At 69.4% G+C, this 114,825-nt stretch carries 101 protein-coding genes (2 of these 101 cut by a window edge); 41 read left to right on the top strand and 60 right to left on the bottom strand.

The features are described 5' to 3' along the window. Both AADV74_RS12580 and AADV74_RS12575 read left to right on the top strand, forming a co-directional pair. A protein-coding gene (locus AADV74_RS12580; protein ID WP_342114568.1) for a thioredoxin-like domain-containing protein crosses the window boundary here: on the top strand, positions 1-199 show its 3' portion. The gene continues 521 nt to the left of window position 1, outside the view; 199 of the gene's 720 nt are visible here — the last part of the coding sequence; the start codon falls outside the window, past its left edge; the stop codon is at positions 197-199. Beyond that, a complete protein-coding gene (locus AADV74_RS12575) occupies positions 180-965 on the top strand; it encodes a DUF305 domain-containing protein (RefSeq protein ID WP_342114566.1) in 786 nt (261 codons plus the stop codon). Before AADV74_RS12580 ends, AADV74_RS12575 begins: the two co-directional genes overlap by 20 nt. A gap of 7 nt (positions 966-972) precedes the next feature. On the opposite strand, the gene AADV74_RS12570 is transcribed toward AADV74_RS12575, so the two are convergent. The 6 genes from AADV74_RS12570 to AADV74_RS12545 form a co-directional block, all read right to left on the bottom strand. After that, entirely contained in the window at positions 973-2,412 is a 1,440-nt protein-coding gene (locus tag AADV74_RS12570; RefSeq protein ID WP_342114564.1) for a mechanosensitive ion channel domain-containing protein, read from the bottom strand. Next, complete coding sequence (locus tag AADV74_RS12565) at positions 2,397-4,634, bottom strand: adenylate/guanylate cyclase domain-containing protein (protein ID WP_342114562.1); 2,238 nt, start codon at positions 4,632-4,634, stop codon at positions 2,397-2,399. Before AADV74_RS12565 ends, AADV74_RS12570 begins: the two co-directional genes overlap by 16 nt. A 33-nt stretch (positions 4,635-4,667) precedes the next feature. After that, the gene (locus AADV74_RS12560) at positions 4,668-6,608 is read right to left on the bottom strand and encodes an ABC transporter ATP-binding protein (protein WP_425287298.1); all 1,941 of its coding nucleotides are present in this window, start codon (positions 6,606-6,608) and stop codon (positions 4,668-4,670) included. Between the two features lie 146 nt (positions 6,609-6,754). Beyond that, complete coding sequence (locus AADV74_RS12555) at positions 6,755-7,741, bottom strand: carbohydrate ABC transporter permease (protein WP_135120698.1); 987 nt, start codon at positions 7,739-7,741, stop codon at positions 6,755-6,757. Further along, positions 7,738-8,709 carry a carbohydrate ABC transporter permease gene (locus AADV74_RS12550; protein ID WP_342114559.1) on the bottom strand — a complete coding sequence of 324 codons (972 nt, stop codon included), beginning with the start codon at positions 8,707-8,709 and terminating at the stop codon, positions 7,738-7,740. Before AADV74_RS12550 ends, AADV74_RS12555 begins: the two co-directional genes overlap by 4 nt. A gap of 94 nt (positions 8,710-8,803) precedes the next feature. After that, complete coding sequence (locus AADV74_RS12545; protein ID WP_342114557.1) at positions 8,804-10,150, bottom strand: ABC transporter substrate-binding protein; 1,347 nt, start codon at positions 10,148-10,150, stop codon at positions 8,804-8,806. Positions 10,151-10,408: 258 nt separating this feature from the next. Between AADV74_RS12545 and AADV74_RS12540 the strand changes: the two genes are divergently transcribed. Then, positions 10,409-11,440: a LacI family DNA-binding transcriptional regulator gene (locus AADV74_RS12540; protein WP_342114555.1), complete on the top strand. Its 1,032-nt coding sequence runs from the start codon at positions 10,409-10,411 to the stop codon at positions 11,438-11,440. A 141-nt stretch (positions 11,441-11,581) separates the two neighbouring features. Here the strand turns inward: AADV74_RS12540 and AADV74_RS12535 are convergent, their stop codons facing one another. Further along, positions 11,582-12,847: an MFS transporter gene (locus AADV74_RS12535; protein ID WP_342114553.1), complete on the bottom strand. Its 1,266-nt coding sequence runs from the start codon at positions 12,845-12,847 to the stop codon at positions 11,582-11,584. Continuing rightward, positions 12,844-13,371: a MarR family winged helix-turn-helix transcriptional regulator gene (locus tag AADV74_RS12530; protein ID WP_342114551.1), complete on the bottom strand. Its 528-nt coding sequence runs from the start codon at positions 13,369-13,371 to the stop codon at positions 12,844-12,846. Before AADV74_RS12530 ends, AADV74_RS12535 begins: the two co-directional genes overlap by 4 nt. Positions 13,372-13,457: 86 nt before the next feature. On the opposite strand from AADV74_RS12530, the gene AADV74_RS12525 reads away from it, so the two are divergent. Then, positions 13,458-14,063, top strand: coding sequence for a hypothetical protein (locus AADV74_RS12525; protein WP_342114549.1), 606 nt, complete (start codon positions 13,458-13,460; stop codon positions 14,061-14,063). Between the two features lie 52 nt (positions 14,064-14,115). On the opposite strand, the gene rplL is transcribed toward AADV74_RS12525, so the two are convergent. Continuing rightward, positions 14,116-14,499, bottom strand: coding sequence for a 50S ribosomal protein L7/L12 (gene rplL / locus AADV74_RS12520; protein ID WP_056168915.1), 384 nt, complete (start codon positions 14,497-14,499; stop codon positions 14,116-14,118). Between the two features lie 48 nt (positions 14,500-14,547). Further along, entirely contained in the window at positions 14,548-15,063 is a 516-nt protein-coding gene (gene rplJ, locus AADV74_RS12515) for a 50S ribosomal protein L10 (protein ID WP_055824710.1), read from the bottom strand. 530 nt (positions 15,064-15,593) lie between these two features. Between rplJ and AADV74_RS12510 the strand changes: the two genes are divergently transcribed. The 3 genes from AADV74_RS12510 to AADV74_RS12500 all read left to right on the top strand — a co-directional run bounded on the left by AADV74_RS12510 (position 15,594) and on the right by AADV74_RS12500 (position 18,307). Beyond that, positions 15,594-17,279: an MDR family MFS transporter gene (locus tag AADV74_RS12510; protein ID WP_425287305.1), complete on the top strand. Its 1,686-nt coding sequence runs from the start codon at positions 15,594-15,596 to the stop codon at positions 17,277-17,279. Between the two features lie 33 nt (positions 17,280-17,312). Continuing rightward, on the top strand, positions 17,313-17,756 hold the full coding sequence (locus tag AADV74_RS12505; protein ID WP_342114541.1) for a MarR family winged helix-turn-helix transcriptional regulator: 444 nt from the start codon (positions 17,313-17,315) through the stop codon (positions 17,754-17,756). A gap of 74 nt (positions 17,757-17,830) precedes the next feature. Next, on the top strand, positions 17,831-18,307 hold the full coding sequence (locus AADV74_RS12500; protein WP_342114539.1) for a MarR family winged helix-turn-helix transcriptional regulator: 477 nt from the start codon (positions 17,831-17,833) through the stop codon (positions 18,305-18,307). On the opposite strand, the gene AADV74_RS12495 is transcribed toward AADV74_RS12500, so the two are convergent. The 6 genes from AADV74_RS12495 to AADV74_RS12470 all read right to left on the bottom strand — a co-directional run bounded on the left by AADV74_RS12495 (position 18,308) and on the right by AADV74_RS12470 (position 22,971). Then, positions 18,308-18,763: a hypothetical protein gene (locus AADV74_RS12495; protein ID WP_342114536.1), complete on the bottom strand. Its 456-nt coding sequence runs from the start codon at positions 18,761-18,763 to the stop codon at positions 18,308-18,310. Continuing rightward, a complete protein-coding gene (locus tag AADV74_RS12490; protein ID WP_342114534.1) occupies positions 18,760-19,455 on the bottom strand; it encodes a hypothetical protein in 696 nt (231 codons plus the stop codon). The genes AADV74_RS12495 and AADV74_RS12490 overlap by 4 nt, the downstream gene beginning before the upstream one ends. After that, on the bottom strand, positions 19,455-19,769 hold the full coding sequence (locus tag AADV74_RS12485; protein ID WP_342114533.1) for a hypothetical protein: 315 nt from the start codon (positions 19,767-19,769) through the stop codon (positions 19,455-19,457). Before AADV74_RS12485 ends, AADV74_RS12490 begins: the two co-directional genes overlap by 1 nt. 5 nt (positions 19,770-19,774) lie before the next feature. Further along, positions 19,775-20,548: a YbaB/EbfC family nucleoid-associated protein gene (locus tag AADV74_RS12480; RefSeq protein ID WP_342114531.1), complete on the bottom strand. Its 774-nt coding sequence runs from the start codon at positions 20,546-20,548 to the stop codon at positions 19,775-19,777. 114 nt (positions 20,549-20,662) lie between these two features. Next, entirely contained in the window at positions 20,663-22,216 is a 1,554-nt protein-coding gene (locus AADV74_RS12475; protein WP_342114528.1) for a sensor histidine kinase, read from the bottom strand. After that, positions 22,213-22,971: a response regulator transcription factor gene (locus tag AADV74_RS12470; protein WP_342114526.1), complete on the bottom strand. Its 759-nt coding sequence runs from the start codon at positions 22,969-22,971 to the stop codon at positions 22,213-22,215. Before AADV74_RS12470 ends, AADV74_RS12475 begins: the two co-directional genes overlap by 4 nt. 179 nt (positions 22,972-23,150) lie before the next feature. Here AADV74_RS12470 and AADV74_RS12465 point away from each other — a divergent pair, with 179 nt between their 5' ends. Both AADV74_RS12465 and AADV74_RS12460 read left to right on the top strand, forming a co-directional pair. Next, positions 23,151-24,656 (top strand): ABC transporter permease, encoded by a 1,506-nt coding sequence (locus AADV74_RS12465; RefSeq protein WP_342114524.1) that lies wholly within the window; start codon positions 23,151-23,153, stop codon positions 24,654-24,656. 47 nt (positions 24,657-24,703) lie between these two features. After that, a complete protein-coding gene (locus AADV74_RS12460; RefSeq protein WP_342114522.1) occupies positions 24,704-25,372 on the top strand; it encodes an ABC transporter ATP-binding protein in 669 nt (222 codons plus the stop codon). Positions 25,373-25,493: 121 nt separating this feature from the next. Here AADV74_RS12460 and AADV74_RS12455 read toward each other — a convergent pair whose 3' ends face one another. From AADV74_RS12455 to AADV74_RS12420, 8 genes are all read right to left on the bottom strand, one after another. Beyond that, the gene (locus AADV74_RS12455) at positions 25,494-26,156 is read right to left on the bottom strand and encodes a pentapeptide repeat-containing protein (RefSeq protein WP_342114520.1); all 663 of its coding nucleotides are present in this window, start codon (positions 26,154-26,156) and stop codon (positions 25,494-25,496) included. 161 nt (positions 26,157-26,317) lie between these two features. Continuing rightward, the gene (locus tag AADV74_RS12450) at positions 26,318-27,352 is read right to left on the bottom strand and encodes a sugar phosphate isomerase/epimerase family protein (protein ID WP_342114518.1); all 1,035 of its coding nucleotides are present in this window, start codon (positions 27,350-27,352) and stop codon (positions 26,318-26,320) included. Beyond that, entirely contained in the window at positions 27,349-28,218 is an 870-nt protein-coding gene (locus AADV74_RS12445) for a sugar phosphate isomerase/epimerase family protein (RefSeq protein WP_342114516.1), read from the bottom strand. Before AADV74_RS12445 ends, AADV74_RS12450 begins: the two co-directional genes overlap by 4 nt. An 80-nt stretch (positions 28,219-28,298) precedes the next feature. Next, a complete protein-coding gene (locus tag AADV74_RS12440) occupies positions 28,299-29,504 on the bottom strand; it encodes a substrate-binding domain-containing protein (RefSeq protein WP_425287297.1) in 1,206 nt (401 codons plus the stop codon). Positions 29,505-29,529: 25 nt separating this feature from the next. Next, positions 29,530-30,636, bottom strand: coding sequence for an ABC transporter permease (locus AADV74_RS12435; RefSeq protein ID WP_342114512.1), 1,107 nt, complete (start codon positions 30,634-30,636; stop codon positions 29,530-29,532). Beyond that, positions 30,633-31,712 (bottom strand): ABC transporter permease, encoded by a 1,080-nt coding sequence (locus tag AADV74_RS12430; RefSeq protein WP_342114511.1) that lies wholly within the window; start codon positions 31,710-31,712, stop codon positions 30,633-30,635. The genes AADV74_RS12435 and AADV74_RS12430 overlap by 4 nt, the downstream gene beginning before the upstream one ends. Continuing rightward, complete coding sequence (locus AADV74_RS12425) at positions 31,709-33,229, bottom strand: sugar ABC transporter ATP-binding protein (RefSeq protein WP_342114509.1); 1,521 nt, start codon at positions 33,227-33,229, stop codon at positions 31,709-31,711. The genes AADV74_RS12430 and AADV74_RS12425 overlap by 4 nt, the downstream gene beginning before the upstream one ends. Next, entirely contained in the window at positions 33,226-34,332 is a 1,107-nt protein-coding gene (locus AADV74_RS12420) for a Gfo/Idh/MocA family protein (protein WP_342114507.1), read from the bottom strand. Before AADV74_RS12420 ends, AADV74_RS12425 begins: the two co-directional genes overlap by 4 nt. Before the next feature lie 115 nt (positions 34,333-34,447). On the opposite strand from AADV74_RS12420, the gene AADV74_RS12415 reads away from it, so the two are divergent. The 9 genes from AADV74_RS12415 (at position 34,448) to AADV74_RS12375 (ending at position 41,127) form a co-directional block, all read left to right on the top strand. Continuing rightward, positions 34,448-35,635 carry an ROK family transcriptional regulator gene (locus AADV74_RS12415; RefSeq protein WP_342114505.1) on the top strand — a complete coding sequence of 396 codons (1,188 nt, stop codon included), beginning with the start codon at positions 34,448-34,450 and terminating at the stop codon, positions 35,633-35,635. A 398-nt stretch (positions 35,636-36,033) separates the two neighbouring features. After that, positions 36,034-36,600, top strand: a complete 567-nt coding sequence (locus AADV74_RS12410) for a YqaJ viral recombinase family protein (RefSeq protein WP_342115179.1) — start codon at positions 36,034-36,036, stop codon at positions 36,598-36,600. Then, on the top strand, positions 36,597-37,412 hold the full coding sequence (locus tag AADV74_RS12405) for an alpha/beta fold hydrolase (RefSeq protein ID WP_342114503.1): 816 nt from the start codon (positions 36,597-36,599) through the stop codon (positions 37,410-37,412). The genes AADV74_RS12410 and AADV74_RS12405 overlap by 4 nt, the downstream gene beginning before the upstream one ends. Before the next feature lie 103 nt (positions 37,413-37,515). Next, positions 37,516-38,502, top strand: a complete 987-nt coding sequence (locus AADV74_RS12400) for an NADP-dependent oxidoreductase (RefSeq protein WP_342114500.1) — start codon at positions 37,516-37,518, stop codon at positions 38,500-38,502. Further along, entirely contained in the window at positions 38,499-38,795 is a 297-nt protein-coding gene (locus AADV74_RS12395) for a hypothetical protein (RefSeq protein WP_342114498.1), read from the top strand. Before AADV74_RS12400 ends, AADV74_RS12395 begins: the two co-directional genes overlap by 4 nt. Before the next feature lie 60 nt (positions 38,796-38,855). Beyond that, entirely contained in the window at positions 38,856-39,926 is a 1,071-nt protein-coding gene (locus AADV74_RS12390) for a hypothetical protein (RefSeq protein WP_342114496.1), read from the top strand. Beyond that, positions 39,926-40,312, top strand: a complete 387-nt coding sequence (locus AADV74_RS12385; protein ID WP_056168977.1) for a hypothetical protein — start codon at positions 39,926-39,928, stop codon at positions 40,310-40,312. The genes AADV74_RS12390 and AADV74_RS12385 overlap by 1 nt, the downstream gene beginning before the upstream one ends. Beyond that, entirely contained in the window at positions 40,302-40,760 is a 459-nt protein-coding gene (locus AADV74_RS12380; protein WP_342114493.1) for a hypothetical protein, read from the top strand. Before AADV74_RS12385 ends, AADV74_RS12380 begins: the two co-directional genes overlap by 11 nt. A 73-nt stretch (positions 40,761-40,833) precedes the next feature. Next, positions 40,834-41,127: a WXG100 family type VII secretion target gene (locus AADV74_RS12375; RefSeq protein ID WP_342114491.1), complete on the top strand. Its 294-nt coding sequence runs from the start codon at positions 40,834-40,836 to the stop codon at positions 41,125-41,127. Positions 41,128-41,167: 40 nt separating this feature from the next. Here AADV74_RS12375 and eccCa read toward each other — a convergent pair whose 3' ends face one another. The 8 genes from eccCa to AADV74_RS12335 form a co-directional block, all read right to left on the bottom strand. Continuing rightward, positions 41,168-45,118, bottom strand: coding sequence for a type VII secretion protein EccCa (gene eccCa, locus AADV74_RS12370; RefSeq protein WP_342114489.1), 3,951 nt, complete (start codon positions 45,116-45,118; stop codon positions 41,168-41,170). Beyond that, positions 45,115-46,572, bottom strand: coding sequence for an RDD family protein (locus tag AADV74_RS12365; protein ID WP_342114487.1), 1,458 nt, complete (start codon positions 46,570-46,572; stop codon positions 45,115-45,117). The genes eccCa and AADV74_RS12365 overlap by 4 nt, the downstream gene beginning before the upstream one ends. After that, complete coding sequence (locus tag AADV74_RS12360) at positions 46,569-47,930, bottom strand: hypothetical protein (RefSeq protein ID WP_342114486.1); 1,362 nt, start codon at positions 47,928-47,930, stop codon at positions 46,569-46,571. The genes AADV74_RS12365 and AADV74_RS12360 overlap by 4 nt, the downstream gene beginning before the upstream one ends. A gap of 140 nt (positions 47,931-48,070) precedes the next feature. Next, entirely contained in the window at positions 48,071-49,447 is a 1,377-nt protein-coding gene (locus AADV74_RS12355) for a hypothetical protein (RefSeq protein ID WP_342114484.1), read from the bottom strand. 2 nt (positions 49,448-49,449) lie between these two features. Then, positions 49,450-50,784, bottom strand: a complete 1,335-nt coding sequence (locus tag AADV74_RS12350) for a S8 family serine peptidase (RefSeq protein ID WP_342114481.1) — start codon at positions 50,782-50,784, stop codon at positions 49,450-49,452. Then, entirely contained in the window at positions 50,781-51,158 is a 378-nt protein-coding gene (locus AADV74_RS12345) for a hypothetical protein (RefSeq protein ID WP_342114479.1), read from the bottom strand. Before AADV74_RS12345 ends, AADV74_RS12350 begins: the two co-directional genes overlap by 4 nt. A 73-nt stretch (positions 51,159-51,231) precedes the next feature. After that, entirely contained in the window at positions 51,232-51,513 is a 282-nt protein-coding gene (locus tag AADV74_RS12340) for a WXG100 family type VII secretion target (RefSeq protein ID WP_082510665.1), read from the bottom strand. Between the two features lie 42 nt (positions 51,514-51,555). After that, complete coding sequence (locus tag AADV74_RS12335; protein ID WP_056169003.1) at positions 51,556-51,870, bottom strand: WXG100 family type VII secretion target; 315 nt, start codon at positions 51,868-51,870, stop codon at positions 51,556-51,558. Positions 51,871-52,112: 242 nt separating this feature from the next. Here AADV74_RS12335 and eccD point away from each other — a divergent pair, with 242 nt between their 5' ends. Genes eccD through AADV74_RS12320 form a run of 3 tightly spaced genes read left to right on the top strand, consistent with a single transcriptional unit; the run spans position 52,113 to position 56,084 of the window. Then, entirely contained in the window at positions 52,113-53,450 is a 1,338-nt protein-coding gene (eccD, locus tag AADV74_RS12330) for a type VII secretion integral membrane protein EccD (RefSeq protein WP_342114471.1), read from the top strand. Between the two features lie 4 nt (positions 53,451-53,454). Next, entirely contained in the window at positions 53,455-54,774 is a 1,320-nt protein-coding gene (gene eccB / locus AADV74_RS12325) for a type VII secretion protein EccB (protein WP_342114469.1), read from the top strand. Then, a complete protein-coding gene (locus tag AADV74_RS12320; RefSeq protein WP_342114466.1) occupies positions 54,771-56,084 on the top strand; it encodes a S8 family serine peptidase in 1,314 nt (437 codons plus the stop codon). The genes eccB and AADV74_RS12320 overlap by 4 nt, the downstream gene beginning before the upstream one ends. Positions 56,085-56,116: 32 nt before the next feature. Here AADV74_RS12320 and AADV74_RS12315 read toward each other — a convergent pair whose 3' ends face one another. From AADV74_RS12315 to AADV74_RS12275, 9 genes are all read right to left on the bottom strand, one after another. Then, complete coding sequence (locus AADV74_RS12315; RefSeq protein WP_342114464.1) at positions 56,117-56,797, bottom strand: hypothetical protein; 681 nt, start codon at positions 56,795-56,797, stop codon at positions 56,117-56,119. Positions 56,798-56,799: 2 nt separating this feature from the next. Then, on the bottom strand, positions 56,800-57,642 hold the full coding sequence (locus tag AADV74_RS12310) for a PP2C family protein-serine/threonine phosphatase (protein WP_342114462.1): 843 nt from the start codon (positions 57,640-57,642) through the stop codon (positions 56,800-56,802). Further along, complete coding sequence (locus AADV74_RS12305) at positions 57,639-59,144, bottom strand: DUF5684 domain-containing protein (RefSeq protein WP_342114460.1); 1,506 nt, start codon at positions 59,142-59,144, stop codon at positions 57,639-57,641. Before AADV74_RS12305 ends, AADV74_RS12310 begins: the two co-directional genes overlap by 4 nt. Next, entirely contained in the window at positions 59,141-61,645 is a 2,505-nt protein-coding gene (locus tag AADV74_RS12300) for a transglutaminase-like domain-containing protein (RefSeq protein WP_342114459.1), read from the bottom strand. The genes AADV74_RS12305 and AADV74_RS12300 overlap by 4 nt, the downstream gene beginning before the upstream one ends. Further along, the gene (locus AADV74_RS12295; RefSeq protein ID WP_342114457.1) at positions 61,642-63,012 is read right to left on the bottom strand and encodes a DUF58 domain-containing protein; all 1,371 of its coding nucleotides are present in this window, start codon (positions 63,010-63,012) and stop codon (positions 61,642-61,644) included. Before AADV74_RS12295 ends, AADV74_RS12300 begins: the two co-directional genes overlap by 4 nt. After that, positions 63,009-63,974, bottom strand: coding sequence for an AAA family ATPase (locus AADV74_RS12290; RefSeq protein ID WP_055824636.1), 966 nt, complete (start codon positions 63,972-63,974; stop codon positions 63,009-63,011). The genes AADV74_RS12295 and AADV74_RS12290 overlap by 4 nt, the downstream gene beginning before the upstream one ends. 50 nt (positions 63,975-64,024) lie before the next feature. Beyond that, positions 64,025-70,081 carry an Ig-like domain-containing protein gene (locus tag AADV74_RS12285; RefSeq protein ID WP_342114455.1) on the bottom strand — a complete coding sequence of 2,019 codons (6,057 nt, stop codon included), beginning with the start codon at positions 70,079-70,081 and terminating at the stop codon, positions 64,025-64,027. Next, positions 70,081-71,220, bottom strand: a complete 1,140-nt coding sequence (locus AADV74_RS12280; protein WP_342114454.1) for a serine/threonine-protein kinase — start codon at positions 71,218-71,220, stop codon at positions 70,081-70,083. Before AADV74_RS12280 ends, AADV74_RS12285 begins: the two co-directional genes overlap by 1 nt. 61 nt (positions 71,221-71,281) lie before the next feature. Further along, on the bottom strand, positions 71,282-72,328 hold the full coding sequence (locus AADV74_RS12275) for an FHA domain-containing protein (protein WP_342114453.1): 1,047 nt from the start codon (positions 72,326-72,328) through the stop codon (positions 71,282-71,284). Between the two features lie 76 nt (positions 72,329-72,404). Here AADV74_RS12275 and AADV74_RS12270 point away from each other — a divergent pair, with 76 nt between their 5' ends. Continuing rightward, positions 72,405-73,799, top strand: a complete 1,395-nt coding sequence (locus tag AADV74_RS12270; RefSeq protein ID WP_342114451.1) for a cryptochrome/photolyase family protein — start codon at positions 72,405-72,407, stop codon at positions 73,797-73,799. Between the two features lie 2 nt (positions 73,800-73,801). Here the strand turns inward: AADV74_RS12270 and AADV74_RS12265 are convergent, their stop codons facing one another. After that, positions 73,802-74,761: an ArsR/SmtB family transcription factor gene (locus AADV74_RS12265; protein ID WP_342114449.1), complete on the bottom strand. Its 960-nt coding sequence runs from the start codon at positions 74,759-74,761 to the stop codon at positions 73,802-73,804. A gap of 56 nt (positions 74,762-74,817) precedes the next feature. Here AADV74_RS12265 and AADV74_RS12260 point away from each other — a divergent pair, with 56 nt between their 5' ends. Both AADV74_RS12260 and AADV74_RS12255 read left to right on the top strand, forming a co-directional pair. Continuing rightward, positions 74,818-76,101 carry an MFS transporter gene (locus tag AADV74_RS12260; RefSeq protein WP_342114447.1) on the top strand — a complete coding sequence of 428 codons (1,284 nt, stop codon included), beginning with the start codon at positions 74,818-74,820 and terminating at the stop codon, positions 76,099-76,101. A 148-nt stretch (positions 76,102-76,249) separates the two neighbouring features. Beyond that, complete coding sequence (locus tag AADV74_RS12255) at positions 76,250-77,029, top strand: Pr6Pr family membrane protein (RefSeq protein ID WP_342114446.1); 780 nt, start codon at positions 76,250-76,252, stop codon at positions 77,027-77,029. Positions 77,030-77,041: 12 nt separating this feature from the next. Here AADV74_RS12255 and AADV74_RS12250 read toward each other — a convergent pair whose 3' ends face one another. Then, complete coding sequence (locus AADV74_RS12250) at positions 77,042-78,535, bottom strand: flavin monoamine oxidase family protein (RefSeq protein ID WP_342114444.1); 1,494 nt, start codon at positions 78,533-78,535, stop codon at positions 77,042-77,044. A 223-nt stretch (positions 78,536-78,758) separates the two neighbouring features. On the opposite strand from AADV74_RS12250, the gene AADV74_RS12245 reads away from it, so the two are divergent. Continuing rightward, positions 78,759-79,937: a Pr6Pr family membrane protein gene (locus AADV74_RS12245; protein WP_342114442.1), complete on the top strand. Its 1,179-nt coding sequence runs from the start codon at positions 78,759-78,761 to the stop codon at positions 79,935-79,937. Positions 79,938-79,942: 5 nt separating this feature from the next. Here the strand turns inward: AADV74_RS12245 and AADV74_RS12240 are convergent, their stop codons facing one another. The 4 genes from AADV74_RS12240 to AADV74_RS12225 all read right to left on the bottom strand — a co-directional run bounded on the left by AADV74_RS12240 (position 79,943) and on the right by AADV74_RS12225 (position 84,595). Continuing rightward, complete coding sequence (locus AADV74_RS12240; RefSeq protein WP_342114440.1) at positions 79,943-80,509, bottom strand: GNAT family N-acetyltransferase; 567 nt, start codon at positions 80,507-80,509, stop codon at positions 79,943-79,945. A 164-nt stretch (positions 80,510-80,673) separates the two neighbouring features. Further along, a complete protein-coding gene (gene aceB / locus AADV74_RS12235; protein WP_342114438.1) occupies positions 80,674-82,395 on the bottom strand; it encodes a malate synthase A in 1,722 nt (573 codons plus the stop codon). Positions 82,396-82,535: 140 nt separating this feature from the next. Beyond that, the gene (aceA, locus tag AADV74_RS12230; protein WP_342114436.1) at positions 82,536-83,861 is read right to left on the bottom strand and encodes an isocitrate lyase; all 1,326 of its coding nucleotides are present in this window, start codon (positions 83,859-83,861) and stop codon (positions 82,536-82,538) included. A gap of 173 nt (positions 83,862-84,034) precedes the next feature. Further along, positions 84,035-84,595, bottom strand: coding sequence for a hypothetical protein (locus AADV74_RS12225; protein ID WP_342114434.1), 561 nt, complete (start codon positions 84,593-84,595; stop codon positions 84,035-84,037). Between the two features lie 163 nt (positions 84,596-84,758). Here AADV74_RS12225 and AADV74_RS12220 point away from each other — a divergent pair, with 163 nt between their 5' ends. Next, on the top strand, positions 84,759-85,226 hold the full coding sequence (locus AADV74_RS12220; RefSeq protein WP_342114432.1) for an SRPBCC family protein: 468 nt from the start codon (positions 84,759-84,761) through the stop codon (positions 85,224-85,226). Between the two features lie 134 nt (positions 85,227-85,360). On the opposite strand, the gene AADV74_RS12215 is transcribed toward AADV74_RS12220, so the two are convergent. Next, on the bottom strand, positions 85,361-87,028 hold the full coding sequence (locus AADV74_RS12215) for an amidohydrolase (protein WP_342114430.1): 1,668 nt from the start codon (positions 87,026-87,028) through the stop codon (positions 85,361-85,363). Between the two features lie 119 nt (positions 87,029-87,147). Here AADV74_RS12215 and AADV74_RS12210 point away from each other — a divergent pair, with 119 nt between their 5' ends. From AADV74_RS12210 to AADV74_RS12175, 8 genes are all read left to right on the top strand, one after another. Beyond that, positions 87,148-87,726 (top strand): cysteine hydrolase family protein, encoded by a 579-nt coding sequence (locus AADV74_RS12210; protein ID WP_342114429.1) that lies wholly within the window; start codon positions 87,148-87,150, stop codon positions 87,724-87,726. Between the two features lie 238 nt (positions 87,727-87,964). Continuing rightward, complete coding sequence (locus tag AADV74_RS12205; RefSeq protein WP_342114426.1) at positions 87,965-89,449, top strand: helix-turn-helix domain-containing protein; 1,485 nt, start codon at positions 87,965-87,967, stop codon at positions 89,447-89,449. A 128-nt stretch (positions 89,450-89,577) separates the two neighbouring features. Beyond that, positions 89,578-91,008, top strand: a complete 1,431-nt coding sequence (locus AADV74_RS12200) for an NAD(P)/FAD-dependent oxidoreductase (RefSeq protein ID WP_342114424.1) — start codon at positions 89,578-89,580, stop codon at positions 91,006-91,008. Positions 91,009-91,064: 56 nt separating this feature from the next. Beyond that, positions 91,065-92,174: an ABC transporter ATP-binding protein gene (locus tag AADV74_RS12195; RefSeq protein ID WP_342114422.1), complete on the top strand. Its 1,110-nt coding sequence runs from the start codon at positions 91,065-91,067 to the stop codon at positions 92,172-92,174. A gap of 1 nt (position 92,175) precedes the next feature. Next, a complete protein-coding gene (locus AADV74_RS12190; RefSeq protein ID WP_342114420.1) occupies positions 92,176-93,339 on the top strand; it encodes a polyamine ABC transporter substrate-binding protein in 1,164 nt (387 codons plus the stop codon). After that, positions 93,339-94,328 (top strand): ABC transporter permease, encoded by a 990-nt coding sequence (locus tag AADV74_RS12185; RefSeq protein ID WP_342114418.1) that lies wholly within the window; start codon positions 93,339-93,341, stop codon positions 94,326-94,328. The genes AADV74_RS12190 and AADV74_RS12185 overlap by 1 nt, the downstream gene beginning before the upstream one ends. Continuing rightward, entirely contained in the window at positions 94,325-95,254 is a 930-nt protein-coding gene (locus tag AADV74_RS12180; RefSeq protein WP_342114416.1) for an ABC transporter permease, read from the top strand. The genes AADV74_RS12185 and AADV74_RS12180 overlap by 4 nt, the downstream gene beginning before the upstream one ends. Positions 95,255-95,257: 3 nt before the next feature. Next, the gene (locus AADV74_RS12175) at positions 95,258-95,599 is read left to right on the top strand and encodes a cupin domain-containing protein (protein ID WP_342114414.1); all 342 of its coding nucleotides are present in this window, start codon (positions 95,258-95,260) and stop codon (positions 95,597-95,599) included. A gap of 110 nt (positions 95,600-95,709) precedes the next feature. Here the strand turns inward: AADV74_RS12175 and AADV74_RS12170 are convergent, their stop codons facing one another. Beyond that, positions 95,710-97,380 (bottom strand): PucR family transcriptional regulator, encoded by a 1,671-nt coding sequence (locus tag AADV74_RS12170; RefSeq protein WP_342114412.1) that lies wholly within the window; start codon positions 97,378-97,380, stop codon positions 95,710-95,712. Positions 97,381-97,473: 93 nt separating this feature from the next. On the opposite strand from AADV74_RS12170, the gene AADV74_RS12165 reads away from it, so the two are divergent. The 3 genes from AADV74_RS12165 (at position 97,474) to AADV74_RS12155 (ending at position 100,923) form a co-directional block, all read left to right on the top strand. Next, positions 97,474-98,958, top strand: a complete 1,485-nt coding sequence (locus AADV74_RS12165) for a CoA-acylating methylmalonate-semialdehyde dehydrogenase (RefSeq protein WP_342114411.1) — start codon at positions 97,474-97,476, stop codon at positions 98,956-98,958. A 97-nt stretch (positions 98,959-99,055) separates the two neighbouring features. Further along, positions 99,056-100,465 (top strand): aspartate aminotransferase family protein, encoded by a 1,410-nt coding sequence (locus AADV74_RS12160; protein WP_342114409.1) that lies wholly within the window; start codon positions 99,056-99,058, stop codon positions 100,463-100,465. A 122-nt stretch (positions 100,466-100,587) separates the two neighbouring features. Further along, positions 100,588-100,923 (top strand): hypothetical protein, encoded by a 336-nt coding sequence (locus tag AADV74_RS12155; protein ID WP_342114408.1) that lies wholly within the window; start codon positions 100,588-100,590, stop codon positions 100,921-100,923. 124 nt (positions 100,924-101,047) lie between these two features. Here the strand turns inward: AADV74_RS12155 and AADV74_RS12150 are convergent, their stop codons facing one another. The 3 genes from AADV74_RS12150 to AADV74_RS12140 are packed head-to-tail and all read right to left on the bottom strand — an operon-like array spanning position 101,048 to position 104,984. Next, entirely contained in the window at positions 101,048-102,520 is a 1,473-nt protein-coding gene (locus AADV74_RS12150) for an aldehyde dehydrogenase (NADP(+)) (protein WP_342114406.1), read from the bottom strand. Further along, positions 102,517-103,722 carry an acyl-CoA dehydrogenase family protein gene (locus AADV74_RS12145; protein WP_342114405.1) on the bottom strand — a complete coding sequence of 402 codons (1,206 nt, stop codon included), beginning with the start codon at positions 103,720-103,722 and terminating at the stop codon, positions 102,517-102,519. The genes AADV74_RS12150 and AADV74_RS12145 overlap by 4 nt, the downstream gene beginning before the upstream one ends. Next, on the bottom strand, positions 103,719-104,984 hold the full coding sequence (locus AADV74_RS12140) for a CaiB/BaiF CoA transferase family protein (RefSeq protein WP_342114403.1): 1,266 nt from the start codon (positions 104,982-104,984) through the stop codon (positions 103,719-103,721). Before AADV74_RS12140 ends, AADV74_RS12145 begins: the two co-directional genes overlap by 4 nt. Positions 104,985-105,073: 89 nt before the next feature. Here AADV74_RS12140 and AADV74_RS12135 point away from each other — a divergent pair, with 89 nt between their 5' ends. From AADV74_RS12135 to AADV74_RS12125, 3 genes are all read left to right on the top strand, one after another. Next, the gene (locus tag AADV74_RS12135) at positions 105,074-105,883 is read left to right on the top strand and encodes a FadR/GntR family transcriptional regulator (RefSeq protein ID WP_342114401.1); all 810 of its coding nucleotides are present in this window, start codon (positions 105,074-105,076) and stop codon (positions 105,881-105,883) included. Beyond that, the gene (locus tag AADV74_RS12130; protein ID WP_342114399.1) at positions 105,852-106,574 is read left to right on the top strand and encodes a cache domain-containing protein; all 723 of its coding nucleotides are present in this window, start codon (positions 105,852-105,854) and stop codon (positions 106,572-106,574) included. The genes AADV74_RS12135 and AADV74_RS12130 overlap by 32 nt, the downstream gene beginning before the upstream one ends. A gap of 118 nt (positions 106,575-106,692) precedes the next feature. Then, positions 106,693-108,060 carry an NAD-dependent succinate-semialdehyde dehydrogenase gene (locus tag AADV74_RS12125; RefSeq protein WP_342114398.1) on the top strand — a complete coding sequence of 456 codons (1,368 nt, stop codon included), beginning with the start codon at positions 106,693-106,695 and terminating at the stop codon, positions 108,058-108,060. A 128-nt stretch (positions 108,061-108,188) separates the two neighbouring features. Here the strand turns inward: AADV74_RS12125 and AADV74_RS12120 are convergent, their stop codons facing one another. The 3 genes from AADV74_RS12120 to AADV74_RS12110 are packed head-to-tail and all read right to left on the bottom strand — an operon-like array spanning position 108,189 to position 110,450. After that, the gene (locus AADV74_RS12120; protein ID WP_342114396.1) at positions 108,189-108,959 is read right to left on the bottom strand and encodes an amino acid ABC transporter ATP-binding protein; all 771 of its coding nucleotides are present in this window, start codon (positions 108,957-108,959) and stop codon (positions 108,189-108,191) included. Then, a complete protein-coding gene (locus tag AADV74_RS12115) occupies positions 108,946-109,611 on the bottom strand; it encodes an amino acid ABC transporter permease (protein ID WP_342114394.1) in 666 nt (221 codons plus the stop codon). Before AADV74_RS12115 ends, AADV74_RS12120 begins: the two co-directional genes overlap by 14 nt. Positions 109,612-109,646: 35 nt before the next feature. Beyond that, complete coding sequence (locus AADV74_RS12110; RefSeq protein WP_342114392.1) at positions 109,647-110,450, bottom strand: amino acid ABC transporter substrate-binding protein; 804 nt, start codon at positions 110,448-110,450, stop codon at positions 109,647-109,649. 242 nt (positions 110,451-110,692) lie between these two features. Here AADV74_RS12110 and AADV74_RS12105 point away from each other — a divergent pair, with 242 nt between their 5' ends. Beyond that, positions 110,693-112,198 (top strand): APC family permease, encoded by a 1,506-nt coding sequence (locus tag AADV74_RS12105; protein ID WP_342114390.1) that lies wholly within the window; start codon positions 110,693-110,695, stop codon positions 112,196-112,198. A gap of 191 nt (positions 112,199-112,389) precedes the next feature. Here the strand turns inward: AADV74_RS12105 and AADV74_RS12100 are convergent, their stop codons facing one another. From AADV74_RS12100 to nusG, 5 genes are all read right to left on the bottom strand, one after another. Beyond that, entirely contained in the window at positions 112,390-112,581 is a 192-nt protein-coding gene (locus AADV74_RS12100; RefSeq protein ID WP_342114388.1) for a hypothetical protein, read from the bottom strand. Positions 112,582-112,705: 124 nt separating this feature from the next. Next, positions 112,706-113,074, bottom strand: coding sequence for an iron chaperone (locus AADV74_RS12095; RefSeq protein WP_342114386.1), 369 nt, complete (start codon positions 113,072-113,074; stop codon positions 112,706-112,708). A gap of 82 nt (positions 113,075-113,156) precedes the next feature. After that, the gene (gene rplA / locus AADV74_RS12090; RefSeq protein ID WP_055824575.1) at positions 113,157-113,846 is read right to left on the bottom strand and encodes a 50S ribosomal protein L1; all 690 of its coding nucleotides are present in this window, start codon (positions 113,844-113,846) and stop codon (positions 113,157-113,159) included. Between the two features lie 118 nt (positions 113,847-113,964). Beyond that, positions 113,965-114,393, bottom strand: coding sequence for a 50S ribosomal protein L11 (gene rplK, locus AADV74_RS12085; RefSeq protein WP_055909661.1), 429 nt, complete (start codon positions 114,391-114,393; stop codon positions 113,965-113,967). Positions 114,394-114,610: 217 nt separating this feature from the next. Further along, positions 114,611-114,825: the end of a transcription termination/antitermination protein NusG gene (gene nusG, locus AADV74_RS12080; RefSeq protein WP_342114376.1), read on the bottom strand. Its footprint extends 760 nt past the window's final position; 215 of the gene's 975 nt are visible here — the last part of the coding sequence; the start codon falls outside the window, past its right edge; its stop codon occupies positions 114,611-114,613.

The raw sequence follows: 114,825 nt of genomic DNA, 5'->3' as shown, positions 1-114,825 counted from the left end.
CAGCAGCTACATCGTGCTCTCGCCCTTCGATGGGCTGCCCAGCCCCGTGGTGCTCAGCGGCTGGAACGTGCAGTTGGCCGTCGAGTCGGTGGATGACGAGCGCATCTCCGCCTTCCTCGAGGAGTACTGGAAGAGCCAGAACGTTCCGGAGCCCGGCGCCCTCTGCACGGGAGCCTTCGATGCCCCGGGCAAGGTCTAGCGCCATCGAGGCCGGCTCCATCGGGGGCGACTCCATCGGGGGCGACTCCATCGAGGGCCTCGCAGCCGATGCTGACGGCGCCGAGGTCCCCGACGCCGGCCGGGCGGGCCGAGGCGGACGCGTCGCCGTGATCGTCGTCGCCATCGTGGCGATCGTCGTGACGGCGCTGCTCGCGTACTCCTTCGGGCGCATCTCCACCCTCGGCGATCCGACCCCGACGGACACCAGCGCCGAGGCCGGCTTCGCCCGCGACATGCAGGCCCACCACGTGCAGGGCGTCGAGATGGCGATGATCGTGCGTGACGCGACGGATGACGCCGACGTGCGCCTGCTCGCCTACGACATCGCGACCACGCAGGCGCAGCAGTCCGGCCAGCTCTACGGCTGGCTGAACGAATGGGGACTCAGCCAGGCCGGGAGCGAGCCGTCGATGATGTGGATGACCCGGCCCGGAGCATCCGGAGCCGACCACGGCCACGGCACGGGAACCGGCACCGACGCGACCGCCGCCCACACCCCCGGCGGACTCATGCCGGGCATGGCCACGGACGCCCAGCTCACCGAGCTGAAGGGCCTAGAGGGGGTCGAGGCCGAGCGCCTGTTCCTCACCCTCATGATCGCCCACCATCGCGGCGCGCTCGAGATGGCAGAGTCGCTGCTCGACCGCAGCTCGAACGCCGTCGTGACGACGTTCGCCAGCGGGGTCGTCGCCAGCCAGACCGCGGAGATCGAGCTGATGCAGGGGATGCTCGCCGAGCGTTCCTGACCCGATCTCAGCCGCCGACAGTGCCCCGGACGATGCCGGCCGTCGCGAGCGCAGCCGACGCCGCCTGCCGCTTGTTCTCGATGGCCTGGCCGATCTCGCGCGCCACGATCGGCCGGGACCGCACGATGTCGTCGATCACCGACAGCGGCATCACGAGCAGCGTCGTGACGTCGAGCGCCATCGCATGCACGAAGGACGGCTCACGGGTGAGGGCAGTCTGGCCGACGTAGTCTCCCGCGTCGATGGTGGCGAACCCGACGAGCCCCTTGTCGGCGATCACGCTGAGGCGGAGACGACCCTCGACGACGAAGCGCATGGCGCCGGGAACGCGACCCGGCACCTGCACGACCTCACCGGTGCCGTAGCGCTCGAGCCTGCAACTCTCCCGCAGCTCGAGTCGCGCCTGCTCGCTGAGCTGGAGGGTCGGCGCCACGCGTTCGATGGCCGCCTCCAGCCGTTCCGGAGCGGCGATCGGATCGGTCGCGTCGTTGTCGAGCGCCAGCCCGCGCCGCCGAGCCGCGTACCAGAGCCAGGCGAGGAAGAGTGCGACCGCGTCCTCGGCGACCGACGGCACCGTGACGGGGATGTCGACCGCGTACTTCGCCGCGCCGAGGTACCGCGCTGTCGGCTTCTCGCTCGCGTCGAGCATAGGCAGCCCCGATGCGACCTCGACGAGGAGGTCGATGACCTCGTGCGGAGGGTCGTCGGTGGCGAACGTCGTCGTGGCGGAGGCGTGGAATGCTCCTGCGGGTTCACTCAGATTGCGGAACGACGAACTCGCCAGTGCCGCGTTCGGCACCACGAGGATGCCCTCCCCCGTCTCGATGTGCACGGCGCGCCAATTGACCTCGACGACCCGGCCGCGCGCGCTGCCGGTGTCCAGCCAGTCGCCGATCTTGAACGGCTGCTCGAACAACAGCAGGAGTCCGGAGATGACGCCACCGACGGCGTTCTGCAAGGCGAGGCCGATGACGATGGAGGTGACGCCGAGTGCAGCGATCAGGCCGCCGACGTCGGCACCCCAGACCCACTGGAACAGGATGGCGAGCCCGATGACGATGAGGGCGAGCCGGGCCAGGTCGACGAAGATCGAGGGGATCCGCTCCCGCCACGTTCCCTTCCGTGCGTTCGCGAACAGGGCGACGTTGAAGGCGCTGAGCACGAGGAGGATGAGCAGGAATCCGAGCACCGTCGCCACCACGCGCGCCCACACCTGGTCCGCAGGGGACTGGAAGGCGAAGATGAGGAGGGCGAACAGGCCGCCGACGGGGATCACCCAGTTGCGCAGCAGTCGTACGGGCTTCGCCGCGGGACTGCCCCGCCGGGTGAGGGCCGCCAGGATCTCGGTGCAGATGACCAGAGCAACGGGAACGCCGATGGCGAGCGCAATCGCCCAGACGACCCACCCGCCCTGCACCACGTCGCCCACGATCAGTCCACCACCCACACTGTCTGGGTTCCGGATGCCGTCTCGATGGTGCCGGCCTCGACGATGCGTTCGGAATCCTGAAGGCGATCGCGCACGGCCTGGCTCACGAAGATGCCCGGGCCGCCCGCGACGCTGCGCACGCGATGGGCGAGATTCACCGCATCACCCCACAGGTCGTACGCGAGACTGGACCGCCCCACCAGGCCACTCGTGACCGTTCCGGTGTCGACGCCTGCTCGAAGAGCGATGGCGACGTCGTAGCGGGCGTTGAACCGCTCGATCACCAGGCGCATCTCTCGGGCGAACTCGACTGCCCGGCGAGCGTTGTCGACGCGTGGAACTATGAGGCCGGAGCTGGCCAGGTATCCGCCGCGCAGGGTGCGCACCTTCTCGACCCCCGTGCGGACGGCCGCCTCGTCGAAACCACGAACGAGCTCGTTGAGCGCTGCGATCTCATCCTCGCTCGACAGCGACGCGGTGTAGTCGTCGAACCCGACGAGTTCGGCGTAGACCACCGACACGTCCTGATGGTCCTCGGCGATGGTCTCCTGCCCCTCCTTGTACCGGCGGGCGACGGATTCCGGCATCAGAGTGTGCAGCAGCTTCTCATTCTCCTTCTGCTGTTCCTCGATGAGCTCCTGCTTGACCCGCAGGCTCGAACTCATGTCGTTGAATGCCGAGCCGAGGTCGCCGAACTCATCGCGCGAGCCGTGCGGGACCTGCACCGCGAGATCACCTCCGGCGATGCGCCGGACTGCATCGAGCAGCTGCTTGATCGGGCGGGTGAACACCTGCGCGAGCAGCAGCGAGAGAACGCTCACCAACAGCAGGATGGCCAGGGTCGAGATGACGATGTTGCGGGTGAACTCGCTCACTGGTGCGAACGCCTCGGCCCCGTCGATGTGGGCGACGATCACCCAATTGAGGCCCTCGATCTCCAACGGCGCATAGGCGACGAGACTGTCGGAGTCGGTGTAGTCGCGCGTCACAGCTGTGCCGGTCTCGCCACGGAGGGCGCGTTGCACTCCGGGCACGTCGACCGGCTGCAGCAGCACCGCGCCGTTCACCTCGACGATCCTGTCGGCCACTCCCGGTGCCGTTCCGTTCTCGACGACGGCCTTCTTGTACGAATCGGGATGCTCGACCAGGAGGCGGGAGGAGCTGCGCATCAAGCGGTCCTCGCCGGCGAGGTAGACCTCGCCGGTCTGCCCGAGTCCCTGCTCGGCCCATTGCTCGTCACCCGACATGACGTCGTTGATCTGGGTGATCGGCACCTGCACCGCCAGCGTGCCGACGACGTCCGTCGCGGTGCCGATGGGCGAGACCACCCACGCCGTCGGCACGTTCAACGATGGCAGGTAGCGCTCGAAGTCCGTCGTGCTGACGACGTTGAGGGATCCGCTGCGCAGGGCCTCCTGATAGGCGCCGGTCAACGCGGAGTTCGTATAGGGCTCGGCAGAGAGGTCGACGCCCAGGTCGACGCTCTTGTACGCCGAGTACACGACGCTGCCCGAGCGGTCGATGATGAGCATGTCCTCGTAGCCGAGATCGTCGACGAGTCCGGAGAAGTAGGAGCCGTACCGCGCGTTGGCCGCCGACCAGTCGCTGCCGTCTCCGGCATCCGTCAGCCGCAGGCCGGTCTCGTAGTCGTCGTAGGGCCTGCCGATGACGTACTCCGACTGCAGGTACCGCCCGGCCGCGCTGGCCGGGACGAAGGACTCCGCCGAGTAGTCCGCGCCAGACCTCTTCTCGAGCGCCGGCACGAACTCCGTCGAGTAGAAGTCCAGGAGGGCCGCGTCCTGGGCCGGGGTGATGGCGCTGTCCTGGAGCTCGGCGAAGGCGTCGATGAACGCCGACGCCGCCTGCACCGCGCTCTCGTTGCGCGAGTCCAGCATCACCCCCCGCTGGATCGATGAGAACTCGCGCTGGATCTCCTCGGTGCGCAGTTCCCTGATGGTGGTGAGCTGGTCGAACGCGGCAGCTCGGAGCGAGTCCTGGCCGTTGGCGAAGCCGATGGCCCCCACGACGATCGACGACAGGAGGCTCACGCCGAGCAGCATCACGAGCAGCTTCGATTGGATGCTGAAACCCGAGAGCCTGCGGCCTCGCCGGACGCGCGGGACGCGCGGCTGCACGGTCCGTGTCGTGGACGGGCTCGGCTGCGCCGGTTCAGGCGGAGTGCTGGGCGCTGGCGCCGTCGGAGCGGCGCCTTTCGCCGTCGGATCGTCGAGATCTGCCACGGCTGCTCCCCCATGTCACGCCAGAAGGCAACTCTAGTTGAGGAGGTCTCGACTTTGTCCAGTGTCCACCGGCGCCGCCACCTGCTGCGAGTAGAGCTCGGCGTACGTGCCGCCGGCGGAGAGCAACTCGGGGTGGGTCCCGCTCTCGACGATGCGGCCGGCCACGACCACGAAGATGACGTCGGCGTCGATGACCGTCGATAGCCTGTGCGCGATGGCGATGGTCGTGCGGCCGCGGGCGGCATCGTCGATGGCTGACTGCACCACGCGCTCCGAGATGGTGTCGAGAGCGCTCGTCGCCTCGTCGAGCACGAGGACCTCGGGGTCCTTGAGCAGCACCCGCGCGATCGCGACCCGCTGCTTCTCTCCTCCCGAGAGGCGATAGCCCCGCTCGCCGACGACTGTCGCGTACCCGTCGGGGAAGCTCGCGATGGTGGCGTGGATGTTCGCGGCGCGGGCAGCGGCTTCGAGCTCGGCATCCGTCGCCTCGGGCTTGGCGTAGCGCAGGTTCTCCGCGATGGTCGCGTGGAAGAGGTAGGTCTCCTGGCTCACGATGCCGATGTGGTCGACGAGCGAGGTCTGCTCGAGCTCGCGCACGTCGACCCCGGAGAAGCGCACGGCTCCCCCACTCACCTCGTAGAGACGGGGCACCAGGTAGGACACCGTGGTCTTGCCGGCGCCGCTCGGCCCGACGAAGGCCGCGAACTGGCCGCGTTCGATCGTGAAGGAGACATCGTCGAGGGTCGGATGCGCCTCTCCTGCGGCATCCGGATAGAAGAAGGAGACGTGGTCGAACTCCACCTTCCCGAGCGACTCGCCCTCGGGAACCGGCCGGGCGTCGGGAGCGTCGGTGATCGCCGGCCGCAGGTCGAGGTACTCGAAGATGCGGGCGAACAGGGCGCCGGAGGTCTGCAGGTCGAGGGCGACCCGCATGAGGCCGATGAGCGGGAAGAGCAGGCGGGCCTGCACGGTGGTGAAGGCGACGATGGTTCCGGCGGTGATCGTCTCGGTGCCGCCGACCGCGAGGTAGCCGGCCAGGAGGTAGACGATGGCCGGAACGCTGGAGAGGAAGATGCTGACGAGGGCGAAGAACCACTGGCCGCTCATGGCCTGGCGCACCTGCAGGCTGATCTGGTTGGTGTTCTCGTCGGAGTACCGGCCGATCTCGGTCTGCTGCCTGGCGAAGGCCTTCGACAGCAGGATGCCCGAGACGCTCAGCGTCTCCTGCGTGATGGCGGTCATCTCGGAGAGCGACTCCTGGGTCTGGCCCGCGATGCGCGCGCGCACCTGCCCGACGCGGCGCTGGGCGATCACCATGAACGGCATCAGCACCACGGCCACGATCGTGAGCCGCCAGTCGAGGATGAGCATGGCGACGAATGCCGAGATGACCGTCACGGTGTTGCCGAGCACGCTCGACACCGTGTTGGTGAGAACTCCCGCGACCCCGCCGACGTCGTTCTGCAGGCGGGACTGGATGACGCCGGTCTTCGTGCGCGTGAAGAAGCCGAGCTCCATCCTCTGCAGGTGCGTGAACAGGCGCACCCGCAGGGCGCCCATCACCTTGTTGCCGACGGTGGCGGTGAGGTACGCCTGCCAGACCCCGAGCAGGGCGCTGACGATGAACACGGCGATCATCGCGGCCACGATGGTGCCGAGCACGGGCAGGTTCGGGCCGCCGCTCGGCGGGAACAGGCCGTCGTCGAAGGCGCGCTGGGTGAGCAACGGCGGAATGACGGCCAGGCCGGCCGTGACGATGACCAGAACGACGGTGAGCGTGAGAGCTGCGCGGTGAGGGGCGAACAGCTCCATGATCCGTCGCCCGAGGTGCGGGATGCGGGGCGCATCGGCGTTCGCTGCCTTCTGAGCCTGAATGTCGACTGGACCGTGTCGTGGGGCGCTGCTCGCCGAACCGCCACCCTCACCGAGAGTGGCACGCTTCGGGCCGCCTCTCATCCCGCTGCCCATGCTCATGAATTCAGCCTAGGTGCGTGAGCGGCGGCATCCGGCGTCCCTGTGCCGCTTGAAGCTGACGCCCATATGCAGGATGAGAGCCGACTCGGCTCCCGTGGGGGCTCGAGTCGGCTCTCATGCTGCATCTGGGAAGGAGGGTGCTGCGGCTACCCCTTGGTCGAGCCCGCCAGCAGGCCCCGCACGAAGTAGCGCTGCAGGCTGAAGAACACTATGAGCGGCACGATGAGCGAGATGAACGCGGCAGCGGTGAGGCGCTGCCACTCCTGACCTCGATTACCCGTGAGCTCGGCCAATCGTTGTGTCAGCGGAGCGACATCCGGAGTTCCTCCCGAGAACACGAGGGCCACCAGCAGGTCGTTCCAGACCCACAGGAACTGGAAGATCGCGAACGACGCGAGGATCGGCACCGACAGCGGCAGGATGATGCGCAGGAAGATCTGGCCGTGGTTCGCCCCGTCGACGCGCGCTGCCTCGATGAGCTCCCCGGGGATCTCCGAGATGAAGTTGTGCAGCAGGAAGATCGCCAGCGGCAGGCCGAAGATCGTGTGCGCGATCCACACCTGCACGTACGACTGCTCGGGGATGATCGGGATGATGTCGTGCACGAAGCGCTGGATCGGGAGAATCCACGTTGTGAACATCTGCAGCAGCGGGATGAGCGCCATCTGCAGCGGCACGATCTGCAGGGCGAAGATCACGATGAAGATCCAGCCGGCGCCCTTGAACGGGATCCACGCCAGGGCGTAGGCAGCCATCGCCGCGAGAACAGTCGCGAAGACCACGACGGGGATGGTGATCGCGAGCGAGTTGACGAAGTAGGCGCCGAGCTGCGGCGACGAGGACGACGAGGAGAACAGCACCTCCTTGTAGTTGTCGAGCGTGAACCCGGGGTTCTGGAAGATCGTCCACCAGCCGGTGGTCTTGATCAACTCCTCGGGACGGAATGAGGAGATGAACAGGCCGAAGGTGGGGATGATCCAGATGACGGCGATGATGAGCGAGACGATCGTTGCCGTACGCGACGTGAGCCGCTTCTTGACGCGTGCCGCCTTGGTGCCGTCGGCATTGAAGCCGCGCTGGAACTCCTTCTTGGTCTCGTCGTCGAGGGGAATCTCGACCGGTGTGTAGGTCATCGGATCTCCTTCTGCTTGCGGAGGACGCGAACGTTGTAGACCACGATGGGCAGCACGAGCACGAACAGGATGAGGGCGAGTGCCGAGCCACGACCGGGTTCGAGCGCGCGGAATGCCTGCGTGTACATCTCATTGGCGACGACGCTGGTCTCGAAGTTTCCGCCGGTCATGGTGCGCACGATGTCGAACACCTTGAGGGTGGCGATGGAGATCGTGGTGACGACGACCACGAGTGCACCACGGATGCCGGGGAGCACGACATTCGTGAACCGCTGCCAGCCGTTGGTGCCGTCGAGCTCAGCCGCTTCCAGCTGTTCGGCCGGGATCCCCTTGATGGATGCCGAGAGCACCACGACAGCGAATCCCGTCTGCACCCAGATCATCACGATGATGAGCAGGATGGTGTTCATCGGAGCCGTCTGCAGCCAGAGAACCGGCTCCTGGCCGAGCCAGACCATGATCTGGTTGAGCAGTCCGATCTGGTCCCGTCCCTCCGGACGGTACTCGTAGACGAACTTCCAGATGATGCCGGCCCCCACGAACGAGATGGCGAACGGCATGAAGATGAGCGACTTGTATATCTTCTCGCCGCGCGAGCGGTCGATGAAGTTGGCATAGGCGAGGCCGATCACGGTCGAGATGGTCGGCACCAGGATCACCCAGATGATGGTGTTGCGCAGAGTGATGAGAGCTTCGGGCTGGGTGAACATCCACACGAAGTTGTCGAGTCCGATGAACTGGCCCGACTTGTCGGCGAAGGCGGCGATGCCCGTGCGGATGGCCGGATAGACGAGGCCGATGCCGAGCAGGATGATCGCGGGGGCCAGGAACGCGATGAGCTGGAGCACGTCACGGCCGCGTTTGGGTGCTTTGTCGATGAAGAACAGGATCAGCCCGACGACGGCCGCGAAGATCGCGACACCACCGACCAGCTGAAGGATCTTTCCGATGAGATCGGCAGTCGTCATTCGGGTCTCCTCTACGTTGAGGTTGCAGTGGGGCCGCGCGGCTGCCCGCGCGGCCCCACTGACTCAGATGTTATTCCAGCAGTCGTCCGGAGGACTACTGCGGCCAGCTGTCCTGGATGAATTTGGTCGTGTCAGCGGTGGACTTGCCACCGATCCAGTCGACCATGCCCTTCCAGAACGAGCCTGCGCCCACGGCGCCCGGCATGAGGTCGGACGCGTCGAACCGGAAGGTGGTCGCCGGGTCCTGCAGCGTCGCGACGGCCGTCTTGAGCAGTTCGCTCGAGGCGTTCTCGGGGTCGAGACCGTTGTTGGCGCTGATCACGCCACCGAGCTTGACGCGGTTGTTGGCCCACGTGTCGGTCGACAGGTAGGTCTGCAGAGCGTCGACCTCCTCGGCATCGCGGTACTTGCCCACGATCTCGCCACCACCGGTGACGGCGTTGGCTCCGGCTTCGGTGCCCGGAAGCAGGAAGGCCCAGACGTCGCCATCCTCAGCGACCGTGGTTCCCTTGGGCCAGAAGCCCTCGTAGAACGTGGCCTGGTGGTGCAGAGCACAGGTGCCGTCGAGGATCGGGAGACCCGCGTCGCCGAACTCCGTCGTCGCGATCGAGTCGACGCCGCCGAGGCCGCCGTTCACGTAGTCGGGGTTGCGGATGAAGTCACCCACCGAGTCGAATGCGCCCTGGATCTTCGGGTCGGTGAACTTGACTTCGTTCGTGACCCACTGGTCGTAGACGTCGGGACCCTGCTCGCGGAGCACGAAGTCCTCCACCCAGTCGGTGCCCGGCCATCCGGTCGCGTCACCCGATGCGAAACCGACGCACCAGGGCTTGTCGACGGCACCGGACTTCTGGATGTCGGCGGTGAGGGTGGCCAGCTCGTCGAGAGTGGTGGGCACCTCCCAGCCGTTCTCCTCGAAGGTCGAGGGCGAGTACCAGACGTAGCCCTTGACGCTGGCCATCAGCGGCGCGCCCCAGATCTCGTCCTCGACGGTGCCGTACTTCTGCCAGTCCTCGGACCAGAACTTCTTCGCGTTGTCCACGACGGCTTGGGCGGGCTTCTTGATGTAACCGCCGTCGACCTGGGCCGCGAACAGTCCGGGCTGGGGGAAGATCGCGATGTCGGGCGGGTTTCCACCCTGGGCGCGAACGTTGATCTGCGTCTCGAATTCCTTGCTCGGCTCGTACTTCACGTCGATGCCGGTGCACGTCTCGAAGTCCTTCCACGACTCGTTCAGCAGGTCTGCTTCGGTGTCGCTGATGGTGCCGTAGACGCTGACCTCGGTGCCGGAATCGAAACTTCCGTAGCTCTCGTAGGGGGCGCAATCGGTGTCGGCCTTGTCGCCGGCGGCTTCGTCACCGGTGCATCCGGTGAGAGCCAGTCCGACGACGGCTGCTGCGGCCATGGGAATCAACAGACGGCGTTGCCGCGTGAGTCTCATTTCTCATCTCCTCATTGAGTATGTGTGCAGGGAGAACTGGGGAACCGGTTCCAGACGCCACGGTAGCGCCTCGCCCGCCCGGGACACAAGGTGGTGGCATCACGAATCGGTCACCTTCGACGGATGCGCGCGAAATGGGCGAGAGAGCGTTTGCACGCGCCATTCCTTTGCATCGAGAAAGCGCCTGAGATCGGTTCCACAAAAGGGGCCTCGGCGCTATGATCGGCTCCAGTCATGCCGACCGAGGAAGTGAGGCATATGAGCGCCATCGCCGATGTGGCACGCCTGGCCGGGGTATCGAAGGCCACGGCGTCGCGCGCGCTCAGTGGGCGGGGTTACGTCGCCGACGACACCCGCCTGCGCGTGCAGGGCGCCGCATCCGAGCTCGGCTACATCGCCTCCCCCAATGCCGCGAGCCTCGTCACGGGACGCACGAAGAACATCGGCGTGATCATCCCGTTCGTCAACCGCTGGTTCTTCGGGGAGGTGCTCGAGGGCATCGAGCGCGAACTGCTCGCCGCCGGGTACGACCTCACGCTCTACAACGTGACCAGCGAGGTCGCCCAGCGCAGCCAGATCTTCGAGTTCTTCCTCGCCAGGAAGCGGGTCGACGCGGTCATCGCCGTCGGCGTCGAGCTGTCGGTCGACGAGGTCGAGCGCCTGCAGCGCACAGGCAAGCCGGTGGTCGGCATCGGCGGCCCGATCGCCCACGCCAGCACCATTGCGATCGATGACGTAGCGGCATCGAGGCTGGCGACCGAGCACCTGCTCAGCCTCGGACACACCCGCATCGCGCACATCGGCGGCAATCAGGCCCAGCAGATGGACTTCTCGGTGCACGGCAAGCGGCTGCGCGGCTTCGAGCTGGCCATGGAGGCCGCCGGGCTGCCGACGGCGGACTCGTTCTGGCCGACCGAGCTCAGCATGCCCGGCGGCTACGCCGTGGCGCTCCAGGTGCTCGGGGATCCCCGTCACCGGCCGACGGCCATCTTCGCCGCCTGCGACGAAGTGGCGTTCGGCACGATCCTGGCGGCGCAGCGCCTCGGGGTCGAGGTGCCGCGCGACCTCTCGATCACGGGCATCGACGATCACGAGTACGCCGCGATGTTCGGCCTGACCACCGTGGTGCAGGCGCCTCGGGAGCAGGGACGTCTGGCCGTGGCATCCGTTCTGAGACTGCTCGAGACGGATGCCGCAGAGCAGGCCGGCGGCGAGACCATCCTGCCGTCGCGGCTCGTCGTGCGCTCCTCGACGACGGCCGCCGTGCCGGTACCCATCGGCGGCCGCTGAGAGCAAGGCCTGACACGTCGGGACCGGAGTTCCTGCGGGTGCGCAGCGTGGCACACCCGCAGGAGCACCGGTCTCCATGGAGGGGACTCGCGCTGGCTGCGGTCTCGGCGCGAGCGTGAGCGTCGGCGCGGGGGGCGGGCGTTACGCCGCGTCGCCCACGAGCACGGCCTCGGCCTGCTCTGCCTCGTCGAGCTCGGCCGTCCCGTCTGAGGTCGCGAGGGCCTTGCGTCCGGCGATCACGATGAGCGTCGCCACGACGAAGGCGATGGCGCCGGCGATGAATGGAGCCGGCTCGGAAATGTTCGCGGCCAGCAGCGAGGCGACGGGAGGCGCGACGGCGCCGCCGAGGAAGCGCACGCCCGAGTAGGCGCTCGACGCCACCGAGCGGGGCAGGTCGGTCGCCTCCATCACGCTCTCGGTGAGCACGGTGTTCATGATGCCGAGCAGGAGGCCGCCGATGACGACGAACACGATGATGCCGGCGACGGAGTGGATGAGCAGGGCGATCGCGACGAGGTCGATGGCGAGCAGGGGCAGGATCGTCCAGATCACGCGGGTGCGCCGCATCCGTGCCGTGAGCATCGGGGCGAGCCAGACCGAGGAGACTGCCACCGCGAGTCCCCAGCCGAAGAACACGAAGCCGAGGGAGATGGCGCTCGAGACGCCGAGCGGCACGAGTGCGAACGGCGTGTAGGCCAGCAGCACGAAGAAACCGAAGTTGTAGAACACGGCGGTGGCGGCGAGGATCGCGAGCGCGGGTCGGCCGAGCGCGCGGAAAGGCGCCGAGAACGCCGTGGGCACGGGCTTCTCGTCACCCGCCGACGAGCGCAGCAGCGTCGAGATGGCGATGAAGCCGATGGCCATGAGCACCGCAGTGCCGAAGAACGGGCCCCGCCAGCTCCAGCTTCCGAGCACCCCGCCGACGAGAGGTCCGATGGCCAGGCCGAGTCCGAGGGCGGCCTCGTACAGGATGATGGCGGACGACGTGCCTCCGGATGCCGCTCCCACGATGGTCGCCAGGGCGGTGGAGATGAACAGCGCGTTGCCGAGTCCCCAGCCGGCCCGGAAGCCGATGATCGACTCGACGTCGCCCGAGAGTCCTGCGGCCGCTGCGAACACGACGATGACGGCCAGTCCGATGAGCAGGGTCTTCTTGGCGCCGATGCGGCTCGACACCCAGCTCGTGAAGAACATCGCGATACCTGTGATCACGAGGTAGCTGGTGAACAGGAACTCGGTCTCGGTGGGGCTGGCCTGCAGGTCGGCCGCGATGGCGGGGAGGATGGGGTCGACCAGGCCGATGCCCATGAAGGCGACGACGCAGGCGAACGCGACGGCCCACACGGCCTTCGGCTGCTTGAGGATGGACGAGCCGCTCGTTGAGGCTGAGGTGGTGCCGTGGCTCATCGTGCCGCACCCTCTTCGACGACGCTCGACGCGGTGGCGGCGGTGTCGGTGACGGATGCCGCGGTGCCGATCTCGCCGGCGATGCGGGCGTGCAGGATCGCCGCGGCTCGGGCGAGCACGTCGGCCTCGTCGTCGCTCAGGTCGGCGAAGACGGGGAGGAGCGCAGCCCCCATGCTGTCGCGCCACTCATCCAAGGCGCGTTCGCCCTTCTTCGTGATGGCGATCTGCCAGGCGCGGGCGTCGGCGGTGTCTGCGATGCGGCGCACCCACTCTCGTTCGCCGAGCGTGCGCACGAGCTTGGTCATGGTGGGCTGGGCGACCCGGCTCTCGACGGCGAGTTCTCCGATGCGCATCGGACCCGATGCGATGAGCGTGCTGAGGGTGCGGAGCAGGGCAGGCGACTCCGTGTTGCCGGTTCGCCGGGCGGCGACGCGGGTGAGGCGGTTCGAGGCACTGACGACCTCGACGAGGATCTGGCTGATGGTGGTGGCGCGCGAGGCGTCGAGAACGACGGTTTCTGGCATGGGACCAACTATATAGCACAGCTATGCATATTCATAGCCGGGCTATATTCTGAGCCACGGATGCCTCAGCGATGGGAGCATTCAGCATGGATCTCGTCTTCCTCCACGGTCCGGCGGCGGCCGGAAAGCTGACGACGGCGACGGCGCTGGCGGAGCTCACCGGGTTCGCGGTCTTCCACAATCACCTGGTCGTCGACACCCTGCTCGAGGTGTTCCCGTTCGGCTCCCCCGAGTTCTGTGCTCTGCGCGAGTCGTTCTGGCTCCAGACCTTCACAGCGGCGGCCAAGGCGGATCGATCGCTGATCTTCACCTTCACCCCGGAGCCGACGGTTTCGGCGACCTTCGTCGGCGACGCGGTGTCCGCCGTCACGGCAGCAGGCGGGCGCGTCGACTTCGTCGCCCTGGCTGTCTCCCCAGCAGAGCAGGAACTCCGGATCGACAATCCCGACCGCCGCCGCTTCAACAAGCTCTCCAGCGTCGACACGCTCCGCGCCATCCGGGCGACGGAGAGCGGTGAGGTCTCGGTCCCGCCCGCAGAGCTGGTCATCGACACCGAGCACAGCTCGCCGGAGGAATCCGCTCGCCTCATCTCAACGACATTCGGATTGCAGAGGGTGAACCAGCCGAGGGGCTTCCTCATCGCCGGCCAACAGACGCCGGACGACGGAAAAGGGCGCCACCCCGGAGGGTGACGCCCTTTCAGCGTTGCTTCACGCCAAGATCTGGTGCCCCGAAGGGCCCGGATTACTTGAGGGTGACGGTGGCGCCGGCCTCTTCGAGAGCAGCCTTGGCCTTCTCGGCGGTCTCCTTGTTCGCGCCCTCGATGACAGCCTTGGGGGCGCCATCGACGACAGCCTTGGCCTCGCCGAGGCCGAGCGAGGTGAGCTCGCGGACGACCTTGATGACCTGGATCTTCTTCTCACCAGCGGCCTCGAGGACGACGTCGAAGGAGTCCTTCTCCTCGACCTCTTCAGCAGCGGCGGCGGGGCCGGCAGCGGCAGCGGCAGCGACCGGAGCAGCGGCGGTGACCTCGAAGGTCTCCTCGAATGCCTTGACGAACTCGGAGAGCTCGATGAGGGTGAGGCCCTTGAACTGCTCGAGCAGCTCTTCAGTTGACAGCTTTGCCATGATTTTTCTCCTTGGTTTCTTAGTAACTCACCGCGTCGTAGGACAGACCTACGCAGCGGACTCCTGCTTCTCACGCAGCGCGTCGACCGTGCGAACGGCCTTCGACAGCGGGGCGTTGAACAGATATGCGGCACCGAACAGCGAGGCCTTGAAGGCGCCTGCGAGCTTCGCAAGCAGCACCTCACGGGACTCGAGGTCGGCGAGCTTGCCCACCTCTTCAGCGGTCAGCGGCTTGCCATCGAAATAGCCGCCCTTGACCACGAGGAGAGGGTTTGCCTTGGTGAAGGCACGCAGCGCCTTCGCGACGGCGACGGGGTCGCCGTGCACGAATGCGATAGCGGACGGACCGGCGAGCTCGTCGTCGAACGACGTGATGCCGGCGTTGTTCGCCGCGATCTTGGTGAGCGTGTTCTTCACCACGGCGTACGTGGCGTCCTCACGGATGTTGGTGCGCAGCTCCTTGAGCTTCGCAACAGTGAGGCCGCGGTACTCGGTCAGCAGAACGGCGGTCGAGCTCTGGAATGCTTCCGTGAGCTCGGCGACCGTGGCTTCCTTGTTCGCCATGGCGTACTCCTCTGATGTCTTTCGTCGCACACCACGGGAGCGGTGTGCGCCTCGACCTGCCACCTGGCTGATGAAACAAGAAAAGCTCCGGCGCTTGGCGCACGGAGCTTTGAGATCGGGAGACCCGAAAAAGTTCGATACACCTGCGCAGGTTCTTGCTTTCGCAAGCCTTCGATCAGCATCCGTATCTCTACGCACACCGATAACCGGCGGTCTTTGGCTTCATACACAGTAACGGATGCCGTGGGCAAAGTGAAATCGGGCCACGGCCGCTCGCTGAAGGCCGAGCGAAGCGATCGCCTGAAGCGCACCCGGGGGCGCTTCGGCCACGGACTTCGTCCGGGCCTCAGTGAGCGGGGTGAGGAATAGTTGACCGAGAGCAATAGTTGACCAAAGTCATCTAGATAGTTATAGTTGACCACAGTCAATCAAAATCAGGAGTCCTCTTGTCACGCTCATCGCGCACCCGCGCAGCGGAATCCGCCGTCGAACCGGCATCATCCGCGCAGTCCCCCACGGCCGAGAACGGCATGTCGCACCGCCAGGTTCTCGAGGCCCTCTCCGGCCTCATCCTCGGCATGTTCGTGTCGATCCTGGCGTCGACCGTCGTCAGCTCGTCGCTGCCGCTCATCATCTCCGACCTCAAGGGCGACCAGTCGTCCTTCACCTGGGTCGTCACCGCCACCCTGCTCGCGACCACGGTCTCGACGCCGATCTGGGGCAAGCTGGCCGACCTGTTCAGCCGCAAGCTGCTCATCCAGATCGCTCTGGTCATCTTCGTTCTCGGCTCGGCCTTCGCCGGCTTCTCGCAGGACACCTCGACGCTCATCGTCTTCCGTGTCATGCAGGGCCTCGGCGCCGGTGGACTCGGAGCGCTCAGCCAGATCATCATGGCCGACATCATCAGCCCGCGTGAGCGCGGCAAGTACGCCGGTCTCTTCGGTGGCGTGATGGCCGTCGGCATGGTCGGTGGCCCGCTGCTCGGTGGTGTCGTGACGGACGCCTTCGGCTGGCGCTGGAACTTCTTCCTCGCGCTGCCCATCGCCATCATCGCGATCATCCTGCTGCAGATGACCCTGCACCTGCCCAAGATCGTCAAGCGTGCGGTCAGGATCGACTACCTCGGTGCCGTCTTCATCGCCGGTGGCGTCTCGCTCCTCCTCATCTGGGTCAGCCTGGCCGGCTCGCAGTTCGAGTGGGCATCCGCGACCTCCTTCGCCATGGTGGCCGGCGCAGCTGCGCTCCTGATCGCAGCCGTCATCACCGAGTTCAAGGTGAAGGAGCCGATCATCCCGCTCCAGCTGTTCAAGAACCGCACCTTCACGCTCTCGGTCATCGCGAGCATCTCGATCGGTGTGGCCATGTTCGGCACCTCGGTGTTCCTCAGCCAGTACATGCAGCTCGCCCGGGGCGCGACCCCGACCCAGTCCGGCCTGCTCACCATCCCCATGATGGGCGGCCTTCTGCTGGCCTCGGCGTTCTTCGGAAACGTCGTCAGCCGCACTGGCAAGTGGAAGGCCATCATGGTGACGGGCTCTGCCCTCGCCGTCGTCGGCCTCTCGCTGCTCAGCACGATCCACTACGACACGAACTTCTGGTTCGTGGGCATCTCGATGTTCATCCTTGGCTCCGGCGTCGGCATGGTCATGCAGAACCTCACGCTCGTCGTGCAGAACACCACCGAGGTCAAGAACCTCGGGGTGGCCACCAGCGCCGTGACCTTCTTCCGCAGCCTCGGCGGCACCATGGGCGTCTCGATCCTCGGGTCGATCATGGGCACCCTCGTCGCCGACAGCATCAAGGACGGCATCACGGATCTCTCCCCCGAGAACCAGCTGGAGGCTGCGAAGACCCTCGGCAGCGGCGTCATCCCCCACGTCGACGAGCTGCCGGACGCCATCCGCGTGCTGGTCGAGTCGTCGTACGGTTCCGCCGTCGGATCGATCTTCCTTCTCGCCGTTCCGCTCGCGATCATCACCCTGATCGCGGTCGCGTTCCTGCCGAACAACAAGCTCGGCACCATGAACGCGATCGACCTCGCGAAGAAGGGCGGCACCGCCGTCGACGCCGAGACCGCGCGAGAGCGCGAGATCGAGAACGCCGAGGACTCGCTCATCGAGGCTGCTGCCGCGACCGCCGGCCTGCCCGCCGTCGGGGAGGCTCACCCCGTCGGAACGCGCACGGGATCGACGGCATCCGTCGACACCCGCCCGTAGTCGGCAACGCACGATCGCACTGACGCACGCATCATGACCAGTACGGCCATCACCCCCAGAGACTCCGCCATCGTGGACGTCGAGGCGGCGATGGCCGTGCTGTTCACGCGTGCCGGTGCGACCTGGCGCGATTTCGCCGCCTGCGTGCACCCCGAACTGCAGCCCGCCGGCTACAAGATCCTGTCGACGTTGGTGCACCTCGGGCCGACCACCAGCGGTGCACTGGCCGAGCTGCTCTTCACCGACAAGAGCGTGATGAGCCGCCAGGTGCGGTGGCTGCAGGACAACGGACTGGTCGAATCGCACGCGGACCCCGATGACGGCCGGGTGCGCATCCTGGCTGCGACGACGGATGCCCGCAGCCGCGTCGAGCGAGCCCGATCGAACAACACCGAGGTGTTCCGCGAGCAGCTGCGACGGTGGCCGCGCGAGGATCTCGGCCGCTTCGCCGAGATGATCGGCCGGCTCGGAGCGTGAGCGGACCCGGGATCCTCTACTCCCCCACCCCCACCATGACCGGCGATGATGCCGATCTGAATAGGATTGCGCCCATGAGCGACGACCACGAGCCGCCGACCGACGAGCCCGATACCGCAGCGGACACCGCGGCCGATGAGGCGATCGCCGATGTCGAGGGGCAGCTCAGTGCTCTCTTCAACAGGGTGCGCTCGAACTGGCGTGACTACGCCGCGAGCGTGCACCCGGAACTGCAGCCTGCCGGTTACAAGATCCTCGGGCACCTCGTGCGACAGGGTCCGGCGCACGCCGGGGTCCTTGCAGAGCAACTGCACACCGACAAGAGCGTGATCAGCCGCCAGGTGCGCCTCATGGAGCAGCTCGGCCTCGTCGAGAGCACGGCCGATGCGAGCGACGGGCGCGCTCGGGTGCTGGTGGCCACCCCGCTCGCCGTCGAGAAGGTCACCGCGATCCGCCGCACCAACCAGGCCAAGTTCTACGAGCTGCTGCGCACCTGGCCTGAAGACGACATCCGCAAGTTCGCCGAGCTGCTGGGGCGACTGACCATCTGACTACCCTCGCGGCCCCGTCGCCGCCTCGCTGCGAATGGCCGTGCGATTCGCAGCGCTCAGGATGAGCACCGATCCCGCGAACACGGCGATCATCACGGCCAGCACCACCCCGGAGACGACGTACTCCGCCGGCTGCCCGATCAGGCTCACGATCTCGAGCACGACGCCGGCAGCACCGACGACGATCCCCAGGATGGTGACGAGGTCGTTCGGTCCGCCGAGGTGCCGAACCGCGGGATAGCGGCGCGAGATGCTGAAGGCGATGGCACCGACCACGAACCAGAGCACCGCGATGACCAGCGTCACGATGCCCAGGACGGCGAAGGTGGGTGACATCCCCCACAGCGGCGCTGTGCCCGCGACGACGATGAGGAGCACCGCGAAGCCGACCATGCAGGCGATGCCGCGTCGCTTCGCGAGCTTGGCCGGCTCGGAACTCCAGACGCGCGCGCTCATTCGGTGACGAACTGCGGCCAGGACTGCACCCCTGACGCGGCCCCGCCCAGGGTGCTGCGCGAGAGGGCCGCGACCCCGTAGAGCACTGCCGTGCCTCCGGCGAGGGCGGCGACGCCGGCCGCCAGCCCTCCGAGGGCCGCCGGCGGCGCGAGCGGCAGCCCGAACACCGTCACAGCTGCGCCGGTCGCCGTGGCGAATCCGACGATCACCGCGATGATCGCTCCGACGACGCAGGTCCAGAAGGCGATGATCCCGCCCGCGAGGATCGTCAACGCACTGGCGATGCTCGCTGCGAAGTCGGCGCCGAGCGAACCGAGCGCCTCGCGCTGGGGAGCCAGGGATTGCCGGTACTGGTCGGCACCGTCTCCCTTCCAGCGGTCGTCGACGAGCAGATCGCTGTCGTCGATGTCGCGAACGAGATTCTTCGACACTCCGCCGACGTCTTCACGCCAGGCGGTCGACGCCCCGAACAGCCCGAACGGGTTGCCGACGTAGCTCAGCTTGTCGGTGAACCAGTCCCAGAACTCGCCGAGCTTCTCCATCAGGGCGTTCCACCCGTCGATCAGCTTGTCGACGATCCAGTCGAGGAAGCCCGGGACCTTGGAGAGCGTGGAGTTCACGATGCGGGTGAGCTCCTCGACCTTGTCCTGCAGCTTGCCGATCATCTCGCGGACTTCCTGTGCCGGATCCATCAGTTGACCTCCCACATCTCGGCGAGCGAAGCCTGGATGGCGGCATCCGTGCCCTCGAAGTCCTCGCGGATCTCGCGCAGGGCCGTCGCGGCACCGCGGGTCTGGGTGGCGCCGTCGGCGAGCAATCGGAGGACGGCGGTGCGAATGCGTGCGTATTCGTCGGCGACGTCGATTCCGGCGAAGGAGAACTCGCCCCGACCGAGGTCGAGGGTGGCGACGCTGGTGGAGATCCGGTCGAGTCCGTCGGCCACGCCGTCCCACCTCCCGGCGTCCTTCGTGAGGGCGTCATATGCCACAGCGATGTGATCGGCCATGATGGTCAGTCCTTTCCCATGAGGATCCTGGCGAGTGCCGACGGATCGTCGACCACGGCGGCGTACCGTTCGAGCGGAGTTCCGGCCAGGGGGTTCTCCGGCACCGTCGCGGAGGAGGCGGCGGAGGCGATGGCCTGATTGATCGCGCGGGTGATGCTGTCGGCCGGCTCCGTGCCGAGCCACTCCTCGTCGAGCACGAGAGCGGTGACCCCACCCGATCCGTCGACAGTCGCGCGCACCCGACCCTGCGCACTGGCGGCGGAGTGAGTCGCGCTCAGGCGTGCCGAGATGATCTGCATCGCGGTGTCCATGCCCGCGTTGACCTCTTCGAGCATCGTCATCATCTGAGCGAGGACGGCGGTCGCGTCGAGCGAGTCGCCGGCGTCCGCGAGGGCCGCCTGCACGTGCGCCGCCGGGGTCTCGTTCCTGGGAGGGAGCGGAGTGACTGTCTGCACGGTCTCGTCCTCGGCGACGGTCTCGCCCCACTGGCGTGCACGTTCGGCCGCGAGCTGCACGACGAGGTCGACGATGACCGCCCCGAGCTCGTCCGGACGGTGGGCGGACTTCCAGCGATCACCGACCACCACCGAGAGCACGCGCGTGTCGGAATCGAATGCGACTCTCACCGATCCTGAGGTGTCGGATGCCGCGGACACCGTCGGAATCGCGGAGTAGACAGCCGCGTCGCGTTCGAGTTCGTCGCGGAAGTCGAGAATGTGGTCGGCGTCGTTCATGGTCTCCTCATCGAGCGGCAACGGACGGCCGACGGGAGCCCTCACCCGAGAAGCTGACGCCCCCTCAGCCTCCGTCATCCTTTCACAGCCGGGTCGATTCGGAAGAGGGTGTCGGGCGGGAACTGTGATCTCGATACGCCTGCTCGCTGCGCTCGCGGGCTACTCGATCAGCGGGCGGTCGCGCGGAAGGATGACGGTGAACGTGGTGTCCCCGGGTTCGCTGGCCACCGACACCGTTCCGCCGTGGGCCTCGACGACGGCCTGCACGATGGCGAGGCCGAGGCCTGTGCTCCCGGTCGCCCGGGTGCGCGAGACGTCGCCGCGGGTGAAGCGCTCGAACAGCGTTCCGCTGATGGCGGGATCGATGCCGGGACCGTCGTCCTGCACCGTGATCGACACGGAGTCGCCGGCATCCGTCAGCCTGGCGACCACGGATGTGCCTCCCGGCGTGTGCACCCTGGCGTTCGCCAGCAGGTTCACCACGACCTGGTGCAGGCGGGGAGCATCGCCGTCGACGACGACCGGCTCTTCAGGGAGGTCGACCTCCCAGTCGTGGTCGGGACCTGAGACGTGGGCGTCGCCGATGGCGTCGATCATGATGCTGGTGAGATCGACCGGATCGTGCGCGAGCTCCCGACCCTCGTCGAGCCTGGCGAGCAGCAGGAGGTCCTCGACCAGACCGGTCATGCGGACCGACTCGCTCTCGATTCGCGAAAGCGCGTGCGCGGTGTCCGGCGGCACCTCCTGACCGGAACGGCGCGTGAGCTCTGAGTAGCCACGGATGGAGGCGAGCGGCGTGCGCAGCTCGTGGCTCGCGTCCGCGACGAATCGACGCACCTTCTGCTCGGACTCCTGGCGGGCCTCGAGGGCGGCGCCGACGTGATCGAGCATGGTGTTGAGCGCTGCCCCCACCTGCCCGACCTCGGTGCGTTCGTCGGCGTCGGCATCAGGAACCCTCTCGGCGAGGGCGACCTCGCCGCGATCGAGCGGCAACTGGGCGACCCGTTGGGCGGTCTGCGTCACGCGGGTGAGCGGACGCAGCGCGATGCGCACGATCCGGGCACCGAGGAGAGCCACGATGAGGATGCCGAGGAGAGCGACGATCGCGATGGTGATGGTGAGCTGGATCACGGTGGCGTTCACTCCGGCGAGAGGGAGGCCGATGACGACCTTGCCGCCATTGCGATCCTCGACGGCGACAGCGCGGTACTGGCCGAGTGGTTCGCTCAGCGTGACCGTGTGTGGCTGTCGGTCTGCGGGCACCGCTGCGAGCGCGTCACCCTGCTCGACGGTGATCCGGGTGATATCGCCGTTCGTGTCGAGGAGGCCGGCCGACTGCACGGCCCCGTCCTGCGCGACCACGGCGATCGTTCCCTCCGCCTGACTGGGCACCCCGAGGATGTCGACGGCGTCCGGGAGCCGGAAGCTCGGCCGCCCGCCGTTCGGGTTCTGCGGGATACCGACGGCCACGTACCCACGCTTGGTGGCACTGGCCAACTGGGTGTCGACGCGATCCATGAGCGACGCCTGCAGCACGAGCACGCTCACCAGGCCGATGACGGTGCTGACGACGGCGAGCACGGCGATGACGGTGATGAGCAAGCGGCGCACCAGGGTCATCGGCGCACGCGGGCCTGTGACCTCTGCAGCGGCATCCGTCGGCGTCCGGTCCTTGGTGAAAGCCGTGACGCCGGCGACCCTCTGCTCGCTCATACGGCTTGCTTGATGAGATAGCCCGCGCCGCGCACGGTGTGGATCATCGGCTCACGTCCGGCGTCGATCTTCTTGCGCAGGTAGGAGATGTAGATCTCGACGACGCTGGAGCGGCCGCCGAAGTCATAGCTCCAGACGCGATCGAGGATCTGCGACTTGCTGAGCACACGACGCGGGTTGCGCATCAGGAAGCGCAGCAGTTCGAACTCCGTCGCCGTGAGCTCGATGAGTTCGCCGGCGCGGGTGACCTCGTGGCTGTCCTCGTTGAGCATGAGGTCGCCGATCTCGATGACGGGGTCGGATGCCGACGCCGACGTCAACGTCGAGCGCCGCACCAGCCCGCGCAGTCTCGCCACGACCTCCTCGAGGCTGAACGGCTTGGTGACGTAGTCGTCGCCGCCGGCGGTGAGGCCCTTGAGGCGGTCGTCGAGTGAATCCTTGGCCGTGAGGAACAGCACAGGGGCCTCCGGACGGTCCTCGCGGATGCGCGCCAGCACCTGCAGGCCGTCGATGTCGGGGAGCATGATGTCGAGCACGACGGCGTCGGGGCGGAACTCGCGGGCGGCCGCGACGGCGCTGCGGCCGTCGGCGGCGGTGCGCACGTCCCAGCCCTCGTAACGCAGGGCCATCTGGAGCAGGTCGGTGAGGGTGGACTCGTCATCGACGACGAGCACGCGCACGGGGGTGCCATCAGCGCGGCGGATGCCGCCGGCGAGCTGGCGGACGGGGGCCTGGTCGGTCGATTCAGTCGTCATGGTGCTTCCCAGTATCCGCATCCGTCTATGAGTCGTCTATGAGGCTTCAGTGTCGTGGCTGTGAGTCTCCGGGTGGTCGAGGCAGCGAGGGCGGCGCGTCCATAGCGTCCCCACAGCCTCGCCATAGTGCCGCGATAGCGGCGGCCCCTACCGTCGGGTCATCCACCTGAAGGAGCAGAATGTTTTTCACCTACCTCCGGCGTGAGCTCGCCGGGCGGCGCCGCCAGACGGCGATCATCGCCATCGGCATGGCCCTCGCCATCGCCCTCGTCATCATCGTCAACTCCGTCGCCGCGGGCGTGAAGACCGCCCAGGCCTCGGTGCTCGAGTCTGTCTACGGCGTCGGAACCGACATCACCGTGAGCCAGACCCCCACCCCGCCGGCCGAGGGTGAGGAGGGCGATCGCGGCCGGTTCCAGTTCGGAGCCGACGACGGCACGACCAGCGACGACGGCACCACAGCGGTGAGCCAGTCGCGGCTGTCTGCAGGCTTCGGCTCGAGCACCTTCGCTGCGACCGCTCTCGACACTGTGACCGGTATCGACAACGTGTCTGCGGCATCCGGGACCCTCTCGCTCACCAACACGACCTTCAACGGCGAGATGCCGCAGTTCGACCGCGACAGCGGAACGACCGACGGGGCCCCCACCGACCAGGGCGCTGCGCCCCCGCAGGGTGGAGCCGACGGTGCCGGCGGCAGCGCCTTCGACGTCGACAGCTTCACCGTGCTCGGCCTCGACCCGACCGCTGACGCGATCGGTCCACTCTCGGCCGTCACCCTCGCGGAGGGTCGCACCCTCGACACCGATGACACCGGCGCCGACGTGGCCGTGCTCGACGCCGACTACGCCACCAGCGCCGAGCTCGCGGTGGGCGACACGATCGACATCGGCGGCACCGACTTCGAGATCGTCGGGACCGTCACGTCGAACTCGGCCGACGCTGCCAGCGCCTCGAACGTCTACATCCCCCTCGACGTCGCCCAGGCCCTCTCGGGCGAAGACGGCAACATCTCGAACATCTACGTGCAGGCGGCATCGTCGACCGACATCGCCCAGGTGCAGGCCGACATCGAGACCGCGCTTCCGGATGCCACGGTCTCGACCCAGGAGGACCTCGCGTCGAGCGTCTCCGGCTCGCTCGGCACCGCATCCGACCTGGTGGCCAACCTCGGCCTCTGGCTCTCGATCGCCGTGCTGATCGCGGCGTTCCTGATCGCGATCCTGTTCACCATCTCGGGCGTGACGCGTCGCACCCGGGAGTTCGGGACCCTGAAGGCCATCGGCTGGTCGAATCGTCGCATCGTCGGCCAGGTCACCGGCGAGTCGCTGGTACAGGGTCTGATCGGCGGCGCCCTCGGCATCGTGATCGGCGTGATCGGCATCACCGTGATCAACATCATCGCGCCGACCCTCTCGGGCACCGCCTCGACGGGCGGGATCGACGCGGCCGCTGGGGCCGGCGCCGGTGGCGCGGGCGGTGCGGGCGGTGGACGCGGCTTCGGCGGCCCGATGGCCGCCGCGACCCAGGCCACCACGGACATCGCGCTCAATGCGCCGCTCACCCTCTCGGTGATCGCCGTCGCCGTGGGCCTCGCCGTGCTCGGCGGCCTCATCGCCGGGGCGTTCGGCGGCTGGCGCGCGGCCCGCCTGCGCCCCGCCGAGGCCCTGCGCAGCGTCGGCTGACCCGCATCCGTCTCACATCGACGCTCGACCAGGAAAGACAGGGAACCATGTACACCCTCAGCAATGTCAGCAAGACCTACACGCAGGGCAAGCGCACGGTTCACGCGCTCAAGGGCGTGAACCTCGCCATCGGCTCGGGCCAGATGGTGGCCATCCAGGGTCCGACGGGCGGCGGCAAGTCCACGCTGCTGCAGATGCTCGGCGGCCTCGACCGGCCGTCGGGTGGCACCATCACCCTGAGCGACCAGGACATCTCGACGATGTCGGACGGCAAGCTCGCGCACGTGCGGGCGAAGGAGATCGGGTTCGTCTTCCAGGGCTTCAACCTGATCCCGACGCTCACGGCCCAACAGAACGTCGAGACTGCACTCGAGCCGCTCGGTGTCTCGGGAGCCGAGCGGTCGAAGCGTGCGACGGATGCGCTGGCCTCCGTCGGGCTCGCGGACCGCGGCACCCACCTGCCGAATGAGCTGTCGGGCGGTCAGCAGCAGCGCGTTGCGATCGCCCGGGCGCTCGTGAAGGAGCCGGAGGTGCTCCTCGCCGACGAGCCGACGGGGAACCTCGACGAGGAGACCCGCGACGAGATCATGGACCTGCTCGAGGGCCTGTGGCGCGATCGCGGGCTCACGCTCATCGTCGTGACGCACGACTCGGCCGTGGCGCGGCGGGCCGAGCGCCGGCTGCACATCAAGCAGGGAGCAGTGCGGGAGGTCTGAGACGTGGCCGCCCGGCGGGGGACAGCCGGGCGGTCACCCGATCGAGGTGACACGAATCGACCTTCCGCGCCGGCGGGAGGTCGATTCGCGTCATCTCGACGCCATGGGGGATGAGGGCGGGTCAGTCCTCGACGGTGATGCCGAGCTGGTCGGCGAAGAGCGACGCCAGCTCGGCCACCTGGTCGGGCGTGAGCGTCGCGCCCTTGAGGCCGGGCAGGCCCACGATGCGACGGAGATCGACCGTGCGCAGGTCGACGTTGCGCAGCTCCGCACGGGTGAGGTCGATCGTGCCGACACGCGTGCCGGCGAAGGAGACCCTGTTGGCCTTCGCTCCGCCGAGGTCGAGTTCGTCGATGGTGCAGTCGGTGAACTGCACGTCCTGCAGGTGGGCACCGCGCAGGTTCACGAAGCCGAGCTTGCAGTTCGAGATGTGCACCGACTGCCACGATGCGTCGTAGAACTCGGCGGATCCGATGCGGGAGGAGTCTAGGCTGACGTCACGGAACCGCGAGCGGGCGGCACTCAGGATGGGGGCGTTGAGGCGCTCGATCGTGGTGTCGAGGAAGCTGGCCGTGCGCAGGTCGGCCTCGTGCGCCGAGACGTCGAGGAAGGCGCACTCGCTGAAGGTGGCGCCCTGCAGGTCTCGTGCGGTGAGATCGATGCCGGCGAAGCGCTCGGCATCGTGGCTGTCGTGCGGTTCGAGGGCGTCGGCATCGCCATCGAGCAGTTCGGGGGGACGGATGCGGTCGATGCGCGGAGCGAGGGTGCGAGGGGTCGGTGCCATGGTGGGTCAACTCTTCCACGCGAATGTGCTCGGTGAGGGCCGAGCGGAGCGACCGCCCGAAGCGCGCTCCGTCGACGCCGCATCCCGGCGCGCTTCGCCCGCGGACTTCGTCCGGGCCTCAGCGAGCGAAGCTGGAGCGGGCGGCGAGGAGGTGGCCGGCCCTACTGGTTCGAGAACGCCGCGTCGAACGAGGTCGACGGGCGGTCCCACAGCAGCGAGCGGATGTAGGCGAGGGCCTCGGGCGCTCCGTGCAGCCTGTCCATGCCGGCGTCCTCCCACTCGATCGAGATGGGGCCGGTGTAACCGACGGCGTCCAGAGCCCGGAACGAGTCCTCCCACGGCACGTCGCCGTGCCCTGTCGACACGAAGTCCCAGCCGCGGCGCGGGTCGCCCCACGACAGGTGCGACCCGAGCACGCCGGCGCGACCGTTGCGCGGCCGCATCCGGGTGTCCTTGCAGTCGACGTGGTAGATGCGGTCCTTGAAGTCCCAGATGAATCCGACGGGGTCGATGTTCTGCCACATCATGTGCGACGGGTCCCAGTTGAAACCGAACGCGGGCCTGTGGTCGATGGCCTCGAGAGCGCGCACCGAGCTCCAGTAGTCGTAGGCGATCTCGCTCGGGTGCACCTCGTGGGCGAACCTCACACCCTCGGCGTCGAAGACGTCGAGGATCGGGTTCCAGCGGGCGGCGAAGTCCTCGAAACCGGCCTCGATGACCGAAGCCGGCACCGGCGGGAACATGGCCACGAACGGCCAGATGCTCGACCCCGTGAACCCGACGACGGTGTCGACCCCGAGCCTGCGTGCGACTCTGGCCGAGCGCTTCATGTCGTCGGCCGCACGCTGCCGCACCCCCTCGGCGTCGCCGTCGCCCCAGGTGTAGTCGCGCACGATGGCCTCGTGCCTGAAGTCGATCGGGTCGTCGCACACGGCCTGCCCCGTGAGGTGGTTCGAGATGGCGAACACCTGCAGGCCGTGGCGGTCGAGGATGGCGCGGCGCTCGTCGAGGTAGCCGCGTTCCTCCTCGGCACGCTTCAGGTCGAGGTGATCACCGGAGCAGGCGATCTCGAGCCCGTCGTACCCCCACTCCGCCGCCAGCCGCGCCACCTCCTCGAAGGGCAGGTCGGCCCACTGTCCGGTGAACAACGTGACCGGATGGCCGGGCTTCGTGGTGCCGGCATCTGAGTCGGTCATGATCTCTCCCTGTCGTCCTGCAGTGCTGTGAGGTAGTCGAGCGAATCTGCCGCAAGCGCGTCCTGGGTGAGCGCGAGCGGGCGCCATACGGAAGCGGCGACGGCGATCGTGGCGTTCTCGCCCGTGAAGCTCTCGAGCCCGAGCGGCCCGGTGTAGCCCGCGTCGTCGAGAGCGTCGAGGAAGGCCGGCCAGTCGATGTGGTCGTCGCCGACGGCGCCGCGATCGTTGCCGCAGACCTGCACGTGCGCGATGTGCGCGCCGGCGGTGCGGATGGCATCGCCGATGCTCTTCTCCTCGATGTTGAGGTGATAGCTGTCGAGCGCCAGGCCGAGTCCGCGACCGAGCAGCGGGCCGAGGGCGTCCAGTGCCTGGTCGACGGTGTTGACGAGGCTGGTCTCGTAGCGGTTGAGGGGTTCGATGGCGAGACGGATGCCGCCCCGCTCGGCGCGGTGCACGACAGGCGTGAGCGCGGCCTGCAGTTCTCGGTAGTGCTCGGCCCTGTCGGCGTCGGTCATGCGCCAGGCCCGTCCGGTCGCGGCGTAGAACGGACCGGCGACGACGCTGGCGCCGACGGCCTCGGCGACCCCGATGCAGTGCACGAGGTAGTTCTGGGTGGCCACGACCTCGGATGCCGGAGCGGCGACGAGATTGCGACCCGGACCCATGGCGCCCACCACGATCGGCAACAGCCGATGTTCGGCGAGGACCTCGCGGGCGAGCTCGGGCGACCAGTCCCCCACGGACTCGACGGGGAGCTCGATGGCGCCGAACCCCATGCCGGCCGCCTTGGCGGCGAGCGCCGCGAGCGAGGCGTCGTCGAGCGGGCTGGTCCACACCCAGGTGTTGACGCCGATGGTGCGACGCATCCGTGTCTCCTCTCGCGCAAGCTGCATTGCATGGCGACTGGCGAGGCTCGAGCGAGCCTCGCCAGTCGGCAGCGTACCGGTTACGGGATCTGGCGCTCCTGCCAGACCGTGGGGTAGCCGGGCAGGTCCTCTCCGCCGAACTTGGCGTAGTGGCCGTCGGGCATGCCCTCGTTCGCAGCGAGGTACTCGTCGAGGTCGTCACTCGTCACGGGGCTCTGCGGGAGCACCCACTCCTTCGGAACCTCCTCGCCGGCGAAGATCTTCTGCGCGGCGAGCAGCGGCGTGCGCCACTGGAAGTTCGAGTACACCGTTCCGAGTCCGGTGAGGCCGGTGTCCTTCCACTTGCGCAGGAAGCTCAGCTCGTCCTCTCCGGTCATGACCGGGTAGTCGACTCCGGCGTCCTCGAACGCCTCGATCGCTGCGACGGCGCCGTCGCCGGCATCCATCCAGATGCCCTTGACGTCGCCCTTGGCGAGCTCGTCGGAGATGATCTTCTTGATCTCGACGGGGTCGGCACCGGTGAAGTAGTCGACGGCGTCGATCTTGGCCTCGCCGAACAGCTTCTCGGCCGCGGCCCAGCGCTGCTCGAGCACGTCGACACCCGGGAGGATGCGGAGCGCCACGACCTTGTCGCCTTCTTCCAGGTTGTCGATCAGGAAGTTCGCCGAGTCGATGCCCCACGCGAAGCCGCCGATCGGGTGGATGAACGTGACGGGGCAGTCCGTCTGCACACCGCGGTCGAACACGATGACGGGCTTCCCGGTGTCGCAGGCCCGCTCGACCGCCGGAGTCATGGCCGCCGTGCTGTTCGGCGAGATGACGAAGAAGTCGCAGTTGCCCTCGTTGATGAAGTAGTCGATGTCGGCGATCTGCGTGTCATCGCTGTCCTGCGCGTCACGCGTCTCCAGCTCGCTGATCGCACCGGACTCCTGCAGCACCTTGAGCTGCTCGTTCATGGTGATCCAGCCGGTCTGGCGCCACGGGTTCGAGATCGAGGCGTTCGCGAAGCACCCCTTCTTCGCCCCCTCGCTCGCGAACTCCGAGGTGTCGACCATCTCGGCGTTGATGTACTGCAGGTAGGGCTGTCCATCCGGCCCCTCGGGAACGACCCCCCGTTCCTCGTCCTGCTTGTCGAACAGGGCCTGGTCGAACCACTCGACCTCGGCCTCCTCCGTGGCCGCGGCGTCGTCCGACGGAGCGGTCACGCTGGGATCGGTCGTGCAGCCGGCCAGTGTCAGCAGCGCAAGCGCTCCGACCATGGCGGATGCCACATGCATTCGTCGCATCACAAACCTCCTTGGTTGTGTTGGATCAGCCCTCTGCCTCGAGGGAGTGGATTGCAGGTCGAGTCGCGCCCGACTGTGGGGGCGACTCCTTCTCCCGTGCGGGTGAAGTCTCAGGGGCGCCGTCGACAGGTCCGTCATCGGCGTCGACCGGCGGGCCGGCGACATCGGTTCGTCCGCGACGGCGAGCGCGGAACGAGACGGCGGAGTAGGCCACGGCGGCGATGATGATGACGCCCTGGATGGCGTCGCGCAGCGTCGACGGGACCCCGGCGAAGTTGAGCAGGGTGAACAGCGCCTCGAGGGCGAACGCCCCCGCCGCTGCAGCGACGACCCAGCCGCGTCCACCGCCGAGGACGACGCCTCCGAGGACCACGGCCGTGATGGCCGTGAACTCGTAGCCCCGGCCGACGGAGGGGTGCACACCGGCGTACCCGACCAGCAGGATTCCGGCGAGCGTTGCCGACAGGGACGAGAGGATGAACGTGCTGGTCTTCACCCACCAGGTGCGCACACCGGCGAAGCCCGCCGCGGTGGGGTTGTCTCCGAGGGCGATGATGGTGCGGCCGAACGGACGCTTGCTGAACCAGATGGCCGCAGCGAGCACCACGATGAGGATGAGAACCGACCACGGGATGAGGTCGAGCACCGGCACGTCCTGGATGCCGCCGCGACCGATCTGCCTGAAGCTGTCGTCGGGGTTGCCCGTTGCGGCACCGCCGGTCCAGTAGAGCACTCCGCCGAGCAGGGCCAGCATCATGCCGAGGGTCGCGATGAACGACGGCACGCGCAGGAACGACACGATGAGGCCGTTCACCAGTCCCACCAGCACGCCGAAGGCCAGCATCAGGAACAGCACCGGAATGGTGCGGCTCTCCTCCTGCCCGACCAGGTTGCCGGCGATGACCACCTGCGCTGTCACGACGGAGCCCATCGACAGGTCGAACTCCCCGCCCACGATCACGAAGTACTGCCCGATCGCCACGATGGCCACGGGAGCGACGCGCTGGATGAACCGCATCAGCTGGCCGGGTTCGGCGAAGCTCGGGTTGAGCACTGTGATGGCGATGAGGAGCACCGCGAGGAGCAGGAACACCGCTCCACGCGGGCTCACGAGTGCGCTGACGATCTTCATACCGACCCTCCCTTCACGGAGTCCGAGATCCGGTCGGACGGCGACGGGTCGACATCCGGATCCGTATCCGCCCCGCCGTCCGCTCCGAACCTGGCCCGACGACGCTCCACCTGCCGTGCCGTGTAGACGGCGACGGCGGCCACGATGACCACGCCGCGCACCACGTCCTTCATGAACGGATTGACCTGCAGCACGCTCATCAGGTTGTCGAGCACGGCGAAGATGGCGACGCCGCCGATGGTTCCCCAGACCGAGCCCCGACCACCCGCGAGGATGGTTCCGCCGAGCACGACCGCCGCGATCGAGAGCAGGTCGTAACCGCCCTGGGTGCCCACGGTCGGACTGCCGACTCCGAGCCGGCTGGCGAGCAGGAGGCCGGCGAAGGCCGCCGTGACCGAGCAGAGCACGTGCGCGACGATGATCGGCTGGGCCGTGCGGATGCCGGAGAGCCTGGCCACCTCCTCATTGCCGCCGACGGCGAACATGTGGTTTCCCGTGCGGGTGCGGCTGAGGAACAGCGCCGCGAGCAGGGCGACGACGATCATGAGGATCGTCGACACCGGGATGGGCCCGACGCCTGTCGCCCCGATGAGCTGGAACTCCCACGGCACGTCGCCGCTGGTGCCCTTGTAGTTCGTGTCGAGGTAGCCCTTGATGATGAGGCCCATGCCGAGCGTGGCGATGAAGCCGTTCACGTGCAGCTTCGTGACGATCAGGCCGTTCACGAGCCCGATCACGGCTGCCACGGCGAGCGCCGCCAGAACGGCCGGGGCGATGTTGGCCGCGCTGCCCTTCATCGTGTCGGCGGCGATGAGGCTCGACAGGCTCACGACGTAGGGAACGGAGAGATCGAGCGATCCGCAGAGGATCACGAGGGTCTGCCCGATGGCCACGAAGCCGAGCACGCTCATGCCCGTGAGGATGTCGCGGATGTTGCCCGCACTGAAGAAGCTGCGTCCGACCGTGGCGACGAGGATGGCGCTCACGATGATCACGCCCAGCAGGGCCAGGTAGACGAGCGCCGTGGAGTCGATGCGACGACGACGACGGAGCGGGCGAACGGATGCCTCACTCATGCGACACCTCCCAGGTCGGTGCCGGCGCTCGTCGGCGCGTGGCCTGTCGCTGCCGAGAGCACGGCCTCCTCGCTCGAGCCCGACGGCAGCTCTGCGGCGATGCGGCCGTCGTGCATGACGAGGATGCGGTCGGACATGCCGATGACCTCCGGCAGTTCGGACGAGATCATGAGGATGGCGACCCCCTCCCGGGCGAGAGTGCGCATGAGCGCGTAGACGGCGATCTTGGCGCCGACGTCGATGCCACGGGTGGGCTCGTCGAGCAGCACGACGCGGGGCTTCGTGGCGAGCCACTTGGCCAGTACGACCTTCTGCTGGTTGCCCCCCGACAGGAACTGCACCTCCTGGTCGAGGCCGTGCGAGCTCACCTCGAGCGAGGTCATCACCCCGGGGATCGACCGCCGCACCTCGGCCGTGCGCCGTGCGAACACCCCGCGGATGACGAGCAGGGCATTGTCGAGCACCGACTGGTTCACGGCCAGACCCTGCGCCTTGCGGTCCTCCGTGATCAGGGCGATGCCCCGGCGCACGGCCGTGCGCGCGCGGGTGATGCGCACGGTCTCGCCATCGAGGGCCACCGATCCGCGGGTGAACGGCGTCACCCCGAAGATGCCCTCGACGAGCTCGGTGCGCCCGCTCCCCTGCAGGCCGGAGACCCCCACGATCTCGCCGGCCCGCAGCTCGAGGTCGATGCCGTCGACGAAGCCGTTGCCGGCATCCGTCACCGCCAGACGCACGTCGCCGACTGTCGTGTCGTCGAGGGCCGCCGGGAAGAAGGTCTCGATCGAGCGGCCGACCATGCGCCTCACCAGTTCGTTGGTGTCGAGCTCTGACGTCGGGCCGGTGCTGACGAGGGCGCCGTCCTTGAGCACCGTGATGGTGTCGCAGAGGTCGAAGATCTCCTTGAGCCGGTGCGAGACGTACAGGATGGCCACGCCGCGCGCCTGCAGCCGACGGATGATCGCGTAGAGCAGCGCCACCTCGTTGTCGGAGAGGGCGGCAGTGGGCTCGTCCATCGAGATGACGCGGGCGTCATAGGAGAGCGCCTTCGCGATCTCGACGATCTGCTGCTCGGCCACGGTGAGGGTGCCGACACGCGAGGTCGGGTCGATGAAGTCGATGCCGAGCTCGGACAGCAGCGACCTGGTCGCGGCGACCATGCCGCGCTGGTCGACGAAGCCGGCCCGGCGCGGCTCGCGGCCGAGGAACACGTTCTGCGCCACGCTGCGCTCCGGCAGCAGGTTGAACTCCTGGAACACAGTGGCGAGGCCGGCTTTCATGGCCTGCACGGGATGCCCGAACTCCACGGCCTCGCCACCGAGGGAGACCGTGCCGGCGTCGCGCTGGTAGACGCCGGCGAGGATCTTCATGAAGGTGGACTTGCCTGCTCCGTTCTCGCCGACGAGTCCGTGCACCTGACCCGGGTACAGGGTGAGGCCGACGCCGCGCAGCACGGTGACGCCGAAGAAGCCCTTCTCGAGGCCGGCTGCGACGAGGACCGGTTCCTGGGCGTTCACTCGGCCACCTCCACCCAGAGACCGGATGCCGCTGACGCGAGCACGGCATCCGTCACCCGCACCGCCCGCAGGCCGTCGGCGAACCGGGGCAGTCCGTCGGGGTCGGCCCCATCGATGGCCGCGTAGCTGTCGGCGACGAAGGCGTTGAAGGCGTCCTGGTAGCCCATCGGGTGCCCGGCCGGCACGAGCGAGAGTCGCGCCGCAGAGGGAGCGAGCACATCGGTGTCGCGGAGGATGCGCTGCGAACCCGTGCGACGACCGAGCCAGAGCTCCTCGGGCCGCTCCTGGTCGAAGCGGATGCTCTCGGCGGTTCCAGCGATCTCGAGCACGAGGCTGTTCTTCCGTCCCGGGGCGACCTGCGAGATGAGCAGGGTGCCGACGGCCCCGCCGCGGAGTTCGACCACCAGCGCCACGAGGTCTTCCGTGGCGACGTCGGTGTGGGCTCCACGGTGGGCGTGCACCGTGCGGGTCGTCGCCGAGAGCCTGGCGATGCGATCGCCCGTCACGAACTCGAGCAGGTCGACGAGGTGGCTTCCGATGTCGGCGAAGGCCCGCGACGGGCCGCCGAGGCCGACGCCGACGCGCCAGTCGTCTGACTGCGGCTCGAGGAGCCAGTCCTGCAGGTAGCCGCCCTGGATCGTGAGCAGCCGGCCGACCTCGCCGGCGGCGACGCGGGCGCGGGCTTCGCGCACCATCGGGTGGTAGCGGTACACGAAGGGCACGGTCGCCGTGAGGCCGCGGTCAGCGGCGCGCTCGGTGAGGGTGGCGGCATCCGTCACCGTGGTCGCCAGGGGCTTCTCGCAGATGACGTGCTTGCCGGCGTCGAGCGCCGCGAGGGCGAGGGCTGCATGCGTGGTGTTCGGGGTGCAGATGTGCACGATGTCGATGCCGTCGTCGGCGAGGAGCTCGTCGACGGAGATGTAGGAACGGTCGAGCCCGAGGCGTAGGGCGGCGTCGGCGGCGGATGCCTCGCTCGAGGATGCAGCACCGCCGAGCTCAGCGCGAGCGGCGCGAGCTGCGCGGCTGTGGACCGAGGCCATGAACCCGGATCCGACGAAGCCGACGCGGATCGCGGTGGCGGGTGCGATGACGTCCGTTGTCATGGGGCGAGTGTGGCACACATCAATCGACTTTTGCTAGTCAATCGACATAAGTTGCAAGTTCGAGATCAAGTCATTGCTCTACGAATCGACGAAGACCCTGTGCTTTACTATGCGAATGGTCGACATCAGCCGGGGATCGGCGCTCGGAACGTCGGGTGCCAGCGAGCTGTTCCAGCTGCTGCGGGATGGCCGGCCTCGCACTCGGGCCGAACTCGCGACCGTCACCGGGCTCGCCAGGTCGACGATAGCCACACGTGTGGACTCCCTGATGGCGCTCGGACTCGTCTCCCCCGTCGGCGACGCCCTCTCGACGGGCGGGCGTCCGCCGTCGCGCTTCGCCCTCAACCCCTCGGCCCGCGTCGTGCTCGCGGCCGACCTCGGCGCCTCGCACGCCACGCTCGCCGTGACCGACCTCTCGGGAACCGTGCTCGGCGAGCTGCGCGAGGCCATCGACATCGCCAGTGGACCTGAGGCCGTGCTCGGCTGGATGGTCGAGGCCGCCACCACCCTGCTCGCCCGCATCGACCGCGATCACGACGAGCTGGTGGCCATCGGCATCGGCGTGCCCGGGCCTGTCGAGCACTCCACCGGACGCCCGGTGAACCCGCCGATCATGCCCGGCTGGGACCGCTTCGATGTTCCCGGCTGGGTGCAGCAGCACCTGCAGGTGCCCGTGCTGGTCGACAACGACGTGAACATCATGGCCCTCGGCGAGCGCGCCTACGCCTGGCCCAACGCCGAGCACCTCATGTTCGTGAAGATCGCCACCGGCATCGGCTCCGGCGTCATCTCGAGCGGCCGCCTGCAGCGCGGAGCCCAGGGCATCGCCGGCGACATCGGCCACGTGCAGGTCGCGCGCGGCGTCGGCATCCCGTGCCACTGCGGCAACCGCGGCTGCCTCGAGGCACTCGCCTCGGGCCCGGCCATCGCGCGGGACCTGCGCAAGGCAGGCATCGACGTGGCGACGGGCAGCGACGTGGTCGACCTGGTCAAGCGCGGCAACATCGAGGCCATCCAGGCAGTGCGCCAGGCCGGACGCGACATCGGCGAGGTGCTGACAACGGCCGTGAGCCTCATCAATCCCTCGGTCATCGCCATCGGCGGATCGATGGCACGCGCAGGCGAGCACCTCATCGCCGGAGTGCGCGAGATCGTCTACACGCGCTCGATGCCGCTGGCCACCGAGCACCTGGCGATTGTGCAGTCATCGGCGGCGGAGAACGCGGCCGTGCTGGGCGCCAGCATGCTGGCCATCCACCACGCGCTCTCGCCCGAGGGCATCGACGCGCTGGCGACGAAGTAGAGAGCGGATCGACCCCGCCGCTCGCTGATGGCCGAGCGGAGCGACCGCCCGAAGCGCGTCTGCGACGACGAGGCGCTTCGACCGCGGACTTCGTCCGGGCCTCAGCGAGCGGGTCCTGAGCCGCCCGGCAGGAGCGCTTCGACCGCGGACTCCGTCCGGGCCTCAGCGAGCCGGTCCTGAGCCGCCCGGCAGGAGCGCTTCGACCGCGGACTCCGTCCGGGCCTCAGCGAGCCGGAGTTCCGAGAGGCGAAGGGCGCGCCGCGATGCGGAGCGTCGTGTCGCGCGGCGTCCGAGGCGCGAGGGACAATGGGACTGTGACCGATACGCTGCTCGACCTCTTCGCCGAGGCGCAGCCCACGGTCGCGGCGGCTCCGGCTCCGGCATCCGTTCACCCGGCGATGCGTCGCATCGTGGCTGATTCGAGCGACCGCGTCGCCTGGCTGCGGGCGCGCTCCCGCGGCATCACGGCGACGGACGTGGCCAAGCTCGCAACGCCACGCTCCATTCAGGCTGCAGCCTACGAGAAGCTGCACGGCACCACGTTCGGCGGCAACCCGTTCACCGACCACGGCCGCGCTCGCGAACCCGTCATCGCCGAGTGGGTGCTGCGCCGGCACGGGATCCTCTCGAGCAGCGCACTCTTCCACGCCGAACACGAGTCGCGCCACCTCGCCACCCCCGACGGCTACGTCGTGCGCTCATCCGGCAGCCTCGAACTCTGCGAGATCAAGACGACCTCGAAGCCCTGGCGCAACATCCCGCGCTCGTACCTACGCCAGGTCTGGTGGCAGCAGTACGTGCTCGGCGCCGACCGCACGCTCGTCGTCTGGGAGCAGCACGAGGATTTCATTCCCGTCTCGAACGAACCGCTCTGCCGCTGGGTCGAGCGCGACGAAGACCAGATCGCCATCCTCGTGGGCCTCGCCAACGCCCTGATCGACGAACTGCACCGACGCACGCGATGACGGTCCTGCTCCTGCACGGGCTCGGCTCCGACCGGAAGTACATGCTCGACGTCTTCGGGCCCGTGCTCGCGACGCTCGCTCCCGGTGAGCGTGTGATCGCGCCCGATGCGCGCGCTCACGGCGCCTCTCCCCTGATCGGCACTCCCGCGGACTTCGCCCTCGACCGGCTGGCCGCCGAGGTGGAGGCGTCCGTCGCGGCCCAGACTGCAGTTTCGGTCGATTCGGGGGACGCGGAGTCGACCAGAACTGCAGAGTCGGCGGTCGGGGCCGGCATCACCGTCGTCGGAGTGTCGATGGGAGCCGCTCTCGCGCTGCGGATGGCGCTGGCGGGCCGCATCCGCATCGACCGGGCGCTGTTCGTGCGTCCGTCGTTCACCGACAGGTCGATGCCCGAGAACCTGCGCGCCTTCCCCGTGATCGGTCAGCTGCTGCACGATGTCGGACCGGTCGAGGGGCAGGTCCTGTTCCGCGAGACCCCGGCCTACCGCAGCGCCGTCGACGCGTCGCCGCTCGGCGGTGCCGGGCTGCTCGCGCAGTTCCGCTATCCCCTGGCCGTCGAGCGGGCCGTGCGGCTCGTCGAGGTGCCGCGCAACCGCGCTTTCGACTCGGAGACCGAGTTGGCATCGCTGGGAGCTCGGATGCCGACGGCGGTCATCGGAGCACCCCGCGACCCCGTGCATCCGTTCCCCGCCGCCGAGCAGTGGGCAGGCGCCCTCGGTTCGCCACTCACAAGGCTGCCGGCGCGCGACGACGGCCAGCCCGCGCAGCTCGCGGTGCTGCGGGCCGCCTTCGGGGAGTGGCTGCGGGCGTAGGCGGCGACTTCGGCCCTTCGGCCGCGGGCTTCGCCCGGGCCTCAGCGGGCGGAGGGGCGGGCTTCGGCCGGGCCTCAGCGGGCGGAGGGGGCAGAATGAAGCCATGCCGGAACCTCTCCCCGAGACCATGCGCGCCCTCGTCGTCGATCGCCTCGGCGACGCCGACGAGTTGCGCCTAGCCGCCGTCGCCATGCCATTGCGCATCGCCGACGAAGTGCTCGTGCGCGTCATCGCGGCGAGCGTGAACCCCATCGACGTGAAGACGCGCTCGGGGCGCGGATCATCCGCAGCCATCAGCTCATTCCCGTTCATCGGCGGGTCGGACTTCTCGGGTGTCGTCGCCGCGGTGCCCTATGCGCAGCATCCGTTCCCCGTCGGCACGCCCGTCTTCGGCATGGGACGCGTGCCGCGGGTCGGCGGCAGCTTCGCCGAGTTCGTGACCGTCGCCTCCACAGCCGTCGCCGTGAAGCCTGCGAACCTCAGCCACGTCGAGGCTGCAGCGGCTCCCGTCGCCGCGCAGACCGCATGGGGCATGCTGCAGCTGGCCGGGATCGGCGCGGGCGACAGGGTGCTGGTGCATGCCGGCGCCGGGGGCGTCGGCCACTTCGCCGTGCAGTTCGCCCGGCTCGCCGGAGCCCACGTCATCGCCACGGCATCCGCAGCCAACGCAGCCTTCCTGCGGGAGCTCGGCGCGCACGAGACCATCGACTACGCCGCCCAGCGCTTCGAGGACGTCGTGAGCGACGTCGACGTCGTGATCGACCTCATCGGCAACGTGCATGACGACACCGGCTCCCGCTCACTCGAGGTTCTGCGCGAGGGAGGGTGCCTGGTGAACGCGCCGACGGGAAGCTGGCCGACCATGCAGACGGATGCCGCAGCCCGCGGCATCCGAGCCACCGGGTACAACGTGCCTGCCGACGGGCGGATGCTCGCCGAGATCGCCGCGCTCCTGGAATCGGGTGCCGTGCGGGTGCACGTCGACCGCGAATTCCCCCTCGAGGACGGCGCCGACGCCCAGCGCGCAGTCGAGGGCGGGCATGTGCGGGGCAAGGTCGTCGTCCGCGCGGCCGAGGAGCCGGCGCTGTGACGGGCGAGCGGAGGGCGCCATCGAAGATGCGCTCGATCGTGGTCGGCGGCGTGTTCGTGATCGTGGGGCTGCTCTGCGCAGTGGCCGCCGTCGTGATCGCCGCGCGCGCCGGCGGCGACCTCTCGACCGTCGTCGGCAGCGGCGGGGCGAACCGCACCGGCGGCGCCGCACCGGCCTGGTTCGCGATCGGCATCACCGCCGTGCTCGCGCTGCTCGCCTGCGTGACCGGAGTGTTCGTCGCGATCGTCGGCTGGCGAGCGGCGGACAGCGCGGAACGCGAAGCGGACAGGTAGGTTGATTGTCGGGGGAAGCGATCATTCGCGCGTCCTCCGACCGGAACCGAGAGGACGTCTGTGGCCTTCGCGATCGACCCGTCTGCGCTGAACACCCACGCGAAGACCCTGCGCACCCTGTCCGATGCCGTTCCGCCCGCCACGAGCTACGTCGCGACGAACCTCAGCCTCACGATCGTCGACACGGCCTTCCTGTTCGCGAAGGCGCTCGACGCGGCGAACCAGACCAAGGACGCGATCCAGCCCTACCTCACCGACCTCGCGAACTCGCTCGACCTCTCGGCCGACGAACTCGACGCGACGGCGACCAGGTCGATCGAACTCGACGACGCCATCGAGCGCGACCTCGACGCCGCCTACCCCGAGCCCGTCGAACGTGGCACTCCGATGTCGGTTCCGACGAGCAGGGCGGTCTACGTGAAGCCGTCGCCGCCCGGTGACGCTCTGGTGACACCCGAGGGCGAGCCGCCATCCGACCTGGTCAGCGTCATCCTGACGACCGACTGGTTGAGCCCGTCGACCGTGGTCGCGCAGATCCTGGACTGGATCTTCGACTGGAACTACCTGGATGAGATCTCGAAGAAGTTCTCCGGGGATTGGAACTCGCTGTTCCGTGTCACCCACGCCCTGGAGAGCCTGAAGGGCTACCACGTCTCCCAGTCCGAGAACATCGGCTACGCCATGTCGGTCGGAGCGAACACGTGGACCGGTCAGGGCGCAGACGCTGCGAACGCATTCTTCACCGAGATGGCCCGCCTGGTGCGCGAAGCCGGTGACGAGATCGGCACGCTGGCCCCAGAGTTCGAGGTCGTCGCCCGCGGCATGCACGACACCGCTGCTCTCGTGGCAGACCTGTTCGCGCAGATCCTCGACGCGGCGATCGCCGCCGCCTTCTTCTACATCGCGGGCACCGTGCTGGTCGAGACCGTCGTCGGCACCGTGATCGGCTACCTCGCAGGCACCGGGACCCTCGCCTACATGGCGTGGCTCGCCCACGAGGCCTACGACGTCGTGCAGAGCGCCCTGCTGTTCTTCGACGCCCTCGGCGCCGGCGTGGCCGTCTTCGCCCAGTTCCTCGCCGGCGGCGTCGAGCTCCCCAAGCCCCTTCCCTACGACAACCCCACGGTGTGATGAACGAACCTCCTCTCGACCCCACGACGGCGCCCAACGGCTCGGACCCCTCCGACGGACCACGGATGCTCCCCACGATCGACCCGGGAAGCCCGACCGGGCGCATGCTGCGCGACTCGATGGAACGCCTGCGCTTCGCTCCCGTCGACCCGGCGATCCAGCGGTTCGCCCAGGACGTGCTCGACGGCCGCCGCAGCGCCCGCGACATGATGGACCTGCCGCAATTCCAGCCGCTGCTGGAGAAAGCCGGCCAGTCGCTGCAGGAATACCTCGCCGCGATGGACCCCGCCGAGCGCGAGGCCTTCCGGGCAGACATCCGCGCCGGACGCCCGCCCGGCACCGGACGTCCCGACGGATCGACGGGCGGCTCGGCCGGTGCGCGCTGATCGGATTCTCGGCGCCGGAGCCGCTGCGATCCTCCTCCTCGGACTCACCGGGTGCTCCGGCGCGGCGTCACAGCCCCAGTCGGTGACGGTCGGCTACACGATCGACGGCGACGCGAAGAGCGCCGACGTCGAGATCCCCGGGCTCGCCTGCCAGACCCTGGGAGAGCGCGTCTTCTACTCGACCACGGCCGAGCGGAACGGCGACGACCCTCTCCCGTTCGTCGCCAACGCCGACAGTGGCTCGTACGAGAGCGTGATCGTGACGCTGCAGGTCACCGACGACCTCTGGTTCACCTCGGGGAAGCCGTTCACCGCCACCGAGGACGGGGTCTCCTTCGACGGCGTCGTCGGAGGAGTCGGCCCGCTGGATGACTCGGGGCTCCCCACCGTCGCCCTCGACAGTGCGGCGACCCTCACGGGCGACCTCGACTGCACCGAGAAGAAGTAGCGCGAAGAAGTAGCGCGAAGAAACAGCACGAAGCGCACGGCGCGAACACCCGACCGAGACCGAAGGAGCGATCATGAGCCGCGAGATCCGAGTGGAAGACACCGTCATCGAGGCATCCGTCACCCGCATCGATGCGGCCATCGACGAGATGCAGCGCCTGCTCGACGACCTCGAGCGCCGGGCGGCCGTGCTGCGCACCGAATGGTCAGGTGAGGCCTCCGACGCCTACGACCGGGCCCACCGCGACTGGGATCGGTCGATCCGCATCATGGAGAAGGCCGCCCGCGACGTGTCGGCCGTCGCCCACTCCGGCACGAAGCGCTTCCGCGCCATGGACGAGGCTCACGCGCGCGTCTGGTCGTTCTGACGCGAGACCCGCGGATGCCTCCAGCGGCACCCGCGCGGCCTCAGCTGTAGCGCGGGGGCACCCAGGCGAGCTGCGCCGCCACGACGCCGCGGCTGCGGCTGACGATCTGCGCACGACCCGGAACAGCGGGAACGGCCTTGACCTTGCCGATGAGCTGGCCCTCCTCGGGGTTTCCGCTCAGCAGGATTCCGGTGGTGCCGAGGTCGGTGAGGCGCTGGATGATCGGGTCGTACGCCGCCCGGCTGGCGCCACCGGCGCGACGCGTGAGGATGACGTGCAGCCCGAGGTCGCCCGCCTGCGCGAGCAGTGGAGCGAGCACGGCCAGCGGGTTGCCCTGCGAGGTGGCGACGAGGTCGTAGTCGTCGACGAGGATGAAGCCCTCGGCGCCGGTCCACCACGACCTGGCGCGCAGCTGTTCCGGCGAGACGTCGGGGCCCGGGATGCGGCTCTGGAAGAACGCGGCCAGCTCACCGAGGCCACCCGACGCCATCTCGTGCGAGCTCAGGTAGGCGCCGAGGTACTCGTCGGGAATGTCGCCCAGCAGAGCGCGCCTGTAGTCGACGACGAAGATCTTGGCCTCGCTCGGGCCGTAGTGCCGCATGATCTCGTTGGCGTACGCGCGCAGCATCGACGACTTGCCCGAGCCTGCGTCGCCGTACAGGAACAGGTGCGGCTCCTCCGACGGGTCGATCAGGAACGGCGCGAGGTCGGCCTCGTCGATGCCGAGCGCGATCTCGCGTGACGCCGCAGGCACCAGCTCGCGCAGCTCGTCGAGAGTGATGCTGTCGGGCAGCAGGCGCAGCTTCGGTCCGGCGGGCCCGGTCCAGGCCGCGCGCACGTGCTCGGTGAGGTGGTCGATGCCATCGGCCAGGCTCGCGGATGCCGCGACTCCGTCGATGCGCGGCAGGGCCGTGAGCATCTGCAGGGCGGCGGGGTTCAGCCCGCGGCCCGGGATGGCCGTGACGTTGGCCGCGGCCTTCCGGTCGGTCTCGGAGTCGCTCGGGTCGCCGAGCCGCAGCTCGATGCGGGTACCGATGAGGTCCTTGATGTTGGCCCGCAGCTCGAGCCAACGGGCAGCCGTGATCACGATGTGCACGCCGTACGTGAGGCCGCGGGCGGCGATCGTCTGGATGCTCGCCTCGAGGGACTCGAACTCGGATCTCAGGGTCCCCCAGCCGTCGATGACGAGGAACACGTCGCCGTAGCCGTCATCGACCTGGCCTGCGGCGCGCCGCTGCCGATAGGTGTCGATGGAGTCGATGCCGTTCTGCCTGAAGAACACTTCGCGGGCGTTGAGGATGCCGGTGACCTCGGCCACGGTGCGGCGCACGATGTCGGGTTCGGACCTGGTGGCGAGCCCGCTCAGGTGCGGGAAGCCCTGCAGCCCCGAGAAGGCGCCACCACCGAAGTCGAGCACGAAGAACTGCACCTCGAGCGGGGTGTTGGTGAGGGCGAGCGCGATCATCGTGGTGCGCGCGAGCGTGCTCTTGCCACTGAGCGGCGCACCGACCACGACCATGTGACCGGCGGCGCCGCCGAGCGAGACCACCAGGTTCTCCCGGCGCTGCTCGAGGGGCACGTCGACGATGCCGAGCGGCACAGTGAGCGCTCCGGCCCCGCGCCAGCGCGCCGACACGAGGCCGAGCGTCGGGTCGACGGCGAGGTCCCCGAAGAGCTGGTCGAGAGTCGCCGGAACCTCGAGCGGCGGCAGCCACACGCGGTGGGCGACGGGACCGCGTCCCGACATCCGTGCCACGGCGATCTCGAAGGTGCTGCGCGACTCCTCGGGTTCGATGGCGACTGGGGCGTCGAGTTCGGGTTCGACGGGAGCTGCCGTGTGCACGGCGGCCGCCGTGAAGAGTTCGACGGATGCCGCCCCGGAGTCCGAGCGGCCGGTGTCGATCGAGCGGCGTCGACGGGGCGGCGGCGCAGACACGTAGGCCGCGCGGAACTGCGTCATCGTCTCGGTGTCGCTCTTGAGGAAGCCGACACCGGGCTGCTGGGGCAGGGTGTATGCGTCGGGAACACCGAGGATGGTGCGCGACTCGGCTGCCGAGAAGGTGCGAAGGCCGATGCGGTACGACAGGTAGGTGTCGAGGCCGCGGAGCTTGCCCTCCTCGAGGCGCTGCGAGGCGAGCAGCAGGTGCACCTGGAGCGAGCGGCCGACGCGGCCGATGTTCACGAAGCTCTCGACGAACTCGGGCTTGGCGGCCAGCAGCTCGGAGAACTCGTCGGCGACGATGAGCAGCGACGGCAGCGGGGGCAGTTCGCTGCGTCCGCCCCGACGGGCCTTCTCGTAGTCGGAGACGTTGGCGAAGTTCCCCGAGGAGCGCAGCAGCTCCTGGCGGCGCACGATCTCACCCTGCAGGGCGTCCTGGAATCGGTCGACCAGCGAGATCTCATCGCCGAGGTTCGTGATGATGGCCGAGACGTGGGGCATGCCCGCCATCCCGGCGAAGGTGGCTCCACCCTTGAAGTCGACGAGCACGAAGTTGAGCTGCTCTGGCGAGTGCGTCAGCGCGAGGGCCAGCACGAGGGTGCGCAGCACCTCGGACTTTCCGGATCCCGTCGCACCGATCATCACACCGTGCGGGCCCATGCCCTGCTGGGCCGATTCCTTGATGTCGAGCACGATCGGCGCGCCGTTGGTGTCCTGGCCGATGGGCACCCGCAGGCGGTCGCGCTCGAGGCGAGGCCTCCACGACACGTCGAAGTCGATGTCGCGCACGTCGGGCAGCCCGAGCAGGTCGACGAGATCGGCCTGCTTGGCGGTGGAGCGCGTGGCGACCGCCGTGCTCGTCATGGAGAACAACGGCAGCAGGCGACGCGCTGTGGCCTCGGCCTCCACGATGCTGATGGTGTCGGGGTGGAACGAGCGCGCCGGGATCTGCAGGGTCAGGAGTTCCGCCCGACCCGGTCGCTCCGCATCGAAGGCTATGCGCAGGGCGTTCTGGTTCTCGAGGTCGCCCCACCGCGCCGGCAGGTCGATGACGGTGACGCCCGCGGTGCCGTCGCCCGCGAGCAGCACGTCGCTCAGCGGGATGCGCGCGCCGTCGGTGACGATGACGACATGGGGAGTGAGAGGCGTCGAGCCGTCGCGGGCGAAGCGCGGGCGCTCGCGCACGTCGGCGGGCATGAGGGCCGCGAGGTCGGCGACGTTCGAGCCGATCATGCGCGCGGCGCCGAGGGAGTCCGTCGACTGACGCGAGTGGGTGTGCGGCAGCCACTTGGCCCACTCCCACTGCCCGAGTGCTGCGTCCTCAGCGGCGATGACGATCTGCAGGGTGTCGGGATCGTGCATGGTCGCGGCGTGCAGCAGCATGGCGCGGGCGAGCCCGCGCGACTCGTTCTCGTCGCCGGTGATCTCGATGCGGGCGAAGTCGCGCAGGGTCACGCCGAGCGGCAGGTCCTTCTGCACCTCGTGGGTGAGCATGAAGCGATGGGCTGCGGATGCGGCCACGGGATCGAGCTGCGCGAGCGGGGGAAGCTCCGGCGCCTCGAGCGTGATGCACAGCGGCTGGTCGCTGGTGCCCACGCGCACGGCGAGGAAGTCGGCGTCGGCGGGCGAGCGCTCCCAGACGCGGGTGCGCTCCTCGGCGATGAACGGCAGGGTCGACGGTGCCGGATGCTGCCAGTTGCCGGCCCGGCGCTGCTGCTTCGACGCCACTCGCACCGTGCGTCGCAGCTCGGTGAGGTAGGCGAGGTACTCGCGGCGGGCGGCGAGCGTCGCCGAGGTCCGCTGCGATCGCTGTCGCCATCCGTTCACGGCCACGAATCCGAGGGAGGAGAGCAGGAACATGCCGCCGGTGATGAAACCCGTCGGTCCGGTGTTGGAGACGCTCACCATGACGATGGCGCCGATCGAGCCGAGCATCGGCAGCATGGAGCTGAGCAGTCCGCCGCCGCCGTCGCTCGGGGCGATCTCCGGCGGTGGCTGAACCGTGATGGTGCCCGACGGGACGCGGGGTGGTGCCAGACGTGGACCGCTCATCGGGCCTTGTCCGCACTCTCGTGCGCCATGAGGATGCTCACGGTGAAGGTGCGGTTGCCGATGCGCACGCGGTCCCCTTCATCGAGAAGCACCCTGTTGCCTGGGAGGAGGGGCGCTGAGGCGGCGTCATCGCTTCTGATCTCGGTTCCGTTCGTGGAGTTGGTGTCTGTGACCCAGGTGCGACCGCGCGAGTGCTCGAGCCGCAGGTGCGTCTTCGAGACCGTCGACTCCGGGTCGCGCACCGAGATGAGCCTGTCACCCTGGTCCGTGGCCGACGGGTTGCGTCCGAGGTTCACGGCCACGGGGATGGGCAGCTGCTCGCGCTGACCGGTGTCGAAGATGAGGAGCAGGGCTCCGGTCTCGGACGCCGAGGCGTCGGCAGCCGGAGCCTGGTCGACGGGGACGGCGGCCGCGCGGCGTCCCGTCGGTGGGGACACGGATGCTGCAACGGATGCCGCAGTCGAGTCGATGGTCGCGGCAACCGCGGGGGCCGCATCCGCTCGCCGACCTGCGTTCCGGGGCTCGACAGCGGGGGCCGGTGCGTCGAGCTGCGGCATCCGCTCGTCTGCGGTTCCACCGGCCGTGGATGCGCCGCGCACCGAGGCGGACTCGACGGCGATGGGAACCGAGGAGGGCGCGCCGGTGAATGAGGCGCTGGCCGAGTTCTCGTCGTCCGACACCAGCATGGCCGGAGCGCGCCGGGTCGATGTCACCAGGAGGGGCGCCGCGAGCACGATGCCGCGCGAGCCGGCCGGCGCTGCGGTCCGGCTGCGGGCGGGGACGGCGACGACGAGGGTGCGTGCGGCACGGTCCGCCCAGGAGCGGCCGCGTCCCGAGGCGTCCCATGCGCTCGACGCGACGACGACCCAGGCGCCCACGCCGGCGGCGAGGAAGCCGGCGCCGGTGATGAACCAGCGGACGAATCCTCGACCGACGCCGGGCGAGAACGGGCCGTCCTCACGGGCCGTGCGCAGTCGCATGGCTGCATTGCCCGGCGTGATGCCCGTACGCGACTCGATGATCCACAGGCCGACGGCGAGTTCGATGGCGACGACGGCGCCCAGCACGAGAGTGCCCGTGAGCAGCCAGACGACGACGGCGATTCCGGCGACGACGGCGACGTCGATGCTGAAGGCGGCGATGCGACGACCGACCGTCGCCGGGCGTCCGACGAATGCCGTGCCGAGGGATCCGCCGATACGGCGCGGACCGGCCGCGGTCGGCACAGCGGGAGCTGCGACGGTGGGAGCCGCTGCGAGAGCCGCGGATGCCGGAACGACGGCGTCGGGACGCGCGTCGGCCGGGCCGCCCGGAGCCTGCTGCGGGGCGGCGTCCGGCGACGAACCCTCGAGCCCCGGCTGGGGCGCGAGCAGGCCAGGGGGCAGTGCGGGCACGCCGGAGGGAGGCAATGCCGGAACCCCCGCGCGCCCGGGGAATCCTCCGCGGTCGCTCATCCTGCCATCATCCCACGGAGCAGGCTCAGCACGTCCGCGTAGAGCAGTGCGGCGGGCAGTGCGAAGGCCACGGCGATCCACTCGATCACGTCGCCCGTGCGCGACCACGCCAGCGATGAGGCGCCGCGCGACGCGGGCACGACGATGGCCGCGGCGATCACGGCCGCGAGGAACAGCCCTGCCGCGATGAGGCTGAGCGCGAGCGGCTCGAGGGTGGTGAGCGCCAATTGGGCGGCGACGACGAGCACGACGGCTGCCGCGGCTCGCGGCATCCAGCGCAGCAGCAGTCCCGCGGTGTGCCTCGGAGTGAGCAGCAGCGAGATCTCGACGCACACGATGAGCACGATGCCGCCGGTCACGACGAAGGGGTCGCTCCCCCATGGCTGCAGCAGTGCGATCGGGGCGAAGACCGCTGCGATGATGCTGAGCAGGGCGGCTCCGGCGACGAGACGGGCCGACGACCCGTCGACAACGGCCCGCACGGTCTCCACCCTGATGGCCCCGGGCGACTCGGGGATGGCGCCGCGCACGGTCCAGCGGTTCCCGATGAAGTGCTTGTAGTCGATGAAGTAGCCCTCGGGGAGGTTCACGAGAGTACTGGGCAGTGCGCGGAGCGCGAGCGGCACGGCGCCGAGCGAGACCGCTGCAGCGGCCGGCTCCTCCCAGTGCATCAGCAGGGCGAGACCCCACACCGCGGCCAGGACGGCGAGCATGATCGCGACGGTGCCGGCTGCGGCACGCAGTTCCGCGGCTGCCGCCGTCGCAGTGAGCACGGCGCTCAGCACGGCGGCGGCGACGAATCCGGCGGCGACGGCCAGACGGGCGCCGTCCTCGAGCCCCGGCGGCGGAGCGAGGGCGCCGGCGCTGAAGGCGAGGGCGAGCGGTGCGAGCAGCGCGACGGCGCCGGCCATGCCGGCCCGGGCACGCGCGGCCCACACCACGGCGGTGATGACGGCGGCGAGTCCCAGCACGATGCTCGTGAGCAGGCGCATGCCGGGGTCGACCGAGACCGCGACGGCCGCGAGGGCGAGGGGTGCGATGACGGCGAGCATCCACCACGGTGTGCCGTGGTCGACTCGCCGGTTGCCGGACTCGCGGGCTGCACGCGCCGACACCGCGGCATCCGCCCGCAGATCGACGACGCTGTAGAGCCCGCCATCGACGAGATCGATGGCCGGGGTCTCGGGGGCGATCTCGATTCCGTCGCGGTCGAGCACGATGTGGCGGCCGTCGCCGACGGGAAGACCCCCGGCACGCAGCGCGTCGCCGAGTCTGTCGTCCACCGGGATGGCGATGTCGAAGCGCCCGCTGTCGCTGAGCAGGGCGAGCCGACGGCGTTCGACGGCGGGAGTGCTCATGCGTCTCCCCCTGGTCCTTCGCCGTTCAGCACGTCGGAGCCCGGCGAGGCTCCCACGCTAGATCCTGCCACCTGCGCGCGAGTGGTGGCGTGCACGCCGAGCCGGTCGTGCGCATCGTCGAGAGCGCGACCGACCGCGCGTCAGCCGCGTCCGCCGGCGCCGGCGCCCTTCGACCGGGGGCCGCTCTCCTCGTCGTCATCGAGGGTGGGGGCGATGTAGCCGCCGAGGCCCTGACCCTTGGCCTTCTCCTCGGAGGCGCCGCCCTGCTGGCCGCCGGCCATCATTCCGGGGCGGCCGCCCGCTGCTCCGGATGCTCCACCGGCGCGAGCTGCAGAGGAACCGTTGGCGCCGTTCGCGCCGCCGCCGGCTCCACCGGCCTGGCCGAGAAGGCCACCGCTGGACCGAGCGCCCGCGGTGGAACCGGCACCGCCGGGGCCCCCCATGACACCCGCTCCGCCGACGCCGCCGGCACCGCCGAAGCCGCCCAGTCCGCCGAGTCCCGCCGTTCCGCCGCCCGCGAGCTTCGATCCCGCCAGCAGCGCGGCACCGGCGCCGCCGCCGATCACGCCGGAACCGAGTGGGGACGGGCCGCCGGAGCCGTTGCCGGCCGACCCGCCCAGCCCGCCGGGGGTTCCGACGCCGGGTCCACCGCTGCCGCCACCGGGAATGTAGCCGGGGCCGCCGTCATCGACCGAGGGTGTGGACGGGTCGCTTCCGAAGTCGGGCGTCTCGTACACGGGGCCCTCCGGCGTCGGGTCGGACCAATCCGGACCCTGCGTGGTCGGGCCGGTCGGATCGGTCACCGTCGTGTCGGGTCCGGAGAAGTCGGGCGTGTGGAACACGGAGCCCACGTGGCCGCCGGGGTTCGATCCCGGAGTCGAGCCGCCACCCGGGTAGCCGCCGCCACCGGGGTAGCCGCCGCCCGGGTAGCCGCCTCCGGGCATGGTGGGCCCCGTGGGTCCGTCGTCCTTCGGAATGGAGACCTCACCGAAACCGATCGCCTGGATCTCTCGAAGCGTATCCTGGCTCTTCTGGAGTTCCACGCGGTGCTCCTCGAGAGTGCCGCCCAGGCTCTCCACCTTCTTCTTGGCCGCATCCTCGCGCTGGTTGCCGAGGAACCCCTCGATGACGTCGAGGGCCGTGTCCGACGCGAGCGGGCCGAGCACAGGGTGCACGACGGTGGATCCGGCCGTCACCGCGGTGCGCCAGAACGGGTCGACCTTCGCCGAGGGGAGATCGGACGACGAGGACACCGCATCCGCTCGGGCCGAGTTCGCCTGCGAGACCGTCGTCTCGATGTGGGTGACGGCATCCTGCACGACGGTGAACTTCTTCTTGAGCACCTGGAACACCTCTGAGGCGTCGTCGGCGGAGGTTCCCTCCCACCCCGGCGATGCGGCGAGGGTGGCCATGGTGCGCTGGAGAGTGCCGAGCGCGAGCGACAGGGTCTGGATCTTCTCGATGTTCCAGTCGGCTCCGGCGCCGATGGCGGCGAGCTGGTCTTCGTACTTGCCCATGGTCATGCTCCTGTCTGGGTCTGGCCGGTGGTCGGCGGGGATGCGCTCGGGCGACGACGCGCGAGCACCACGATCAGGACGACGAGTCCGGCGAGGACGAGCGCGCCGACGACGGCGATCCCGATGATGACCGGCACGGCGAGCCCTGTGGTGTCGTCGTCGGAGGCCACCGGCGCCGTCGATGGCGACTCGGAGGCCGACGGCGCTGCCGACGTCTGCGCGAACTCGGCTGCAGCCGGCACGGTATCGGGATCGTCGAGGATCAGCGGGTTCACATCGGGATAGGTCGTCGGGTCCACGGAGAGCATGGTCGTCAGTGACGCGGTGCCGTAGCCGTAGGTGTTGTCATGGATGAGGTCGGGATTGCCCGCCCCTGTGTTGTGGATCAGCGTCTGAATGAGCTGGTTGCCCGTCGCCTTCGGATACTTCTGCTTCACCACGGCGAGGAAGCCGGCCGTGAGCGGAGTGGCGTAGGACGTGCCATCCCCGAGCGCCTGATCGGTCCAGTTCTTCTCGGCGGCGGGAGTGTCCCAGCTCGATCCCTGGGTGAGGATCCCGAGTCCGGCATTCGCGACGGTGACCTTCTCGAAGGAGTTCGGCACACCATCGGTGGCGAGCGCGGCGCCGTCGGCTCCGATCGCCTGCACGGCCACGACACTGTTGTACCGCGCGAACCCGTCGGGCTGGCTGCCCGGCTTGTCGGGGAGACCGGCGACGATCACGACACCCTCCCGGGCAGCGCGCAGAATGGTCGGGATCCAGTCCTGATCTGCATCGAGCGCCAGGGATATGGAGATGATATCGGCACCATCGTCGATGGCGGCGTTGACGGCGTCGATCGTCGTGATCGAGGTTTCCCCGTCGAGCGGGTCGCACCGGCCGGCCGGTTGCCGCCCAGCCACCGTCGGCGGTTGGATCTGACCGTTGTAGTAGAGCAGCGTCGCTCCTGGAGCGGCACCGAAGACACCGCGCGCCCCGTCGATCCCACTGCCGTCTCCGACGACGAGTGAGGCCGTGTTCGTGCCGTGCTTGGCCGTCAGCTCGTCAGTCGTCGCCGGGTACGCCGTTCCGTCCTCCTGGGCGCAGAACGACGGCTCGCGCACGGTGAGATCGGCAGCGGCCAGCGTGGGGATGCCGGGGTGGAACTGCGAATCGATGATGGCCACGGTCACTCCCTCACCCGTGTAGCCCGCAGCCCAGGCGTCGGGCAGGTGGAACGCGTCCACGTACCAGAGGCCGGGGCCGTCGACGGCTGCCGTGGCCGGCAGGGCCGGAGCGACGACGAGTGCCGCTGTCGCCGCCAACGTGGCGATGAGGCGGGCGGAACCGCGCCTCATTGGATCATGTTGCGCGTTCCGCCGCCAGCGGGCGCGACGGGAGTCACCGGCGGAAGCTCGGTGGCGACCGCGGCATCGAGGAAGTTCAGGAATGCCTTGGCATCGTCGGCGATGCTCTCGTCGTTCTGCACGAGCTGGGCGACGGTCTTGCGGATGGCGTCCTCCGCAGCCTGGAGCTCCTCGATGATCGAGCGGGTCGCCGCCTTCAGAACCACGGCGGTCTCGGCCAGTTCCGTTCGGAAGGGGGAGGCCACGCCGACGCTGACGCCCTCGGACTGCAGCTCGCTGGGCTCAGGCAGAGCGGAGAGCCCCTCGAGGAGGTCTTTGAGACCGCTCGTCACGAGGTCGGGGATGACCTGGATGATGCTCGCCATGATGGGGCTCCTTTCAGCGATCGTGTGAAGTGGTCGGCGGGCCGGGATGAACTCCCGGCCCGCCGGCAGCGGCCTAGAGCGAGAAGCGCCCGGCCGACGACTTGTCGCTCTGCAGGTACTGCGCGGCGATCTCCTCGGTCTTGCCGGAGATCTGCTGCAGCAGCTGCTGGAGCTCGCCGAGCGAGGCGTTCCACTTGGCCTGGGCCTGGTCGTAGGACTGCTGAGCGTCACCACCCCATGCTGAACGCAACTTGCCCACCTCGGCCTCGAGGCGGTCGAGCTCGGCGCGGATGCCCTGGGCACCTCCGCGGATCTGACCTGCGAGCGCCGTGACCTGCTCGGGACGGACTGACATCGACTGCATGTTCATCTACTCCTTGATCCGTGTTCCGGGTGCCTAGGCGCCCATCATCGAGCCGAGGCCCGAGATGGTCTGCTGGTGCGAGTCTTCGGTGGCTGCCTGGTCCTTCTCGGTGCCGGCGAGTGCGGCCTCGAGAGTGACGAGGACCTCGTTGAGCTTGCGGGTCTGCTCGTCCCAGCGCGTCATCAGCGTGGTGAACGAACCGGCGGCGGCGCCGGTCCAGAATCCACGCAGCTGGTCGATCTCGCCGCGGACCTTCTTGACCTGCTGGTCGACTCCGGTCTTGGTCTCGCGCACTGCCTGGGCACCCTTGCGGAGGGCACCCTCTTCTGCTGAAATCTGGTCAGCCATCACCCATTCCTCTCATTCGTCCGATGTAGACGATCACTGGAGGGGGCGGCCAGAATTCGGCAGCGTCTTCGTCCCCCAAATGCGTCACCGCGACCCAACCTAAGCGAGATCCGCTCAGTGAGCAATTCCCCCCTTAAGCGGGACGTACCCCGGATGGGGTCGAGCGGCGAGCTGAGCCTCGATCATCTAGAGTGAAACGCGTGTCATCCGCTGGTCGAGCGGACGAGACGAACGGGGAAGACATGAGCCAGACCGCGATCGCTGCGGGCGCGGTGCTGCGGTTGTCGATCGTCAGCGAGGACCGACGCCTCGACGTCGGCGTGCCCGCGCAGATCCCGCTGATCGAGCTGCTGCCCGGCTTCGCCAGACGCCTCGGCATGCTCGATCCGTCACTGGCGCACGGCGGCTACGTGCTCAACCGCGCCGACGGGTCTGCGCTCGACCCCGCCCGTGGCATCGGCAGCCAGGGCGTGCACGACGGCGAACTCCTCACCCTCGTCCGCGGCGGCCTCCTCGCCGAGGCCAGGGTCTACGACGACGTCGTCGAGGCCGTCATCGATGCGACGAGCGAGCAGCACGGCTCGTGGACCCCGCGCGACAGTTCGCGCACCGCTCTCGCCGTGAGCGTCACCTTCCTGGCGCTGTGCGCCCTCCTGCTCGTCGGCACCGGGCGCGACTTCCCGCTGGCCGTGGTGCTCGCCGGCGCCGGGGCGCTCGTGCTCATCGCGGCATCCGTGGTGCTCTCCCGCCTCGGCCAGACCGAGGCCGGAGCAGCACTGGGCCTGGCCGCTGCGGGGTACGGCGGCATCGCCGGTTTCCTCGCCGTGCCCGGCGACCCGCTCTGGGGCTGGCCTGTCGCAGCCGGTGCCCTCGGTCTGCTCGTCGTCGGCGGCGTGGAACTGGCCTTCACCCCCAAGAAGCCCGAGATCCACCTCGTCCCCCTCGCATTCGGTGCGAGCATCGGACTGGCCGCCGTCGTGACCGCGCTGTTCTCGCTCGACCCCGTCGGGCCGTACTCGATCATGCTCGCCGTCACGGCGATGCTCGCGAACGGCCTGCCGTGGCTCGCGCTCAGCTCCACGCGCATCCAGGTCATCTCCCCCCAGAGCGACGCCGACATCTTCACGGCACCCGACCCCATCGACGCAGAAGACGTGAAGCGTCGCGCTGCAGCGGGCGCCAGGGTGCTGGTGTCGCTGCGGCTGGCCCTCGGCCTCTCGGCCCTCGCCGCCACCCCGCTCGTCGCCGCGAACGGACTCACGGGAGCCCTGCTGTGCGCCCTCGCGTTCCTCGGCATGATGTTCCAGTCGCGCCAGACCTACGCCCGCGCCGGCGTCCTGACCCTCATGGCCCTCGGCGCTCTCGGTCTCGCCGCCACGGGGCTCACCGTCATCATCACCCAGCCCGACCTGCGCATCGGCATGCTCGTCGTGCTGCTGGTCGGAACCGCGCTCCTGGTCGGCCTCACCCTGTTGAGCCCCCGTGCGCGGCTGCGTCTCGGGCGCCTCGCCGACACCGTCGAGGTGCTCGCCCTGGCTCTGCTGCTCCCCCTCGGCGTCGTCACGGCCGGGCTCGCGTAACCCGATGGCGACCAAGAAGGACCTCATCGAGGCGCAGGGATTCAGTCGTCGGCGCCTGCTCTCTGCGTTCACCGGCGGCGCCCCCGGCGGCAAGGAGCTCGACCCGGCCAAGCCGCTGCGGGCCGTCGTCGCCGGCGTCGCCCTGACGGCCATGGTCATCCTGGGCGGCGTGTTCTACGGGCTGGTGCGCCCCGGCCTCCCGCAGGGCTGGGAGGACAACAAGCTCGTGCTCGTCTCCGACACCGGGGCACGCTACCTGACCGTCGGTGGCGAGCTGCATCCGGTCATCAACACGGCCAGCGCGCGCCTGCTCGTTCCGGCCGGCGACTTCTCCGTCATCAGCACCGACCAGGACACCGTGGCCGACATCACGGTCGGCGGCACAGTGGGCATCGTCGGCGCCCCAGACGACCTGCCTGCTCCGGATGCCCTCATCTCCGACGGCTGGACAGCCTGCGTCACCGGCCGCGGGCAGACCGCGGTCGGCATCAGCGAAGATCCCATCGCGACGGACGCCCCAGACAGCGGCACGGTCGTCACTGTCGCCGACGAGCTGTTCGTCGTCGCCGGCGAGTACCGCTACGCCGTCGACAGCGACGACGCCAACGCCGTGCTTCGGGCCGTGGGACTCGGCACCTCCGCCCCGATCGAGGTCGACGGCCGCTGGCTCAATCTGTTCAAGCCCGGTGCCGACCTGGCGCCGCTGACCGTCGAAGGTGCCGGTGACACCATCGCCGGCACCGACCTGCGCGTCGGTGCCGTGGTGCACCCCGAGGGCAGCGCCGACGACGAGCGGTACATCGCACTGTCCACCGGCGAGCTCGCCAGGCTCACTCCGGTCGCCTACCAGTTGCAGCTCCTCGGCACCAGCGACGGCGAGGTCGTCGACGTGAGCCCGGCCGAGATCGGCGACCTGCCCACGGCGACGGACCCGGCGGGCGGACGCGACTGGCCGAGTGACATCCTCATTCCCGTCGACGCCGAACTCCTGCCGTGCGCCCTGTCCGACGTGACAGAAGACACCACGACGACGACCTTGGCCACAGCGCCTTCGTCCGACGTGACCGGAGCAGACCCCGTCGGCGTCGACGTGGGAGCGGGCTCGCTCGTGCGGGCAGGGTCTGGCACTCCGGCCTTCCTCGTCGACGGATCCGGCACCGCCTACGCCGTCACGACGGCCGACTCCCTCGAACGCCTGGGTTACTCGGGCAGGGACGTCGCGACCATCGTGCCCGGATGGCTCGACTTCCTGCCGACCGGACCGGAGCTCTCCCCCGAGGCCGCCGGCGCGAGCCCCGCCGTCGAGGCCGCGAGCTCGAAGTGACGCGCCGAGGTATCGGCGTCGCCGTCGTACTCGGAGGCCTCCTCGCCGGCGGTCTCCTGGTGTCGCCGACAGTCGGTGTCGCGCCGGCCGTCGCCGCAGACGAGGTGTGCAAGCCGGGCAACGTCGTGTTCTCGACCGAGAGGCCGGCCGCGTTCTCGCTGCTGCAGACCGAGGCCGCGTGGCAGCGGAGCACCGGGGAGGGCGTGATCGTGGCCGTCGTCGACTCCGGGATCGACGCCGACAACCCGCACCTCGAGGACGCGGTGGTCGGCGGGATCGACCTCGTCGGCGACGGCGAGCGTGCCGACGGTCTGAGCGATCCTCAGGGACACGGCACCGCCATCGCCGGCCAGATCGCAGCCCGCAAGATCCCGGAGTCGGGCGTCGTCGGTCTGGCGCCCGACGCCGGACTGCTGTCAGTCCGGGTCTTCCGGGGCACTGATGACGAGTCGAAGCGCGACGGCTTCGGTCCGACGACGGCTCGGCTGGCCGCCGGCATCCGGTGGGCCGCCGAGCATGACGCAGACGTCATCAACGTCTCCCTCAGCGAGGTCGACGGCTCCGCCGAGCTGCAAGCTGCCGTCGCGGCAGCTCATAAGGCTGGGAGCCTCGTGGTCGCCAGCGGTGGCAACAGGGCGACGGCGGAGGATGCGCGTGACGGCGCCCGGTATCCGGCCGCCTATCCCGGGGTTCTCGGCGTGACGGCATCCGATGCATCCGGAACCGTGACGGACGACTCGATCCACGGGCCGCAGGTCGACGTGTCGGCCCCGGCGCAGTCGGTCACGACCTCCGCGACGGGCGCCGGCGACTGCGTGTACGCCACCGAGGCGCCGTCATCGAGCTTCGCCACAGGCTACGTGAGCGGCGCGGCCGCCCTCGTCGCGGCGGCCCACCCGGCCGATGGGCCCGACGGCTGGGCCTACCGGCTGATGGCCACCGCCGCGCGCACAGACCCCGATCAGCGCGACGACGTCTCGGGGTGGGGGCTCATCCAGCCGGCGGACGCGATCACCCTGCTGCCGTCTGCGACCACTCGCGGACCGGCGAGCCCCTTCGTCGACACCGCGGGCAGCGCAGTCAGGCCTCCCTCGATCAGCGTCACCCCGAGCGACGGCTCGTCCGCCTTCGCCGCCACGAGCGCCGCCACAGCTTTCATCACGATCGTCGGTGCGACGCTGCTGGGCATCATCGCGACGGCCGTCGTGCTGCGCCGGCGCCGTCGAGCCGATGCCGACAGCGGTGCATCGGCATCCGACGGCCCCCCGCGACTCGGCTTCCTGGACCGGCCTGCCGACGAGGAGTTCTGAGCGGCGGCGACGGCCGATGCCGTGATCCGCGGTCAGCCGAACAGCAGGACGACCAGGAGCACCAGTCCGACCACCGAGATGACGGATGCCGCGACGACGGCGCCGACGGAGATGAGGCTCAGTCGGCGGGCCTCGCCCTCGACCGACGGCAGGCTGCCGTCGACGACGCGGGTGGCCGATGCCGTGGGCGCGAGCTGAGCCGGCGGGGCTGACGGCTCCGGAAGGGACCGCGGGCCGTACGGAGCGACGGCGCCAGGGCCTGGCGCTTCCAAGGCCGTGCGCACGAGGGACGGATCGAGCGGGGCCGGCCTCAGCGCGCGGCGACCGCGGCGCACGAGCGGCGCCTTCTCGCGCGGCGGCGCCGGCGGGCGGAACAGGGGCTGCTCGCGGTCGTGGGCCGCTCGGTCGACGACGAAGGTGCCGTCATCGACCGAGGTGTGCTGCCGATCGACCACGGCTGTACCGTCATCGGCCTCTTCGTCGCCGCGATCCACGATGACCGTGCTCTCGGCCTCGTCGTCGCCGCGATCCACGATGACCGTGCTCTCGGCCTCGTCGTCGCCGCGATCCACGATCACCGTGCTCTCGGCCTCGTCGTCGCCACGATCCACGATCACCGTGCGCTCGTCCTCATCGTCGCCACGATCCACGATCACCGTGCGCTCGTCCTCATCGGGGAGGGCCGGCACATCCTGCGGGTTGCTCTCCGGCACGATCACACGCCCGATCGCACGGGGATGGTCGTGTCGTCGATCATGGAGTCGGTCAGGCCGCTGCCGGTGAGGCGGGCTCCTGTCGTGTCGGTGGGCTCGCCGGTCGCGCCGCCGGAGACGACGTCGAGAACGATGACGGTGATGTTGTCCCGCCCGCCCGCGCGATTGGCACGCTGCACGAGGGCCTCAGCGGCGGAATCGGGTCCGCCGCTCATGGTGAGGGTCGCCCGGATCGCCTCGTCATTCACCTCGGAGGTGAGTCCGTCGGAGCAGATGAGCAGCCGTTCCCCATTGGTCACCGGCATCAGCCAGCTGTCGGCCGTGCTGTCCGGAGCCCCGATCGCACGGGTGATGACGTTGCGCTTCTCGAATGTCGCGAGCTCGTCCTGGCGCATCCGCCCCTGGTCGACCAGTTCCTGACCCAGCGAGTGGTCGATCGTGATCTGCTCCAGCTCGCTGCCGACGTGACGGTAGACCCTGGAGTCGCCGACGTTGAACACCAGCCAGTGCGGCCTGCCGTCGTGCTCGACGATGGCGATGCCCGCAACAGTGCTGCCGGCCCCGCGCTTCGTACCGGCCGAGACGGTATCGACGGCGTCGTCGGCGGCGCCGAGGGCGTCGCGGACCTCGTCGAGAGTCGTCAGCTCGCCGCCGGTGACGAACTCACGGAAAGCGGCCACGACCGCCTGGCTCGCCAGGTCGCCGGCGTCATAACCGCCCATGCCGTCGGCCACGAGGAAGATCGGCTGCTCGGCGAGCACCGAGTCCTCGTTCGCCTGACGCTTCTGGCCGCGGTCGGTGACCGCCGCGACGTTCACCACCACACGCTGAACGGATGCCGTCACCGGGTCTCCTCCACGAAGGTCACACGCATGGCCACCTTGCCGAGCACGAACCCGTCGGCGATGGAGACAGCCACGCCAGGGTCGACGAGGATCTCGCCGCCGTGCTCGTCGTAGAGCAGCACTCCATTGGTGGATCCGAGGTCCGTCACGGTCCACGCCCCATCCTCCAGGAGAAGTCGGGCATGCGTCTTCGACAGCGTACGCGTCTGGTCGGGCACCGCGAGGGCCTGTTCCCCAGGAACCTGCGCCACGGGGTTGCGACCGAGCACCACCCGCGGCGCGGTGAGATCGAGCTGGGTTCCGTCGTCGAGGGCGAGCCGCCAGCGCACGCGCGGCCGGCGATCGACCACGACCGTCGCCTCCAGGTCGTCCTCGGTCTCCTCCTCGACGTCGGCCGGTTTCGGCCGACCGGCCGTGATGACGGTGTCGTAGTGGCCGAAGTCGTCGTCCTCGTCGGACTCGTCCTTCTCAGGGGCCGGAGGCGTGAACAGAGGAGCTTCAGCCGGTGCGACCGAAACAGCCGGGGCAGGCGGGATCACCGGCGGGATCACCGGCGGCGCGGCGACCGGCGGAACCACGGCGGGAGTCGCTGGAGCCGGGACGGGCTCGAAGAACACCGGCGGCGAGGTGATCACGGGCGGCGCGGGCGCAGGCGACGGCTCGCCGTGCGGCACCACAGGAGGGGCGACCGGAGCGGCGGGCGGAGCTACGACCGGAGCTACGGCCGGCGGGGTGGCGCGGGGATCGCGAGCCGACGACGAGGCGGCCTGCTCGCGCGGCGCCCACGGGTTCGTCGCGTCGGGCGCGGCGGCGGCCTCCGCGCCGGCATCCGTCACCGCGGTCGTCGCATCGGTCCGAGCGGCGGGCTGTCCCATCGTCTCGGCGATCGACACGTGCGCGACCGGCGGCAGGTCCGGGGCCTGTTCCGGAGCCGGGGCGGCGACGGGGATCACGGAGGCGGCTGCGACGGCGGCCGACGAGGCGACAGCGGCATCCGAGGCGGGATCTCGCGGCGGGATGGCGTAGCCCGAGGCGTCGCGAGGAGCAGCGGCCGGCTCGAGCAGGGGGCCGACCCGCTCACTGAGCGTGGGCACGGACTGCATCCGCCCGCGCTCGGGGTCCGGCGACGTGCTCCCCCAGGCCAGCAGCGTCGCCCAGACCGGGCGCAGCAACACGGCGAGCACTGTGCTGCCTGCTCCCCGACCGAAGAGCAGGTTGATGCGGTATGTGGCGATGACGAACAGGTAGATGCCGTACAGGTTCACGATCGGAATGAACAGGAACACCACCGACCAGGCCGGGACACCACCGCGCGCGTAGACCTCGGCCGTGTTCAGAACGGGCACCCAGCCCTTCCACGACTCGCCACCCAGACGCTGGAACAGCCGCGACAGAGCGAGGGCGTCCCACACGTAGACGGCGATGCCGAGGAGGGAGAAGACCACGATCATGGCGACGAGTGCACCGATGACGGCCGAGGGATCCGACGTGGCTGTACTCATGGGGCGATCTCCTTGCGCATGCTGAGGGGCACGGTGACGGGGCGATTCGAGCTGCGGATGCGGGCGAGGAACGACCGCAGGGTGAGGGCTGTTCCGAGGCGCTTCCAGAACGACGAGCCTGCCCGCAGCGTCTGGCGCTCGTCGTCGACGATGCTCCAGGCCGAGTCGGCGTCGGCAGCGGTCGGCGGATGCTCGGAGAAGACGGCGCGATCGACCTCGCGGGCCAGCTGCTCGGCCGCTGCCCGCCCGACGGACCTCGCGAGGAGCAGTCGGCTCGGCAGCCTGTCGAACGGCACGTCGGCATCAGCGTAGCCGTCGACGAGTTCCTCCCAGGCGCCCACGATGCGCACCTCGGCGTCGGCCGCCCCGCGGCGGAAGCGACGGCGCAGCACCTTCGCCAGCACGATGGCGGCGATGGGCAGCAGCAGGAGCAGAAGCGCCAGGGCACCGATGGCGACGCCGCGCACGATCGGCCAGAATCCCGACGCTGCGACGGCGTCGTCACCCGTCGGCACGACGTCGGCGTCCGAGGCGTCGCTCTGCGCCTGGGGCGGGTCGACGGCCTCGCTCTGCGCATCGTCGGGAACCGTCGGGTTCTCAGGCAGCTGCTCGCCCTCGGTGATGGCGGTCGGCGCCTTGGCGAACTGGGGAGTGACGTCGAACGGCACCCAGCCGCCTCGCGGGTCGCGCACCTCCACCCAGGCGCTCATCTGCGAGCCGGTGCAGACCTCGGTGCACACCGGGATACCGGGAACCTCGTCGGCTGCGGGGAGGCGGATGCCGACCACGACGCGCGACTCGAACCCCCACTCCCGCGCCAGCAGCGACGCGGCGACCGAGAACTGCTCGTCGTCGCCGACCGCAGCCACCAGGGTCGCATCCGTCGCCCTGGCTCCTGCCCGGCGCTGCTGGTCGACGAGCGAGGTGAACAGGGTCTCGATGCGGGCCCGGGAATGCCCGGCGTAGCTCGAGAGGAAGGTGTACCGGCCGTCGGCCTCGAGCGCCTGCACCCAGCTGGTGGAGTCGGCGTCGTCGAGCAGTCCGTGGCTCAGGTAGCCGCGCGCGCGCAGCCTGTCGATGAGCTCGGTCAGCCCGGCTCCGGTGCGCGGCAGCTCCTGCAGCGACGCCCACTCCAGCAGGGCCGGGTACTCATCGGGGTCGAGACCTGTGGCGACACCCTGAGCCGAGCCGAAGTCGGCCGTGGCCTTCTCCTCGTCTGCCGTCAGGGTGTACGAGTCTCCGGGGAGGAGCCCGAAGTCGTCGCCGGCGGGCGCGACATCGACGGCGCCTCCGCTGTCTGCGGCGATGGCGAAGCCGTCGTCGAGGGCCTCGGCGCGCGGACCGGCGAAATCGGGAGCTGCGGCGAGAGCCGACGGCGAGAGCACCCAGACTCCGCTGTAGCCCTCTCCGATCCTCACCCCGAGGTCGATGCGGTCGTCGCCGGCTCCGGCCGATCGCGGCAGGCGGGAGAAGCGCGTGTCCGCCGCGACGTGCACGGTCTCGCCGTCGTAGTCGTCGAGCACGGCCAGCGGGAGGCGACCGACACGCTCGACGTCACCCGAGACGCGGAACAGCTCGGTGTCGAAGGCGTCGACGCCGAACCAGCCGCGATAGTCGCTCAGTGGGCTCGGCTGCTTCTGCACGACGATGCTCGGATCGATGCCGTCGCGCAGCGCGTCGCGGTCGGCGAGCTGGGCTGCAGCCGGGGCGACGGCGAGTCCGCCGACCAGCGCGATGACGATGAGGCCCACAGCGAGGGCGTTGCGGCGCACGGCGATCCAGACGGATCCGCCGCCACCGCTCACGGTCCCGCCGCGGGCGCGGGCGAGCGCCCTGGCGCGCACCAGCCTGGAGCGGCCGAGCAGCCAGCCCACCGTGACGAGCAGGGTGAGCACGGCGAGGAGCAGCTCGCGCGGTGCCGGCAGCTCGACGCCGAAGACGTCGACGGCCGCGCTGGTCTCGCTGGAGCCGAAGGCCACCCCGAACAGCACCATCGCGACGACGGGCAGCGCGGCCAACGGTGTCCACCTGTCGTCGCGCAGCACGAGGGTCGTGCCGAGGAGGGTGCCGACGAGGGTCACGATGAGGAACGGAACGAGCACCGCCTGGTACTCCCCGACGGGAAGGTCGAGGGTGAGCAACTGCTTCCACCCCACGACGACGCCGACGATGCCGTCACGGATGCCGCGGGCGATGCCCGGGATTCCCGTGACGGCCGAGGGAATGGCCACGGGGACCACGACCAGGGCGTAGGCGGCCACGGTCACGAGCACAGTCAGCAGGGCGCCGGTGATGCCGCGCCAGCCGAGACGACGCACCAGGAGGACGATCCCACCGCCGATGACGGCTCCGACGACGGCCACGAGCACGACGCGCCAGGACTGGTACACCGGCCAGGCGGCGACGGTGGCGAGCACCACCCCGAGCACCAGGTAGCCGAGCCCCCAGAGCTCGATGGCGCGATCGGTGCGCCGCTCCCGGGCAGCGAGACGGCGGCTCATCGCAGGGCTCCTCTCGCGAGGAGTTTCGTCAGGTCGTCGAGGGCGCCGATCGTGATCACGGTGATCTCGCGGGCCGTGCGGATGCTGGGCTCGGCCCCGGGCTCGCAGCGCACCGCGACGGTCCGGATGCGGGCGGGCAGGGTGATGGCGGCCTGGCGCATGCGCGTGAGCGGCATCCGTGATCCCGTGACGAGGAAGGCGATCGACAGGTCGGGGAAGCTCTGGGCGGTCAGGGCCGTGACGGCCTCGAGTCGCATGACGTTCGCGCGGGACTCGATGGCGGCCATGCCGTCGAGCATGGCCTTCGGGGTCTGGGTCGGAACGGTGTTGATGCTCATGACGGCATCACGGGAGAACTCGGGGATGGGGGCGCTCACAGCCACGAGCACGTCGCGACCCTCGCGCACGCCGTTGAGGCCGAGCGATGATGCTGCGCTCACGGCCATCTCGAACTCGTCGTCGGTCTCGAACTCCGCGGCGTCGAGGTCGAGCAGGATGGCGATGCGGGCGTGCCGCGACTCCTCGAACTGGCGCACCATCAGCTTGCCCGTTCGCGCCGTCGCCTTCCAGTGCACATGGCGCTGCGAGTCGCCGGCGACGTAGTCGCGCACGGCGTGGAAGGAGAGGTCCGAGTCGGTCAGGTCGCTCGTCGGGGTTCCCTCGAGGTCGCGGATGAGACCCGCACTGGTGCTCGGGATGGCCACGGTGACGGGGTGCACGTAGACGCGCTGAACGTCGGGCCAGCTCATGTCACGGTGCAGGATGCCGAGGGGGTCCCCGCGGGAGATCGTCATCGGGCCCACGTCGATGACGCCGCGACGCTCGGCACCGATCGTGAGGTTCTCGCGGTGCTGGGCGCCGGCGCGCAGCAGGGGAACGTGCACCTCGACGAGGCCCCGGCCGACGGGGATGTCGACCACACCGGGCAGCGACGCACGCTCGCCGCGATTCACCAGGTCGAGGTGACCTCCGACGGTGCTTCCTGCGACCACCCTGTCGCGATCGAGCACGAGTTCGAGCCTGTAGTCATGGGCGCCGAGCAGGAACGGGACGCAGGCCAACAGCAGCAGTGCCGCGATCGCCGCCACCACCCAGGCCTCCACCCAGCCGAAGCCGACCCCGGCGATGACCCCGCCGATCACGGCGATGACCAGCACCAGTCCGGCCGGCGACACGGTGTCGCGGGTCCAGTCCACGGCACGCCGTATGGCGTTCGCTCCGACCCGCGTCGCCCGGCGCACGCCGAACACAGCGCCGGCCACCGCGCCGCGCCGGGTCTCGGCGTAGCGCGTGACGGTCGCTGCACGCGTGCGGGTTCCCGTCGCAGCCGAGGTGCGGCTGAGGCGGGATTCGGTCGGAGAGCTCACGCAGCCCCGTTCTCACGGGGTGGGGTGACGTCGAGCAGGATCTGGCCGATGACGGCCGCGGCCGTGACGCCGTCGAACTCGGCCTCCGGCTCGAGGACGAGGCGGTGGCTGAACGCCGGGATGGCCAGGTCGCGCACGTCGTCGGGGGTGACGAATGTGCGCCCATGGGCTGCCGCCCACGTCATCACTAGCTTCGACAGCGAGATGGCGCCGCGCACGCTGACGCCGAGGCGCACCTCCGTGGCGCGACGCGTGGCGTCGACGATGCGCATGATGTAGTCGGAGATGAGCGGGTTCACATAGACACTGCGCGACATGTCCGTCATCGTCACCAGTGTGTCGGGCGAGACGATGCCTGTGAGCTCGCCCTTCGGCTGCGAGACGCCCTGCAGGATGCGCAGGGTCGCCGCCTCATCCGGGTATCCGATGCTGGTCTTGATCATGAATCGGTCGAGCTGCGCCTCGGGCAGTCGGTAGGTGCCGCCCTGCTCGATCGGGTTCTGCGTGGCGAGCACGAGGAACGGGTCGCCCACGGCCCGGGTGACGCCGTCGATGGTGACGTTGCCCTCCTCCATGACCTCGAGCAGAGCCGACTGCGTCTTCGGGCTGGCGCGGTTGATCTCGTCGGCCAGAACGATGTTGGCGAAGATGGGGCCGGCGTGGAACTCGAACTCGCCCTTCTTCTGGTCGTAGACGGTGATTCCCGTGATGTCGCCGGGCAGCAGGTCTGGAGTGAACTGGATGCGCGAGTTCGTTCCCGTGATGGTCTGGCCGATGGCGCGGGCGAGGGCGGTCTTGCCCGTGCCGGGGAAGTCCTCGAGCAGCACGTGGCCCTCACTGATGGCCGTGGCCAGCACCAGCTCGACGACGTGGCGCTTGCCGAGGATGGCCTGCTCCACGTTGTCGGCGAGCAGCGAGAACGTGTCGGTGAACCAGGCGGCCTGCTCGGGGGCGATCGTCATGCTGTTGGGTCCTCTCGAAGGATGCTGGGGAAGAACGGATGCGCCGACGGTCACGGTGCGGCCGGGGGCGGACCGGTCGGCGTAGGGGTTGGAGTCGGCTCGGGCGGGGCGCAGATGGGAACGTTGTGCGTGATCGGCTGCAATGGCGCGAACGATCCCGTGAACGTGACGGTGAGGTCGGCCGAGAGCCTGTCTGCTGCGAAGGTGAACCCCGACACGGAATACGAACCGCGCGCTGCGGCTGAGACCGACACGAGATCGCCCGGGTTCGTGGTGTCGACCCAGCAGCCGTCCTCCTGCCCGTTCGGATCGTCGAATTCCACGGAGACCGTCGTCGGCACGTTGCCGGTGATGCCCGTCTCGCCGGAGCAGTAGAGCCCGAAGTTCTTGCGGCACTCACGCGCCTTCACGGTGCCCGGAGCGCCATCGTCGGAGAGGGAGAAGTCCTCCCGCCACTGCCCGTACAGGTAGTACTGCATCTCGAAGCCACGGCGCGCCTGGATCTGGGGAGCACGGTCGAGACCGTAGCTGAAGCTCAGACCGCTGCCGCTGGGGGATGTGGCGACGGCGTAGGTGTTGTCACCGGATGGCGCGTCGACCGCCACGAAGGTCAGGACCTGGGTCGAGTTCGACGATGCGACTCCGAAGCCGTTGCTGACACAGGCCTTGACCTGGTAGACCTCGAACTCGGCCAAGCCCGACAACGTCGGACCGGCACCCTGCGCCTCGCCACCGGAGATCGAGAGCGATCCGCCCTTGGCGTTCACGCGGCACTGCGGCTCGCCGCCGTCGCGCCAGGCGACGTAGAGGCGCTCGACGGGCTTCGCGCTGCCGTTGGCGTTGACATCCGCTCCTCCGACGGTGATCGAGGAATTCGTGGCGGCGGATGCCGTGACCCCGTTCGTGATGACCGGGCTGCCGGCACCCTCGACCGTGACGACGACGGATGCCCCGTCGGTCGGGCCCGAGATCGGCGGCTGGAACCGGCTGATCGGCACGATGGTGAGCACCTGGGGGCCTGGCGTCAGGTCGAGCCGCTCGGTCGTGGTCTTGCCCGAGCGGGTGATGGTCTGGTCGCTCTCGACGATGCGGAACGCCTGAGTGTCGTCCGAGGAGGCCACCGAGAGTTCGACGACGGCATTGTTCGGGGCTGTGCGGCCGTCGACGTAGACGGGAACGGCCGTCGCCTCGCCGATCCGCGGGGCCTCGTAAGCCCACGTCGTGACCGACGAGGTGTCGCCGGACTCGCCGACCGAGTTGACGGCACGGGCCGCGTACTCGTGCTTCTCGCCGTTGACCAGGCCGGAGATCGTGCAGGAGTAGACGCCGGCGACCGAGGGCGAGCAGTCGGCCGACTGCTGGCGGCCGCCGCTGTAGATGGCGACGCCGGTGAGGGCGGGATGGGCCCTGGCAGCCTCGCCGAGGGCGACGTCGAGCGTCACGCTGGACCCCGTGTAGGTGCGGGTGGAGATCGACGACGGCCGCTGCGGATAGCCCTGCACGTCGATCGTCAGACTTCCGGTTCCGGTGCGGCCCTGTGCGTCGGCCACGGTGAACGGCACGATGCACTCGCCGCCGAACGCATCCTGTCCCGACGGGAAGGCGGCGTTCACGGCCGTGTCACCGGATGCCGCGACAGTGGCGACATCGCAGGCGACGCCGCCGCCCGAGCCGATGCTCACGAGCTTCAGACCGGCGCCGGTCTTGCCTGCGAACGGGTCGTACTCTCCCGAGACACCGACGACAGGGATGGAGCAGGTACCGGCGCTGACAGTGCACTTCTCGGTGAAGGTCGCACCGCGCGGGGCGTCGGCGGGCGCGACGCCGACGACGAGCGTGATGGCCGCGCTCAACCCCCCGAACGCGGACACCGAGACCGTCGCCGTCTCGCGCGTGCCGGGGCGCGCATCCGCCCTGGCCTCGAAGCCGACCTCGGCGCCGTTCTGGGTCATGGTGAACGCGGTGCCGTCATAGGCAACGCTGTAGTCGAGCTTCGACCTGTCGCCCTCGCGGTCACCCTCCCACGTGGTCATGGAGTCGTAGAGCGCGACGGTCTCGGAGGCAGCCGGCGCGATCGTGCGCGAGAGCGCCGAGAGGATGGCCTGCGGGTTCTTCGGCCTGATGGCGACGGGCACGACGACGTACGACCAGGTCGACTGGCCGTCGATGCGGAGGGGAACGAGGCAGGAGTCGATCCAGGGCGCCTCGCGTCCGGCGGCGTACACGGCGTCGTCCTCGCCGCTCGCCGTGCACGTGGCGGCTGCGCGCTGGGTGGTGAACTTCCCGTCGCGCAGCTGCACGTCATCGGATGCGGGAAGGTCGACGAGCTCGCGCACGTCGATGGTGGCCGACTTCTCCTCGTCGACCTGAACGGGGTCGATTGCGGCCTTCAGCTGCACCCGCATGTTGTCGAAGGCGGGGATGCGCAGGAACCCGTAGGACACGACGTCGTCGCCTGCGGCATCCGTCGCCGTCACCTGGAACGGGACGAGATCGCCCTTCGCCGGGAGCGAGCCCGTGATGCGCCATCCGTCGACGTCGTAGCGCGACTGCGCCCTGTCGCCCCAGAGTCGCAGCTTGAGCCCGGCGACATCGCCGGACGACCAGGTCACCTTGCCCGAGAGCACGTCGACGCCCGATGTCGACAGATCGCCGCGGGTGCGTGCCGTCAGCACAGTGTCGGTGACGATGGGATTGTCGGCACCGACCTCGTCGCTCACCGCGACCACGATGAGGCCCTGGGCCGTGCTCGATGAGGCATCGGAGCGCACCGTGTAGACATAGGAGTTGGTGCCGGTCACGTCGCCGGCGTTCAGGAGCACCCGCCCGTCGGCGATCGAGGTGTCCGAGTCGATCAATCGCTCGAGTCGTTCGTACTCGCTGGTTCCCGCCGGGGCGTTCGGCTCGAGCGCGATCAGCTCGAGCTCGCCCTGCGCCGGGTCGCGGTCGTTGTCGATGGGCTGGATGCGCACGGGAGTCGCGGCGCCGCTCTGCACGCGGGCGAAGTCGCTGAACGTGACCGGAGCAGTGTCGGCCAGCTCGGAGTCGAGCACGCCCACCCGGACGATGCCGGATGCCTCGGCACCGTTGGAGTCGCGCACGGTGTAGCCGAAGCTCAGCTGCCCGCCCGGCACGGCCGCGCCCGGAGCCGTGTAGACGATGGCGCTGCCCTCGGCGGAGACCGAGGCGGTGCCGGAGTTCACCGGGGGCTGCTCGGTTCCGACCAGGATCACGGCGTCGCCGTCGGGGTCGACGCCGTAGGACGGCACCCTGATGGAGACGCTCTGCCCGGTGAGCACGCGGGCGCTGAGCGACTGCGGCTTGGGAGCGCGGTTGGCTCCCGGCGGGAGGACTGTCACGGTGATGGCGGTGTTGTCGGTGCGCGACGGATCCGACTCGAGCGCGACCGAGTAGCCGATGGTGTAGGTGCCGGCCTGTGGCGGCGCGAGGTACCGCACGCTGTCACCGGCGGCGAAGGCGAGCTCACCGGCCGTGCCTGAGCCGGCGACCTCGGGGCTGACGACGAGCCTGGCACCGCGCGGACTCACGTCATTGGAGGTCACGGGGATGCGCACGAGCGCCCCGGCTCGCACCGTGACGGCGTCGGGAAGTGCGATGGGCGAGACCGCAGACACGCTCGGAGCGAGGAAGACGGCGACTGTGCCCGTCACTGCTGCCCCGGCTCCGTCTGCGACGGTCACGTTCGCCCGCCCGATGAGACCGGGCAGACCGTCGGCGGTCGAGCCGCTGACCCGCAGTTCGGCCGAGTCGACGACGCCGACATTGAGGGCGGCATCCGTGCTCTCTGCCGACGACAGCACGAGCACGCGGCCGGTGGTGTTCGACACGGCACCGAAGACGTCGACCGAGGTGTCCTCGCCGGCCCGCACGAACGCCGTGAGAGGCGCCATGGACAGCGGAACGCCTTCGCCCACGACGGTCAGGCGCACGATGGCCGACTGCTCGGACTGCGAGAGCGTGTCGACGACGGAGTAGGTGACGACGTACTGGCCCGGCGCCGACGCGCTCAGCTCGATCTCCCCGGCCGCGGCGTTTGGGGAGACGACGAGCCCCTGCTCGGATGTCGACGATGCGACGGCGTCGACCAGGCGGAACGATCCGGATCCGCCGGTCACATGGTCGGCTACGGCCACGGAGACGGTCTCGTCGACGCCGGCCGTGACGGCCACGGGTGCGGCCTCGAGGGTCGGAGAACCGGTGACGACGACGGACAGGGTCTTCTCGGTGCTGGCTCCGCCGGCATCGGTCACCGTCACCAGCACGTCGACGACGCCGTCTGCGCCGTTCGGATCGGAGTGACGCACGGCCACCCGGCCGTCGGCCATGGGCACGACCGTCACCGGAGCGTCGACGTCGACCGTGCGGGCGTCCGACAGGATGACGGGATCGCCCTCAGGGTCGACCCAGGCGTTCAGCACGGGAACGATGACGGTTCCGCCCGGCAGCACCTGCGGGGTCGGCCAGTCCTGCTGGCAGGCCTCCACGCCGCACCACACCGGGGCCGTCTGCTCCTCTGGCGCCCTGACCGTCAGCGTGACGGTGGCCGGCTTCGACGTCGCGGTGCCGTCGGTCACGGCGTACTGGAACGACGCCTCGCCCTCGCCGGCCTTCACGCGCACGGCGAGCGACTGGCCCGAGGCCACGACGGAGACGGCGCCGAAGCCCTGGTCGCTCAGTCCCGTCACCGAGGCCGGGTCGATCGTGAGCACGTCCTTCTTGTTCGGGTCGTGGTCGTTCAGCAGCACCGGCAGGAGCACGAGCTGTCCGCTGCGCACGCCGAACGCGTCGTCGACGGCCACAGGGGGCTCGGGCTCGGCCACGTCGTCGACGACGATGGCGCCCTCCTGCTCGTCGTCGTCCTCGTCGACAGACCATTCCTCGAGCGGGATGGCCGCGCCGTCGGGCAGGGTCCAGAGCAGACCGGAGGTCGTCTCGTTGAGCACGGCACGATCGCCGTTCGAGCGGATGACCGGGGTCACGGCCTGCACGTTGTCGAGGGTGCCGTCGGGGATGGTGAGGGGCGTCGTCTCCCCCGTCGAGCGAGACCAGATGACTCCGGACGATGTGCCGAGCCAGGCCGCGTGGGCGTCGTCGCCGACGACGACGGGCTGGGCCGGAGTTCCGGTCGCCTCGGCGATGCGCTTCGAGGTCGCGCGCTGGAGGTCGAGTTCGACGAGGCCGTCACCGTCGGCGATGAGCGCCGTCCCACCGTCGTCGCTGCCTGCCTGCAGCACGGCGGCGTCATCGACATCGACGTCGACGGGCGCGTCGCGATCGGAGATCCAGGCCCGACCGTCCGAGAGCAGCACCCAGCCCTCACCGGCCACGCTGAGCGCCACTGCGGCGTCGGCGTCGGGCGGCGAGGCCAGCTCCTGAGGCGATCCGAGGAAGCTGCCGGTGGTCGCGTCGTACGTGCGCACGGCCTGCTCGTCGGCGGAGTACAGAGCCACGAGACCGGCCGGGGAGACCGAGACTGCCGTCGCGACGTAGGCCGCAGCTTCAGCGTCATCGCCGTCTGCACCGTCGCCGCCGTCTGCAGGGGCCGTGGGGGCGGCGGATGCGGCCTCATCGGCGAGCGGATCGACCGGCGTCACGCTGGAGTCCGTGCCGACCCCGCCGAGGAACACCTGGCCGGTGTCGGTGCGGTAGAGCACGTGGGAGCCGGCCGAGACGACCTCGCGGGTGCCGGCCGGTGTGCTCTCGGCCGCGCTGGCAGGGGCATCCGTTCCTGCAACGGCGTCGGCCTCGTCCGCCTCCACGAGATCGATCGGGCTCGCAGCATCGATCGGCCACCGCTGGCGGAGGCCCTGGCTGTAGACCGAGCTCGCGGCACCGGCCTGCACGACCTCGTTCGGGTCGTCGACGGCGCGCACCGTGTCGATCTCGGCGAGATCGGTGTTCACCCGGGCGTACTGCCCGGAGTCCCGGGTAACCCACACCGACGACTCGACGCGGGGAACCTCGGTGGCCTCGTAGCCCTCTGCCGTCACGGCCAGGGTCACGACGACGCCGAGCACGGCGATCGCCGACACTGCCGCGATGATCGCGGAGCGCGCCGGACGTCGGGTCGTGCGTGGGGTACTCATCACAGCGCCCCGGTGATGAAGAGGGCCGCCACTCCGGCGACGGCGAGGAGACCGGCACCGATGCCTGCGCCGACGAGCCCAGCGCGCAGCGCGGAGGGCTGCGCGCCGGCGACGGCGATGCCGTCGCGATCGACGGCGCCTCCGCCATCCCCATCGCCCTGCCGTACCGCGCGGGCCGCGCGCCGCGAGTTCTTCTCGACCGTGGTGACGACGGGGCCCCGCTGGCGGGTGTCCTTGAAGCGGATGGGTGACGCTGCGGCCCACTCGGGGCTGGCGACGTCGAAGGAGGTCGACGGGATGCCGAGCTCGTACTGCGCCCAGCGCAACTGCTCGGCGAACTCGGCCATCGAGGCGAAGCGCTTCGCCGGATCGCGGTGCATCGCCTTCGACAGGATCTCGTCGATGCGCGGCGGAAGGCCATCGACCGGCAGCGCCGTGTACCGTGCGGCCGTGATGCGGCGCACCAGCTGTTCGCGGGTGTTCTTCTCACGCGTCGACGCCTCGAACGGGCTGCGACCGGCGAGCAGGGTGTAGAGGGTGGCGCCGAGGCTCCAGATCTCGCTGGGCACCGAACCAGACACACGCTCCTGCAGCACCTCGGGGGCGCTCCACGGGATCGACATGGCGAAGATCTCGGGGACCCCGTCGTCGGCCGACACCGCTGCCGCGATGCCGAAGTCGGCGAGCACCGGGGAACCGAGGGCGTTGATGAGCACGTTCGACGGCTTGATGTCGCGGTGCAGCAGGCCGGCCCTGTGCGCCGTCTCGAGCGCCCCGGCGATGCGCACACCCGTGTCGAGCACCTCGACGATGTCGAGCGGCTCCTTCTTGTAACGGGCGCTCATGGTGTCGGGGCAGTACTCCATGGCGAAGTAGGGGCGCCCGTCGGCCGAGATGGAGGCCTGGTAGATGGTGACGATGGCCGGATGCGCCGAGAGCTTGGCCATGATGTCGGCCTCGACGTTGAAGGCGCGGCGCACCTCGGGGTTCAGGGCGTCGGCGAACAGCACCTTGACGGCCGAGACACGGCGGGGCATGTCCTGTTCGTAGAGGAAGACATCGGCGAAACCGCCGGATCCGAGCGGACGCACATAGCTGTAGCCACCGATGACCGGCGGTGATGACACCCGTCTGGCCACGTGTGGATCGCCTTTCTGTCAGCTCGGGCTGCTGACAGTCCCGACGTGCTCGAGGCGGACTCTACGTCGAACGCCCCTGGACGGCAACACGGTAGGAATCCCCCAAATCGAGTATATCTCCGGGGGACAGCGCCATCCTCCCCCCATCGTGGAGCAGACGGGGCGGTCTGGAGCGTGCATAGACGACGGTCCCGTTGGTCGAATCGAGGTCGTGGGCCGTGAGCACGGCACCATCGAGATCGACCTCGATGTGCACCCCCGAGATCTCGCGGCCGGGCGACGGAACGACGATGTGCATGGCGCCGGACGGGCCGTCCTTCCACGGGCGACGGCCGAAGACCACCGGCGGCGCGACGGGGGTCCCGTCGGGGAGCACCAGGGTCCAGTCCGGGTCGGGGACTGACGAGACGGGAGGCTCCGGGGTGACGGATGCCTCAGGCTCGAGCCGCCGGCCCGGCACGGACACCGGCGCCGGTTCCGGCGCCGGCACCGGCACCGCCTGGGCTGAAGGCATGGAGTCGGATGTCGCCGGAGCTGTCGGCCCGGCATCCGATCTCGCGCCATCGGTCTTCGCCGCACGCTCCAGGTCGATGCGGGTGGGAGCCGCCGGCAGCCGTATGGGCCGCGTGTGCAGGTGCGCGGCCGAGGCGCGGGCGAGCGCCACCGGTCGCTCGGCGACGCCGATCATCGAGGTGCGCACGACCCCGTCGCGCACGGGCAGGCAGTCGACGCCGTCACGGGCGTCGAGGGCGAGGCGCAGCCTGTCGACGCCGATGGCCTCGCCGATGATCCACGCCGCACCCGGAGGCCCGCTGAACCGCGTCGACGAGGTGCCCGTCATGGTCACGTCGACGTCGCCGCTCACGGCGACGTGGAAGGTGCGCTCGGCTGGGTCGATGACCTCGACGACCGCGAACGAGAGGTCGGGGTGCTCGCCGATCAGCACGTCGAGTGCGTCGGCGAGGTGCGTCTCGTCGTCGTCGAGCAGCGCGTAGACGCCGGCACCCAGCTCGGAATCCGCCTCGGGCCCGAGCAGGCAGATGAACCGGTCGGTCACGATGCCGATGCCGGATCCGCCGTCACCGCCAACTGAGGAGTACTCGAACACGATTCGACCCTATCGAACGCGCAGAATGGGAGAGTCGCGAATGTGGCGCTTTCGACCCGAGCAGAGGACGTCATCCGTGCAGCAGCCCCCCGAAGGTCCGGCCATCGTCTGGCTGCGCGACGACCTGCGCATCGCGGACAACCCGGCGCTGAACGCCGCCGTCGAGCGCGGAGGGACCGTGCTCGTGCTCTTCGTCCTCGACGAGGTGTCCGACGGCATCCGTGGGCTCGGCGGGGCCAGTCGGTGGTGGCTGCACCAGAGCCTGACGTCCCTCGGAGCGTCGCTCGCCGAGTTGGGCGTGCCGCTCGTGCTCCGCCGTGGCGCTGCGGCGAAGATCGTGCCGGCCGTCGTGGCCGAGACCGGAGCCGGAGCCGTGTTCTGGAACCGGCGTTACGGCGGCGCCGCCCGCACCGTGGACACCGAGCTCAAGACGACCTTGCGAGCCGATGGACTCGAGGTGGCGAGCTTCGCGGCGTCGCTCCTGTTCGAGCCGTGGACGATCCAGACCGGAGCAGGCAATCCGTACTCGGTGTTCACGCCGTTCTGGAAGGCCTGCCGCGACGCGCCGCCGCCGCGCGGTCCACTGCCGGCTCCGACGGCGATCGATGGCCATGCCGGGGCTGCGGCATCCGACGCCATCGACGACTGGGCCCTCGAACCGACGCACCCCGACTGGGCCGGCGGGTTGCGGGAGTCCTGGACTCCCGGTGAGGCCGCGGCGAGCGCCGCCCTCGACGACTTCCTCGCGACGAAGCTGGCCGACTACGCCGGCGAGCGCGACTTCCCCGCCGAGGAGGCGACCTCCCGCCTCTCGCCGCACCTGCGCTTCGGCGAGATCAGCCCGTACACGGTGTGGGATCGGGCGACCCGAGCGCGGGCCGAGCTCGGCGGCGCCGGAGCAGAGGGCACGACCCGGTTCCTGACCGAGCTGGGCTGGCGCGAGTTCACGCACCACGTGCTGTTCCACGCTCCCGAGCTCGCCACCGTCAACTGGCGCCGCGAGTTCGACGCCTTCCCGTGGCCGCCTCTCGACGAGAGCGCTCTGGTCGCGTGGCAGCGGGGTCGCACCGGCCTGCCCATCGTCGACGCCGGCATGCGGGAGCTCTGGACGACAGGCACCATGCACAACCGCATCCGCATGGTCGTCGCATCGTTCCTCACCAAGAACCTGCTCATCGACTGGCGGCTCGGCGAGCAGTGGTTCTGGGACACCCTCGTCGACGCCGACGAGGCGAGCAACCCGTTCAACTGGCAGTGGGTCGCCGGATCGGGGGCGGATGCCGCTCCCTACTTCCGCGTGTTCAATCCCGAACTGCAGGCCAAGAAGTTCGACGGCCACGGCCAGTACGTCAAGCACTGGGTTCCCGAGGTCGGAACCGACGCCTACCCCGAGCCGATCGTCGATCTCGGTGAGACCCGCAGGGCGGCCCTCGCCGCCTACGACGTGGTCAGGAACTCCGCGGCCCGCTGACGTCAGGTCCCCGAGGCCGCCAACAGCGCCGTCCCCAGCTCGCTGCGGAAGTACAGCACGCTGTGGCCGTAGCGGGTCGAGGTGACCAGCCCGGCATCCCGCAGCGCCCGGAGGTGCTGATTGACCGCCGAGGTCGTCACGTCGAAGCGCACCCCGAGCTCCGTCGATGACGCGGGCTCGGCGAGCGCCGTGAGCAGGCTCGCGCGGGCCTCTCCCACGATCGCGGCGACGGCCGACGGGTTCGGCACCCGCTCGGTCTCCCACAGAGCGCCCTGCCCGCGCGCCGGGTACATCACCATGGGCGGCCCACTGCCGACCGGTGCCGATGCCCGCCTGGTGAACATCGTCGGAACCAGCGTGAGCCCGAGACCGCCGGTCGCCACCTCCCGATCGACGGGATCGCGCAGCTGCACCGACACGACATCCCTCTCGTACGAGACCGTCGACGACACCCCATTCAGCATCGCCGCCAGTCCCGACTGCGCGATCAGCCGACCGCGGTAGGTGACGTCGGCCTCGAGCACCGCACGCATCCGTGGCCAGTGCGGCGCGAAGCACTCGTCCCAGAGCTGCTGCAGCGCCCGCATCATCCGTGCGATGGCTTCGCGCGGCGGCCCGGAGAGAGCACCCGGAATGCGCCCGTGCACGGCCTCGAGATCCCGATGGAAGGTCGAGGTGCGGATGCGCGCCAGCGCCTGGAACTCATCATCGATGCGTGTGAGGGGCGAGGCGGGTCGAGGGTTCAGGAAGTCGGGCGTCCAGAATCTGTCATCGATGAGCGCGAGCAGGGTGTCGAGATCGACCAGGCTGCGGGCCTGCTCGGTCCGACGCAGCCACGGCAGCTGCAGCGGGAACGCAGACGGGTCCTTGATCGCCCGCAGAGACAACCCGAGCTCGCAGAGCGGCGAGAGCCCGAAGTGCACGCCGCCGAAGTCCGAGTCGGTCAGTCTGTAGCGCAACATGTAGCAGAAAGCTACATCACTGTGGGGCATCCGTCGCGCCAGCCATGATCGATCACGTGATCGAAACGGATGCAGCCCCCTCCCCCACGCGCCTCAGCCCGGCACAGCGCATCGCCGCCTCGATCTCCGATCCCGTTCTGCGCGTGCTCGTGCTGTCGACCCTCATCGGCAGGGTCGGTCGCGGCATCTTCCTCACCGTGACCGTGCTCTACTTCACCCTCATCGTGGGGCTCTCCGCGACCGAGGTCGCGCTGGTACTGGCCGCCTCGAGCGCCGTCGGTGTGGGCGCCTCCCTCCTCGGCGGCCAGCTCGCCGACAGGTTCAGCGCCAGGCGTCTGCTGCTCGGCTTCTCAGCGCTCAGCGGTCTCGGCCTCATCGGCTACGTGTTCGCCACCTCGTTCGCCTCGGCACTGCTCATCGCCTGCGTCGTGGGCGCAGCGGACTCCGCAGCCAACGCGACCCGTATGGCGATCATCGCGCGCGCCTTCACCGGCGCCGCCAGGGTCAACGCCCGAGCGGTGCTGCGCACCGTCACGAACATCGCCATCGCCGTGGGCTCCGCCCTCGGCGGGCTCGCACTGCTCGTGGGCACGGGCGACGCCTACCGCGGAATCATCATCGGGGCCGGCGTGGTCTACCTGCTCGGCTGCACCCTGCTGCTGCGTCTGCCGGCGAGCGTCGACGCCCCGCCGCGCGAGATCGGCGTCGACACCAGCGCCCGGGCGGCGATCACGGCCGACCGGCGCATGCGCTCCCCCTGGCGCAATCCGCGCTACCTCGCGCTCTCGGCCCTCAGTGCGGTCTTCGGCATCCAGTTCGGTCTCGCCGAAGTGGGGGTTCCGCTCTGGATCGCGCACGATACAAGCGCTCCGACGGCACTCGTCGCGGCGGTGCTCATCCTCAACACGATCGTCGTCATCATCTTCCAGGTGCCGTTGTCGCGGGGCACCCACGACATCCGGCGCGCCGGGGCCGTCACGGCGTGGGCCGGCGTCATCATGGCGGCGGCGTGCCTGCTCTACTTCGCGGCATCCGGGACCGGCGTGGTCGCGGCGGTGCTCCTGTTGCTCGTCGCGGCTCTGGCGCACGCCTTCGCCGAGGTGCTCTCGCAGGCCGGCGGATGGGGGCTGAGCTTCGAGCTGGCCGACCCCGCCGTACCGGGCGCGTACCAGGGGGTGTTCTCGATGGCGTTCTCGGTCGGATCGATGCTGGCACCACTCGTCGTGACGGCGGCACTCGCGCTCGGCTTCGCCGGCTGGGCGGGACTCGCGGTCATGTTCCTTCTCGCCGCCTTCGGCACTGACGCGATCGCACGCCGGGCAGCGCGCCGCCTCCTCTGATCTGGTAGCGCCCGACGAAGTCGGACGCGTATCGAGATCCATCGAGATCTGCGCCACGTCTTCGAGCGCCGTCGTCGGTGGATCTCGATACGCGTGCCCGCTGCGCTCGCTCGCTCCTCGCCCAGACACCCTGGCGTAGCGTTCTCCTATGCGCGTGCGTGATGACCCGGCCCGGCCGCCGGGGCTCCGCGAGGCCCGCGTCGCCATCGCGCTGGGCTGGGTGCGCATCGCCGTCGTGGCCGCCGAGATCATCGCCCTCATCGGAAACTTCCGCTACGTGCTCGGCTTCAGTTCCTTCGGTGTCGCCAACTTCTTCGGCTACTTCACCATCCAGTCGGCCATGATCGCCGTGGTCGTCACCCTCGCCGGCGGCCTCGTGCTGTTGAGCGGCCGCAGCGAGTCCGTCGTGCTGCTCACGGCGCGCACGATCGTGCTCGTCTACGTCGTGCTCTCGGGCATCGTCTTCGGCCTGCTCGCCGCCTTCTCCTCGACACGCACCTACCAGATCGTCATCCCGTGGTCGGATCAGCTGCTGCACTTCATCCTTCCGTCGGTGCTGCTCGTCGACTGGCTGGTCGGCCGTTTCCTCGGACCGCGCGTGCCGGCCGTCCCGTGGCTCGCCCTCGCCTGGGCCGTGCCGTTCCCGGTGATCTGGCTCATCTTCACGCTGCTGCGCGGCGACGCCGTCGGCTGGTATCCGTACTTCTTCCTCGACCCGTCGCAGGTGACCGGGCCGGTGGTCATCGTCGCCTACTGCGCAGGCATCCTCGCCGTCATCCTGGGGTTCGTGTCCACCTTCGTCGGCTTGAGCCGGGCACGGATGCTGCATCCGCCCGCCCCGCACTCGTCAGGCCCCGGCTCCACCGTCCACAGCGCTCCCCACTCGTCGAAGGCACGCGAGCGGAGCGAGCGCGTCGAGACGCGGTAGGCGGGGCGGCCGTCAGCCGGACTGGGCGTCGCTCGGCGTGGGAGTCGGCGTCGGCGTCTCGGTGCCAGTCCCCTCGGCCTCGGCGCGCTTCGCGTCGTCGAGGAAGGGCTCCAGACTCGCCAGCAGCTCGGCGAGCACCGTCGCGTCGTCGTCGATGGCGGCGAGGCGGGCGGCCTCCCCCGCAGCGACGGTGCCGACGAGCACCGGATACCCCGTGTCCGGCAGCAGATTCACCCACAGCCCCACCGGAGATCCGGCGGCGATCGTCGACCAGACAGTGGCGTCAGTGCTCCAGAACGGCTCGTCGAAGCGCAGCCACACGCGGTCGGAGTCGCCCATGCCGAGAATCGACACGGCCCGAGCCTTGGGCAACGGCAGTTCGGGCTCGAAGGCGACGGATCCCGACTTGAGCACGCCCAACGGGAGGGTCACGATCACGCGATCGACCGTGAGCGACTCGCCGGTGCGCAGTCTCAGGCTCACCTTGTCGTTGCGGGTCACGACCCGCGTCACGACGCTGCGCAGCAGCACGTCGACGCCGTCGGCGAGGTCGTCGGCGAGGGTGCCGAACCCGGCCAACGGAATCGCACCGCCCACGCCGTCCCCGGGAGCGGTGGCCCCGCCGTTCCAGGCCGAGAGCCGATCGTCCGGCGCGCTGGTTCGCGGCTGCACGACCGAGTCCAGCTGGTAGCCCAACCAGTCGGCATCCGACACCCCGGTGTCATCGGGGGTGGTCGACAAGGCGCCGGCTTCCGACTGCCCGATGGCCAACGACAGCGGAACATCGTGCGGCTGCTTCGACGACCACTCCACGGCGTCGGCCACGGCTGCGGCTCCGACGCCGGACACGGCGACAGCCGTTCCGGCAGCCGTGCGCACCTCGTCGACCCGGCCGAACGAGACCACGTCTCCACCGGCCGCGACCACGGCCGAGTGCAGCGCCTCGTCGCCGTCGCCGATCATCGTGGGTCCGAGGTCGACTGCCAGCGGCCAGGAGTCGCTGGCGCGCGCGTCGATGCGGCCGCCGACGCGGTCACGGGCCTCGACGACCACGACGTCGTAGCCGGCATCGAGCAGGGCCCTCGCCGCAGTGAGACCGGCGACTCCGGCGCCGATCACCCCGATGCGCTCTGAGACGTCTGACGCGGCGATCACCTCACCGGCGGCGCGCGAGCCAGACGCCACGGCGCCGCTCAGCGTTCCCGGGGCGTCATGCGACGTCGCCTCACCGGCGAAGAACACCCTGTCGTCGACGGCGGCGGCGAGGTCGTCGCGGCTCGCACTCGTCGACCCGACTGCGGCGAAGCTCGCGGCACCGAGGGCGAAGGGATCGACGCTCCACCGCGATCGCAGCATCGACAGCGGCTGCGGAACGGCGGATGCCGGAGGCTGAGTCGTCGCGGTCGGCGACGGCGAGCTGGTCGGTCGCGGCTGCGGGGTGCAGGCGGCGAGCACCGAGGTGCCCAGTGCGCCGACGGCTGCGATGAGGAAGGTTCTGCGTCTCATGGATCTCGCGGGCTTGCGCTGGAACCCCGGCCGCCCTCCTCCCGAGCACACGAACGCGATTTCAACCTACTGCACCCGACTGAACGGCCTGAAAAGACGTGAGGATAACTAATCTGGGGGCAGATGCCCAGCATCCACGGCCTTCTGCCAGATACCGTGCAGTATGCGAGAGCGTTCATCAGGCCCTCACATCTCACGGGGGAACATCCATCAGGCGATCGGCATGGCCCGTCTGGCGTTGGCCGCGGTCGAGACCGTCTCGATCGCAGCGAACTTCCAGGCGATCGGGATCACGGCCTTCGACGCGGGCAATTACTTCTGCTTCTTCACTGTGCAGTCGGCGGTCGGTGCCGTCGCCCTGCTGGTGACCAGCGGGGTGCTCGCCGTCACCGGCAGACCCGAATCGAGCCGCATCCACGCCGCGCGATCGATCGTGCTGGGCTACGTCATCCTCGCCGGAATCGTCTACGGCATCCTCGCCGTAGGTTCGGCCGGCGAGGTCAAGCCGATCATGGTCACCCCGTCGGATGTCGTGCTGCACTTCATCATGCCCGCCCTCCTCGTCATCGACTTCGTCGCCGAACGGCGACTGGCGGTGCGCACGAACACGCTGCCCTGGCTCACCATGGGCTGGGCGCTGCCGTATCCCGGCATCTGGCTGGTGTTCACGATGGTGCGCGGCAGCATCGTCGGCTGGTTCCCGTACTTCTTCATCGACCCGACCCGCACCAAGTCGCCGGTGGAGATGGGGCTCTACATCACCATCGTGTGCCTGATGATCCTGGTTCTCACGACCGGATCGCTGGCGCTCACCCGCATCGGGGCGCACAGTCTGTTCGCCGCCACCATCACGGATGCCGGTCCCCCCGTCGTCGGCATCGTGTTCGGGCTGCATCGGGCCGATCCCGGGAGCGCTCACGGGGCACGGCGACCGGCTGTCACGCTGCTCACGCCGGCAGCGAGTGCCGTCCTGCAGTCGCAGCTCGCCGCCCTGTCCACGGAGGGTCGCTGGACATCCTCGGTGTCGTACACCCCGCTTCCCGTCGCCCTCGGCACGGCCGCGCGCGGCGATCGACGATGGGTCACGGCGGCCGCGGCTGAACGAGCGACAGTGCACACGGGGCTCTGGAGCGGCACGAGCTCGTGCGTCGAGCGTCAGCCGGGCCGGCGCATCGGCGGCCAGCTCCACCGCGATCTCGGCTCGCCCGCGTTCGCCGGTCCGACGCAGCGTCCCCCAGACCTGCACGTCGCAGTGCCGCGTTGGACGTCATCGCATTCGACGACGCAGCGCCCGGGCATGCGTCGACCCTCGACGCGCCACTCGGGCAGCCTCCACTCGGGCACGCTGCATGCCGACACGCTCCATGCCGGCACGTTGGGAGACGTCGCCGTCGGCGTCTGAGCGGCCTACGGCAGCCCGCGCTCCAGAACGAAGTCGTCCTCGTAGCGATCTCCGACGAGGAAGTGCTTCGTACCGACTCTCCCGAATCCGTTCTTCTCGTAGAAGCGGATGGCCCGGGCGTTCTCCTCGTTCACGCCGAGCCAGGCCCCTGCGGCACCGCGCTCACCGGCGGCGGCGAGCGTCGCGGCCATGAGCGGACCGGAGACCCCGGTGCCGTGGATTGAGGCGCGGGTGTAGAACTTGCTGAGCTCCACGGTCGGGCGGATGCCGATGGCCTCGGCGACGTCGACGTCCGTCGGCTCCCCGAAGACCAGCATCGTGTAGCCGACGGCCAGCGGGTCGGGGGCGGCATCCGTCGCCCGCTGCGCCCGCTGCTGCTCGGCGATGAGCAGCACGCGGGCGGGGTCGGCGAGGTAGGCGTCGAAGCCGTCCTGGGAGAGATGCGTGGCGATGAACTCGGCGATGGCGTCGGCGGTCGTGTGCGGCGGGCAGGCGAGCGCGAAGGTCGCGGCGGCCAGCTCGGCCAGGGTCCCGGCGTCGGCTGCCGTCGCGGTGCGGATGGTCAGGCTCACGCTCCGACCCTAATCGCGGTGCCATACCGCTCGCTGAGGCCCGCGCGCCGCGCGCCACCGCTCGCTGAGGCCCGCGCGCAGCGCGCGGCCGAAGCGCATCCCGACCCGCAGAGCAGTGGATGTGCTTCGGCCGCGTCCTTCGGCCGGCCCTCAGCGGGCGTGGATCACAGGAACCGCGTGTAGGCCGGGATCGTCAGGAACGTCGGGAACTCCGGCTCCAACGCGACCTGCCGGAACACCGCGAAGGCGTCGTCGAGGCGGTCACCATCGAAGCGCTGCAGCTCCTCTGCAACTGCAGCGACCACGGTCTCGAGCCAGGCGGCGTCGATGCGCCGGCCCTCGCGGGTGATCGTGTTGTCGTTCACCCACTGCCAGACCTGCGAGCGCGAGATCTCCGCCGTCGCCGCGTCCTCCATCAGGTTGTCGATGGCCGCAGCCCCTGTTCCCCGCAACCACGACTCGATGTACCGCACGGCGATGCGCACGTTGTCGCGGACGCCCTCCTCGCTCACCGACCCCCCGATCGATGGGATGTCGAGAAGCTGGGCCGCTGTGACGTGAACGTCGTCGCGCAGGCGGTGCAGCTGATTGCTGCGCTCCTCGAAGACGGCGTCGAACTCGGCTCGCGCCGTGGGGATGAGATCGGGATGCGCGACCCAGGTTCCGTCGAAGCCGTCTCCAGCTTCGCGGCGCTTGTCCGCCGCGACCTTCTCCAGGGCTCGTCCGGTGACCTCCGGATCCCGGCGATTCGGGATGAACGCACTCATGCCGCCGATGGCATATGCCCCGCGCTTGTGGCACGTGGACACGAGCAGCTCGGTATATGCCCTCATGAACGGCACTGTCATGGTGATCTCGGAGCGGTCGGGGAAGACCCACCGACGCCCCCGCGACCGGAACGTCTTGATGATCGAGAAGATGTAGTCCCAGCGCCCGGCGTTGAGCCCGGCGCAGTGATCACGAAGCTCGTAGAGGATCTCCTCCATCTCGAACGCCGCCTGGATGGTCTCGATGAGAACCGTGGCCCGCACGGTTCCCTGCGGAATTCCGAGGTGGTCCTGCGAGAAGGTGAAGACGTCGTTCCAGAGCCTGGCCTCGCGGTGGCTCTCGAGCTTCGGCAGGTAGAAGTACGGGCCCAGTCCCAGCTCGATGAGGCGCCGGGCGTTGTGGAAGAAGTACAGCCCGAAGTCGACCAGGCTGCCCGAGGCGCTCATCGCCCGCCCGGAGCGGTCGTGGAAGCGCAGGTGCTTCTCGACCAGGTGCCAGCCACGCGGCCGCATCACGATGGTGGGCGTCTCGGCCTCACCATCGTGGGTCAGGCCGACGCGGCCCGCGACCGTGTACTCCCTGCCGTCCGGCGACGTGAAGGAGAGCTGGCCTCGCAACGCGTCGAAGAGCGAGATCTGCCCCTCGATCACGTTCGTCCAGGTGGGGCTCGTGGCGTCCTCCTGGTCGGCGAGCCAGACCTTCGCGCCGGAGTTCAGTGCATTGATCGCCATCTTGCGATCGGTCGGGCCCGTGATCTCGACGCGACGGTCCTCGAGACCGGGCCCGGCTCCGGCGACCCGCCAGGACGCATCCGCTCGCACCGGTGCCGTCTCGGGCAGGAAGCGCGGGTCGCGTCCGTTCGCCGAGGCGACGCGGGTCTGCAGTCGTGCTGCGAGCAGGTCGTGACGGATGCCGGCGAACCTGTCGTGCAGTTCGGCGAGGAAGGCGAGTGCCTCGGGCGTGAGGATCTCGGAGTAGCGATCGCCGAGGGGCGCCGTCACCTCGATCCACGGCTGCGACGTCGCGAAGCTGCCGGTCGTGGTGGCGGGCTCGCGGGTCGTCGTCTCGGACGCCCGGCTCGTCTCGCGTTCCAGGGTGCTGGTGGGTGTGGTGTTCATGGTCGTGTCTCCTGTCGTGTCTACCGCCGTGTGAAGGCATCCGTCCCTCCGTATGAAGGCACCGGGCACGCGAGGCCCGGGGATCCGGGAGTTGCGCGAGCGGGATGCCTTCACACGGCGGAGACGAGCGGCGAGGGCCTCTAGAACTGGTGTTCCTCGGTCGATCCGACGAGGGCGAGAGTGGCGCTCGATGGGTTGAGCGCCGTGCTGATGCGGTCGAAGTAGCCTGTGCCGACCTCCTGCTGGTGGCGGGTGGCGGTGTAGCCGTTCTTCTCGGAGGCGAACTCCGCCTCCTGGAGCTCGACGTACGCACTCATGTGGCGCTCGTTGTAGCCACGGGCGAGTTCGAACATCGAGTGGTTGAGGGCGTGGAAGCCCGCGAGGGTGATGAACTGGAAGGCGTAGCCCATCGAGGCGAGCTCGCGCTGGAAGGTCGCGATCTGGCCGTCGTCGAGGTGACGCTTCCAGTTGAACGACGGCGAGCAGTTGTAGCTGAGACGCTTGCCGGGGAACTTCTCGTGGATGGCCTCGGCGAAGCGGCGGGCGAGGTCCAGGTCGGGCTCGGCCGACTCGACCCAGAGCAGGTCGGCGTACTCGGCGTAGGCGAGCCCGCGGGCGATGACGGGCTCGATGCCGTTCTGCACCTCGTAGAAGCCCTCGGCCGTGCGCTCACCGGTGAGGAACGGACGATCGCGCTCGTCGTGGTCGCTGGTGAGCAGCGTGGCGGCGAGCGAGTCGGTGCGCGCGATGATGATCGTCGGCACGTCGGAGACGTCGGCCGCGAGACGAGCGGCATTGAGGGTGCGGATGTGCTGGCCCGTCGGGATCAGTACCTTGCCGCCCATGTGACCGCACTTCTTCTCGCTGGCGAGCTGGTCCTCCCAGTGCACGCCGGCGGCTCCGGCCTCGATCATGCCCTGCATCAGCTCGTAGGCGTTGAGAGGTCCGCCGAAGCCGGCCTCGGCATCCGCGACGATCGGGGCCATCCAGTCGCGACCGGCCTCGATCTGGCCGGCACGCAGCAGGGCGTTGTTGATGCGACGCACGACGGCGGGCACCGAGTTCGCCGGGTACAACGACTGGTCGGGGTAGGTCTGGCCGGCCAGGTTGGCGTCGGCCGCGACCTGCCAGCCCGAGAGGTAGATGGCCTCGAGGCCTGCGCGCACCTGCTGGACGGCCTGGTTGCCGGTGAGGGCGCCGAGCGCTGCGACCCAGCTCGGGTCCTCCTCGGGGGCGAACGCCGTGCCGTCGGTGCGCTGGATGAGCTCCCAGAGCTTCTCGGCGCCGCGACGGGCGAGAGTGCGCTCCTCCCGCACCGGACCGCGGAGTTCGATGACGTCTGCGGCGCTGTAATCGCGACGGATGCCGTCCCAGCGGGAATCGGCCTGCCATTCGAGTTCGAGTTCGGCGGCGCTCTGCGTCTGGTCGCCCGGGCGGCTCTGCGTGGGGCGGGGCGGGGTGCTCATGGGGTGTGCCTTTCGGATCGGACGCCGCCTGGATGCTGCGGCGCTGGTGTGTTGCACCAACACTGCTGCCGTGCGGCATCCGTCGATCCGAAAGGGTGCACAGAAATAACCCCGGTCTTCTGCCGGGGAGAAGAAAGGGTGTCAGAGCGGCCGCGGAGCCACCCGGCCGAGCGTCACTCGGTGACGCCGCAGCGCTCCTGCACGCCCACGATGCTGTCGGAGAAGGCCGTGAGCTGGTCGCCGAAGGCATCGACGTCGATCGACTCCGGATCGGTCGAGAAGGCGATGAGGTAGTCGAAGTACGACTGGCTCGAGGCGACGACGGCGTCGGCTGCAGGCTTGACGTCGGCGTTGGTGACCTGGGCGGCCGCGGCCGTCAGGTCGGCGCTGGCCTCGTCGATTGCGGCCTGGGCTGCTGCCGGATCGGTTCCGAGCATGTCCATGTTCTCGTCGGTGTCGAGGCCCGAGAGCGAGGTGATGGCGTCGTTCATGATGACGCAGGCCTCCTCGACGGTCTGCGCAGCTGCGGCAGGGGCGCTGGCCGCCGGCGCCGGAGGCGTGCTCGCCCCATCGGTGGCACCGGGAGTGGCGCTCGAGCCTGGCGTGGCTGACGGGGTCGGCGTGGCCGATCGAGTCGACGTCGGCGATGCCGACGGCCCTGCGGGCCCGGAGCATCCGGTGAGCAGAAGCGCCCCCGACACGACGACGACGGTGATGACACTGCGATAGCCCACGAATCCCCCTGGTCAACTGCGTTCTGCTGTACTGCCGACCCTATGTCAGGGGGCAGCCGCCTGCCAGTGCCGGTCGACGGATACCTCGAGAAACCGCACTGGCCCCCGAACGGGGGTTGCCCCCGATGAACCCACTCGTCGAGCGGCCTAGCCTGAGGAGACCATGCCGACCCGAAACCTCCGCCTCATCACAGTGCGCTCAGAACGCCGCATCCCCCTCGACTCCTCGACGGTGTGGTCGATGCTCGCCGACCACCGCTTCGACGCCATCTGGCGGGAAGGGGTCGAGGAGATGACCCAGGACACGACGGGAACGGTGCGCAACGGAACCCGCACGGTGGAGCAGTTCCGCATGCTCGGCCAGCGCATGACGAACACGGCGATCATCAGCAGGGTCGACCCCGGCGTCGCCTTCTCCTGGGCGACGACCTCGGGCACCGATGCCGACGGCGAACGCCGGATCGAGCCGTTCGAGGGCGGCGTGCGCGTGGTGCTCACGACGACCTCCCGTCCCGGCAGTCGCATGGAGCGTATGCTCAGTCCGCTCATCGGCTCGTCGCTGCAGCGATCGCTCGATCGCAGCCTCGAGCGCTTCGAGGACCTCGTGCTGGAGTCGGCGCACCAGCGCTGAGCCAATCGCTCGCTGGTCGCCGCCCCGGTTGCACCCACGGCCAGCTCGCAGAGGCCCGAACGGAGTCCGCGGCCGAAGCGCCCTTCGACGCCGCCGAGCTCGGCACTCTTCGGGCGGTCGCTTCGCTCGGGGGCTCAGTGAGCGGCAGGCACCGAGTACACCGACACCCCGTCCACCCAGGTACTGAGCACACGGGTGTCGGCGATCGCCGTCGCGGGCCCGGCGAACGGATCCCGGTCGAGCACCACGAGGTCGGCGAGATAGCCGGGCTCGATGCGGCCGGTGGAGCCGTCGCGTCCGTTGAGCCAGGCGCTGCCGGCCGTGTAGGCCGTCAGCGCTGTCGCGAGATCGAGGCGCTGCTCTGCCGCCCCCAGCGGTGCGGCATCCGACCCCGGACCGACGCGGTTGACGGCGACGTGGATGGCAGCCAGCGGATCGGCCGTCGACACCGGCCAGTCGCTGCCGGCACCGAGCAGCACCCCGGCGCGGTCGAGCTCGCCGAACGGGTAATGCCGCGCTTCGAGCTCGGCGTCCAGGAACGGCAGCGCCAACTCGTCGAGCTGCGGCTCGTGGCAGGCCCAGAGCGCCTGCAGGTTGGCCGCGGCACCGAGCTCGGCGAAGCGCGCCACGTCCACCTCGTCGACGATCTGCAGGTGGGCGAGGTGGTGACGGCGCCGCGGGGCGTCGGCCGCGCTGGCGGGCAACGCCTCCAGCGCGTCGAGCGCCTCCCGCACGGCCCTGTTGCCGAGGGCATGGAAGTGCACTTGGAAGCCGGCGGCATCCGCCCCCAGCACGGCGGCCTCGAGGGCCTGCGGGGTGAGGAAGGAGTGCCCTGAGTTGGAGGTCGGGTGTCCGTGAGCGTCACGGTAGGGCGTGTTCATCGCCGCCGTGAAGTTCTCGGCCACACCGTCGACCATGATCTTGATGCTGTCGGCGCGCAGCCGCTCGGGCACGCCGAGAGCGGCGACCTCGTCGCGGCGCCGGGCCATCTCGTCGAGCTGCGACGCGTCGCGGTCGCGCTCCCACCACAGTGCGGCCACGACGCGGGCGGTGAGGGTGCCGTCGGCGACGGCTCGCAGGTAGACCTCGAGGGTGTCGGGCAGGCCGAGAACTTCGCCGACCATGGCGTCCTGCCAGCCGGTGACGCCTTGGGCGAGCAGCTCCTTCTGGGCTCGGAGCAGGCCGCGGTACGCCAACTCCGGGTCGATGTCGGGAGCGTGCCTCTCGACCAGGGCGACGGCGCCCTCGTGCAGGGTGCCACTGGGCGCTCCAGCGGCATCCCGCTCGATGCGACCGTCTGACGGGTCGGGCGTCTCGGCTGTGACCCCGGCCAGCGCCAGTGCCAGCGAGTTCGCCCACGCTCCGTGGTGATCGCGGTTGCTGAGCAGCACCGGGCGGTCGGCCACGACGGCGTCGAGGTCGGCTGCCGCCGGGGTGCCACCCGGGAAGAACTCCATCGACCAGCCGGCCCCGCGGATCCACGGCTCGTCGGGGTTCGCCTGCGCGTACTCTGCGATGATCCGCAGGCAGTCCGCGGCATCCGTCGCCCCCGTGAGATCGCACTGCAGGATCTCGACCCCGGCCCCGATCGGATGCACGTGGGCGTCCTGGAAACCGGCGACGACGAGCCGGCCTGAGGTGTCGACGAGGGTGGTGGTCGCGCCGACCCAGGTGCGCAGGTCGTCCGTGGGGCCGACGGCGACAATGCGCCCGTCGAGCACGGCGACATCGGCGGCGACGGATGCGGCGGCACCCGCGCTGAACACGGACCCGCCCGTGAAGACGACGTCGGCGATCGGCATGGGGCCTCCTCGAGTGCGGCCCCGCTGCGGAGCGCTCCCTGCGAGCGTAGGCAGGTCGAGGCGTCGGCGGCCAGCGCACACCGACGGGTTGTCAGCCTCCCGTCGGTCAGAGTGTCAGGATGGGTGCCGCATCCGTTTCGAAAGGGCTCACCGTGTCTCGTCTGCTGCTCATCATCGACATCCAGAACGACTACTTCCCGGGTGGGGCGTTCCCGCTGGTCGAGCCGAAGGCCGCTGCAGCGCGCGCCGGCCAGCTGCTGACGGCGTTCCGCGAGGCCGGCGACCCCGTCATCCACGTGCAGCACGTGTGGGATGCCCCGGATGCCACCTTCATGCGCCCTGGCACCGCTGGCGTCGAGATCCACGAGCTGGTGGCGCCCGTCGGCGACGAGCCGGTGGTGCGGAAGGCGTCGCCGAACTCGTTCCTCGACACGGACCTGCTCGAGCGGTTGTGCGCTCTCGAACCCGACGAGCTGGTCGTGGTCGGCATGATGAGCAGCATGTGCGTCGACGCGACGGTGCGTGCGGCCAGCGACCTGGACTTCACCGTGACCGTCGCCCACGACGCGTGCGCCGCGCCCGATCTCGAGTTCGACGGCGCCGTCGTGCCGGCGGCGCAGGTGCACGGCTCGTTCATGGCGGCGCTCTCCGGCAGCTACGCCACGGTGACGACGGTCGAGGAGCTGCTGGCGCGCTGACGCTGGTCGAATGGCGACCGCCCGCAGCGAGACGCGTTCCACCACGAGACAGGCCCGATCATCGAGAACACGCCGGACGGGCCTGTCCTCGGGCGGATGCCGCGATTCGGCCTGTTCCCGCGAACGGCCGGGCCGCGCTCCGACCGCGGACTTTCATCCGAGCCTCAGCGATCGGGTCGACAGAAGAACGTCGATTCTTCTGGTTGCCGCATCCGCGGGCCCGTGACACCATCAGTCCATGATCAGCGCGGATGAGCTCGCTTCCGAGACCCTCGACGAGGAGGTCGGCGTCGACGCGCTCACCCTCGGACGTCGCATCCGGGCCCGTCGCGTGGCCCGCGATCTGACGCTGGAGCAGCTGGCCTCGGCCGTGGACAGGGCGCCGTCGCAGGTGTCGATGATCGAGAACGGCAAGCGCGAGCCGCGACTCTCGATGCTGCGCTCCATCGCGCTGGCCCTCGGCACGACCGTCGACGACCTGCTGCGCACTGATGCCGCCCCCGACCCGCGCGACGCCCTCGAGATCGCGGTCGAACGCGCCCAGCGCGGCCCTGTGTTCGAGGCGCTCGGAATTCCCCGCATCCGTGTCAGCAAGGGCCAGACCGACGAGACCCTGCAGGCGATCCTGTCCCTCCACAACGAGATCTCGCGCCTCCACCGGGAGCGCGCCGCCACGCCGGAGGAGGCCCGCCGCGCCAACGTGGAGCTGCGCGCCACCATGCGTGCCCGCGACAACTACTTCTCCGAACTCGAGACCCTGGCGACGGAGCTGCTCACGGCCGTCGGCCACAACGGCGGACCCGTGTCGCAGCAGGTCGTCGCCGACATGGCCAGCCACCTGGGCTACTCGCTGCACTACGTCGGCGACCTGCCGCACTCGACACGGTCGGTGACGGACAAGCGCAACGGCCGCATCTACCTCCCCACCGAGCAGTCGGCATCGCGCGACTCGCGCTCCCCCATCCTGCAGGCCTTCGCGACCCATCTGTGCGGTCATGACGAGCCGCGAAACTATGCTGATTTTCTGCGACAGCGTGTGGAGACGAACTACCTGACGGCGGCCATCCTGCTTCCGGAGCGCGACGCCGTGAAGGTGCTCACCGAGGCCAAGAACCTGCGCCGCATCTCGATGGAGGACCTGCGGGACGCCTTCGCCGTGTCGTACGAGACCGCGGCGCACCGCTTCACCAATCTCGCGACGGCGCGACTCGGCATCCCCGTTCACTTCATGAAGGTGCACGAGTCGGGCACCATCATCAAGGCGTACGAGAACGACTCGGTGCGCTTTCCGAGCGACGCCCTCGGTGCCGTGGAAGGTACGACGGTCTGCCGCAACTGGACGGCGCGCACGGTGTTCGATGTCGAGGACCGCTTCAGCCCCTGGTACCAGTACACCGACACCAGCACCGGAACCTTCTGGTGCACGTCGCGCATCGAGAAGGCCAAGGAGGGCGAGTACTCGGTGAGCGTCGGAGTGCCGTTCGATCACGTGAAGTGGTTCCGCGGCCGCGAGACTCCCCACCGCGCCGTGAGCCACTGCCCGGACGAATCGTGTTGTCGCCGCGCTCCAACGGGGCTCGCAGACCGCTGGGCCGACCAGTCATGGCCGGCGGCGCGCACCCCGACGAGCCTGCTCGCCGCTCTGCCCACCGGGACCTTCCCGGGCGTCGACCAGACCGAGGTCTACGAGTTCCTCGAGCGACATGCTCCCCGGACGATCTGACCGGAACCGTCGCGATCCCGAACGTTTTCGAGAAGGCGGCCCGAACTCGGGTTGGCAGAATGTCAGGAACGGTCGACGGAGACCAGCAGGTTCCGTGCGGCCCCATCCTGCAGAGAGCGTGATCGATAGTGCACACCACAGTCTTCGAACGAGCCCGGCCGGCGGCATCCGTCGTCAGCCATGCGCTGAGCGGAACCAGGCAGGCCTCGTTCTGGCTCGATGACCTGGCCGAGGCGACGCCCACCTACCCCCGACTGACGGGCGACCTCGTCGCCGACCTGGTGGTCGTGGGCGGCGGCTACACGGGGCTCTGGACCGCGCTGCTCGCCAAGCGTGAGCGGCCGGAGGCACGCGTTGTGCTGCTTGAGGCGAAGACGATCGGCTGGGCGGCGTCAGGTCGCAACGGCGGCTTCTGCGAGGCCAGCCTCACCCATGGCGACGAGAACGGCATCAGCCGCTTCCCACAGGAGTTCGACAGGTTGCAGGAACTCGGGCTGGCGAACCTCGACGAGATCGAGACCACGCTGCGCGAGCTCGGCGTGGACGCCGAGCTCGAGCGGAACGGCGCCATCGACCTCGCCGTGGAGCCGCACCAGGTCGAGTGGATGCGCGAGAGCGCCGGCGAACACGCGCTGTTCCTCGACGAGACCGCGGTTCGGGCCCAGGTGAACTCTCCCACCTATCTCGCCGGCGTCTGGCACACCCGCACCTCGGCTCTGGTGCACCCGGCGAAGCTCGCCTTCGGGCTGGCGCAGGCCGCCGCTGCCGCCGGTGTCGAGATCTTCGAGAACTCGCGAGTGCTCGGCCTCGACACCGCAGGCCTCAGCGTGGCGCAGGGAACAGACGTGCGCACGGCGACCGGCACGGTGCGCGCCGTGCGCACGGCTCTCGCGACCAACGTCTTCCCGAGCCTGCTCAAGCGCAACGCCCTGCAGACCGTTCCCGTCTACGACTACGCGCTCATGACCGAGCCGCTCAGCAGAGACCAACTCGACGCCATCGGCTGGGGGAACCGGCAGGGCCTCGGCGACTCGTCGAACCAGTTCCACTACTACAGGCTCAGCCGCGACAACCGCATCCTGTTCGGCGGCTACGACGCTGTCTACCACTACGGCGGCCGCATCCGTGCGGAATACGAGAACCGACCCGAGACCTTCCGCACCCTCGGCGAGCACTTCTTCACCACCTTCCCGCAGCTCGAGGGGCTGAGGTTCAGCCACCAGTGGGCCGGCGCCATCGACACCTGCAGCCGATTCTGCGCCTTCTTCGGCGCTGCGCGCGGCGGCCGCATCGCCTACGCCACCGGCTATACCGGGCTCGGCGTCGCCGCGACCCACTTCGGGGCGAAGGTCATGCTCGACCTGCTCGCCGGCCGCACGACCGAGATCACCGAGCTCGAGATGGTGAAGTCGCGTCCGCTGCCGTTCCCGCCCGAGCCCCTCGCCTCCATCGGCATCCAAGCCACCCGCTGGTCGCTCGATCGTGCCGACCACAACCGCGGCGAGCGCAACCTCATCCTCAAGGCCCTCGACGCCGTCGGCCTCGGGTTCGACTCCTGACGTCGCAGCCCAGCCTCATCCCCACCCCAAGCCCCACCCCGACGAGAGGACCAGCCGTGAGCTCTCCATCCCCTGCCACCGCCGTCATCGCCGACGCCGCCGACGCCACGGGATCGGTGAGCCTCCGCGGAATCACCAAGATCTTCGGCTCGGCCACAGCGGTCGACTCCATCGACCTCGAGGTGCGCTCCGGCGAATTCATCTCGCTCCTCGGCCCGTCGGGGTGCGGTAAGACGACGCTGCTCCGCATGATCGCGGGCTTCGAGCATCCGGATGCCGGAGACATCGTCGTGGGCGGCCAGTCCGTGGTCGACCTGCCCCCGCACAAGCGCCCGGTGAACACGGTGTTCCAGTCCTACGCCCTGTTCCCGCACATGACCGTGGCCGAGAACGTGGCATACGGCCTGCGCCAGAAGCGCGTGCCCAAGTCCGAGATCGCGCAGCGCGTGCAGGACTCGCTGGGCCTCGCCCAGATGGTGAGCTTCGCCGACCGCAAGCCGTCGACCCTCTCCGGCGGCCAGCAGCAACGCGTCGCCCTCGCCCGGGCCCTCGTCAACCGCCCCAAGGTGCTGCTGCTCGACGAGCCGATGAGCGCCCTCGACCGCAAGCTCCGCGAGGAGATGCAGATCGAGCTGAAGCTGCTGCAGAAGGAGCTCGGCATCACCTTCATCTTCGTCACCCACGACCAGCAGGAGGCGCTCTCGATGAGCGACCGCGTCGTGGTCATGCAGAGCGGAAGCGTGCAGCAGATCGGCAGCACCCAGGACGTCTACCTGAAGCCTGCCAACGAGTTCGTCGCAGGCTTCATCGGCAAGCAGAACTTCATAGACGCGTCGGTGTCGGGAACGGATGCGCTGGTCGCGGCAGACGGCACGTTCGCGGTCTCGGGCCTTCCGACCGGCGCCCGCGACGGCAGCGAGGTGCGAGCGGCGATCCGCGCCGAGGCCGTGCACGTCTCGGCGCAGCGTCCGGCCGGTGGCGGCCTCGAGGGCACCCTGGCGGGCATCTCCTTCCTCGGCGATGCCATCCAGTACGTCGTCGTGACGAGCTCCGGACTCGAGCTGATCGCCCGCGCGACACCGGATCGGGCCGAGCCGCTCGGCACCGGCGACACCGTCTGGTGTTCGTGGGACGCCAGCGAGCTGCGCGTGTTCGAGGCGGCCTGAGATGGCGGATCGCCCGGACATCCGCGCGCTGATCCCGCGTGCGGCATCCGCCCAGATCAGCCGCAGAGCCCTGCTCTCGGGTTTCATCGTGGTGGGAGCGACCAGCGTGCTCGCCGCCTGCTCCAAGAGCACGGGCTTCGCGCCGTCGAAGCTGCCGGACGGGGTGACGGAGAACCACCTCAACGTCTACAGCTGGGGCGACTACGACGACCCGGCGAACATCGCCGCCTTCCAGAAGACCGGGACGAGCGTGCAGTTCGACAGCTTCGGCTCGAACGAGGAGCTCATCGCCAAGCTCGGCGCGACGCGCGGAACGAGCGGCTACGACGTGATCGTGCCGACGGGCAGCTACATCCCGATCATGTCGGAGAACGGCCTGCTCGAGAAGCTCGACCACAGCATGCTGAAGAACCTCGGCAACGTCGATCCCCTCTACCTCGACCAGAGCTGGGACCCCGGCAACACCTACTCCGTCTGCAAGGACTGGGGCACGACGGGGTTCGCCTACGACACGCGCGCCATCCCCGGTGAGCTCACATCGTGGGCCGACTTCCTCGAGGCCGCCACCGGCGCTGCCAGCGGAGACGTGTCGCTGCTCGAAGACCCGTGGGAGGTCGCGAGCATCTACTTCGCCGCCAACGGCATCGACCCGAACACCACGGAGAAGGCCGACCTCGCCGCCGCAGACGAGTACCTCGTGAACACCCTCGCCCCGCACGTGAAGGCCTTCAACTCCACGGCCGTCACGAGCGGCATTCCCGAGGAGACCTTCACCCTCATGCAAGCCTTCAACGGCGACGCCAGGCAGGGGCTGCTCGCCAGCGACGACCCCGACAGCTGGAGATTCGTCTACCCGACTCCGACGGCCAACCTCTGGATGGACACCTGGGCCATCGCCAAGGGCGCGCAGAACATGGACGCCGCCTACGCCTTCATCGACTACATGCTCGAGCCCGAGGTCTCCTACCGCGAGGTGGACTACATCGGCTACAGCACGGGGGTGAAGGGCATCGACGAGCTGGCGGAGGAGAACGAGTTCGACTTCCCCGAGCTGGTCTTCCCCGCGGCCGACGTGATCGAGCGACTGACTCCGGCCGAACTCAACGACGCTGCCGGGCAGCTCGTGAAGACCCTGAACCGCATGATGGCGAAGGCAGGTTCGTGATGACGACGGATGCCGCTCCCCGCACGACAGCCCCGAGCAGCGCGCCCGGCACACCCGATGCGCCCCGCCCCCGCCGTCGCCGTCGCCGTCGCATCTCCGGCTACGAGGCACTCGGCTTCCCCACCTGGGCGTACGTCGTGTTCTTCTTCGTGGTGCCGCTCGGCCTCGTGCTCTGGTACTCCTTCGGCTACAAGCCCGACCTGTTCAACGCCCACGCCAACGACGTCCTGAGCCTCGATCGCTACGTGGAGGCCCTCGACGCCACCTTCATCGGCACGTTCTGGAACACCCTGCGCATCGGAGTCGTCGGCACCCTGATCTGCCTCGCCATCTCGGTGCCGTTCGCCTACTGGCTGGCCGTGAAGCTCGACCCCAAGTGGCGCCCCCTCGCCCTCGCCCTCGTGCTGGTGCCGTTCTGGACGAACTTCCTGGTGCGCACGCTCGGCTGGCAGATCATCCTGTCGCCACGCGGGTTCGTCTCCGACGCCCTGCAGAACCTCGGCATCATCGACGGCAGGCTCGACGTGCTCTACACGGCCGGGGCCGTGCAGCTCGGCGTGGTCTACAACTACCTTCCGCTCATGATCCTGCCGCTCTACGTCGCCATCGACCGCGCCGGCCCCGCGCTCCGCGAGGCCAGCGCCGACCTCGGAGCGAACCGGTGGAGGACGCTCTGGAATGTGACCCTTCCGCTCGCGGCCCCCGGGATCGCATCCGGATGCCTGCTCGTCTTCATCCCGTTGATGGGCGATTACATCACGGCGTCGGTGCTGGGTGGAGCGCAGGGCAACATGATCGGCCAGCTCGTGGCCAGCCAGTTCAACACCGCTCAGAACTGGGCTCTGGGGTCTGCCATGGCCGTGCTGCTCATGCTCTTCATCGCCGGCGCCGTCGCGGTCTTCGGCGGAATCGCCCTCATCGTGCGGGCGCTCGTGCGCCGAGCCCGTCGCGTCGATCTGAACGTCGAACTCCCGGAAGGTGCCTCATGAGTGCGAACACGGCGACGGCGGCTGTGGCCGCGATGGATCCGGCACGGGTGCGGAGAGCATCATCCAGTCCCCGGCGGCGACGTCGTGTCGACCCCGTGCGCGTCGGGCTCGCGATCTGGGGCATCGTGGTGTTCGCGTTCCTGTTCCTGCCGATCATCGTGATGTTCGCCTACTCCTTCAACACCGGCCGCCTGCTGGCGTCGTGGCAGGGCTTCGGCTTCACCGCCTACACCTCTGCGCTGGCGAACCCCGTGATCGTCGGCTCGGTGATCACGTCGATCTCCGCTGCCGCCGGCGCTGCGCTCCTCTCCACGCTGCTCGGCACGCTCGGCGGCATAGCGCTGGCCCGATCGCGCGCGAGCTCGCTCTCCGTCCTGCTGGCCACGGTGATCCTCGGCATCACGCTGTTCACCCCCGAGATCGTCGACGCCGTCTCGATGCTGCCCTGGTTCGTGAGTCTCGGAACCGACGCCGGCATCGGCCTGTTCAACAACGGTCTCGTGCGTCTCGTGGTCGCCCACGCCGTACTGTCGGTCGCTGTCGTGACCTTCATCATCAGGGCACGGATGGCCGGACTCGACGCCTCCCTCGAGGAGGCCGCGGCAGATCTCTATGCGACACCGTGGCGCCGCTTCACCCAGATCACGCTGCCCGTCGCGAGTCCGGCGATCTGGGCCGGCGCACTGATGTCGTTCACCCTGAGCCTCGACAACACCATCGTGTCGAGCTTCGTGCAGGTGCCCGGATCGACGCCGTGGCCGGTGTACATCTTCGCGTCGCTGCGTGTGGGCCTGCGACCCGAGATCGCGGCAGTGTCGACGGTGATGTTCCTGCTCACCCTGCTGGCGCTCGGCGTCGTCGCCTACGTGCTGCGACGGGGCGACCAGAGCGCCGAGGACATCGCGAAGACCCTGGCGGCCGGGTAGACCATGATCGACTCGACCCTGAAGACGGCGGCGCTCGCCCTGTCGATGTCGCTGGAGCCCGTGGCTGGCGAGCAGATCGTGGACGGAACCCCGCAGACCGGTTACGTCGAGCTGGCGCCGGTCGGCGACGGCACCGACATCGGCGTGTGGGAGATGACGGCCGGCGCGATGAGCGACACCGAGGCCGACGAGGTGTTCGTGGTCATCGCCGGGTCGGCCGAGGTGGAGTTCCTCGAGTCCGGCGAACGGGTGGTCTACGCCGTCGGCGACATCGGGCGACTGCAGGCCGGCCAGCGCACGATCTGGCGCGTGGCCGATCGCATCCGGAAGGTGTACGTCACCTAGCTGCTCGCTGAGGCCCGGACGAAGTCCGCGGTCGAAGCGCTTCCGCCGCGACGGTGTCGGGCTCCTTCGGGGCGCTTCGTGTCCTCAGTACGGCTCTCAGCGGCCGGGTGTCACCGCCGCGCCAACAGTGCAGCGTGCAACGCGCTGACGGTCTCGCCGTCGTCGAGGTCGACGTCGAGCAGGTCCTCGATGAGGGCGATGCGCTGGTAGAAGACCGAGCGCGAGAGGTGGCTGGCGGCAGCGGCCTTCGTGCGGTTGCCCGGATGCGACACGTAGGCCAGCAGCACCGCGAGCAGGTCGCCGTCCACCTCGAGGTCGTACTCGATGAGCGGCCGCAGCATCTGCTCGCTGTGCGCCTGCAACCGCGGGTCGCCGGCGAAGGCCGCGACCAGCCGCAGCAGCGGACGGTTCTCGGCCCGCAGCACCGCCACGCCGCGTCCTCGCTCCTCCCGAGGCGAGCGCAGCAGCTCCTGGGCCTCCTCGATCGAGGCGATGAGTCCGCTGAGGTCCCGCGCGACGGCACCGACCCCGATGATGAGGCCCGAGCCACCGCGGGCCAGGCGTCGCGCGAACTCGTCGAAGACCGCATCCGTCAGTCGGGCCTCGGGGGGAACCGACAGCGCCAGCACCTGGCCGCCGCCCTCGGCGCGGGGTGCGGCGATGACGGGTCCGCCGAGCAGGCTCGCGGCGGCGAGCACGTCGACCGGACCCTGGGCGCCACCGTTCCCGACGCCTGGATGCACGGCGATTCCGACCAGGGCACGGCCCCGCACGGGCAGCCCCGCGGCCTCGAAGCGAGCCGCGATCCCGGCATCCGAGCTGTAGCGCGCGCCCAGCAGGTCGGCCAGAAGTTGCTCGTTGCCGAGCCTGGTCCACTCGTCGGCGTCACCTTCCGCGAGCCGACCGATGGCCAGGGCGACGGCTGCCTGCTCCATCACCTGCGATCGCCCGGCCGTGTGCGGCTCGCCCGGCAGTGCGATGAGGGAACCCCAGCGGATGCCGCGAGCCTCGACGGCGACGGTGTCCCAGCCGGCGGCATCCGTCGTCGGCGTCTCCCGGGTCGTCTGGGTGGCCTGCGCGGTCTGCGGCGTCTGCACGCTCGCGTCGCGGTGCAGCGTGCGCGATGTCGACTCCCAGTCGGCGAGGGCCTCGTCTCCGGCGTCGAGCATCTCGGCAGCGACCACCCTGTGGTTGAGATCCTCGAGAACGACGGGAGCGCGCAGCACCCTCGCGAGCTGTTCGACGATGTACTCGGCCGTGCTGCCGCGCAGGCTCAATCCGATGAACAGCTCGTGCAGCCGGTCGCGCTCACGCAGCGCATCGGCCTGCTCCAGGATGATGCGGCTGTGCACGGCTTCGGTCACCGCGACGAACTTCACGATGCGCCGCAGCACGATGAGTGGCAGCCCGGCCTCGTCGCAGGCCTCGACGAGAGCCGACGGCACGGCGTCGAGGCGACCGCCGAGCTCGAGCACGAGACCGGCGACGCGCACCCGCCGGAGCCGCTCCACGAAGGCCGTCAGTTCGGCTGGCTCATCAGACCAGCCGGCCCCCGTCGAGAGCAGAAGCTCACCGCCGTCGAGCAGGTCGGCCGCGTCGAGGTTGTCGCTCACGTGCACCCAACGCACGGCCCGATCGAGGGCCCCGGTGCCCGCGACGATCTCGGGATCACCAGCCTGCAGGACGGGGAGCCGCACGATGTCGAGCACGGTCGGAAGCGAGGCCTCGAAGCCACTCGGACGATCTGTAGCATCCGTCGGCGAACCGCGACGTTCTGGCATGGATATCACCTTCGGCGCTCTGTGATCATGGGGAAATCCAGCATAAGCCGGTGTCGGGCAGACCGTTCGACGGATCCAGAAAGCGAGACCGCCATGGCACTCGTCCAGCACTTCATCAACGGCGTCGAGACCGGCGAGCCCGAGCGCACAGGCCCGGTGTTCAACCCGGCCACGGGCGCGAGGCAGCACGACGTGGTCTACGCCTCCGTCGCCGACGTCGAGCAGGCGATCGCTGCGGCGAAGGCCGCACTGCCGGGCTGGCGCGCCACCAGCCTGATCAAGCGCGCCGACGTGTTCTTCCGTCTGCGTCACCTGCTGCGCGAGCGCACCCCCGAGCTCGCCGCCATCGTCACGAGCGAGCACGGCAAGGTCCTCTCCGATGCGGCCGGTGAGATCTCGCGCGGCCTGGAGAACGTGGAGTTCGCCGCCGGCCTCGTGCACCTGCTGAAGGGCGAGCGCAGCGAGCAGGTCTCCAGGGGCGTCGACGTGCACTCCGTGAAGCAGCCCGTCGGCGTCGTCGGCGCCATCACCCCGTTCAACTTCCCCGTCATGGTGCCGCTCTGGATGGTCGCCAGCGCCATCGCCTTCGGCAACACGGTCGTGCTGAAGCCCAGCGAGAAGGATCCGTCGGCGTCGCTCTTCCTGGCCAAGCTGTTCCAGGAGGCCGGCCTTCCCGACGGCGTGCTCAACGTCGTCAACGGCGACAAGCTCGCCGTCGACACCATCCTCGACAGCCCCGACGTCGCCGCCGTCTCCTTCGTCGGTTCCACCCCCATCGCCCAGTCGATCTACCGTCGCGCGAGCGACAACGGCAAGCGCGTCCAGGCCCTCGGCGGCGCCAAGAACCACATGGTCGTGATGCCGGATGCCGACATCGACGCCGCGGCCGATGCCGCTGTGTCCGCCGCCTACGGCTCGGCAGGCGAGCGCTGCATGGCCGTCTCGGTGCTGGTCGCCGTCGGCGACGTCGCAGACGACCTCGTCGAGGCCGTGCGTTCGCGCATGGGGACGCTCGTCATCGGCGACGGAACCGACAGCGCCAGCGAGATGGGTCCGCTCATCACCCGCGAGCACCGCGACAAGGTCGCCTCGTACGTCACGGGCGCCGCCGCCGAGGGCGCATCCGTCATCGTCGACGGCACCGAGAAGCAGTTCGACAACGATGGCTTCTTCGTGGGCGTGAGCCTGCTCGACCACGTCACCACCGAGATGAAGGCCTACCAGGACGAGATCTTCGGCCCGGTGCTCTCCGTCGTGCGCGTCGACTCCTACGAGGCCGCTGTCGCCCTCATCAACGCCAACCGCTTCGGCAACGGCGTCGCCATCTTCACCCGTGACGGCGGCACCGCGCGCCAGTTCGAGTTCGAGGTCGAGGTCGGCATGGTCGGCGTCAACGTGCCGATCCCGGTGCCCGTCGGCGCGTACTCGTTCGGCGGCTGGAAGGACTCGCTGTTCGGCGACTCGCACATCTACGGCCCCGAGTCCGTGCACTTCTACACGCGCAGCAAGGTCGTGACCACGCGCTGGCCCGACCCGTCGGAGTCGCAGGTCGACCTCGGCTTCCCGAGCAACCACTGAAGCCACCCCTCGCCTCGAGTTGCCCACTTCCGCCAGTCGGAGCACGCCCGCACTGGCGGAAGTGGGCAACTCGCGAGATCCAGAAGAGAGCCGAACCATGACCGACACCTTCACGACCTCGACCGCCTCCTACGTCGACCGCCACGGCAGCACCCACCAGCTGCCGGATGCCGCTGCCGACGCGCAGGTGCGCGCCGACGACCGCGGCCACGTGTTCCACTCCTGGAGCGCTCAGGCGAAGATCGACCCGCTGCCCATCGCGACTGGCGAGGGCTCCACGTTCTGGGACTACCAGGGCAACGCCTACCTCGACTTCTCGTCGCAGCTGGTGAACCTCAACCTCGGGCACCAGCACCCCGATCTCGTCGCCGCCATCCAGCAGCAGGCCGGCCGGCTCGCCACCATCCAGCCGATCATGGCGAACGATGTGCGCGGCGAGCTCGCCCGTCGCATCGCCGATGTCGCTCCCGGCGACCTCGACAAGGTGTTCTTCACGAACGGCGGTGCCGATGCCAACGAGTACGCCGTGCGCATGGCGCGCGCCGTCACCGGCCGCCGCAAGGTGCTCTCGATGTACCGCAGCTACCACGGTGGAACGGCGACTGCCATCTCGCTCACCGGCGACCCGCGCCGCTGGGCGAACGAGCCGAGCGACGGGTCCGTCGCGCACTTCTTCGGCCCGTACGCCTACAGGTCGGCATTCCACGCGACCACCGAGGCCGAGGAGGCGCAGCGTGCTCTGGAGCACCTCGAGAACCTCATCGTGCTCGAGGGCGCGAACACCGTCGCCGCCGTCATCATCGAGACCATCGTGGGCACCAACGGCGTTCTCGTGCCGCCGGCCGGCTACCTTCCCGGTGTGCGCGCCCTGTGCGACAAGTACGGCATCGTCTACATCGCCGACGAGGTCATGGTGGGCTTCGGCCGTATCGGCGAGTGGTTCGCCGTCAACCACTTCGGCGTCACCCCCGACCTCATCACCTTCGCCAAGGGAGTGAACTCGGGCTACGTGCCGCTCGGCGGAGTCGTCATCTCCGAGCGCATCGCCGCACATTTCGACGACGTCGCCTTCGCCGGCGGCCTGACCTACTCCGGACACCCCCTGGCCTGCGCCGCCGGAGTCGCCACCTTCGAGGTGTTCGAGCGCGACGCCATCCTGGAGCGCGTGCGCGACCTCGGATCACGCGCCGTCGAGCCCGCCCTGCGTGCGATGGCCGAGCGGCATCCGTCGGTCGGAGAGGTGCGCGGAGTCGGCCTGTTCTGGGCGATCGAGCTCATTCGTGATGCGGCGACGCGCGAGCCCCTGGTTCCCTTCAACGCCTCGGGCCCGGATGCCGCTCCCATGGCGGAGCTCGCCTCCGCGTGCAAGGCCGCCGGGCTCTGGCCGTTCACGCACTTCAACCGCGTGCACGTCGCTCCCCCGCTCGTCATCACGGAGGAGGAGCTGGTGCGCGGCCTGGCGATCATCGACGAGGCGCTCGAGGTGGCCGACCGCTACGTAGCGTGACCCTCGCACGCCGCGCAAGGGGTCCCCACCCCTGAGGTCGGCTTCCGAGGCGACCGCTAGGCTGACGGACGCTCGACCCGCGACCCGGGGGCCGAGCTTTTCCGACGACAAGGACACCACGCATGGTCACGTTCTCCATCCTGCTGCTCATCGGCCTTCTCGGCGCCGTCTTGGCCCTCATCGACGGCGTGCAGCGCGCTCGTGGACGCGGCACAGCTGTCCTCGCGATCATCGAGATCGTCGTGGCAGCCCTGTTCCTGCTCTCGCTCTTCATTCCGGGCATCCCGTTCGGTTCGCTCGTGCTCGCCGTCGTGACTCTCGTCGTGCTCATCGTGCAGCTCGTGCTGCGCGGCGGACGCAAGCGCGCAGGAATCGGCCTCACCGTCGCCGCCATCGTCCTTCTGGTCGTCTGGATCGTCCTGGTTCAGAACTGGCTGGTCATCCCGGGCGTCAACTAGGCGAGAGACTCCGCTCGCTGAGGGCCGAGCGCAGCAACCGCCAGACTCCGCTCGCTGAGGGCCGAGCGCAGCAACCGCCCGAAGCGTCGGTCAGCGCGCTTCGACCGCGCGCTGCGCGCGGGTCTCAGCGAACGGAGACCAGCACCCCGTCCTCGCGGCGCGGGATTCCCAGCGGGTTGCCGTCGGCGAGTTCCGCCGGGAGAACTGATGCCGGAGCATCCTGGTAGGCGATCGGCTGCAGGAACCGCCGGATGGCCGACGCCCCCACCGAGGAGTGCAGCGAGGCCGTCGTCGCCGGCCACGGACCCCCGTGCTGCTGCCCCCACGCGATGGCGACACCTGTCGGCCAGCCGTTGAAGATCACGCGGCCGGCGATCCGCGAGAGTGCGGCGGCCAGAGCCGGCACGTCCTCCTCCGGAGCGTGGTGGATGCTGGCCGTGAGCGATCCGTCGAGCACCGCGAGAGCGGCGCCGAGCGCCGCGGGGTCGCCATCCGGATACCGCACCAGCACTGTCAGCGGGCCGAAGTGCTCTTCGAGGAAGGCCTCCGGCTCGGCCACGAAGGCATCCAGGCTCACGGCGACGACGAGCGGGGAGGCGGCATCCGCCCCCGATCCGCCGTCGAAGACCACCTCGACGTCGTCGCGCTCGAGCAGCGCCTCCGTGCCGCGCGCGAACGCCGTCTCCATGCCGTCGGTCAGCAGGCGGTGACTGGGCACCCCCGAGAGCGCTGCCGCCAGCACCGACTCGAAGCCTGTCTCGACGGGCACGAACACCAGGCCGGGCTTGGTGCAGTACTGCCCGCCGTCGCGCGTGAACGAGGCCGCGAGGCCCGATGCCACGGCGGCGACGCCGTCGGGGGTCGACGCGGCCGTCGGCGTGACGACCACCGGGTTGATCGAGCCGAGCTCGCCGTAGAACGGGATCGGGGCGGGGCGGGCACACGCGAGGTCGAACAGCGCCCGTCCGACGCGCGTCGATCCGGTGAAGCCGACGGCCGAGACCAGCGGATGCTGCACCAGCGCCACGCCGGCATCGATGCCCTCCACCAGCCCGAAGCATCCGGCAGGCGCACCGGAGTCGGCGAGAACGCGCTCGGCCAGTGCAGCGACACGGCGCGACAGTTCCGGATGCCCGGGATGAGCCTTGACGACTACGGGGCAGCCCGCGGCGAAGGCCGAGGCCGTGTCGTTGCCGAGCACCGAGAAGGCGAATGGGAAGTTCGACGCCGCGAAGACGGCGACGACACCGAGAGGGCGGAGCATCCTCCGCAGCGACGGCCGTGGGGGGAGCAGCGAGGGATCAGCTGAATCGATCGTCGCCTCGACATAGCTGCCCTCGATCGCGACGCCGGCGAAGAAGCGCAGCTGGTTCACCGTGCGCGTGATCTCGCCGTCGAGGCGTCCCTCGGACAGGTGCGTCTCGATGCGTGCGATGGCCAGCAGTTCGGCACGGTCGGCGTCGACGGCGTCGGCGAGCGCGTGCAGCCAGAGTGCACGGTTGGCGCGATCGGTGAGTGAGAACTCGGATGCCGCGGCCGCCGCGACGATGGCGGCGAGCTCGTCTCCCGTGGTGTCGGCGTGGACCACGGCGCTCATGCGACCGACGCCGATGAGAAGGCGGCGATGCCCGTGAGCTCTCGGCCGAGCACGAGCTGGTGGATCTCGTCGGTGCCCTCGTAGGTGCGCACGGACTCGAGGTTTGCCATGTGCCGCATCACCGGGAAGGCGCTGGTGATGCCGTCGCCCGCGAGGATCGAGCGCGCCTCGTGTGCGATGTGCAGCGCCTCGCGCACGCTGTTGAGCTTGCCCACGCTGATCTGCGCCGGCGTGAGGGTGCCGCGCTCCTTGAGCCTGCCCAGGTGCAGGGCCAGCAGGACGCCCTTCTCGTATTCGACGAACATGTCGGCCAGCTTGCCCTGCACGAGCTGCCGAGCGCCGATCGGCTCGCCGAAGACCTCGCGAGTGCGAGCGCGTCCGAGCGCCGCCTCCAGGCAGCTGCGGGCCGCACCCATCGCTCCCCAGACGATGCCGTACCGTGCCTCGTTCAGGCAGGAGAAGGGGCCGGACAGGCCGCGCGCACCGGGCAGCACGGCATCGGCGGGAAGCCGCACGCCCTCGAGGGTCACATCGCACTGGATCGAGGCGCGCATCGACAGCTTGCCGTCGATGGGCGTCGCAGAGAAGCCCTCGGTCTCAGTCGGAACGACGAAGCCGCGCACCGCCGTCGAGCCGTCGCTGTCCGTCGCCTTCGCCCAGATCACGGCGACGTCGGCGATGCTCGCGAGGCCGATCCAGCGCTTCGCGCCGTCGAGCACCCACTCCTCGCCGTCGCGGCGGGCCGTCGTGGTCATGGCGGCCGGATCGCTGCCGCCGCTCGGTTCGGTGAGCCCGAAGCATCCGATGGCCTCACCCGTGGCCATGCGCGGAAGCCAGTGCTGCTTCTGCTCCTCGCTGCCGTGCTTGTAGATGGCCGACATGGCCAGTGACCCCTGCACCGACACGAAGGTGCGCCAGCCGCTGTCGGCCGACTCGAGTTCGAGGCACACGAGCCCGTACGCGACGGCACCGGCTCCAGCGCAGCCGTATCCCTGCAGGTGCATTCCGAGGAATCCGGCCGCGCCCAGCTCCGCGACGAGCTCACGCCGGAAATACTTGCTCTCGAAGTCGTCCTCGATGACAGGCAGGATGCGTTCGGTCGCGAAAGTGCGCGCCTTCTGCTGCCAGCTGCGCTCCTCGTCCGTGAGCAGGGCGTCGAGGTCGAACACTGTGTCGACGATGAGAGTGGAGTCGGTGCTCATACGGTTCCTTCGGTGCTGGAGGCGAGGGGCGATTCGGTGACGGATGCCGGAACGGAGGCCGCGCGGTCGGATGGCGCGAGCCAGTCGGCTCCGGTGTGCTCCCCGAGCAGCGGCGGGCGCGAGCCGTAGGCGGCTGGGGCGCTCTCGAGGCGGATGGGGTTGGCGATCGACCGGCTGCCGTCGACCTCGACAACCGGCGCGAGTCCGAGCGACTCGGCGAAGGCGATGGCCTCGCCGACGTCGTTCACGAGCCCGGCCGGGACGCCGGCGGCGCTCAGGCGCGATACCCAGTCGGAGGCCGGAGCCGCTGCCAGGCGCTGCTCGATGACGGTGCGCAGCTCGCCGCGATGCGCGACCCGCAGCGGGTTGCTGGCGAAGCGGGGGTCCATTCCGATCGTCACAGCATCGCTTGCCGAAGGCAGCGACGAAGTCGCCGCCGAGGTGCTCGTTCCCTCCACCACCGCAGCCAACGCCTGGAACTGCCGGTCGTTGCCCACGGCGATCACGAGGTCGCGGTCAGCCGCGCGGAACGACTCGTAGGGGGCGATGCTCGGGTGCGCGTTGCCCATCCGCCCCGGGGCGACGCCCGTGGCGAGGGTGCTCGACGCCTGGTTGACGAGGCCCGAGAGCAGGCTGGAGAGCAGGTCCACCTCGACCAGGGACCCGGCACCTCCGACGGCGTCCCGAGCCCGCAGTGCCAGCAAAATGCCCGACAGTGCATTGAGCCCGGTGAGCACGTCGACGAGGGCGACCCCGGCTTTGGTCGGGTCGCCGTCGGACGACCCGGTCACGCTCATGAGCCCGCCGACGGCCTGCACGAGCAGGTCGTACCCGGGCAGTGCGGCTCCCTCGCCAGCACCGAAGCCGGTGATCGAGCAGTAGACGACTCCGGGGTTGGCGGCCCGCACGGACTCGAAGTCGAGGCCGAAGCGATCCATCACGCCGGGCCTGAAGTTCTCGACGACGACGTCGGCCGAGAACGCCAGCCGTCGCGCTTCGGCGAGGCCGGCATCCGTCGCCAGATCCAGCACCACCGAGCGCTTGTTGCGATTGACGGCGGCGAAGTAGGTGGAGGCACCGGATGCATCCACCGGCGGAACCCACGCCCGGGTGTCATCTCCCGCCGGCGACTCGATCTTCACGACGTCGGCGCCGAAGTCGGCGAGCATCATCGTGGCGTAGGGCCCGGCGAGCACCCTGGAGAAGTCGGCGACGCGCACGCCGGAGAGCGGCCCTCGCCGTTCCCCGTCATCGCTGGTCATCCATCCGCCTTCGCATGTCCCGAATGCGATTCATCCTAGACCGAATGATTTTCGGAGGGCCAGCCCTCGCTTCGGTTAGGGTGATGGCCATGGGCGATTCACAGGCGAGGGCGGATGCGCAGGCCCCGCGGGTCGGATCCGCCGCTCGCGAGGCGATCTTCGCGCAACTGGCAGACACCGGCCGCTCGGAGCAGGTGGCCCAGCGGCTGACGGACGCCATCATCCTCGGCGTGCTCGCGCCGGGAGAGCGCCTGCCCAGCGAGCCCGATCTCTCGCGTCGCTTCGGCGTTGCCCTCATCACCGTGCGCGAGGGCCTCGGCATCCTGCGCGACGCCGGCCTGGTGGAGACCCGGCGCGGCCGCGAGGGCGGCAGCTTCGTCACCGGCGACGCCCTGCACGGCGGACTGCTCGACGCCCGCCTGCACGCCCTGACCCAGGTCGAACTCTCCGACATGGCCGTCTACTTCGCGACCATCCTGGCCGGCTGCGCCGAGCGTGCTGCCGTGCGGGCGACGGATGCCGAGGGCGAGCGCCTCGCGGCCCAGGTCGCCGGCATCGACGTCGCCACGGCCGCTGCGGCGCGCTTCGACATCGGCGGGCTGTTCCTCGAGCTCGCCGTGCTCAGCCAGTCGGCCCGCCTCGTGCGGGAGCAGATCCGCGTGCAGGCCGAGTTCGGCCCGCTCCTGCTGCTCGCCCTCGATGACGACGACACCCGCGTGTCGGTGCTGAGCACGAGCACGGCCATCGCTGCGGCCGTGAGCGCCCACGCTCCCGCCGTCGCCCGCGAGCTCGTCTCGGCCATGGTGCAGACCCTCGCAGAGGGCCTGCTCGCCGCCAAGACCAGCCTGCACCGCGAGGAGGTGCGCCGTGACCGCGACACTGCCGACGACGTCGCCTGAGCACTGCGCCGCAGCCGTCAGCGAACTGTTCTCCGAGGTCTTCGAGCAGCTCGCCGGCTGGCGCGATGAGATCGTGGCCACGCTCACCGATGGCGCAACGCCGGCGTCGGCGGCATCCGTCGACGACCTCGTCTCATCGAGGGTGCTGCCCGAGCTCGTCAGCGAGAACCCCCTGCTCGTCGGGGCCGGCTTCATCGCGGCCCCCGGCGTCGTCGCCGGACGCGACGTGCACTTCGCCTGGTGGCTCGGCCCCCTCGACGCCGGCCCGCTCTTCGGCAGCACGACAGAGCCCACCCGTCTCGACCTCACCACCCGGTCTCACGCCGAGTACCTGCGCGACGTGCGCGCCCTCGAGTGGTACGCCACTCCGGCCGAGACGCAGGCGACCCACGTCACGGGCCCCTACGTCGATCACCTCTGCACCTGCGACTACATCCTCACCCTCACGATGCCCGTGACGGTGGGCGAGCGGATGCTGGGTGTGGTCGGAGCCGACATCGCCGTGCGTCGCCTCGAACGCGAACTGCTCCCCCTGCTGCTGCTCATCGACGAGCCGCTCGCCCTGGTCAACGCAGCAGGCCGCGTCATCATCTCGACGGATCCCTCCGCCCAGCCGGGATCGCTCCTCACCGGAGCGGCCGAACAGTTCGTCTGCGCGGGAACGCCGCTCGCGATCGATCGCCTGCCCTGAATCATTGCAAACCGGATGTTTTCTGGCTGCCGGTGATTTAGGCTGATCCTCGTGCAGGCAGTGACGCGGCGCCACCGTGGATCCGCATCCAGCACGTTCTCGTCACGAAGGGACTGGCATGACCGACTACGCAGTGATCGATCCGGCAACCGGGGAGACCGTCCAGAGTTACCCCACGATCACCGATGAGGCCCTGACGGCCGCCATCGCCTCAGCGGATGCCGCACACTCCGGGTGGGCGCGCTCCACCAGCCCCGCCGACCGCGCTGCGCTCATCCGCCGCGTGAGCGAGCTGCACACCGAGCGCCGCGAGGAGCTCGCGAAGATCATCGTGCGCGAGATGGGCAAGCCCATTGAGCAGGCACTCGGCGAGGTCGACTTCGCCGCAGACATCTACGGCTACTACGCCGACATCTCCCCCGACGTGCTCGCCGACGAGCCCGTCAAGCTGCTGGCAGGCGAGGGCAGCGCCGTCATCCGTCGCAGCTCACTCGGAGTCCTGCTCGGCATCATGCCGTGGAACTTCCCGTACTACCAGGTCGCCCGCTTCGCGGGCCCCAACCTCATCATCGGCAACACGATCCTGCTGAAGCACGCCGAGCAGTGCCCTGAGTCGGCCGCGGCGATCGCGCAGATCTTCTCCGACGCCGGCTTCCCCGAGGGTGCCTACGTCAACGTCTACGCCTCTCATGAGCAGATCGAGCGCATCATCGGCGACCGCCGCGTGCAGGGCGTCTCGCTCACCGGCTCCGAGCGCGCCGGTGCCGCCGTCGCCGAGATCGCCGGCCGCAACCTCAAGAAGGTCGTGCTCGAACTCGGCGGGTCGGACCCGTTCGTGCTGCTCAGCACCGATGACCTCGACAAGGTGGTCGAGGATGCTGCTGCGGCGCGTCTCGACAACACAGGCCAGTCGTGCAACGCCGCCAAGCGCTTCATCGTGATCGACGACCTCTACGAGGACTTCGTGGCCAAGCTCACGGCGAGCTTCGCAGCCACCCAGCCGAGCGACCCGACCTCGGAGGAGAGCAAGCTCGGTCCGCTCTCGTCCTCGGCCGCTGCCGACCGCCTGCAGGACCAGCTCGACCGCGCCGCAGCCCAGGGCGTGACCGTGCACGCCACGGGCGAGCGCAACGGCAACTACTTCGCGCCGGTCGTGCTCACCGACATCACCCCAGAGGCCGACGCCTACCACGAGGAGTTCTTCGGCCCCGTGGCATCCGTCTACCGCGTGGAGTCCGAGGACGCCGCCGTGACGTTGGCCAACGACACCCCGTTCGGCCTGGGCTCCTACGTCTACACGACGGATGCCGACCAGGCGACGCGGGTCGCCGATCGCATCGAGGCCGGCATGGTCTTCGTCAACCTCGTGCTCGCCGACGGCGTGGAGCTGCCGTTCGGCGGTGTCAAGCGTTCGGGCACCGGCCGTGAGATGGGCCGTCTGGGAGCCGACGAGTTCGTGAACAAGAAGCTCATCCGCGTCGGCTGAGCGGACTCTCTCCCCCGCCGCTCGCTGAGGGCCGAGCGAAGCGACCGCCCGAAGCGCATCACAGAGGCACTTCGACCGCGGACTTCGTCCGGGCCTCAGCGAGCGAGTCTCAGGTCAGCGAGCGGAGATCAGTCCAGGGGGCGCAGGATGCGGTCGAGGAACTTCCGCGTGCGCTCGTGCGTCGGCGCTGTGAACAGCTGCGCCGGCGCACCTCGCTCCACGATCACGCCGCCGTCCATGAACAGCACTTCGTCGGCCACCTGACGCGCGAAGCTCAGCTCGTGGGTGACGACGACCATGGTCCAGCCCTCGTCGGCCAGTCCCTTCATCACTCCCAGCACGTCGCCGACGAGCTCAGGATCGAGCGAGCTGGTCGGCTCGTCGAAGAGCAGCAGGTCGGGCTTCAGCGCCAGCGCCCGCACTATGCCGACGCGCTGCTGCTGACCGCCTGACAGCTCATGCGGGTAGGCGTCGCGCTTCTCGGCGAGGCCGACGCGCTCCAACAGCGCCTCGGCCTGGCCGACGGCATCCGCTCGTCGTACCCCCTGCACCTGCACAGGGCCCTCGATGACGTTCTCGAGCACTGTGCGGTGCGGGAACAGGTTGTGCTGCTGGAACACCATCGCCGAGCGATTGCGCAGCGCGTCGCGCTCGGCCTTCGACACCGGCTGGGCGAAGTCGATGGACGGCCCATGCGCGAAGGCCACGACCCCGGCATCCGGGGTCTCCAGGCCGTTCAACGACCGCAGCACCGTGGTCTTGCCCGATCCACTCGGGCCGATCAGCACGACGACCTCGCCGCGGCGCACCTCGAGGTCTATGGAGCGGAGGACCTCGTTGTCCCCGAAGCTCTTGCGCAGCGCCGAGACCGCGAGCAGCGGATCGTCAGTGGGCGACATAGCGGTCCAATCTCTTCTCGAGCCTGCCCTGGCCGCTCGAGAGCACCAGGCAGATGAGCCAGTACACGAGACCTGCCTCCATGTAGACGAGCAGGAACTCGCTGCTGAACGCCGCGATGTTCTGGGCGACGCGGAACAGCTCGGTGACGAGGATGACCGAGGCGAGCGACGTGTCCTTCACCAGTGAGATGAAGGTGTTCGACAGCGGCGGCACGGCTACACGCGCAGCCTGGGGCAGGATGATCCGGCGCAGAGTCTGCGTGCTCGACATGCCGATCGTGTAGCCGGCCTCCCACTGCCCCTTGGGGACGCTGAGGATGGCGGCACGGATGACCTCGGCCGCGTAGCCGCCCACATTGAGCGAGAACGCGATGACGGCGCTGGGCCAGGGGTCGATGACCCAGCCGATCGTCGGCAGACCGTAGAAGATCACGAACAGCTGCACCAGCAGCGGGGTGCCTCGGATGATCGAGACGTAGGCGCGGGCGATGCCCGAGAGCACGCGGTTCTTCGAGAGCCTCATCAGCGCCACGACGAGCGCCATCACGATCCCGATGCCGAACGAGATCAGCGCCAACGGGATGGTGCCCGTGATGCCGCCCCAGACGATCGGCCAGAACGAGTCGAGGAGCAGCTGCAACCGATCGTCCATCAGCGCAGGCTACAGGGTGGGGCAGCCGGCACGGGCTACTTCGAGACGTCCGCGCCGAAGTACTTCTCGCCGATCGACGCGATGGTGCCGTCGGCCGTGAGGTCTTCGAGTGCGCCGTCGATGGCCGCGACGAGCTTCGTCTTGTCCTTCGCGAACGCGAAGGCGCTCAGCGACGGGTCATCCGTCTCGGCAGCCACGCGGATGCCGCTGTCACCCTGGGTGTTCACGTAGTCGAGGTAGGTCAGCTTGTCGTTGATGGTCGCGTCGACTCGGCCCTGCTCGAGCAGTGCCACGGCCTGCGCCCAGCCCTCGACGGCCTCGACGTCTGCACCGTTCTCCTCGGCGAGGGCGTACCAGTTGCTGGTGAGCGACTGGGCCGACTTCCTGCCCTCGAGATCGGCGAAGTCCGTGATGTCCTTGGTGGTGTCCTTGACCACGAGCACGCCGGGCGAGGTGGTGTACGGCGTGCTGAAGAGGTACTTCTCCTCGCGCTCCGGGTTGATCGACACCTGGTTCGCGATCAGGTCGGTGCGCCCGGAGTCGAGCCCGGCGAAGATGGCGTCCCACTGGGTCTCCTGGAACTCGACCTTGAGGTCGAGCTTCTTCGCGACGGCGTTGATGATGTCGACGTCGTAGCCGGTCAGGTCGCCGGCGCCGTTCTCGTGGAAGCTGAACGGGCGGTACGTGCCCTCCGTTGCCACAGTGAGCGTGCCCGCGGTGACGAGGCCGTAGTCGTCGCCGCCGTCGGAGCCGCTGGACGATCCGCCGTTCGCGCATCCGGTGAGGGCGATGGCGACGGCCGCTGCTGCGGCGAGGACGGCGAGAGGTGAGCGACGCATGTGGGGAGTGTTTCCGATCTGTGGAGCTGGAGGCGCGAGTTCCACGCCCCCGAAGGAAACCTCCAGCCCAGCACAGGCATTCCCTTCAACGCGAATCTCGTGTCTCCGGATTGCGGAAATCAATCATCCGGCGCTATAGCTTTGCGACCGGATGATTCGCTATCGTTGCGGCACACACAGTGAGGTGGTGACGGATGCCGGCGGCATCCGCAGCTCCTCTCGGCTTTCACCGAAAGGTCACGATGTCAGTAGAACCGCAACCGCGCGAGGCGATCACCGATCAGGAGCACCTGAGCGTGCTCGGCTACGAGGACTCCTTCAACCGGTCGATGTCACTCTGGGCGAACTTCGCCCTCGGCTTCACCTATCTGTCGCCGCTCGTGGGCGTCTACTCGCTGTTCGCGCTGGCTCTCAGCGTCGGCGGGCCGCCCTCGATCTGGTGGATCATCATCGTCGGCGCCGGCCAGCTACTCGTGTCGCTCGTGTTCGGCGAGGTCGTGTCGCAGTACCCGATCCACGGCGGCATCTATCCGTGGACGCGTCGGCTCTGGGGCCGCCGCTACGCCTGGATGGCGGCGTGGGTCTACATCTGGGCCATGATCGTGACGATCACCGCTGTGGCCGAGTTCGGATCGGGCTTCGCCGCGAGCCTGTTCGGGATCGAGGCGAACTCCACCTCGACACTGCTCATCACCCTCGCATTCCTCGTCGTGGCGCTCCTCATCAACTTCACCGGCACGAAGTCGCTTGCCCGCGTCGCCCGCATCGGCCTCGCCGCCGAACTCGTGGGCGTGATCGGCGTTGGGCTGTACCTGCTCATCTTCCAGCGCCATCAGGAGTTCGGCGTCTTCTTCGACACCATGGGCGTGGAGGGCGACGGCAGCTACGGACCGGCATTCCTCGGCGCGGCCCTCGCCGGCCTGTTCCTGTTCTACGGGTTCGAAGCATGCGGCGACGTGGCCGAGGAGGTCGAGAACCCGGCCAAGCGCATCCCTGTGGCCATGATCATGACCATCATCGTCGGTGGCGTCTCGGCGCTGTTCGCCTTCGGCGGCTACGTCCTGGCCGCCCCGGACCTGGCCTCGATCGTGTCCGGAGAGGACGCTGATCCCATCCCCGGCATTCTCGAGGCATCACTCGGCGTCGTGGGCGCGAAGATCTTCCTCGTGATCGCCATCACGGCGTTCCTGTCGTGCGTGCTCAGCCTGCAGGCGGCCGCCAGCCGGCTGCTGTTCTCCTTCGCCCGCGACGGCATGATCCCGGGGCACGTCTGGCTCTCGAGGGTCTCGGCCGGAGCCAAGGTGCCCACCAACGCGCTGATCGTGGCCTGCACCATCCCGGCCCTCATCGCGGTCCTGGTCTGGATCAACGCCGACCTGCTGGTACCCGTCACCTCGTTCGCCGTGCTCGGCATCTACGTCGCGTTCCAGATGGTCGTGCTCGCGGCTCTCCGCCAGCGCTTCAAGGGTTGGAAGCCTGCCGGACCGTTCTCGCTCGGCGCCCTCGGCTTCGTGGTGAACATCGTGGCCCTCGCCTACGGCATCTTCGCCATGGTGCTTCTCGCTACGCCGGGCACGTCGGGAGACTTCTTCACCGACTACGTCGTCATCATCGGCCTCGGCGTCGTGCTCGTGACGGGCCTGCTCTACCTCTTCATCGCCCGCCCCGAACGCAAGTCGACGGCCCCGGCCGGCGATGCACTGGAGGTGGCGGAGAGGCTGCGGACGCACACCTCCGCCGTCCGCTGAACCGTCCCGCTCGCTGAACATCGGCGGCGGCCGAAGCGTTTCGGGTTCGCTTCGGTCGTGCTCGAGTCCAGCGAGCGGATCCGGCAGAGGTGATGCCCCCGACCCTGAACTGTCGGGGGCATCATGCTGGAGTCGCGCGGGCGCTCCAGCAACCGGGTGGTCCGACGGGAAGGCGGACTACCCGGAGGTCTTCACTCGAGGTTGTCGACCGGAGTCGAGTCATCCATCGGGTCGCCGTCCTTCGCGGACAGCCCCAGTGTGTCGTCGGGCTCCGTCTGGCGCCAGTCGGCCTCGACGGGCTCCTTGTCACTGGCGTCGGTCTGCACCGTCGCGTCGGGCTGCTCGAGCACGTCGGGGTCGTCGGCTGTCGTGGGGTCGCTCATGGCGTCCTCCTCTCGTGAGACGGATGCCGTCTCTCATCGTCGACGGTACGCAACGGAGGCGAATCGCCTCTAGGGATTGACAGGAGGCCCTCGATGAGTCGGTCGGCGCGGCAGGCGGGAACGGTCAGCGGGCCGGCGCGTCGCCGAGCGCCTCGTCGATCTCGTCGCGGCGCGCGATGACGAGTCGTGTCACCACGTCGTCGGGCAGCGGCTTCGCGGCGCTGAACCGGATCGTGCCCTTCGACAACGAGTAGCCGGCGAGGGCGCCCGCCACAGCCTCGACGGCCTCGGGGCTGAACGGGAAGACAGACAGGTGCTTCGCCGTCGCACGCACGCTGATGAGCGGCCTGCCCCGGTAACGGAGCGCCGCCATGCCGTAGCTCATCCCCTGTTCGGCATCCGGAACGATCTCGATGGCTCGATCCCGGATGCCGCTCAGCACGTCGCGATCCGCCCCATCGAGAGTCGCCAGGTAGTCGTCGAGAGCACCCATCCCGCCATCCTGCCACCTGCCCCGGAACGCAGGAAGGGCCCGCCGATACCGGCGGGCCCTTCCATATGCTGCGAGCTGATGCTTACAGAGCGTTGATGTCCAGCGGGATGCCGGGGCCGAAGGTGGTCGACACGGCGCCCTTCTGGATGTAGCGGCCCTTGGCGCTCGACGGCTTGAGGCGGACGATCTCCTCGAGAGCGGTCTTGATGTTCTCGTCGAGCTGCTCGGCGGTGAAGCCGGCCTTGCCCACGACGAAGTGCACATTGGCGTGCTTGTCGACGCGGAACTCGATCTTTCCGCCCTTGATGTCGGAGACGGCCTTGGCCACGTCGGGCGTGACGGTTCCGGTCTTCGGGTTGGGCATGAGGCCGCGGGGGCCGAGCACCTTTCCGAGACGGCCGACCTGGCCCATGAGCTCAGGGGTCGAGACCGCCGAGTCGAAGGAGGTGTAGCCGTCGGCGACCTTCTGGATGAGCTCGGCGCCGCCGACCTCATCAGCGCCTGCCGCGATGGCAGCCTCAGCGGCGGGGCCGGTCGCGAACACGATGACGCGGGCGGTCTTGCCGGTTCCGTGCGGGAGGATGACGGTGCCGCGCACCATCTGGTCCGCCTTGCGCGGGTCGACACCGAGCTTCAGCGCGACCTCGACGGTCGAGTTGAACTTGGCGGAGCCGGTCTCGCGAGCGAGCGTCACTGCCTCGGTGGGGGTGTAGAACTTGCCGTCTTCGATCTTCTCGGCCGCGGCGCGGTAGGCCTTTGACTTCTGTGCCATGTTGTTTCTCCTTGAGAGAGTGTGGTCGTCTGCGCCTGGCGGGCGCTGCCACGAAATGTCTTGTGGGTGTGGTCTCGATACGCGGCGTGCTTCGCACGGCGCTACTCGACCCGAGCGATTACTCGACCGTGATGCCCATCGAGCGAGCGGTGCCGGCGATGATCTTCGACGCAGCGTCGAGGTCGTTGGCGTTCAGGTCGACCATCTTGGCCTCGGCGATCTCGCGCACCTGGGCCTGCGAGAGCTTCGCGACCTTGACGGTGTGCGGGGTTCCCGAACCCTTGGCAACGCCGGCGGCCTTCTTGATGAGCTCGGCGGCGGGCGGGGTCTTCAGGATGAACGTGAACGAGCGGTCCTCGTAGACGGTGATCTCGACGGGGACGACATTGCCGCGCTGCGACTCGGTCGCCGCGTTGTAGGCCTTGCAGAACTCCATGATGTTCACGCCGTGCTGACCCAGAGCCGGGCCGATGGGCGGGGCCGGGTTGGCTGCGCCGGCCTTGATCTGAAGCTTGATCAGACCAGTGACCTTCTTCTTCGGTGCCATTGTTTTCTCTCTTTCCTTGACGAACGCTCCGCATGCCGGAGCACTCTCCCGCGCGCCCGATCTGGACGGCGGTGATCTGTCTGCGCGAACGCGACCTTCGATATTACCTCAGGACGCGCTGGACGAAATCTGTGTGCACTTCGGACGACGACTGCGTCGTGTCCTCTGCGTTGCACCGATCCGCATCAACGCTGCTACGCAGCATTGACCCGGATCGCTACAACTTGGTGACCTGGTCGAAGCTGAGCTCGACCGGGGTCTCGCGCTCGAACAGGGAGACGAGCACCGTGAGCTTGCCGCTCTCGGGCTTGATCTCGCTGATCGAACCGGGCAGGCCCGCGAAGGAGCCTTCCTTGATCGTGATGGTCTCGCCGATCTCGAAGTCGACCTCGGCCGCGATGACGCGGGACTGGGTCGCACCGCCGCGTGACG

Origin of the sequence: Leifsonia stereocauli, assembly GCF_038432415.1 — a bacterium.
Lineage (GTDB): Bacteria > Actinomycetota > Actinomycetes > Actinomycetales > Microbacteriaceae > Orlajensenia > Orlajensenia stereocauli.
This window is presented reverse-complemented; position numbering and strand designations above follow the sequence as displayed.

Excerpts from the sequence above, each read along its gene's own strand:
- AADV74_RS12575 (WP_342114566.1), top strand. The coding sequence starts at position 180 with ATGCCCCGGGCAAGGTCTAGCGCCATCGAGGCCGGCTCCATCGGGGGC.
- AADV74_RS12560 (WP_425287298.1), bottom strand. The coding sequence starts at position 6,608 with ATGAGCATGGGCAGCGGGATGAGAGGCGGCCCGAAGCGTGCCACTCTC.
- AADV74_RS12555 (WP_135120698.1), bottom strand. The coding sequence starts at position 7,741 with ATGACCTACACACCGGTCGAGATTCCCCTCGACGACGAGACCAAGAAG.
- AADV74_RS12550 (WP_342114559.1), bottom strand. The coding sequence starts at position 8,709 with ATGACGACTGCCGATCTCATCGGAAAGATCCTTCAGCTGGTCGGTGGT.
- AADV74_RS12545 (WP_342114557.1), bottom strand. The coding sequence starts at position 10,150 with ATGAGACTCACGCGGCAACGCCGTCTGTTGATTCCCATGGCCGCAGCA.
- AADV74_RS12540 (WP_342114555.1), top strand. The coding sequence starts at position 10,409 with ATGAGCGCCATCGCCGATGTGGCACGCCTGGCCGGGGTATCGAAGGCC.
- AADV74_RS12535 (WP_342114553.1), bottom strand. The coding sequence starts at position 12,847 with ATGAGCCACGGCACCACCTCAGCCTCAACGAGCGGCTCGTCCATCCTC.
- AADV74_RS12530 (WP_342114551.1), bottom strand. The coding sequence starts at position 13,371 with ATGCCAGAAACCGTCGTTCTCGACGCCTCGCGCGCCACCACCATCAGC.
- AADV74_RS12525 (WP_342114549.1), top strand. The coding sequence starts at position 13,458 with ATGGATCTCGTCTTCCTCCACGGTCCGGCGGCGGCCGGAAAGCTGACG.
- rplL (WP_056168915.1), bottom strand. The coding sequence starts at position 14,499 with ATGGCAAAGCTGTCAACTGAAGAGCTGCTCGAGCAGTTCAAGGGCCTC.
- rplJ (WP_055824710.1), bottom strand. The coding sequence starts at position 15,063 with ATGGCGAACAAGGAAGCCACGGTCGCCGAGCTCACGGAAGCATTCCAG.
- AADV74_RS12510 (WP_425287305.1), top strand. The coding sequence starts at position 15,594 with ATGTCGCACCGCCAGGTTCTCGAGGCCCTCTCCGGCCTCATCCTCGGC.
- AADV74_RS12505 (WP_342114541.1), top strand. The coding sequence starts at position 17,313 with ATGACCAGTACGGCCATCACCCCCAGAGACTCCGCCATCGTGGACGTC.
- AADV74_RS12500 (WP_342114539.1), top strand. The coding sequence starts at position 17,831 with ATGAGCGACGACCACGAGCCGCCGACCGACGAGCCCGATACCGCAGCG.
- AADV74_RS12495 (WP_342114536.1), bottom strand. The coding sequence starts at position 18,763 with ATGAGCGCGCGCGTCTGGAGTTCCGAGCCGGCCAAGCTCGCGAAGCGA.
- AADV74_RS12490 (WP_342114534.1), bottom strand. The coding sequence starts at position 19,455 with ATGGATCCGGCACAGGAAGTCCGCGAGATGATCGGCAAGCTGCAGGAC.
- AADV74_RS12485 (WP_342114533.1), bottom strand. The coding sequence starts at position 19,769 with ATGGCCGATCACATCGCTGTGGCATATGACGCCCTCACGAAGGACGCC.
- AADV74_RS12475 (WP_342114528.1), bottom strand. The coding sequence starts at position 22,216 with ATGAGCGAGCAGAGGGTCGCCGGCGTCACGGCTTTCACCAAGGACCGG.
- AADV74_RS12470 (WP_342114526.1), bottom strand. The coding sequence starts at position 22,971 with ATGACGACTGAATCGACCGACCAGGCCCCCGTCCGCCAGCTCGCCGGC.
- AADV74_RS12465 (WP_342114524.1), top strand. The coding sequence starts at position 23,151 with ATGTTTTTCACCTACCTCCGGCGTGAGCTCGCCGGGCGGCGCCGCCAG.
- AADV74_RS12460 (WP_342114522.1), top strand. The coding sequence starts at position 24,704 with ATGTACACCCTCAGCAATGTCAGCAAGACCTACACGCAGGGCAAGCGC.
- AADV74_RS12455 (WP_342114520.1), bottom strand. The coding sequence starts at position 26,156 with ATGGCACCGACCCCTCGCACCCTCGCTCCGCGCATCGACCGCATCCGT.
- AADV74_RS12450 (WP_342114518.1), bottom strand. The coding sequence starts at position 27,352 with ATGACCGACTCAGATGCCGGCACCACGAAGCCCGGCCATCCGGTCACG.
- AADV74_RS12445 (WP_342114516.1), bottom strand. The coding sequence starts at position 28,218 with ATGCGTCGCACCATCGGCGTCAACACCTGGGTGTGGACCAGCCCGCTC.
- AADV74_RS12440 (WP_425287297.1), bottom strand. The coding sequence starts at position 29,504 with ATGCGACGAATGCATGTGGCATCCGCCATGGTCGGAGCGCTTGCGCTG.
- AADV74_RS12435 (WP_342114512.1), bottom strand. The coding sequence starts at position 30,636 with ATGAAGATCGTCAGCGCACTCGTGAGCCCGCGTGGAGCGGTGTTCCTG.
- AADV74_RS12430 (WP_342114511.1), bottom strand. The coding sequence starts at position 31,712 with ATGAGTGAGGCATCCGTTCGCCCGCTCCGTCGTCGTCGTCGCATCGAC.
- AADV74_RS12420 (WP_342114507.1), bottom strand. The coding sequence starts at position 34,332 with ATGACAACGGACGTCATCGCACCCGCCACCGCGATCCGCGTCGGCTTC.
- AADV74_RS12415 (WP_342114505.1), top strand. The coding sequence starts at position 34,448 with ATGGTCGACATCAGCCGGGGATCGGCGCTCGGAACGTCGGGTGCCAGC.
- AADV74_RS12410 (WP_342115179.1), top strand. The coding sequence starts at position 36,034 with ATGCGTCGCATCGTGGCTGATTCGAGCGACCGCGTCGCCTGGCTGCGG.
- AADV74_RS12405 (WP_342114503.1), top strand. The coding sequence starts at position 36,597 with ATGACGGTCCTGCTCCTGCACGGGCTCGGCTCCGACCGGAAGTACATG.
- AADV74_RS12400 (WP_342114500.1), top strand. The coding sequence starts at position 37,516 with ATGCCGGAACCTCTCCCCGAGACCATGCGCGCCCTCGTCGTCGATCGC.
- AADV74_RS12385 (WP_056168977.1), top strand. The coding sequence starts at position 39,926 with ATGAACGAACCTCCTCTCGACCCCACGACGGCGCCCAACGGCTCGGAC.
- AADV74_RS12375 (WP_342114491.1), top strand. The coding sequence starts at position 40,834 with ATGAGCCGCGAGATCCGAGTGGAAGACACCGTCATCGAGGCATCCGTC.
- eccCa (WP_342114489.1), bottom strand. The coding sequence starts at position 45,118 with ATGAGCGGTCCACGTCTGGCACCACCCCGCGTCCCGTCGGGCACCATC.
- AADV74_RS12365 (WP_342114487.1), bottom strand. The coding sequence starts at position 46,572 with ATGAGCGACCGCGGAGGATTCCCCGGGCGCGCGGGGGTTCCGGCATTG.
- AADV74_RS12360 (WP_342114486.1), bottom strand. The coding sequence starts at position 47,930 with ATGAGCACTCCCGCCGTCGAACGCCGTCGGCTCGCCCTGCTCAGCGAC.
- AADV74_RS12355 (WP_342114484.1), bottom strand. The coding sequence starts at position 49,447 with ATGGGCAAGTACGAAGACCAGCTCGCCGCCATCGGCGCCGGAGCCGAC.
- AADV74_RS12350 (WP_342114481.1), bottom strand. The coding sequence starts at position 50,784 with ATGAGGCGCGGTTCCGCCCGCCTCATCGCCACGTTGGCGGCGACAGCG.
- AADV74_RS12345 (WP_342114479.1), bottom strand. The coding sequence starts at position 51,158 with ATGGCGAGCATCATCCAGGTCATCCCCGACCTCGTGACGAGCGGTCTC.
- AADV74_RS12340 (WP_082510665.1), bottom strand. The coding sequence starts at position 51,513 with ATGTCAGTCCGTCCCGAGCAGGTCACGGCGCTCGCAGGTCAGATCCGC.
- AADV74_RS12335 (WP_056169003.1), bottom strand. The coding sequence starts at position 51,870 with ATGGCTGACCAGATTTCAGCAGAAGAGGGTGCCCTCCGCAAGGGTGCC.
- eccD (WP_342114471.1), top strand. The coding sequence starts at position 52,113 with ATGAGCCAGACCGCGATCGCTGCGGGCGCGGTGCTGCGGTTGTCGATC.
- eccB (WP_342114469.1), top strand. The coding sequence starts at position 53,455 with ATGGCGACCAAGAAGGACCTCATCGAGGCGCAGGGATTCAGTCGTCGG.
- AADV74_RS12305 (WP_342114460.1), bottom strand. The coding sequence starts at position 59,144 with ATGAGTACAGCCACGTCGGATCCCTCGGCCGTCATCGGTGCACTCGTC.
- AADV74_RS12300 (WP_342114459.1), bottom strand. The coding sequence starts at position 61,645 with ATGAGCCGCCGTCTCGCTGCCCGGGAGCGGCGCACCGATCGCGCCATC.
- AADV74_RS12290 (WP_055824636.1), bottom strand. The coding sequence starts at position 63,974 with ATGACGATCGCCCCCGAGCAGGCCGCCTGGTTCACCGACACGTTCTCG.
- AADV74_RS12285 (WP_342114455.1), bottom strand. The coding sequence starts at position 70,081 with ATGAGTACCCCACGCACGACCCGACGTCCGGCGCGCTCCGCGATCATC.
- AADV74_RS12265 (WP_342114449.1), bottom strand. The coding sequence starts at position 74,761 with ATGTTGCGCTACAGACTGACCGACTCGGACTTCGGCGGCGTGCACTTC.
- AADV74_RS12255 (WP_342114446.1), top strand. The coding sequence starts at position 76,250 with ATGCGCGTGCGTGATGACCCGGCCCGGCCGCCGGGGCTCCGCGAGGCC.
- AADV74_RS12250 (WP_342114444.1), bottom strand. The coding sequence starts at position 78,535 with ATGAGACGCAGAACCTTCCTCATCGCAGCCGTCGGCGCACTGGGCACC.
- AADV74_RS12245 (WP_342114442.1), top strand. The coding sequence starts at position 78,759 with ATGGCCCGTCTGGCGTTGGCCGCGGTCGAGACCGTCTCGATCGCAGCG.
- aceB (WP_342114438.1), bottom strand. The coding sequence starts at position 82,395 with ATGAACACCACACCCACCAGCACCCTGGAACGCGAGACGAGCCGGGCG.
- aceA (WP_342114436.1), bottom strand. The coding sequence starts at position 83,861 with ATGAGCACCCCGCCCCGCCCCACGCAGAGCCGCCCGGGCGACCAGACG.
- AADV74_RS12220 (WP_342114432.1), top strand. The coding sequence starts at position 84,759 with ATGCCGACCCGAAACCTCCGCCTCATCACAGTGCGCTCAGAACGCCGC.
- AADV74_RS12215 (WP_342114430.1), bottom strand. The coding sequence starts at position 87,028 with ATGCCGATCGCCGACGTCGTCTTCACGGGCGGGTCCGTGTTCAGCGCG.
- AADV74_RS12210 (WP_342114429.1), top strand. The coding sequence starts at position 87,148 with ATGGGTGCCGCATCCGTTTCGAAAGGGCTCACCGTGTCTCGTCTGCTG.
- AADV74_RS12205 (WP_342114426.1), top strand. The coding sequence starts at position 87,965 with ATGATCAGCGCGGATGAGCTCGCTTCCGAGACCCTCGACGAGGAGGTC.
- AADV74_RS12190 (WP_342114420.1), top strand. The coding sequence starts at position 92,176 with ATGGCGGATCGCCCGGACATCCGCGCGCTGATCCCGCGTGCGGCATCC.
- AADV74_RS12185 (WP_342114418.1), top strand. The coding sequence starts at position 93,339 with ATGACGACGGATGCCGCTCCCCGCACGACAGCCCCGAGCAGCGCGCCC.
- AADV74_RS12180 (WP_342114416.1), top strand. The coding sequence starts at position 94,325 with ATGAGTGCGAACACGGCGACGGCGGCTGTGGCCGCGATGGATCCGGCA.
- AADV74_RS12175 (WP_342114414.1), top strand. The coding sequence starts at position 95,258 with ATGATCGACTCGACCCTGAAGACGGCGGCGCTCGCCCTGTCGATGTCG.
- AADV74_RS12170 (WP_342114412.1), bottom strand. The coding sequence starts at position 97,380 with ATGCCAGAACGTCGCGGTTCGCCGACGGATGCTACAGATCGTCCGAGT.
- AADV74_RS12165 (WP_342114411.1), top strand. The coding sequence starts at position 97,474 with ATGGCACTCGTCCAGCACTTCATCAACGGCGTCGAGACCGGCGAGCCC.
- AADV74_RS12160 (WP_342114409.1), top strand. The coding sequence starts at position 99,056 with ATGACCGACACCTTCACGACCTCGACCGCCTCCTACGTCGACCGCCAC.
- AADV74_RS12155 (WP_342114408.1), top strand. The coding sequence starts at position 100,588 with ATGGTCACGTTCTCCATCCTGCTGCTCATCGGCCTTCTCGGCGCCGTC.
- AADV74_RS12150 (WP_342114406.1), bottom strand. The coding sequence starts at position 102,520 with ATGAGCGCCGTGGTCCACGCCGACACCACGGGAGACGAGCTCGCCGCC.
- AADV74_RS12145 (WP_342114405.1), bottom strand. The coding sequence starts at position 103,722 with ATGAGCACCGACTCCACTCTCATCGTCGACACAGTGTTCGACCTCGAC.
- AADV74_RS12140 (WP_342114403.1), bottom strand. The coding sequence starts at position 104,984 with ATGACCAGCGATGACGGGGAACGGCGAGGGCCGCTCTCCGGCGTGCGC.
- AADV74_RS12135 (WP_342114401.1), top strand. The coding sequence starts at position 105,074 with ATGGGCGATTCACAGGCGAGGGCGGATGCGCAGGCCCCGCGGGTCGGA.
- AADV74_RS12125 (WP_342114398.1), top strand. The coding sequence starts at position 106,693 with ATGACCGACTACGCAGTGATCGATCCGGCAACCGGGGAGACCGTCCAG.
- AADV74_RS12120 (WP_342114396.1), bottom strand. The coding sequence starts at position 108,959 with ATGTCGCCCACTGACGATCCGCTGCTCGCGGTCTCGGCGCTGCGCAAG.
- AADV74_RS12115 (WP_342114394.1), bottom strand. The coding sequence starts at position 109,611 with ATGGACGATCGGTTGCAGCTGCTCCTCGACTCGTTCTGGCCGATCGTC.
- AADV74_RS12110 (WP_342114392.1), bottom strand. The coding sequence starts at position 110,450 with ATGCGTCGCTCACCTCTCGCCGTCCTCGCCGCAGCAGCGGCCGTCGCC.
- AADV74_RS12105 (WP_342114390.1), top strand. The coding sequence starts at position 110,693 with ATGTCAGTAGAACCGCAACCGCGCGAGGCGATCACCGATCAGGAGCAC.
- AADV74_RS12100 (WP_342114388.1), bottom strand. The coding sequence starts at position 112,581 with ATGAGCGACCCCACGACAGCCGACGACCCCGACGTGCTCGAGCAGCCC.
- AADV74_RS12095 (WP_342114386.1), bottom strand. The coding sequence starts at position 113,074 with ATGGGTGCTCTCGACGACTACCTGGCGACTCTCGATGGGGCGGATCGC.
- rplA (WP_055824575.1), bottom strand. The coding sequence starts at position 113,846 with ATGGCACAGAAGTCAAAGGCCTACCGCGCCGCGGCCGAGAAGATCGAA.
- rplK (WP_055909661.1), bottom strand. The coding sequence starts at position 114,393 with ATGGCACCGAAGAAGAAGGTCACTGGTCTGATCAAGCTTCAGATCAAG.